Origin of the sequence: Serpens gallinarum (assembly GCF_014836765.1) — a bacterium.
GTDB lineage: Bacteria > Pseudomonadota > Gammaproteobacteria > Pseudomonadales > Pseudomonadaceae > Serpens > Serpens gallinarum.
On sequence record NZ_JACSQG010000005.1, the window covers coordinates 56051 to 166944 of the forward strand.

General features: G+C 61.5%; 111 protein-coding genes, 4 tRNA genes and 1 pseudogene (2 of these 116 running past the window's edge). 58 read left to right on the forward strand and 58 right to left on the reverse strand.

Annotated features, from left to right (window positions below; all coding sequences use genetic code 11):
• The 4 genes from H9642_RS10955 to H9642_RS10970 form a co-directional block, all read left to right on the forward strand.
• On the forward strand, positions 1–229 hold the final stretch of the coding sequence (locus H9642_RS10955) for a Leu/Phe/Val dehydrogenase (protein ID WP_251836485.1). 791 nt of this gene lie to the left of the window's left edge; only the last 229 of its 1020 coding nucleotides appear in the window; its start codon lies beyond the left edge, outside the window; the stop codon is at positions 227–229.
• A gap of 76 nt (positions 230–305) precedes the next feature.
• Complete coding sequence (gene pdhA / locus H9642_RS10960) at positions 306–1403, forward strand: pyruvate dehydrogenase (acetyl-transferring) E1 component subunit alpha (protein WP_251836486.1); 1098 nt, start codon at positions 306–308, stop codon at positions 1401–1403.
• On the forward strand, positions 1396–2382 hold the full coding sequence (locus H9642_RS10965; protein WP_251836487.1) for an alpha-ketoacid dehydrogenase subunit beta: 987 nt from the start codon (positions 1396–1398) through the stop codon (positions 2380–2382). The genes pdhA and H9642_RS10965 overlap by 8 nt, the downstream gene beginning before the upstream one ends.
• Positions 2383–2437: 55 nt before the next feature.
• The gene (locus tag H9642_RS10970; protein WP_251836488.1) at positions 2438–3538 is read left to right on the forward strand and encodes a dihydrolipoamide acetyltransferase family protein; all 1101 of its coding nucleotides are present in this window, start codon (positions 2438–2440) and stop codon (positions 3536–3538) included.
• 145 nt (positions 3539–3683) lie between these two features.
• On the opposite strand, the gene H9642_RS10975 is transcribed toward H9642_RS10970, so the two are convergent.
• A complete protein-coding gene (locus H9642_RS10975; protein ID WP_251836489.1) occupies positions 3684–3941 on the reverse strand; it encodes a YebG family protein in 258 nt (85 codons plus the stop codon).
• Positions 3942–4226: 285 nt separating this feature from the next.
• Between H9642_RS10975 and H9642_RS10980 the strand changes: the two genes are divergently transcribed.
• Positions 4227–4703, forward strand: coding sequence for a phosphate-starvation-inducible protein PsiE (locus H9642_RS10980; protein WP_251836490.1), 477 nt, complete (start codon positions 4227–4229; stop codon positions 4701–4703).
• A gap of 161 nt (positions 4704–4864) precedes the next feature.
• Complete coding sequence (hmpA, locus tag H9642_RS10985; RefSeq protein ID WP_251836491.1) at positions 4865–6079, forward strand: NO-inducible flavohemoprotein; 1215 nt, start codon at positions 4865–4867, stop codon at positions 6077–6079.
• A 56-nt stretch (positions 6080–6135) separates the two neighbouring features.
• Here the strand turns inward: hmpA and moaA are convergent, their stop codons facing one another.
• The 7 genes from moaA to H9642_RS11020 form a co-directional block, all read right to left on the reverse strand.
• Positions 6136–7128 carry a GTP 3',8-cyclase MoaA gene (gene moaA / locus H9642_RS10990; RefSeq protein WP_251836492.1) on the reverse strand — a complete coding sequence of 331 codons (993 nt, stop codon included), beginning with the start codon at positions 7126–7128 and terminating at the stop codon, positions 6136–6138.
• Between the two features lie 79 nt (positions 7129–7207).
• Entirely contained in the window at positions 7208–8101 is an 894-nt protein-coding gene (gene fdhE, locus H9642_RS10995) for a formate dehydrogenase accessory protein FdhE (RefSeq protein ID WP_251836493.1), read from the reverse strand.
• Positions 8098–8727: a formate dehydrogenase subunit gamma gene (locus H9642_RS11000; protein WP_251836494.1), complete on the reverse strand. Its 630-nt coding sequence runs from the start codon at positions 8725–8727 to the stop codon at positions 8098–8100. Before H9642_RS11000 ends, fdhE begins: the two co-directional genes overlap by 4 nt.
• On the reverse strand, positions 8724–9638 hold the full coding sequence (gene fdxH / locus H9642_RS11005; RefSeq protein WP_273536091.1) for a formate dehydrogenase subunit beta: 915 nt from the start codon (positions 9636–9638) through the stop codon (positions 8724–8726). The genes H9642_RS11000 and fdxH overlap by 4 nt, the downstream gene beginning before the upstream one ends.
• Before the next feature lie 18 nt (positions 9639–9656).
• Entirely contained in the window at positions 9657–12707 is a 3051-nt protein-coding gene (fdnG, locus tag H9642_RS11010) for a formate dehydrogenase-N subunit alpha (protein WP_251836496.1), read from the reverse strand.
• A 107-nt stretch (positions 12708–12814) separates the two neighbouring features.
• The gene (fdhD, locus tag H9642_RS11015) at positions 12815–13654 is read right to left on the reverse strand and encodes a formate dehydrogenase accessory sulfurtransferase FdhD (protein WP_251836497.1); all 840 of its coding nucleotides are present in this window, start codon (positions 13652–13654) and stop codon (positions 12815–12817) included.
• 173 nt (positions 13655–13827) lie between these two features.
• A complete protein-coding gene (locus H9642_RS11020; protein WP_251836498.1) occupies positions 13828–14172 on the reverse strand; it encodes a zinc ribbon domain-containing protein YjdM in 345 nt (114 codons plus the stop codon).
• Positions 14173–14456: 284 nt separating this feature from the next.
• Between H9642_RS11020 and H9642_RS11025 the strand changes: the two genes are divergently transcribed.
• On the forward strand, positions 14457–15083 hold the full coding sequence (locus H9642_RS11025; RefSeq protein ID WP_251836499.1) for a c-type cytochrome: 627 nt from the start codon (positions 14457–14459) through the stop codon (positions 15081–15083).
• Positions 15084–15157: 74 nt separating this feature from the next.
• On the opposite strand, the gene ispA is transcribed toward H9642_RS11025, so the two are convergent.
• The 4 genes from ispA to H9642_RS11045 all read right to left on the reverse strand — a co-directional run bounded on the left by ispA (position 15158) and on the right by H9642_RS11045 (position 19740).
• Positions 15158–16042 (reverse strand): (2E,6E)-farnesyl diphosphate synthase, encoded by an 885-nt coding sequence (gene ispA, locus H9642_RS11030; protein WP_251836500.1) that lies wholly within the window; start codon positions 16040–16042, stop codon positions 15158–15160.
• Positions 16039–16281, reverse strand: a complete 243-nt coding sequence (locus H9642_RS11035) for an exodeoxyribonuclease VII small subunit (RefSeq protein WP_251836501.1) — start codon at positions 16279–16281, stop codon at positions 16039–16041. The genes ispA and H9642_RS11035 overlap by 4 nt, the downstream gene beginning before the upstream one ends.
• A gap of 169 nt (positions 16282–16450) precedes the next feature.
• Entirely contained in the window at positions 16451–18814 is a 2364-nt protein-coding gene (locus tag H9642_RS11040) for a putative bifunctional diguanylate cyclase/phosphodiesterase (RefSeq protein ID WP_251836502.1), read from the reverse strand.
• The gene (locus H9642_RS11045) at positions 18808–19740 is read right to left on the reverse strand and encodes an ABC transporter substrate-binding protein (protein ID WP_251836503.1); all 933 of its coding nucleotides are present in this window, start codon (positions 19738–19740) and stop codon (positions 18808–18810) included. The genes H9642_RS11040 and H9642_RS11045 overlap by 7 nt, the downstream gene beginning before the upstream one ends.
• A gap of 191 nt (positions 19741–19931) precedes the next feature.
• Here H9642_RS11045 and H9642_RS11050 point away from each other — a divergent pair, with 191 nt between their 5' ends.
• Positions 19932–20123 carry a hypothetical protein gene (locus H9642_RS11050; protein WP_251836504.1) on the forward strand — a complete coding sequence of 64 codons (192 nt, stop codon included), beginning with the start codon at positions 19932–19934 and terminating at the stop codon, positions 20121–20123.
• Positions 20124–20325: 202 nt separating this feature from the next.
• Here H9642_RS11050 and H9642_RS11055 read toward each other — a convergent pair whose 3' ends face one another.
• Together H9642_RS11055 and H9642_RS11060 are read right to left on the reverse strand one after the other, a co-directional pair.
• Entirely contained in the window at positions 20326–20853 is a 528-nt protein-coding gene (locus tag H9642_RS11055; protein WP_251836505.1) for a DUF3087 domain-containing protein, read from the reverse strand.
• Between the two features lie 120 nt (positions 20854–20973).
• On the reverse strand, positions 20974–21648 hold the full coding sequence (locus H9642_RS11060; RefSeq protein WP_251836506.1) for a TIGR04211 family SH3 domain-containing protein: 675 nt from the start codon (positions 21646–21648) through the stop codon (positions 20974–20976).
• Positions 21649–21899: 251 nt separating this feature from the next.
• Between H9642_RS11060 and H9642_RS11065 the strand changes: the two genes are divergently transcribed.
• Together H9642_RS11065 and H9642_RS11070 are read left to right on the forward strand one after the other, a co-directional pair.
• Complete coding sequence (locus H9642_RS11065) at positions 21900–22097, forward strand: hypothetical protein (protein ID WP_251836507.1); 198 nt, start codon at positions 21900–21902, stop codon at positions 22095–22097.
• Positions 22098–22207: 110 nt separating this feature from the next.
• The gene (locus tag H9642_RS11070) at positions 22208–22678 is read left to right on the forward strand and encodes an RNA methyltransferase (RefSeq protein ID WP_251836508.1); all 471 of its coding nucleotides are present in this window, start codon (positions 22208–22210) and stop codon (positions 22676–22678) included.
• 296 nt (positions 22679–22974) lie between these two features.
• On the opposite strand, the gene H9642_RS11075 is transcribed toward H9642_RS11070, so the two are convergent.
• Both H9642_RS11075 and exaC read right to left on the reverse strand, forming a co-directional pair.
• Positions 22975–23727, reverse strand: a complete 753-nt coding sequence (locus H9642_RS11075; protein ID WP_251836509.1) for a phytanoyl-CoA dioxygenase family protein — start codon at positions 23725–23727, stop codon at positions 22975–22977.
• Positions 23728–23850: 123 nt separating this feature from the next.
• Positions 23851–25371, reverse strand: coding sequence for an acetaldehyde dehydrogenase ExaC (gene exaC / locus H9642_RS11080; RefSeq protein ID WP_251836510.1), 1521 nt, complete (start codon positions 25369–25371; stop codon positions 23851–23853).
• Between the two features lie 150 nt (positions 25372–25521).
• On the opposite strand from exaC, the gene mpl reads away from it, so the two are divergent.
• From mpl to H9642_RS11095, 3 genes are all read left to right on the forward strand, one after another.
• A complete protein-coding gene (mpl, locus tag H9642_RS11085; RefSeq protein WP_251836511.1) occupies positions 25522–26871 on the forward strand; it encodes a UDP-N-acetylmuramate:L-alanyl-gamma-D-glutamyl-meso-diaminopimelate ligase in 1350 nt (449 codons plus the stop codon).
• A gap of 130 nt (positions 26872–27001) precedes the next feature.
• On the forward strand, positions 27002–27631 hold the full coding sequence (ubiX, locus tag H9642_RS11090) for a flavin prenyltransferase UbiX (protein WP_251836512.1): 630 nt from the start codon (positions 27002–27004) through the stop codon (positions 27629–27631).
• Positions 27632–27656: 25 nt separating this feature from the next.
• Positions 27657–27956 carry a YceK/YidQ family lipoprotein gene (locus tag H9642_RS11095; RefSeq protein ID WP_251836513.1) on the forward strand — a complete coding sequence of 100 codons (300 nt, stop codon included), beginning with the start codon at positions 27657–27659 and terminating at the stop codon, positions 27954–27956.
• Between the two features lie 23 nt (positions 27957–27979).
• On the opposite strand, the gene H9642_RS11100 is transcribed toward H9642_RS11095, so the two are convergent.
• From H9642_RS11100 to H9642_RS11125, 6 genes are all read right to left on the reverse strand, one after another.
• Positions 27980–28462 carry a YbaK/EbsC family protein gene (locus H9642_RS11100; protein WP_251836514.1) on the reverse strand — a complete coding sequence of 161 codons (483 nt, stop codon included), beginning with the start codon at positions 28460–28462 and terminating at the stop codon, positions 27980–27982.
• A gap of 129 nt (positions 28463–28591) precedes the next feature.
• The gene (locus H9642_RS11105; protein ID WP_251836515.1) at positions 28592–29461 is read right to left on the reverse strand and encodes an MBL fold metallo-hydrolase; all 870 of its coding nucleotides are present in this window, start codon (positions 29459–29461) and stop codon (positions 28592–28594) included.
• Positions 29462–29662: 201 nt separating this feature from the next.
• On the reverse strand, positions 29663–30841 hold the full coding sequence (locus H9642_RS11110; RefSeq protein WP_251836516.1) for an acetyl-CoA C-acetyltransferase: 1179 nt from the start codon (positions 30839–30841) through the stop codon (positions 29663–29665).
• A 204-nt stretch (positions 30842–31045) separates the two neighbouring features.
• Positions 31046–32818, reverse strand: a complete 1773-nt coding sequence (locus tag H9642_RS11115) for an acyl-CoA dehydrogenase C-terminal domain-containing protein (protein WP_251836517.1) — start codon at positions 32816–32818, stop codon at positions 31046–31048.
• Between the two features lie 81 nt (positions 32819–32899).
• Positions 32900–34273: a solute carrier family 23 protein gene (locus H9642_RS11120; RefSeq protein ID WP_251836518.1), complete on the reverse strand. Its 1374-nt coding sequence runs from the start codon at positions 34271–34273 to the stop codon at positions 32900–32902.
• A gap of 92 nt (positions 34274–34365) precedes the next feature.
• On the reverse strand, positions 34366–35988 hold the full coding sequence (locus H9642_RS11125; RefSeq protein WP_251836519.1) for an acyl-CoA synthetase: 1623 nt from the start codon (positions 35986–35988) through the stop codon (positions 34366–34368).
• Positions 35989–36151: 163 nt separating this feature from the next.
• Between H9642_RS11125 and H9642_RS11130 the strand changes: the two genes are divergently transcribed.
• Positions 36152–38437, forward strand: coding sequence for a PAS domain-containing sensor histidine kinase (locus H9642_RS11130; RefSeq protein ID WP_251836520.1), 2286 nt, complete (start codon positions 36152–36154; stop codon positions 38435–38437).
• Positions 38438–38491: 54 nt separating this feature from the next.
• Positions 38492–39136, forward strand: a complete 645-nt coding sequence (locus H9642_RS11135) for a response regulator transcription factor (RefSeq protein WP_251836521.1) — start codon at positions 38492–38494, stop codon at positions 39134–39136.
• A 66-nt stretch (positions 39137–39202) separates the two neighbouring features.
• On the opposite strand, the gene H9642_RS11140 is transcribed toward H9642_RS11135, so the two are convergent.
• Positions 39203–39814 carry a class I SAM-dependent methyltransferase gene (locus tag H9642_RS11140; RefSeq protein ID WP_251836522.1) on the reverse strand — a complete coding sequence of 204 codons (612 nt, stop codon included), beginning with the start codon at positions 39812–39814 and terminating at the stop codon, positions 39203–39205.
• A gap of 218 nt (positions 39815–40032) precedes the next feature.
• Between H9642_RS11140 and H9642_RS11145 the strand changes: the two genes are divergently transcribed.
• Positions 40033–40599: an outer membrane beta-barrel protein gene (locus H9642_RS11145; protein ID WP_251836523.1), complete on the forward strand. Its 567-nt coding sequence runs from the start codon at positions 40033–40035 to the stop codon at positions 40597–40599.
• Between the two features lie 68 nt (positions 40600–40667).
• Here the strand turns inward: H9642_RS11145 and H9642_RS11150 are convergent, their stop codons facing one another.
• Positions 40668–40958, reverse strand: a complete 291-nt coding sequence (locus H9642_RS11150; RefSeq protein WP_251836524.1) for a DUF5629 family protein — start codon at positions 40956–40958, stop codon at positions 40668–40670.
• A gap of 89 nt (positions 40959–41047) precedes the next feature.
• Positions 41048–41806: an SDR family oxidoreductase gene (locus H9642_RS11155; RefSeq protein WP_251836525.1), complete on the reverse strand. Its 759-nt coding sequence runs from the start codon at positions 41804–41806 to the stop codon at positions 41048–41050.
• Positions 41807–41902: 96 nt separating this feature from the next.
• On the opposite strand from H9642_RS11155, the gene H9642_RS11160 reads away from it, so the two are divergent.
• The 5 genes from H9642_RS11160 to H9642_RS11180 all read left to right on the forward strand — a co-directional run bounded on the left by H9642_RS11160 (position 41903) and on the right by H9642_RS11180 (position 46999).
• The gene (locus H9642_RS11160; protein ID WP_251836526.1) at positions 41903–42634 is read left to right on the forward strand and encodes a HugZ family pyridoxamine 5'-phosphate oxidase; all 732 of its coding nucleotides are present in this window, start codon (positions 41903–41905) and stop codon (positions 42632–42634) included.
• Between the two features lie 71 nt (positions 42635–42705).
• Positions 42706–43158: an FxsA family protein gene (locus H9642_RS11165; protein WP_251836527.1), complete on the forward strand. Its 453-nt coding sequence runs from the start codon at positions 42706–42708 to the stop codon at positions 43156–43158.
• 206 nt (positions 43159–43364) lie between these two features.
• Positions 43365–43658 carry a co-chaperone GroES gene (locus H9642_RS11170; RefSeq protein WP_251836528.1) on the forward strand — a complete coding sequence of 98 codons (294 nt, stop codon included), beginning with the start codon at positions 43365–43367 and terminating at the stop codon, positions 43656–43658.
• Between the two features lie 47 nt (positions 43659–43705).
• Complete coding sequence (groL, locus tag H9642_RS11175) at positions 43706–45346, forward strand: chaperonin GroEL (RefSeq protein ID WP_251836529.1); 1641 nt, start codon at positions 43706–43708, stop codon at positions 45344–45346.
• Positions 45347–45523: 177 nt separating this feature from the next.
• Entirely contained in the window at positions 45524–46999 is a 1476-nt protein-coding gene (locus H9642_RS11180; protein WP_251836530.1) for a helicase HerA-like domain-containing protein, read from the forward strand.
• A gap of 156 nt (positions 47000–47155) precedes the next feature.
• Here the strand turns inward: H9642_RS11180 and H9642_RS11185 are convergent, their stop codons facing one another.
• A complete protein-coding gene (locus H9642_RS11185) occupies positions 47156–47368 on the reverse strand; it encodes a hypothetical protein (RefSeq protein WP_251836531.1) in 213 nt (70 codons plus the stop codon).
• 378 nt (positions 47369–47746) lie between these two features.
• Positions 47747–47992, reverse strand: coding sequence for a hypothetical protein (locus H9642_RS11190; RefSeq protein ID WP_251836532.1), 246 nt, complete (start codon positions 47990–47992; stop codon positions 47747–47749).
• 134 nt (positions 47993–48126) lie between these two features.
• Here H9642_RS11190 and H9642_RS11195 point away from each other — a divergent pair, with 134 nt between their 5' ends.
• From H9642_RS11195 to dgt, 4 genes are all read left to right on the forward strand, one after another.
• Positions 48127–48513 carry a hypothetical protein gene (locus tag H9642_RS11195; protein WP_433962697.1) on the forward strand — a complete coding sequence of 129 codons (387 nt, stop codon included), beginning with the start codon at positions 48127–48129 and terminating at the stop codon, positions 48511–48513.
• Positions 48510–48821, forward strand: coding sequence for a cell division protein ZapA (locus H9642_RS11200; RefSeq protein ID WP_251836533.1), 312 nt, complete (start codon positions 48510–48512; stop codon positions 48819–48821). The genes H9642_RS11195 and H9642_RS11200 overlap by 4 nt, the downstream gene beginning before the upstream one ends.
• A 161-nt stretch (positions 48822–48982) precedes the next feature.
• Entirely contained in the window at positions 48983–49540 is a 558-nt protein-coding gene (locus tag H9642_RS11205; protein WP_251836534.1) for a DUF2780 domain-containing protein, read from the forward strand.
• Positions 49541–49584: 44 nt separating this feature from the next.
• Positions 49585–51066, forward strand: a complete 1482-nt coding sequence (dgt, locus tag H9642_RS11210) for a dGTPase (protein ID WP_286010300.1) — start codon at positions 49585–49587, stop codon at positions 51064–51066.
• An 86-nt stretch (positions 51067–51152) separates the two neighbouring features.
• On the opposite strand, the gene H9642_RS18475 is transcribed toward dgt, so the two are convergent.
• The gene (locus H9642_RS18475; RefSeq protein WP_433962698.1) at positions 51153–51908 is read right to left on the reverse strand and encodes a methyl-accepting chemotaxis protein; all 756 of its coding nucleotides are present in this window, start codon (positions 51906–51908) and stop codon (positions 51153–51155) included.
• A gap of 150 nt (positions 51909–52058) precedes the next feature.
• Positions 52059–53297, reverse strand: a pseudogene (locus H9642_RS18480) (cache domain-containing protein); the annotation flags it as partial.
• 349 nt (positions 53298–53646) lie between these two features.
• Between H9642_RS18480 and H9642_RS11220 the strand changes: the two are divergent.
• From H9642_RS11220 to bamJ, 4 genes are all read left to right on the forward strand, one after another.
• On the forward strand, positions 53647–56094 hold the full coding sequence (locus H9642_RS11220) for a Lon protease family protein (RefSeq protein WP_251836536.1): 2448 nt from the start codon (positions 53647–53649) through the stop codon (positions 56092–56094).
• Between the two features lie 159 nt (positions 56095–56253).
• Positions 56254–56574, forward strand: coding sequence for a DUF4136 domain-containing protein (locus H9642_RS11225; protein WP_251836537.1), 321 nt, complete (start codon positions 56254–56256; stop codon positions 56572–56574).
• A gap of 221 nt (positions 56575–56795) precedes the next feature.
• Positions 56796–57086, forward strand: coding sequence for a DUF6482 family protein (locus tag H9642_RS11230; RefSeq protein ID WP_251836538.1), 291 nt, complete (start codon positions 56796–56798; stop codon positions 57084–57086).
• 76 nt (positions 57087–57162) lie between these two features.
• The gene (bamJ, locus tag H9642_RS11235) at positions 57163–57780 is read left to right on the forward strand and encodes a BamJ family beta-barrel-assembly machinery protein (protein WP_251836539.1); all 618 of its coding nucleotides are present in this window, start codon (positions 57163–57165) and stop codon (positions 57778–57780) included.
• A gap of 236 nt (positions 57781–58016) precedes the next feature.
• On the opposite strand, the gene yaaA is transcribed toward bamJ, so the two are convergent.
• A complete protein-coding gene (yaaA, locus tag H9642_RS11240; protein WP_251836647.1) occupies positions 58017–58796 on the reverse strand; it encodes a peroxide stress protein YaaA in 780 nt (259 codons plus the stop codon).
• 352 nt (positions 58797–59148) lie between these two features.
• On the opposite strand from yaaA, the gene H9642_RS11245 reads away from it, so the two are divergent.
• From H9642_RS11245 to moaE, 4 genes are all read left to right on the forward strand, one after another.
• Complete coding sequence (locus tag H9642_RS11245; RefSeq protein ID WP_251836540.1) at positions 59149–60537, forward strand: PhoH family protein; 1389 nt, start codon at positions 59149–59151, stop codon at positions 60535–60537.
• Between the two features lie 129 nt (positions 60538–60666).
• Entirely contained in the window at positions 60667–61149 is a 483-nt protein-coding gene (moaC, locus tag H9642_RS11250; protein WP_251836541.1) for a cyclic pyranopterin monophosphate synthase MoaC, read from the forward strand.
• A complete protein-coding gene (locus tag H9642_RS11255; protein ID WP_251836542.1) occupies positions 61146–61394 on the forward strand; it encodes a MoaD/ThiS family protein in 249 nt (82 codons plus the stop codon). Before moaC ends, H9642_RS11255 begins: the two co-directional genes overlap by 4 nt.
• Before the next feature lies 1 nt (position 61395).
• The gene (gene moaE / locus H9642_RS11260) at positions 61396–61848 is read left to right on the forward strand and encodes a molybdopterin synthase catalytic subunit MoaE (protein ID WP_251836543.1); all 453 of its coding nucleotides are present in this window, start codon (positions 61396–61398) and stop codon (positions 61846–61848) included.
• A gap of 54 nt (positions 61849–61902) precedes the next feature.
• On the opposite strand, the gene H9642_RS11265 is transcribed toward moaE, so the two are convergent.
• The 3 genes from H9642_RS11265 to H9642_RS11275 form a co-directional block, all read right to left on the reverse strand.
• Positions 61903–62067, reverse strand: coding sequence for a hypothetical protein (locus H9642_RS11265; RefSeq protein ID WP_251836544.1), 165 nt, complete (start codon positions 62065–62067; stop codon positions 61903–61905).
• A gap of 122 nt (positions 62068–62189) precedes the next feature.
• Entirely contained in the window at positions 62190–63659 is a 1470-nt protein-coding gene (gene rhlB, locus H9642_RS11270; protein ID WP_251836545.1) for an ATP-dependent RNA helicase RhlB, read from the reverse strand.
• Positions 63660–63863: 204 nt separating this feature from the next.
• The gene (locus H9642_RS11275; protein WP_251836546.1) at positions 63864–64532 is read right to left on the reverse strand and encodes an alpha/beta hydrolase; all 669 of its coding nucleotides are present in this window, start codon (positions 64530–64532) and stop codon (positions 63864–63866) included.
• A 383-nt stretch (positions 64533–64915) separates the two neighbouring features.
• On the opposite strand from H9642_RS11275, the gene H9642_RS11280 reads away from it, so the two are divergent.
• The 5 genes from H9642_RS11280 (at position 64916) to H9642_RS11300 (ending at position 69484) form a co-directional block, all read left to right on the forward strand.
• A complete protein-coding gene (locus tag H9642_RS11280) occupies positions 64916–65944 on the forward strand; it encodes an amino acid ABC transporter substrate-binding protein (protein WP_251836547.1) in 1029 nt (342 codons plus the stop codon).
• Positions 65945–66053: 109 nt separating this feature from the next.
• Entirely contained in the window at positions 66054–67229 is a 1176-nt protein-coding gene (locus tag H9642_RS11285; protein ID WP_251836548.1) for an amino acid ABC transporter permease, read from the forward strand.
• A gap of 9 nt (positions 67230–67238) precedes the next feature.
• The gene (locus tag H9642_RS11290; protein ID WP_251836549.1) at positions 67239–68336 is read left to right on the forward strand and encodes an amino acid ABC transporter permease; all 1098 of its coding nucleotides are present in this window, start codon (positions 67239–67241) and stop codon (positions 68334–68336) included.
• Between the two features lie 15 nt (positions 68337–68351).
• Positions 68352–69119 carry an amino acid ABC transporter ATP-binding protein gene (locus H9642_RS11295; RefSeq protein ID WP_273535967.1) on the forward strand — a complete coding sequence of 256 codons (768 nt, stop codon included), beginning with the start codon at positions 68352–68354 and terminating at the stop codon, positions 69117–69119.
• Between the two features lie 89 nt (positions 69120–69208).
• Entirely contained in the window at positions 69209–69484 is a 276-nt protein-coding gene (locus H9642_RS11300; protein ID WP_251836550.1) for a GIY-YIG nuclease family protein, read from the forward strand.
• 86 nt (positions 69485–69570) lie between these two features.
• On the opposite strand, the gene yejK is transcribed toward H9642_RS11300, so the two are convergent.
• Together yejK and H9642_RS11310 are read right to left on the reverse strand one after the other, a co-directional pair.
• Positions 69571–70578: a nucleoid-associated protein YejK gene (gene yejK / locus H9642_RS11305; RefSeq protein ID WP_251836551.1), complete on the reverse strand. Its 1008-nt coding sequence runs from the start codon at positions 70576–70578 to the stop codon at positions 69571–69573.
• A gap of 113 nt (positions 70579–70691) precedes the next feature.
• Positions 70692–72023, reverse strand: coding sequence for a TAXI family TRAP transporter solute-binding subunit (locus H9642_RS11310; protein ID WP_251836552.1), 1332 nt, complete (start codon positions 72021–72023; stop codon positions 70692–70694).
• 118 nt (positions 72024–72141) lie between these two features.
• Between H9642_RS11310 and sbcD the strand changes: the two genes are divergently transcribed.
• The 5 genes from sbcD (at position 72142) to H9642_RS11335 (ending at position 77231) form a co-directional block, all read left to right on the forward strand.
• Positions 72142–73362, forward strand: a complete 1221-nt coding sequence (gene sbcD, locus H9642_RS11315; protein WP_251836553.1) for an exonuclease subunit SbcD — start codon at positions 72142–72144, stop codon at positions 73360–73362.
• Positions 73359–76790, forward strand: a complete 3432-nt coding sequence (locus tag H9642_RS11320; protein ID WP_251836554.1) for an SbcC/MukB-like Walker B domain-containing protein — start codon at positions 73359–73361, stop codon at positions 76788–76790. The genes sbcD and H9642_RS11320 overlap by 4 nt, the downstream gene beginning before the upstream one ends.
• A gap of 199 nt (positions 76791–76989) precedes the next feature.
• Positions 76990–77065: transfer RNA gene (locus H9642_RS11325), tRNA-Asn, on the forward strand.
• 9 nt (positions 77066–77074) lie between these two features.
• Positions 77075–77151: transfer RNA gene (locus H9642_RS11330), tRNA-Pro, on the forward strand.
• Positions 77152–77156: 5 nt separating this feature from the next.
• Positions 77157–77231, forward strand: a tRNA-Lys gene (locus tag H9642_RS11335).
• Positions 77232–77487: 256 nt separating this feature from the next.
• On the opposite strand, the gene H9642_RS11340 is transcribed toward H9642_RS11335, so the two are convergent.
• The gene (locus H9642_RS11340; protein ID WP_251836555.1) at positions 77488–77664 is read right to left on the reverse strand and encodes a DUF3094 family protein; all 177 of its coding nucleotides are present in this window, start codon (positions 77662–77664) and stop codon (positions 77488–77490) included.
• A 252-nt stretch (positions 77665–77916) separates the two neighbouring features.
• Between H9642_RS11340 and H9642_RS11345 the strand changes: the two genes are divergently transcribed.
• Positions 77917–78606, forward strand: a complete 690-nt coding sequence (locus H9642_RS11345; protein WP_251836556.1) for an energy-coupling factor ABC transporter permease — start codon at positions 77917–77919, stop codon at positions 78604–78606.
• A 214-nt stretch (positions 78607–78820) separates the two neighbouring features.
• On the opposite strand, the gene yacG is transcribed toward H9642_RS11345, so the two are convergent.
• The 5 genes from yacG to pilB form a co-directional block, all read right to left on the reverse strand.
• Positions 78821–79015: a DNA gyrase inhibitor YacG gene (gene yacG, locus H9642_RS11350; protein ID WP_251836557.1), complete on the reverse strand. Its 195-nt coding sequence runs from the start codon at positions 79013–79015 to the stop codon at positions 78821–78823.
• Positions 79012–79620 carry a dephospho-CoA kinase gene (gene coaE / locus H9642_RS11355; protein WP_251836558.1) on the reverse strand — a complete coding sequence of 203 codons (609 nt, stop codon included), beginning with the start codon at positions 79618–79620 and terminating at the stop codon, positions 79012–79014. The genes yacG and coaE overlap by 4 nt, the downstream gene beginning before the upstream one ends.
• 174 nt (positions 79621–79794) lie before the next feature.
• Positions 79795–80667 (reverse strand): prepilin peptidase, encoded by an 873-nt coding sequence (locus tag H9642_RS11360; protein ID WP_251836559.1) that lies wholly within the window; start codon positions 80665–80667, stop codon positions 79795–79797.
• Positions 80668–80794: 127 nt separating this feature from the next.
• Positions 80795–82012 (reverse strand): type II secretion system F family protein, encoded by a 1218-nt coding sequence (locus H9642_RS11365; RefSeq protein WP_251836560.1) that lies wholly within the window; start codon positions 82010–82012, stop codon positions 80795–80797.
• Between the two features lie 2 nt (positions 82013–82014).
• Entirely contained in the window at positions 82015–83718 is a 1704-nt protein-coding gene (gene pilB, locus H9642_RS11370) for a type IV-A pilus assembly ATPase PilB (RefSeq protein ID WP_251836561.1), read from the reverse strand.
• A 407-nt stretch (positions 83719–84125) separates the two neighbouring features.
• Between pilB and H9642_RS11375 the strand changes: the two genes are divergently transcribed.
• The 3 genes from H9642_RS11375 (at position 84126) to H9642_RS11385 (ending at position 85795) form a co-directional block, all read left to right on the forward strand.
• Entirely contained in the window at positions 84126–84707 is a 582-nt protein-coding gene (locus H9642_RS11375) for a pilin (protein ID WP_251836562.1), read from the forward strand.
• Between the two features lie 122 nt (positions 84708–84829).
• On the forward strand, positions 84830–85561 hold the full coding sequence (tfpZ, locus tag H9642_RS11380) for a TfpX/TfpZ family type IV pilin accessory protein (RefSeq protein WP_251836563.1): 732 nt from the start codon (positions 84830–84832) through the stop codon (positions 85559–85561).
• Positions 85562–85719: 158 nt separating this feature from the next.
• Positions 85720–85795 (forward strand) — tRNA-Thr (locus H9642_RS11385).
• Between the two features lie 104 nt (positions 85796–85899).
• Here H9642_RS11385 and H9642_RS11390 read toward each other — a convergent pair.
• Positions 85900–86418, reverse strand: a complete 519-nt coding sequence (locus tag H9642_RS11390) for an acyloxyacyl hydrolase (protein WP_251836564.1) — start codon at positions 86416–86418, stop codon at positions 85900–85902.
• Between the two features lie 265 nt (positions 86419–86683).
• Here H9642_RS11390 and H9642_RS11395 point away from each other — a divergent pair, with 265 nt between their 5' ends.
• A complete protein-coding gene (locus tag H9642_RS11395; protein WP_251836565.1) occupies positions 86684–87445 on the forward strand; it encodes an IclR family transcriptional regulator in 762 nt (253 codons plus the stop codon).
• A gap of 74 nt (positions 87446–87519) precedes the next feature.
• Here H9642_RS11395 and H9642_RS11400 read toward each other — a convergent pair whose 3' ends face one another.
• The 4 genes from H9642_RS11400 to H9642_RS11415 form a co-directional block, all read right to left on the reverse strand.
• A complete protein-coding gene (locus tag H9642_RS11400) occupies positions 87520–88143 on the reverse strand; it encodes a hypothetical protein (protein ID WP_251836566.1) in 624 nt (207 codons plus the stop codon).
• Positions 88144–88246: 103 nt separating this feature from the next.
• Positions 88247–89584: a sigma-54-dependent transcriptional regulator gene (locus tag H9642_RS11405; RefSeq protein ID WP_251836567.1), complete on the reverse strand. Its 1338-nt coding sequence runs from the start codon at positions 89582–89584 to the stop codon at positions 88247–88249.
• Complete coding sequence (locus H9642_RS11410; protein WP_251836568.1) at positions 89581–91218, reverse strand: sensor histidine kinase; 1638 nt, start codon at positions 91216–91218, stop codon at positions 89581–89583. Before H9642_RS11410 ends, H9642_RS11405 begins: the two co-directional genes overlap by 4 nt.
• Positions 91215–91445, reverse strand: coding sequence for a PP0621 family protein (locus tag H9642_RS11415; protein ID WP_251836649.1), 231 nt, complete (start codon positions 91443–91445; stop codon positions 91215–91217). Before H9642_RS11415 ends, H9642_RS11410 begins: the two co-directional genes overlap by 4 nt.
• Before the next feature lie 201 nt (positions 91446–91646).
• Here H9642_RS11415 and H9642_RS11420 point away from each other — a divergent pair, with 201 nt between their 5' ends.
• Both H9642_RS11420 and H9642_RS11425 read left to right on the forward strand, forming a co-directional pair.
• Entirely contained in the window at positions 91647–93281 is a 1635-nt protein-coding gene (locus H9642_RS11420) for an NAD+ synthase (protein ID WP_251836569.1), read from the forward strand.
• A 338-nt stretch (positions 93282–93619) separates the two neighbouring features.
• Positions 93620–94135, forward strand: coding sequence for a hypothetical protein (locus H9642_RS11425; protein WP_251836570.1), 516 nt, complete (start codon positions 93620–93622; stop codon positions 94133–94135).
• A 54-nt stretch (positions 94136–94189) separates the two neighbouring features.
• Here H9642_RS11425 and H9642_RS11430 read toward each other — a convergent pair whose 3' ends face one another.
• Entirely contained in the window at positions 94190–94447 is a 258-nt protein-coding gene (locus tag H9642_RS11430) for a hypothetical protein (RefSeq protein WP_251836571.1), read from the reverse strand.
• A gap of 204 nt (positions 94448–94651) precedes the next feature.
• On the opposite strand from H9642_RS11430, the gene H9642_RS11435 reads away from it, so the two are divergent.
• Together H9642_RS11435 and H9642_RS11440 are read left to right on the forward strand one after the other, a co-directional pair.
• Positions 94652–95065: an HPF/RaiA family ribosome-associated protein gene (locus H9642_RS11435; RefSeq protein WP_251836572.1), complete on the forward strand. Its 414-nt coding sequence runs from the start codon at positions 94652–94654 to the stop codon at positions 95063–95065.
• 144 nt (positions 95066–95209) lie between these two features.
• Positions 95210–95401 carry a CsbD family protein gene (locus H9642_RS11440; RefSeq protein WP_251836573.1) on the forward strand — a complete coding sequence of 64 codons (192 nt, stop codon included), beginning with the start codon at positions 95210–95212 and terminating at the stop codon, positions 95399–95401.
• Positions 95402–95517: 116 nt separating this feature from the next.
• On the opposite strand, the gene H9642_RS11445 is transcribed toward H9642_RS11440, so the two are convergent.
• The 4 genes from H9642_RS11445 to H9642_RS11460 all read right to left on the reverse strand — a co-directional run bounded on the left by H9642_RS11445 (position 95518) and on the right by H9642_RS11460 (position 97802).
• On the reverse strand, positions 95518–96219 hold the full coding sequence (locus tag H9642_RS11445; RefSeq protein ID WP_251836574.1) for a YebC/PmpR family DNA-binding transcriptional regulator: 702 nt from the start codon (positions 96217–96219) through the stop codon (positions 95518–95520).
• A gap of 191 nt (positions 96220–96410) precedes the next feature.
• Positions 96411–96779 (reverse strand): SpoIIAA family protein, encoded by a 369-nt coding sequence (locus tag H9642_RS11450; RefSeq protein WP_251836575.1) that lies wholly within the window; start codon positions 96777–96779, stop codon positions 96411–96413.
• Between the two features lie 81 nt (positions 96780–96860).
• On the reverse strand, positions 96861–97142 hold the full coding sequence (locus H9642_RS11455; protein WP_251836576.1) for a peptidylprolyl isomerase: 282 nt from the start codon (positions 97140–97142) through the stop codon (positions 96861–96863).
• A gap of 210 nt (positions 97143–97352) precedes the next feature.
• Positions 97353–97802: a DUF3597 domain-containing protein gene (locus tag H9642_RS11460; RefSeq protein ID WP_251836577.1), complete on the reverse strand. Its 450-nt coding sequence runs from the start codon at positions 97800–97802 to the stop codon at positions 97353–97355.
• Positions 97803–97936: 134 nt separating this feature from the next.
• Between H9642_RS11460 and H9642_RS11465 the strand changes: the two genes are divergently transcribed.
• Complete coding sequence (locus tag H9642_RS11465; protein ID WP_251836578.1) at positions 97937–98461, forward strand: CAP domain-containing protein; 525 nt, start codon at positions 97937–97939, stop codon at positions 98459–98461.
• A 33-nt stretch (positions 98462–98494) separates the two neighbouring features.
• Here the strand turns inward: H9642_RS11465 and H9642_RS18560 are convergent, their stop codons facing one another.
• On the reverse strand, positions 98495–98806 hold the full coding sequence (locus tag H9642_RS18560; protein WP_491016057.1) for a small membrane protein YohP: 312 nt from the start codon (positions 98804–98806) through the stop codon (positions 98495–98497).
• Between H9642_RS18560 and H9642_RS11470 the strand changes: the two genes are divergently transcribed.
• Complete coding sequence (locus H9642_RS11470; protein WP_251836579.1) at positions 98711–99052, forward strand: hypothetical protein; 342 nt, start codon at positions 98711–98713, stop codon at positions 99050–99052. The two genes, H9642_RS18560 and H9642_RS11470, sit on opposite strands and share 96 nt — an antisense overlap.
• Before the next feature lie 153 nt (positions 99053–99205).
• On the opposite strand, the gene H9642_RS11475 is transcribed toward H9642_RS11470, so the two are convergent.
• Complete coding sequence (locus H9642_RS11475; protein WP_251836580.1) at positions 99206–101659, reverse strand: helicase-related protein; 2454 nt, start codon at positions 101657–101659, stop codon at positions 99206–99208.
• Between the two features lie 87 nt (positions 101660–101746).
• The gene (locus tag H9642_RS11480) at positions 101747–102514 is read right to left on the reverse strand and encodes an adenine nucleotide alpha hydrolase family protein (protein WP_251836581.1); all 768 of its coding nucleotides are present in this window, start codon (positions 102512–102514) and stop codon (positions 101747–101749) included.
• Positions 102515–102899: 385 nt separating this feature from the next.
• Between H9642_RS11480 and H9642_RS11485 the strand changes: the two genes are divergently transcribed.
• On the forward strand, positions 102900–104093 hold the full coding sequence (locus H9642_RS11485; RefSeq protein WP_251836582.1) for a sugar transporter: 1194 nt from the start codon (positions 102900–102902) through the stop codon (positions 104091–104093).
• A 39-nt stretch (positions 104094–104132) separates the two neighbouring features.
• Here the strand turns inward: H9642_RS11485 and H9642_RS11490 are convergent, their stop codons facing one another.
• Positions 104133–104498, reverse strand: coding sequence for a hypothetical protein (locus tag H9642_RS11490; protein WP_251836583.1), 366 nt, complete (start codon positions 104496–104498; stop codon positions 104133–104135).
• A 161-nt stretch (positions 104499–104659) separates the two neighbouring features.
• Between H9642_RS11490 and H9642_RS11495 the strand changes: the two genes are divergently transcribed.
• Entirely contained in the window at positions 104660–106603 is a 1944-nt protein-coding gene (locus H9642_RS11495; protein ID WP_251836584.1) for a metallophosphoesterase family protein, read from the forward strand.
• Positions 106604–106685: 82 nt separating this feature from the next.
• Positions 106686–107486: a dienelactone hydrolase family protein gene (locus H9642_RS11500; protein ID WP_251836585.1), complete on the forward strand. Its 801-nt coding sequence runs from the start codon at positions 106686–106688 to the stop codon at positions 107484–107486.
• Positions 107487–107672: 186 nt separating this feature from the next.
• On the opposite strand, the gene yegS is transcribed toward H9642_RS11500, so the two are convergent.
• Positions 107673–108584, reverse strand: a complete 912-nt coding sequence (yegS, locus tag H9642_RS11505; protein WP_251836586.1) for a lipid kinase YegS — start codon at positions 108582–108584, stop codon at positions 107673–107675.
• A gap of 232 nt (positions 108585–108816) precedes the next feature.
• On the opposite strand from yegS, the gene H9642_RS11510 reads away from it, so the two are divergent.
• Positions 108817–109368 (forward strand): glutathione peroxidase, encoded by a 552-nt coding sequence (locus H9642_RS11510; protein ID WP_251836587.1) that lies wholly within the window; start codon positions 108817–108819, stop codon positions 109366–109368.
• Positions 109369–109431: 63 nt separating this feature from the next.
• On the opposite strand, the gene mdaB is transcribed toward H9642_RS11510, so the two are convergent.
• Entirely contained in the window at positions 109432–110022 is a 591-nt protein-coding gene (mdaB, locus tag H9642_RS11515) for an NADPH:quinone oxidoreductase MdaB (protein WP_251836588.1), read from the reverse strand.
• Positions 110023–110205: 183 nt separating this feature from the next.
• Positions 110206–110894 carry the 3' portion of a GNAT family N-acetyltransferase gene (locus H9642_RS11520; protein WP_251836589.1) on the reverse strand. Its footprint extends 4 nt past the window's final position, so the window shows 689 of its 693 coding nt (coding positions 5–693); its start codon lies beyond the right edge, outside the window — the gene reads right to left on this strand; the stop codon is at positions 110206–110208.

The window sequence follows — 110894 nt, forward strand, 5'->3', positions numbered from 1 at the left end:
CGACGAGCTGGAGGCGCGCGGCATTCTCTATGCGCCGGATTATGTGATCAACTCGGGCGGGCTGATCTATGTTGCATTGCAACATCGCGGCGAGACGTTGCCGGCGATCACGGCGCACCTCTCGCGGATCGGCGTACGCCTGACCGAGATCTATGCTCATGCTCAGGCCGACAAGCGCTCGCCGGCACGAGTGGCCGATGCACTGGCCGAACATTTGCTCTACGGTTGATACAAGCTTTTTCCACTGGGCCCGCGGCCACAAGCCGCACCCGCAAACGCACCCACAAGGTGCTCTGGAGATTGGCATGCACGACCCCGCTATTGCGTACACCCGTTATCTTGACCCAGACGGTCATCCTTGTGCGGAGCTTCCGGCCTGTGCCGAAGACGCCGAGTTGCTGGAGCGGCTTTACCGGCAAATGGTGTTGACCCGCCTTTTCGATCAGAAAGCCGTGGCCCTGCAGCGCACCGGGCGCATCGGCACCTACGCGCCGACCCTCGGCCAGGAAGCCATTGGTGTGGCCCTCGGAGCCCTGATGCACGCCGAAGACATCCTGGTGCCCTATTACCGCGACACCGCCGTGCAGCTGATGCGCGGGGTACGCATGGAGGAAATCCTGCTGTATTGGGGCGGCGACGAACGCGGCAGCGACTTCGTCGATCCGGCCGCCAAGGAGGATTTTCCGCTGTGCGTACCCATTGCTACCCAGGCGCTGCATGCCTGTGGCGTGGCCAGCGCGTTCAAGATGCGCGGCCAGGCGCGGGTGGCGGTGACCACCTGCGGCGATGGCGCCACCAGCAAGGGGGATTTCCTCGAAGCACTCAACGTTGCCGGCGCCTGGCAGTTGCCCGTGGTGTTCGTCGTCAATAACAACCAATGGGCGATTTCGGTGCCGCGCAGCATCCAGTGCGGCGCGCCAACCCTGGCGCAAAAAGCCATCGGCGCCGGTTTCACCGGCGAACAGGTCGACGGCAATGACATTCTGGCCGTGCATGCGCGCTTGCAGGCGGCCCTGGATCGTGCCCGTCAAGGCAAGGGACCGACGCTGGTGGAATGCCTCAGCTATCGTCTCGGCGATCACACCACTGCCGATGACGCGACCCGCTACCGGCCAGCCGAAGAGGTCAAGCAGGCCTGGCAGCGCGAGCCGGTCAAGCGCCTGCAGGCCTTTCTCGCCGCGCGCGGCAATTGGGACGAGGCCCGCGAGCAAGACCTGATCGCCACCTGCCAGGCCCAGGTGCAGCAAGCGGTGGAGCGTTTCGAGAAAGCCGGCGAGCAAGCGCCCGAGGCGATTCTCGACTATCTCTACGCGCGTTGGCCGGCTGTGCTGGCCGAGCAGCGCGAGATGCTGCGCGAGCGCGTCGCACGACGCCAGGCAACCGGAGGGCAGGGCCATGAATGAGAAAAAACTCAGCCTGGTCGAGGCGGTCAATCTGGCTCTGCACCGGGCCATGCAGGAAGACGACAACGTCGTGGTGCTCGGCGAGGATGTCGGTGTCAACGGCGGGGTGTTTCGCGCGACCTTGGGGTTGCGCGAACAATTCGGCCTGAAGCGGGTGATCGACACACCGCTGGCGGAAACCGCACTGGGCGGCCTGGCGGTCGGGATGGCGGCCCAGGGTCTCAAGCCGGTGGTGGAAATCCAGTTCATGGGCTTTATCTATGCGGCCATGGATCACTTGGTGTCCCATGCCGCGCGGCTGCGTAACCGCACCCGTGGCCGGCTGAGCTGCCCCATGGTGCTGCGTACGCCCATGGGTGCGGGGATTCGGGCACCGGAGCATCACAGCGAAAGCACCGAGGCGATGTTCGCGCAGATTCCCGGTGTACGTGTGGTCATTCCGTCCTCGCCGGCGCGGGCGTATGGCCTGTTGTTAGCGGCTATCGACGACCCTGATCCGGTGATTTTCCTCGAGCCCACGCGGTTGTATCGAATGAACCCGCAGGCATTGCCCGACGATGGCCGGCGCCTACCGCTGGACAGCTGTTTCACCTTGCGCGAAGGCCATGACTTAACGCTGATCAGCTGGGGCGCCAGCGTGCACGAGACCCTGCAGGCCGCCACGCGGCTGGCCGAACGTGGGGTTGAGGCGGAGGTAATCGATGTGGCCTGCGTCAAGCCGCTGGATCTGGACACCCTGGAAGCATCAGTGCGCAAGACGGGGCGCTGCGTGATCATCCATGAAGCGCCGAAAAGTTGCGCAGTGGGCGCGGAAATCGCCGCTAGCCTGTATGAGCGTGCCTGGTTGGATCTGCAGGCGCCGATCCAGCGCGTCACGGCCCCGGACATCCCGCCACCGTTGTACCGACTGGAGCAGCTGTATATCCCCGGCGTCGAGGACATCCTGGCGGCCTGCGAGACAGTGCTGGAATACGCTTGAACAGATCCTGTGGATGGCCTGGAGCAAGGCCGTTCTTGTGCAACGGAGAACAACAATGAAGCACTTCAAACTGCCTGATCTCGGCGAAGGCTTGCAGGAAGCGGAAATTGTCGAGTGGCATGTCAAAACTGGCGATACGGTCAAGGCCGATCAGTTGCTGGTTTCGGTGGAAACCGCCAAGGCCATCGTCGATATTCCTGCGCCCTATGACGGCGTGGTGGTGAAAACCTTCGGCGCCGCTGGCGATATCCTGCATGTCGGCGAGCCGTTGCTGGCCTACGAAGGCGAGGACGATGCCGGGACTGTGGTCGGGCGCCTGGAAGGCGGTAACGCGGCGCAGGCGGACAGTTTTTTTGTCGGTGCCGCGCCGTCGACCCGTGAGCATTTGGCGCCGCGCGCCACACCGGCGGTACGGCAACTGGCCCGGCAGCTGCGCATCAACCTGGATGAGGTAAAAGGCAGCGGGCCGGACGGATTGATTACCCGCGCCGATGTACAGGCCGCTGCCAGCAGCGCGCCTGCCGGCTTCGGCGGCGAGAAGCTGCGCGGGGTACGGCGCAGCATGGCGCTGAACATGGCCCGTGCTCATGCCGAAGTGGTGCCGGTAACGATCTATGGCGATGCCGACCTGCATCGCTGGCCCGAAGCGCGCGATCCCTTGATTCGCCTGAGCCAGGCGATTGCCAGAGCAATTACCGTAGAGCCGGGACTCAATGCCTGGTTCGACGGGCAAAGCCTGACCTTGAAGCACAACGACACGCTCGACTTGGGGATTGCCGTCGATACGCCGGACGGCTTGTTTGTGCCAGTGCTGCGCAACGTCGGTGCGCGCGAAGCGGAAGATCTGAAAGCGGGCATGGCGCGACTGCGCGCCGATGTGCAGGCACGCTCGATTCCGCCCCAGGAAATGATGGGCGCCACCTTCACATTGTCGAATTTCGGCACCTTGTTCGGCCGCTATGCCAATCCGATAGTGGTACCGCCGCAAGTGGCGATTCTGGGGGCCGGCGGGATTCGCCAGCAACCGGTGGCGGTGGAGGGCAGGGTGGAGATCCACCCGATCCTGCCGTTATCGCTGACCTTCGATCATCGTGTGGTAACCGGAGGCGAGGCGGCGCGGTTTCTGAAAGCGCTGGTAGAGACGCTGGAAGCCTGACGCAGAGAAAACGCCAAGTAGAGTAGGGTGGCGCCTCACCTGTCGCAAGGTCGTGTGCCGGAGTAGTCGGCCCCGCCCGACGGCCCGCAACGAACGATGCCGCCCCACCGAGGCGGCATCGCTCCGTATGCGTAGCGGGGGTGGGCTAGCCCTTGTCGAAGTTCAGCTCACTGAGCACATCCACCGGGCCCCTGAAGGCCTTGGCGAACAGGTCACGATTCTTGGCCATGAAGATGCCAATTTCTTCCAGTTGTTCCTCGCTGATGGAGGGCACGGCCTTATGCAGCGCTTCGGAAAGCGCCTCGGCCAGTTCGAGCATCTTGTCGTAACGATCAGCTTCGGCCTTATCCATGAACAAGCGCTCCAGATCGCGACTGCTGCGGTATACCACTTCGACGGCCATTCATCACCCCGTTGCCTTCATTCTGTTCAAGTTGATTGGATACTGTTTGTTTGTACAGTATAGGGGCGAGTGGCCAGCTTTGGAAGATCAGCCGCTGCGTCAATCGGTAGCAGCGTCTTCTCACCCGGGCAGGCACGCGGCGTGCTTTATTTGAACGCCTGTGACCCAAGCGGCCTGGTTGGGGCTGCAACCCCGTGCCTGGGCTGATGAATCGCTGGGTAAGCAAGCCTACAAAGGCATGCCCGGCAACAAACGTAGCCGAAATTATTAAGGTAGAAGTAAGTAATGAAGTGGGCAGAGTTCAGCCGTAAACGCATGCATGACCTGGCAAATTCACTGGGGAATCTGGTCGTTGAAAGCTTCCATTATCTCGGTTTGTTTGTGATTGGCGCGGCGACCGTTTGGGCGTCAGTCGTTGCATTCATGGGCATGGTTAATAAGGGACATGCCAGCATTGATGATATCTTGCTGCTTTTTATCTACCTTGAATTAGGCGCCATGGTGGGCATCTATTTCAAAACCAACCACTTGCCGATACGCTTTTTGCTTTATATAGCCATTACCGCGTTGACGCGGTATTTGATTGGTGATGTGTCTCATCATCGAGTTCCAGATATTGGCCTGCTGTACTTGTGTGGCGGCATTTTTCTCCTGTCGCTTTCGGTTCTGGCTGTGCGAATTGCCTCGAATAAATTTCCGTCAACCAAGGTTCTCGACGCCAATGGCGAAGAGGTTGGCGATACCTTCAATGAGAAGCCCTAGATTTTAATAGGCGGGCAACCGGGTTGCCGCATCGTTGAAACCGCAGTATTCGTGGGCGATCTTCGTCCCCCTGTCGGATCATCTTGGTCAAAACTGCCTATCCGCACTTTCCTTAGAAGAGCGAAGCACGTTGGGCGTGCAGCTTCTCAAGGAGAGCCTTCATGCTGAGTCAACAGACCAAAGATATCGTCAAATCCACCGCTCCCGTATTGGCCGAGCATGGCTACACCATTGTCCGACGCTTTTATCAGCGCCTGTTCGAGGCTCATCCCGAACTGAAGAACGTCTTCAACATGGCCCATCAGGACAGAGGGCAGCAGCAAGAGGCCCTGGCGCGGGCTGTGTATGCCTATGCAGCGAATATTGAAAATCCCGAAAGCCTGGCGGCGGTACTGGAAAACATCGCCCATAAACATGCCAGCCTGGGTGTAAAGCCCGATCAGTATCCGATAGTCGGTGAGCATCTGCTCGGCGCGCTCAAGGATATTTTGGGCGAAGAAGCCAGCCCCGCGATCATCGATGCCTGGGCGCAAGCCTATAACAGCCTGGCGGAGATTCTTATCGGCATGGAGGACCGCCTGCGCGAGCAATCTGAAGCAAAACCGGGCGGCTGGACAGGCTGGCGCACCTTCGTGGTGCGTGAGAAAAACCCGGAAAGCGACATCATCACCTCGTTCGTGCTTGAGCCGGCCGATGGTGGACCGGTGATGGATTTCGCCCCTGGTCAATACACCAGTCTGGCTCTGCACGTCCCTCAACTTGACCTGCAGCAAATCCGTCAATACAGCCTGTCTGACATGCCCAATGGGCGCAGTTATCGCATTTCCGTGAAGCGCGAAAGCGGCCTCGATACGCAGCGTGCTGGTTATGTGTCCTGCCTGCTGCATGAACATATCAACGTGGGCGACGAGGTTCAGTTGGCGGCGCCCTATGGTAATTTCCATATCGACGTGCAGGCCGCCACGCCTATTGTGCTGATCAGTGGAGGCGTCGGACTGACACCTATGATCAGCATGCTCAAGCAAGCCCTGCAGGGTGGACAGCGGCAGGTGGTGTTCGTGCACGGCGCCCGCAACAGCACAGTGCAGGCCATGCGCAACCGGCTGCGCATGGCGGCCCGGGAGCATCCCAACCTCTCACTGTTTGTGTTCTACAACGAGCCGTTGCCCGAGGACATAGCGGGCGATGATTATGATTATCCTGGGTTGGTCGACGTTAAACTGATCAAGGACAAGCTTCTGCTACCCGACGCCGATTATTATATTTGTGGGCCGATTCCCTTTATGCGCATGCAGCACGATGCGTTGCAGAATCTGGGCATTCCCGAATCGCGAATCCACTATGAAGTATTCGGGCCGGATCTGTTTGCGGAGTAGCGCGTGTGAGCTTGCGGTTACCAGAGGGTGTTGTGCGGTACCGCCCTGAGGCTGCGCTACCCGCCGCTGGCATTCATGAAGCGCAGCACCTGTATGTCGCCGCCGACACTGAAGTCATGGTGCTGCGGTTTGCGCAACAGAGCCTGGTCGAGAGCGGCGAGGATCGGCTGGTCATCAGTGGGATGACGCCGTACCAGGTCACGCAGGTCCAGTGAGTGTTCATGGCCCAGGCACAGCAGTAGGCGTCCCTCAACGGTCAGTCGCACGCGGTTGCAGGTGGCGCAGAAATTGTGGCTGTGGGGGGAGATGAAGCCGATGCGACTGTCGGGATGATCCTCGAGGCGCACGTAGCGGGCGGGACCACCGCTTTGTTCAGTGGAATCGAGCAGGCGGTAGCGAGTGGCGATCTGCGCGCGCACTTCATCGCTGGAGCAGTAGCTTTCGCCACGGTCGCGACCGACGTCGCCCAGTGGCATCTCCTCGATGAAGGTAATGTCCAGCCTGCGTGTCACGGCGAAGTCGACCAAATCGAGCACTTCATCGGCGTTGCGGCCTTTCATCACAACCGTGTTCAGTTTGATGCGCTGAAAGCCTGCCTCGCGCGCTGCTTCGATACCGTTCAACACCTGAGCCAACTGGCCGGTGCGGGTAATCGCGTGGAAGCGTGTTGGATCGAGCGTGTCCAGACTGATATTGATGCGTTTGACCCCGGCTTCGGCCAGCGGTCGTGCCAGCTTGGGCAACTGCGAGCCGTTGCTGGTCATGACCAGTTCGCGCAGCCCTGGCAGGGTGGCAATGTGCTTGCAAAGTTCGACGATGCCCTTGCGCACCAGAGGCTCACCACCGGTGATGCGGATTTTTTTCACACCTTGGCCGACGAAAAGCTGGGCCAGGCGGTACAGCTCTTCGAGACTGAGAACCTGCTGGCGCGGCAAGAAGGTCATGTCCTCGGCCATGCAGTACACACAGCGAAAGTCACAGCGGTCGGTCACCGACAGACGCAGGTAATCGATGGTGCGACCGAAGCCGTCGTGCAGGGCGCTGGTCATGGCAGTCTCACAATTAAAACGTTGACGGAGGTCGTCTTGGCCAAGGAGCGACTTTTCACAGTCGCTCCTGCTGACAAGGTTAGCCGGGAAACAGAAAAGGATTCAGCCCGCTGCGGGCAAAACCCTCGCGCTCCATTTCCGCGTCCAGCGCCAGCGTGGCCAAGTCGTCGGCGAAGACGTCCAGATCACGGTCGCGACTGAAGTGGACGATTTTGAGGTAGCTGTCGCAATCCCCGCAACTTTCCGCTTTAAGGGCCGCATCCTTGCTCTCTAGCGACCAATAGTCGAGCTTGCCCGTTTCCTCGCAATTGCTGCATTTGAGTCGCACCATGTGCCAACGGCTTTCGCACAGGCCGCAGTGCAGATAACGCAGGCCATTGCCGAGGATCACACTGGTGCTCGGCGTGCTGGCGCACACCGGGCAGAGCTGACGCTTCTCACCCAGTTCGGCAGTGGCGCGCAGCGCGAGGTTGGCAGCCAACTGGGTCCAGTACAGCGACAAGGCGCTCCATAGAAACAGTGCGCGTGCGCTGCCGACGCTGGCGAAGTCGCCGGCCAGTAGGGCGTCGGCCCAGGCTTCCAATTGTTCCATGGTGCAGTCGCGCAGTTCGACGAGTACCCCGCGCACCTGGGCCGAAGCCTCTGGCTGCAGGTGCTTGATGAGGTGACCCAGCACCGCGCGCCAGTACGTATCGCGCGGCAGGCTGGCGTAATGCAACGGCGCCTCGCCGGACACCAGATCCAGCTGGGCATTGGCCGTGGCGGGCAGCGGCAGCTGATCCAGGGCCAGCTGCTGCGCGTCGGCGACGCTGGCGGCAAAGCGCAGGTAATCGGCCATCGGATGGCCATCCGCCAGTTGGCGCAGCCGTTCGGCGCGCCGTGAATAGTGCTGCGCCAGGGTGGGCAACAGCAGCGGGTCGACATGCTCGACGCCGCCGCTGGGCTCTAACGCGGTGAGCTTGATGCTGCTCATGGGGCGTCCTGTTGAATCGAGCGATACCAACGCGGATGATGGCTGCGTGCCCAGGCACGCGAGACGCGGCCGGTGCTCATGCTGCTGATCGTACCCTTGACCCAGAAGGCCAGGTAAATGTGACCGATGATCAGCAACATCAGCAGCACGCCGGCCAGCGCATGCAGAAGCAGGCCGATGCGGATGATGGGAATACCGAACAGCGGGGCGAAGTAAGGGCGCCAGATGATCACGCCGCTGAGCAGCAGTACGCTGATCAACCCCATAATGCTCCAGAACAGCACTTTCTGGCCGGCGTTGTACTTGCCGGTGTCGATCGCATCGTTGTGTTCACCCTTCATCACCGAACCGACGTTGGCGAACCACGCCTTGTCGCTGGCTTCCGGCAGGTTGTACCTGGCCAGGCGAATGCACATGAACGCCAGGAACACGAAGATCGCCACGCCCAGGAAGGGATGAAGAATCCGTGCCAGTTGTGGGCCGCCGAGGAGGTTGTTCAGCCAGTTCAACGAGGGGAAGAACCAGGACAGCCCGGACATCGCCACCAGGAAGAAACAGATGACCATCAGCCAGTGACAAATGCGCACCGCATAGGGGGTACGCTGGACAGTGTTGCGCGTGCTCATGCCTGGTTCTCCTCTACGTTGCCGGCATTTCCGTCAGTGTCTGCGTGATTGTCTTCATCCACGGTCTGCGGTCCCACGCCCACGTAGTGGAACAGGGTGCCAGCCAGGGTGGCGAAGAAGGCCGCTGCGGCCACCGGTTTCATCCAGCCCTTCCAGCCACGAATCGCCGTGCTGATGCGCGGATCGGTCGGCAGCTTGCGGTACAGCTGAGGTTTGTCGGCGTGCTGCAACACATACATCACATGGGTGCCGCCCACGCCTTGCGGGTCATAGATCCCTGCGCCTGCGAAGCCGCGGCCCTTGAGTTCCTCAACGCGTTCCGCGCCGTAATGCAGCATGTCGTCCTTGCTGCCGAAGCGGATCGCCCCGGTCGGGCAAGTCTTCACGCAGGCCGGCTCCTGGCCGACCGCGACGCGGTCCGAGCACAGGGTGCACTTGTAGGCCTTGTTGTCCTTCTGGCTGATGCGCGGCACGTCGAACGGGCAGCCGGCGATGCAGTAGCCGCAGCCGATGCAGTGCTCGGACTGGAAGTCGACGATGCCGTTGGCGTACTGCACGATGGCGCCCGGCTGCGGGCAAGCGGTCAGGCAGCCCGGATCGGCGCAATGCATGCAGCCGTCCTTGCGAATCAGCCACTCCAGGCGACCGGTCTCGTCGTTCTGGTACTCGTCGAAGCGCATAACGGTCCAGGAGTCGGCGGTCAGGTCGATCGGGTTGTCGTACATGCCGACGTTGTGGCCGACCTCGTCGCGGATGTCGTTCCACTCCGAGCAGGCCACCTGGCAGGCCTTGCAGCCGATGCAGGTGGTCACGTCGATCAGCTTGGCCACTTCGGCTTTCTTGTCACGCGCGCTGGGCGTGGGCGTCAGCCCGCTGGTGGCGGAGCGTTTGATGATGTCTTGAGATTGCATGGACATGAGCGGGCTCCGTTACACCTTTTCCACGTTGACGAGGAAGGCCTTGTATTCGGGGGTATGAGTGTTGGCATCGCCGATACGCGGACTCAGGGTGTTGGCCAGGAAGCCCTTGCGGGTGCTTCCCTCGAAGCCCCAGTGGCAGGGAATACCGACCTGTTCCACCTCCTGACCGGCCACCTGCAGCGTCATTACCCGCTTGGTGACCACTGCCTTGCCGCGGATGAAGCCGCGTTTGCTCGATACCTTGACCACGTCGCCGCCCTTGATGCCCTTGGCGGCGGCCAGCTTCTCGCTGATCTCGACAAACTGCTCGGGCTGGACCACGGCGTTCAGGTGCGAGTGCTTGGTCCAGTGGCGGAACATTTCGGTGATCGAGTAGGTGGTCGCCACGAAGGGGAACTCTTCGCGGGAACCGAAGCTCGGTTTGTCGTCCTCGAAGATGCGCGCCACCGGGCTCTTGCCGCTGCCGCTGTGCAGCGGGTTGGCCTCGATCGGACTCTCCTGCGGTTCGTAGTGCTCGGGGAACGGACCGTCGGTCATCGCACCAAGGGAGAACAGGTGGCCGACGCCGTCCTGAAGCATGATGAACGGACTGACGCCGCTGTTCGGCGCCGACGTCAGCGGGTAGTCGGGCACATCGGCGCCGACCCACTGGGCGCCGTCCCAGTGCAGGAATTTGCGCTTCGGATCCCAGGGTTTGCCGGACGGATCGGCCGAGGCGCGGTTGTAGAGCAGGCGGCGGTTGGCCGGCCAAGCGAAGCCCCAGCCCGGGGTGTTGCCCAGGCCGGTGTCGGTGTTGTCGCGGCGGGCCATCATGTTGCCGGCTTCCGTCCACTGACCGGTGAAGATCCAGCACAGGCCGCTGGTCGAGCCATCGTCGCGCATGTGGGCGAAGCTGGACAGCAGTTCGCCCTTTCTGGCGATCAGGTTGCCCTTGTCGTCCAGCAGGTCCGCCAGCGCATAGCCGTTGAGCTGCTTGGCGACTTCTTCCGGTTGCGGGTCCTTCGGATCGCGGTAGTTCCAGTCAACGTTCATCAGCGGCTCGGGACAGACCCCGCCTTCCCGGGCATAGAGTTCACGCAACTTCATCAGCAGCGTGCCGAGAGTTTTGCCGTCGTGCCAGGATTCGTGGGGGGGCGTCTGGCCCGCCCAATGCCATTGCAGCCAGCGGCCGGAGTTGGCGATCGAGCCATTCTCCTCGGCGAAGCAGGACGAGGGCAGGCGGAACACGGTGGTCTGAATCTCGGCCGGATTCGTGTCGTTGAATTCGCCATGGTTCTGCCAGAACGACGAGGTTTCGGTCTGCAGCGGATCGATCACCACCAGATATTTCAGCTTGGCCAGGCCTTCACGCACCTTGCCCGAGGAGGCGGCGGCGGCGATCAGGTTGAAGCCCTGGACGATATAGCCGTTGGCCTTGCCCTTGGTCATCTGCTCGACGAAGGCCATCACGTCATAGCTGCGATCCCACTTCGGCAGCCAGTGGTAACCCCATTGGTTCTCGGCGGTGGCGTTCACACCCCACATGCCCTTGAGGAAGCTGACCATGAACTTGGGCGTGTTCTTCCAGAAGTTCACCTGCTTGTCCACCAGGGTCTTCGGGGTGCGCTGTTCCAGGTAATCGCGCAGGCTTTGCTGATTCTCATGGGGCAGCGTCAGGTAGCCGGGCAGCATCGTGGTCAACACGCCGAGGTCGGTGAAGCCCTGGACGTTGGAATGACCGCGCAGGGCGTTGATGCCGCCGCCGGGCATGCCGATGTTGCCCAGCAGCAGTTGCACGATGGCCGAGGCACGGATCATCTGCGAGCCGCCGACGTGCTGGGTCCAGCCCAGCGCGTAGAGGATGGTCGTCGTCTTGTCCGGGACGCTGGTGGCGGCCAGCTTTTCGCAGACGTGGAGGAAATCTTCCTTGGGCGTGCCGCAGATGCTGCTGACCATCTCGGGCGTGTAGCGCTCGACGTGCTTCTTGAGCAGGTTGAAGACACAGCGCGGATGCTGCAGCGTGTCGTCGCGCAGGGCGTAGCCGTCGGCGCCCAGTTCATAGGCCCAGGAAGAGCGATCGTAGCTGCGCGTCTCGGCGTCGTAGCCGCTGAACAGCCCGTCCTCGAAGCCGTAGTCCTCGCGCACAATCAACGGCGCGTTGGTGTAGGCCTTGACGTACGCATGCTGGATCTTGTCATTGCTCAGCAGGTAGTGGGCGACACCGAGCAGGAAGGCCGAGTCGGCGCCGGCGCGGATCGGCGAATAGAAGTCGGCGACCGCGGCGGTGCGGTTGAAGCGCGGGTCCACTACCATCATGTAGGCGTTGTTGCGGGTCTTGGCTTCCACGGCCCACTTGAAACCCACCGGGTGGGCCTCGGCCGGGTTGCCGCCCATGACCAGGATGACGTTGGCGTTCTTGATGTCGACCCAGTTGTTGGTCATCGCGCCACGCCCGAACGACGGCGCCAGACCGGCCACCGACGGACCGTGGCAGAGGCGCGCCTGGTTCTCCAGGTGCACCATGCCCAGGCTGCGGGCGAACTTGACGTCCAGGATGCCGGTCTCGTTGCTGGCCGCCGACGAGCCGAGGAAGCCGGTGGTGGTCCAGCGGTTGACCACCTGGCCCTTGTCGTTCTTCTCGATGAAGTTAGCGTCGCGGTCATCTTTCATAAGGCGGGCGATGCGCTCGAGCGCCTCGTCCCAGGAAATGCGCTTCCATTCATTGCTGCCCGCTTCGCGCACTTCGGGATACTTCAGGCGTTGGTCGCTGTGGATGTAGTCGATCAGACCGGCACCCTTCGGGCACAGCGAGCCACGGCTGACCGGGTGATCCGGATCGCCCTCAATGTGGAAAATGCTCTCCTTGGCGTTCTTGGCGCCGTCGCCCAGGCTGTACATCAGGATCCCGCAGCCCACCGAGCAGTAGGTGCAGTTATTGCGGGTTTCCTTGGCACGCAGCAGCTTGTACTGACGCGGCTGGGTAGCCTGGGCGACGCTGGGGGCGAAGCCGAGGGTGGTGGCGGTCGCGGTGGCGACTCCGACAGTACAAAGCTTGAAGAACTGCCTTCTGCCGAGTTCCATGGGTGATCTCCTCGTCAGGCGCCGGGTCTGGCGCTTGGGTGAACGTAACGCCGGCGTTGTGGGCCGGGCTGTTCAGGCCTTGGGTTAATTTTTCTCTTTTTGGGGTGTTACGGCAGGGCGGGCGCCGGGCTATATACCCGGGGTTCGCTCTGATGAGGCAGATGAATCAGATTGAGGCGATGCTCGCGCGCCCAGGACACGGTCAGCGAGGTCGGGGCCGAGAGGCTGACCAGTGTGCCGATGCCGGCGCGCACCGCCTTGTGCAACAACTCCAGGCCGCACCGGCTGGTCACCACGGCAAAACCGCTGTGGCTGTCGATGCGTTCGCGGTTGAGTGCGCCAATCAGTTTGTCCAGGGCGTTGTGGCGGCCGATATCTTCGCGGCATACCCGAATCGCGCCTTGATCATCGACAAACAACGCGGCATGCAGGGCGCCACTTTGGCGCGCCAGCACCTGTGCCTCGGCGATCCGAGGGCGCAGGTTGCGCAGATGAGCAAGGGGGGGCAGTGGGCTGGCCGGCAGGGGTTCGAGGCGGGGCAAGGCCTGCTCGAGGGCGGCGACTCCGCACAAACCACAACCGCTGGTGCCTGTCAGCTGTCGGCGCTGTTGCTTGAGATTCCAGAACGCGCGACTGGAAATCTGCACCTCGGCATACCAGGCATCAGCCGCCTGACTGATGTGCAGGTCGAACATATCATCAACTTTATCGATGACTCCCGTTCCCAAGCTGAAGCCCATGAGGAAATCTTCAAGAGCATGCGGGGTGACCATCATGACGCTGTGGTTGATGCCGTTGTAGCTGATGGCGAGGGCCGTTTCTATGGCAAGGGCGGTCTCGCCGAGCTGATTGGAGCGCTCTATCTCGCAATATTGATAGACGCTGCAAACGGAGGGCACGGCTAGGGGGGGAACCTCGGGCTCGCTGTTGGTAGCGTTATACAGCATTTAAAAAACGCTCTGCGACAGGACGACGCAGTGCATTCTATAGACTTACAAAAACAAAGGACATACGCCTAAATGAGTAGTTAGGTCGATATGTTTTTAGGTGGCTTCACGTTGTCGCAGAGCGGTTGACCGAGCGGCGCAAGCAGGTTTCATCCGCTCGGTTGCCGGGTCGCTCAGAGGACTTTTCTGACAAACTCAGACTTGAGTTTCATCGCGCCAATGCCATCGATCTTGCAATCGATGTCGTGGTCGCCCTCGCACAGGCGAATGCCCTTGACCTTGGTGCCCACCTTGACCACCGATGAGGAGCCTTTGACCTTGAGGTCCTTGATGACGGTGACCGTGTCGCCGTCCTGCAGGACGTTGCCGACCGAATCCTTGATCACCTTGTCCCCTTCGTCAGCCTCGGCGGCTTCCGTGGGGGACCACTCATGGGCGCATTCCGGGCAGATCAGCAGCGGGCCGTCTTCGTAAGTGTATTCGGAACTGCATTTGGGGCAGGGCGGCAACGTGCTCATAAATGAACCCTCATATTCGATAGTGCTAAAAACCGGAGATTATATAAGGTTTTACGCGACCAGCGGGCGGGTGCGCCTCTTCACCCGTTGTGCGTGCGCCTTGGCTGGCTTGCCACGCCGGCTGCCAAGGAGTGTCTGTCACGTTTCTCGCCGCTTGCAGCACAGGCCACCACGGGCGCGCGTGGGTTCATTGATTTGCGTCGGGTCAATGCACAGGTTTGATTCTATAGTCGCGGCCGGAAATTGACTCACTGCCCATCACCTCGCAGTTCAGGAAGATTCACATGCGACTACTGATGTTTACCTTACTCAGCTGCTTTGCCACGTTTGCCTGGTCGAGCGATGCGGCCATGGCCCGCTTCAATCAGCTGATGGCCGATGAACAGCTTCGCCAGCAAGCCTATGTGGAAGCCCAGGAGCGCGTGCGTTTTTGCAGCTATTGCCATGGCGAGAACGGCAACAGCAAGCGCGACCACATTCCCAATCTGGCCGGTCAAAGCCCGGTTTATCTGTTCAAGGCCTTTGAAACCTTTGCCAACGGCGAGCGGACCGATTTCGTCATGAGCAAGTTGGCGCAGACCCTAAGCCGGGAAGAACAGGTGAATATCGCCGTGTATTTCAGCCAGCAACAGGTGCTGCCAGCTACCGCCAGCCCGGAGCCTGCGTTGCGCCAGCACGGCGAGACCTTGTTCCAGAAGACTTGCACCGGCTGTCACGGTGCTCAGGCCGAAGGCCGGGAAACCATGCCCCGTCTGGCGGGGCAGCCGGGGGAGTACATTCGCCGGGCGCTGACCCGTTTCCACGACGGCGACCCGCGCCGGGCCAGTTCGGTGATGCGTCCGATCGCGGCGCAACTGTCCTCGCAGGATATCGACGCGCTGGCCGCGTATCTGGAAACGCTGGCGATCTGAGTTGCGTCTGTTGGCGACACCGCTGGCATTCCCATCACGCGGCGCCGTTCTTGTTGCGGATTAGGCCTAACTGCTTAGCTGCGTCTTTCGACGATAAAGCGTGCCAATTGACGCAGCGGCTCAGCCGCCAGGCCGAAGCCAGTGAGCGCTGTCTGGGCCTGGTCGTGCAGTTGGCGTGCGTAGACTTTGGCACCGTCCAGACCGAGCAGGGCGGGGTAGGTGGGCTTATCATGGGCCTGGTCCTTGCCCTGGGTCTTGCCCAGCGTGGCGGTGTCGCTTTCCACGTCGAGAATGTCGTCCTGCACCTGGAAGGCCAGGCCGATGGCTTCGGCATACTGCTGCAAGGCAGTCAAGGCGGCGGACGTGGCGCGACCGCTGGCCAAGGCGCCTAACAGCACGCTGACGCTGATAAGGGCGCCGGTCTTGTGGCGGTGCATGACTTCCAGCGCGGCCTGGTCGAGCTGACGGCCCACTGAGCCGAGATCGATGGCCTGGCCGCCGACCATGCCGGCGGAACCGGCAGCGCGGGCCAGATGGCGGAGCATGTCCAGGCGCAAGGCGGGGTCTGCAGGGTTGCCACGGGTATCGCTGAGCGCCTCGAACGCCAGGCTTTGCAAGGCATCGCCGGCCAGGATTGCGCAGGCCTCATCGAATGCCTTGTGGGTGGTGGGCTGGCCACGGCGCAGGTCATCGTCGTCCATGGCCGGCAAATCGTCATGCACCAGTGAATAGGCATGAATCAATTCGACAGCACAAGCCGCGCCATCGGCCTGTTCCAGGTCACCGCCCAGGGCTTCGCAGGTGGCGTACACCAACAAGGGCCGCACACGCTTGCCGCCATTCATCACGCTGTAGCGCATCGCTTGATAAAGCCGTTCGAGCTCGGGACGCGGAGGCGTGAAAAGCACTTCCAGGGCAGTGTCGACGCGGTGCTGACAGGTTTTCTGATACGCGATCATGCGTCTTCATCCGCATCGAAGGGCACGCTCTGAGTTTCACCGTCACGCTCAAGGAGCACCTGCACCTTCTGCTCGGCTTGGCCCAGGGCCGACTGGCAATCCCGGGTCAGGCGGATGCCTTGCTCGAACGCACTCAAGGAGTCTTCCAGTGACAGTTCGCCACTTTCCAGGCGCTCGACCAGTTGCTGCAAGTCAGCAAGAGACTGCTCGAAATCTAAGGGGGCTTTTTTGCGGGCCATGGCGATGGACTCTCAGGCGATAAAACGGGCGCGACACTAGCAGAGCGGTGCGGGGGCAGCAAACTCCGAGGCGCTTCAGATTGCCACAAAGCGTGGCGGCACGGGCCGTCTGGCGACAGCCTGTCGCTTCGGCTCAGACGCCACTGATGGCGTGAGGCGCGGGCTTGGCTCAGGCATGGACAGCCAGCCGAACACAGTCGGCGGCCCGTTGAGGACGGGCGAAGTGAAAGCCCTGCAGGCGATGGCAGCCGTTGAGGCGCAGGAAAGCGGCCTGGCGCTCGTTTTCCACACCTTCGGCCACCACTTCCAGGCCCAGTTGCACAGCCATGGTCAGAATACCGCGCACCAGGGCCACGGAGCGCGGATTGTCCGGGAGTTCGGCGACAAACTGGCGATCGATCTTTATGCCGTCAAAGCGGAACTGTTGCAGATAGGTCAGCGAGGCGTAGCCGGTGCCGAAGTCATCGAGGAACAAGGGCAGACCGGCGTCTTTGAGGCGCCTGAGCGTCTCCTGAACCATATCGTCGGCTTCCAGCAGGGCGCTTTCGGTGAGCTCCAGTTCGAGCAGCTCGGCGGGCGTGCCTTCCTCGTCGAGAATGCCGATCAGTGTATCGGCCAGGTCGGGCTGGTGAAAATCCAGCGGCGACAGGTTGATCGCGATGCGCCAGTTGTAACCCTGGCGCCTCCAGCTCAGGGCTTGGCGACAGGCCTGGCGAAATACCCAGCGGGATGCTTCGAGAATCAGCCGGGTGTCTTCCAGTACCGGGATAAAAACCGCCGGCGAGACCAGGCCCCGACTGGGCGAGCGCCAGCGCAGCAGCGCCTCCATGACCTGGGCCTGGTTGTCGGTGTCCACTTGCGGCTGGTAGAACAGTTCGAACTCGCCGCGCTCCAGGGCCAGGCGCAATTCGCCTTCCAGGCGCTGGCGCTCTTCGGCTTCGGCGGCCAGTTGGCTGTCGAAACAGGCCAGCCGGTTGCGCCCGGCGCCTTTGGCGCGCATCAATGCCAGATCCGCCTGCTTGAGCAATTCGCTGGCACTGCCACCGCTGCCGCGGTGGTGGGTAATGCCGATGCTGGGGCTGATGTACAGCTGGTACTGACGCGCCTGGAAGGGTGTCTTGAAGGCGTCCAGGATGCGACCGCCCAAGGTCATGGCCGCGTCGAGATCATCATGATCAAGTAGCAGTAGGAACTCGTCGCTCCCCAGACGGGCAAGTAGATCACCGCTAGCCGCGAATGGGCGCAACCGGTCGGCCACGGTGCGCAGCAGCGTGTCGCCGATGTCGTGGCCGAGGCTGTCGTTGATGCGTTTGAAGTGGTCCAGGTTGATGAACAGTAGGGCCAGCGGCTGGCCCTTGGCGAGGGCCTCGTCAAGCTGGATAAGCAAATGGTTGCGGCTGGCGACATTGGTCAATTGGTCGAAGTTGGCCAGGAAGCGCAGGCGCTGTTCAGCGCGCTTGCGGTCACTGATGTCGCGTAGCAGCAACAAATGGCAACGCTGTCCGGCGCGCTCAAACGGCGTGCAGGTGCCTTCCAGCATAAAGCTGTGATTATTGCTGCGTGCATCGAATTCCAGCGGTGTCTGCAGCTGAGCTTGCATGCGTGGCCAAGGCTCGCTGCTGCCCAGCAGGCGATCCGGCGTGGTATCCAGCATGTCGCGCCGGCGTCGGTTGAACAGGCGTCCTGCGGCGGGGTTGGCGTCTTCAATGCGACCCTGCGCGTTGACGATCAGCATGGCCACCGGTGCTGCGCCGACGACGTTGCGCAGCAGTTGTTCACTGTCGCGCAGGGCGGCCTGATTCTGGGTCAGTTGCTCGATCATGCGGTTGAAATTAAAGGCCAGCTGGCCAATTTCATCCTCACCGCCAACCTCGGCCTTAGCCTGCGGGTCCCCCGCGGCGAAGCGTTGTACGGCCTCGCCGATTCTGGCCAGGCGGCGGGTCACCAGTCGCGCATAAAGAAAATTGAGGAACAGGCCCAGCAACAGCAAGAGAACCAGGATCTGCCCTAGATAAAGCCAGTCATTCGAGGTGTTACGGCGCGTGCTTTGCTGATAGTCGAGGCTGACCAGCAGGCTGTATTGCCGCAACTTGTCTTGGTCCAGCGTCGCGATCAGCGGATAGCTGACCAGATAGCGGTGGTTGCCCAAGTCCAGCCAGCGGGGGCGATCCCCGGCAAGCATTTCTTCGAGCTCATGGCCGTCGGGCAAGGTAAGACGTTCGGGATGCAGCCCCAGGCGCGTCGCGGCGGCTATGTGCTGATGCTGGTCGATCACCATGGCCCAAAGGACGCCTTGCAGGCTGGCCAAGTCAGCGAGGGTGACTTGCAGTTCCTGCGAGCGACGCTGGCGCAAATGGTCGCTCAGGCTGCTTTGCATGAGGATCAGGATTTGCTGGGTATAGCTGTGCAGGCTGTCCTTGGAGGCCTTGGCCTGCCGAGGCAGATGCATGCTGGTCAACAGCAAGATAAACAGCAGCGCGAACATGGCGAGCAGTAACGGCAGCGAGGTGCGCAATGACAGGCGAGTCAGCATGGATGGCCCTCACAGTGGCTCAGCAGGTTTGCGTAATTCACGGCGCGGGGCAACAAGTTGCGATCCAATTGGTAATCATGTGCCCACCTGAGGCTGGTCAGCAGCTGACCACTTTCACGCAACTGCCGGTTGAGTGAAGGGTCACCCATGAGCAGGCCGGTGCGGGTGGTCTCCAGCTCGGCGGGGCTCAGCGCCAGTCGTCTGTACAGGACGCGATCCGCGTATTCCGGTCTCTGTGACCAGAATTGCAGGCTTTCATACCAGAGTGCTTGCAGGCGACGGCGAGCTTCAGGCGACACGCGTTGGCGATCCGCCACAATCACATCGATGATTTCGTTGGGAAAGGCGCGGCTGTCAATCAGCGGGAGAGCGCCCAGCGCGGCCAGCTCCGGGCCTTGGGAAGCAAAGGTAACGACGGCGTCCACCTGTTGGGTGCGCATGGCGTCCAGGTGTTGATGGACCGCCAGGCTGAAGATATCGACATCGCCGAGCTTGAGTCCCGCTTGATCCAGCAAGCGTGCGAGGAAGAAGGCGCCCAGCGCGCTGTCTTCGACACCGATACGCCGGCCTTGCAGATCGTCCAGTCCTTCTACGGGCGGCAGGGCATAGAGTACGTCGGCGCCGGATGAAATATTGGTCACCAGGAGGATTTCCAGGTCGTAGCCGTTGGCTTGCAGGCGCAGGGTTTCGTCGAGGGTCAGAAGGGCCACGTCCAGCAAGCCATTGCGAAAGGCACGCAGCACACCCCCGGTATTTGGATATTCGAGCAGGCGGAATCCCGATGGCGCAAGCCATCTCAGGTCGTCGGCGATATACAGCGGGGCATAACCGAGCCAGCGGTTACTGCCGATGCGCAACGGGTCTGCTTCGTCACTGCAGCCGTGCAGGGACATGCAGAGGAAAATAATGAGCAAGACGCTGCGCATTGTATTGATCCATTTCCGTGGAACTAGAATCAGTCTATGGCCAAACGATATTACGGGTAAGTGTATATCGGCCTGCAAAGACTGATCTGAAGCAACACTTGGTCGGAAAAACGCCATCGCTCATTTTAGTTGTATAGGCATTTGAATTTAAAGAAGTATTCTTCGATTTGGCCGGCTCTGCGAAGCCGATGATGACTGTCTTTAGCTGTCATCCAGAAGAAGACCCGCCTAAGCGGGTCTTGGAAAATGAGCTGAAGCTGCTTGGGTTTAGCGCGGTTGCAGCTTTCCGGCAGGCCGACGAAACGGTCTACGTCGGCTTGCATGCTCGAGTGTCAGGTTTTGCCCAGTTCACCTTCGGCGTTGCTGAGGACGGGCTTGATTGAATCTAGGTTCGCCGCAAGTACGGTAGCGCCCAATGCCGAGCGCCTGGCGTAGTGCCGGTGATGGCGGTGGGTTTGTCGCGCCAGACGTTTTGGTCCATTGGTTTGGAACAATCGCGTTCTTCAGCACAGCCGGCAGCGAGCGTGGGCATGGACACAGCGCGCCTTGCCACGCAAAGCGTGCATGGGGCTGACACCGCAGCGTTTAGGGGCTGACATTCTTCAATGCTGCAAACCAGCTGGGGTCCAGGCGCGTCTGATCGGTGTCCAACTGCTGGGCGCGCATGCGTTCCTGATGCTCTTCGACGTCCTGCAGCATCTGGTTCAGCGAGCTGGAATTACCATCCAGTTGATGCATCTGCATCAGGCCCAGATGATAAAAGCGCAGCAGTTTCATGGCGCTGGGATCACCCGCCGCTACGCCTGCAGTCACTTGGTGCATGACGTTGGTGACGCTCATCAGGCTGCGCTTGAGTTGCCAGCCGTACGCCGCCGAGGCCATCCAGGGCTGGGACCATAACTTCAATCGCACCAGCAGAACAGCCAGAAGCAGGCCGGCAATCACGCCGCCCAGGTTCCAGCGGAAGTTATCGCCACCGGGTTCGCCGAACAGTTTCACGAAAAGGCTCGCCAGCCCCATGGCGAGCACTGCGAAGACCAGCACGACGATGAGCGTGCTGCGTCGGGTTTCGCGCCGATAGGCTTCGGGGTCCACCTGCTTGATCTCGAACATGTCTGCCGTGAGTTCCTTCATTGAGCGGACGCCGAATCGTCGCACGTGAACCGCACGGCGAGGCTTCCAGCTGCTGCCAATGCGGGGACTAAGCCGGTCTGCGGCGCAGTGGTCGGGTACTCAGACCCAGCCATCGTTGCGCTTGCGGCTCCGGGTCAGGCTCGGCAGGATCAGGCCGAGCAGCAGACCGGCACCAGCAATGCTCCCGCCATACACCATGTAACGCATCAGCTCGTCCTTGTTTTCGTCGCCCAGGCGAGCCTGGGTCGAGCGCAGCTCGGATTGCGCCTGGGTGAGTTCGGCATCCAGCGCCTTGCGGCGCGCTTCCAGTTCATCGATCAGCGCCTTGCGAGAATCCAGGGTCTCCTGCATGCCCTGCACGCGAGTTTTCCAGCTGTCTTCAATGGTGTTGAGCTGCGCGCTGAGTTCGGCCACCTGCTGTTCCAGTTCGGGCATGCGCTCAAACTGGCTGGGTGTGTCCTGCAGGTCACGGTTGTGGATCCAGACGGCAGAGCCGGACTCGGCACGTACCTGGCTGTAATCGCCCTGGGAGTTGAGCAGCTCCACTTTTTGCCCGGATTTGAGGGTTCCGACGATGCGGTAGCCGTCGGTTGGGCCGCTGCGCACATAGGTGTTCAGGTTGTCGCTGACCCAGCGATCAGTGGTGGCCGCCTGGGCTTGGCCGCTACCGAAAGCAAGCAAAGCGCCAAGCAGGGCAGCACCTAGCGTGTGGCGCGGCAGGCCACGGCTGGTAAGAGGGGAAATAGAAGAAGATACGGCAGGAGACTTGAACATGACGGCTTCACATGAAAAGAAAAGGTACGCCCGACAGGGGCAGGCTGCATGGCAATTGGCCGTAGTCTAACAAGCTTCGCCCAGCAACTGCAGCGCTGGAAAATGTGTTTCTACTACTACTTAGGTGTGCGGCCATCCACTCGGAAGGGCGAGAAATGGCGGGTCCGCAGCGTGCCTGTGTGGCTATATTCAGTTAGGAGCAGCGTTCTCTGAACGTAATTTGTTCCTCAAGTTCCGTCAGGAGGAGCGTCATGGCCCGATACCTGAAACATCCTGTGTCCGGTGCTATCCAGGCAGAAGAAAAGTGGCTGGAAGAAATGCCCACCTGGCAAGAGCGTACCCTCGACCAAGGGAAGTTCAAATCGCGTGAACAGCAGTTCGCCGACCTGATCGAGGTGGTCGAGGATGAAAATGGCGATTGGATAGCCGTGGGGATAGACGAAGAGTAAGGGAGTCGGCTTAACGCAACGGCCATGCCTGCGCATGGCATGGCCGCGCGCGCAGTTGTTCGCTTGCTAGCCGCCTGGCCAGTATAATCGGCGTCTTTGCGAGCTTTTCCGTGGCCAACAAGAGATACAGCTGCATCGGTCTGAGCAATCCCAAGTCGCCGGAGAATGTCGGCTCGATCATGCGAGCGGCTGGCTGCTACGACGTCAGCTCGGTGTTTTATACCGGCACCCGCTATGACCGGGCGCGCGACTTCATCACCGATACCAAGAAGGTCCATCAGGACATTCCGCTGATCAATATCGACGACTTGCGCAAAATCCTGCCGCTGGGTTGCACGCCCGTCGCGGTGGAGCTGGTCGATGGCGCTCGTTCGTTGCCGGACTACACCCATCCGGACCGCGCCCTGTATATCTTCGGGCCGGAAGACGGCTCGCTGAACCAGCAGATCCGCGACTGGTGCGAGGATGTCATCTATATCCCCACCAACGGCTGCATGAACCTCGCCGCCACCGTCAATGTGGTGCTCTACGATCGACTCGCCAAGGGTAACAACACCCGTTCCGGCCCCCTGTTTCGCTAACCGCAGCCTGGCAGGTCAGCAACCGCGTCGCTCTATGGCAAAAGGCTTACACGGGCTGCTGTGATTGGCTCTGTTGTGGCAGGGCTGGCTTGGGCAATATACACAGCAACTGCAGCGCAGGACGCGCTCAGGGTCAAGGATGACGGGCCATTTCAAGGATGAACGCCGACAGGATGTTGGCTGACAGGATGTCATTGATGGCCAGAAAAGAACCCGCCTCGGCGGGTTTTTTGTTTGTGGCGAAAAAGTCGGCAACATTCCCTGCTCGGTAAGCCAAGGCCGTCTATGTGTCTTGATCAGTCGTATTCGGCCGGCGCGTGCTCGCCGAGCAGGCGTCGCTGGCGTGGCGTAGCGGCGGCCAGCACCGCTGAATTGAACTGCCACGTCAGATAGGGCGAGAATTTCTGCGCCACCATGCGTTGCCCGTAATGCACCTGCAGCAGATAGCGCGTGCGTTCGCTGCGATTTTGGCTGCCGGCGTGCCACAGCTCGCTGCGCAGCATCAGCACGTCGCCCGCCTGGCACAGCACCGGCTCGGCCTGGCTGCCGTGCCAGTGGCTTTCGCCTGGCCGGGGTCTGCGACCGGCGCGGTGGCTGCCGGGAATCACCCAGGTCGGGCACAGGTCTTCGTCGATGTCGTCGAGGTAGATCATTGCTGTGCAGATCTGTATCGGCAATTCAAAAGCCGCATCGATCAACAGGCTTTCAGGCAGTTCCATGACCAGATAATCCACATGCAGCTCGGCGCCCACAAAACCCGGATGGCTGCGCCAGGCAGTCTGGCCGATCACGTGACACTCCTCGTCCAACGCCGCCTCGGCCAGCTCGATTATGCCGGGCAGGTCGAGATAGGGTAGCCAGAACGGATGACGGTTGAACACGCATTTGAAGTGATCATCTACCAGGCCCAGGTAATCCCAATGTATGGGTTTCAGGCAGTCGATGGCGGTACGCACTTCGGTGATTTGCACGCTGTTCAACACGCCGGGAAGCAGGGCAAAACCCTGCTCATGCAGGGCGGCGAGATGAACAGCGGTTGAGGTGGCCATGACGAACCCTAGAGTGAAACAGGGCTCCCAACCCTGTGGAGCCGGTTTTTCACCGGCCAGCGGAGTGGAGCCGTCCCCGCCTCGTCAGCCGGGATAAACCCGACCCCACAGGTAAGGCGCGGCTTAGAAAAAGCCCAGCGGATTGATGTCGTAGCTGATCAACAGATTCTTGGTCTGCTGATAGTGGTCGAGAATCATCTTGTGGGTCTCGCGGCCAACGCCGGATTTCTTGTAACCGCCGAACGCCGCGTGGGCCGGGTACAGGTGGTAGCAATTGGTCCACACCCGCCCGGCCTTGATGCCACGGCCCATGCGGTAGGCGCGGTTGATATCGCGGGTCCACACGCCGGCGCCCAAGCCGAACTCGGTGTCGTTGGCAATCGCCAGCGCTTCGGCTTCGTCCTTGAAGGTGGTTACGCCAATCACCGGGCCGAAGATTTCTTCCTGGAACACGCGCATCCGGTTATGACCCTTGAGCAGGGTTGGCTGGATGTAATAGCCGGTGGCTAGGCTGCCTTCGAGTTTTTCCACCTCACCGCCGGTGAGCACCTCAGCACCTTCCTCGCGGGCGATCTTCAGGTAGGAGACAATCTTGTCGAACTGCTGCTGGCTGGCCTGGGCGCCGACCATGGTGTCGGTGTCCAGCGGGTCGCCGCGCTTGATCTGCGCGACTTTCTTCATCACCGCCTCCATGAAGGGCGCATAGATGGATTCCTGCACCAGTGCCCGTGACGGGCAGGTGCACACCTCGCCCTGGTTGAAGAAGCCCAGCACCAGACCTTCGGCGGCTTTATCGATGAAGGCCGGCTCAGCTTGCATGATGTCTTCGAAGTAGATGTTTGGACTCTTGCCGCCCAGTTCGACGGTGCTGGGAATGATGTTTTCGGCGGCCATTTTCATGATGTGCGAGCCGACCGGGGTCGAGCCGGTGAAGGCGATCTTGGCGATGCGCTTGCTGCTGGCCAGCGCCTCGCCGGCCTCCTTGCCGAAGCCCTGCACGATGTTCAGCACGCCCGGCGGCAGCAGGTCGCCGATCAGCTCCATCAGCACGGTGATGCCCAGCGGTGTTTGTTCGGCGGGCTTGAGCACCACACAGTTGCCGGCCGCCAGCGCCGGGGCGAGCTTCCAGCAGGCCATGAGGATCGGGAAGTTCCAGGGAATGATCTGCCCGACCACCCCCAGGGGTTCGTGGAAGTGGTAGGCCGCCGTGTGCTGGTCGATCTCCGCGGCGCTGCCTTCCTGGGCGCGGATGCAGCCGGCGAAGTAGCGGAAGTGGTCGGCGGCCAGGGGAATGTCAGCGTTGAGGGTTTCTCGCACCGCCTTGCCGTTGTCCCAGGTTTCGGTGACGGCCAGCAGTTCCAAGTTCTGCTCGATGCGATCGGCGATCTTCAGTAGCACCAGGGCGCGGGCCTGGGCGCTGGTTTTGCCCCAAGCGTCGGCAGCGGCATGGGCGGCGTCCAACGCCTTGTCGATGTCGGCGGCGTCGGAACGGGGGAATTCGGCGATCGGCTGGCCGTTGACCGGCGAGGTGTTGGTGAAGTACTGGCCGTTCACCGGGGCGACGAACTCGCCACCAATGTAGTTGCCGTAGCGGGATTTGAAACTGACGATGGCGCCTTCGGTGCCGGGATGTGCATAACGCATGAGCGGGCTCTCCTGTGTGTTCAGCGGTCGGAAAAAGACGGTGCTGAAAGCCTAGTCCAGGCGGCTGGACCTGCCGCCGGAGTAAGACGATTGTCGGGGGCGGCTGTGCTAACCTGCCGCCCATTGTTTTCCCGGATTCGAGACCTCTTCATGCATATTCATATCCTCGGCATCTGCGGCACCTTCATGGGCTCGCTGGCAGTGCTGGCCAAGGAGCTTGGCCACCGCGTCACAGGTTCTGATGCCAACGTTTATCCACCGATGAGTACCCAGCTCGAAGCCCAGGGCATCGAGCTGCAGCAGGGCTATCTGCCCGAGCACCTGCAGCCGGCACCGGACCTGGTGGTGATTGGCAACGCGCTGTCGCGCGGCAATCCGGCGGTGGAATATGTGCTGAACCAGGTGCTGCCCTACGTCAGCGGCCCACAGTGGCTGGCCGACCATGTGCTACAGGGCCGCTGGGTGCTGGCCGCCGCTGGCACCCACGGCAAGACCACCACCAGCAGCATGCTGGCCTGGATTCTGGAGCACGCCGGTATGGCGCCGGGCTTCCTGATTGGTGGCGTGCCGCAGAACTTTGGCATTTCCGCGCGTCTGGGCGACACGCCGTTCTTCGTGGTCGAGGCCGACGAGTACGACAGCGCCTTCTTCGACAAGCGCAGCAAGTTCGTTCACTACCGCCCGCGCACTGCCATCCTGAATAACCTGGAGTTCGACCATGCCGACATCTTCCCGGACTTGGCGGCCATCGAGCGGCAATTCCATCATATGGTGCGCACCATCCCAGGTGACGGGCTGATCATTCACCCCACCACCGAGCAAGCCATCGAGCACGTTCTGGGGATGGGTTGTTGGACGCCCGTGCAGACCACCGGCGAAGGCGGCAACTGGCAGGCGCGTCTGCTCGCCGAGGATGGCTCGCGTTTCGAGGTGCTGTTTGACGGAGCCGTTCAGGGTGCCGTGGAGTGGGAGCTGACCGGCCGCCACAACGTCGCCAACGCCCTGGCCGCCTTGGCAGCGGCGCGGCATGTTGGCGTTGTGGGGCAGCTGGGCGCCGAGGCGCTGAGTGCGTTCAAGAACGTCAAGCGGCGCATGGAGAAGGTCGCTGAGGTCAATGGCGTGACGATTTATGACGATTTCGCCCACCATCCGACTGCCATCGCCACCACCCTCGATGGCCTGCGCAAGCATGTTGGCGACGCCTCCATCGTCGCGGTGATCGAGCCGCGCTCCAACTCCATGAAGCTGGGCGCCCACCGCGACGGCCTGCCCGAGTCCGTGGCCCAGGCCGACCAGGTGATCTGGTATGCGCCGCCGAACCTCGGCTGGGACCTGGCCGCCACCGCTGCAGCCTGTCCGGTGCCGGCGGTGGTCTGCGACTCGCTGGAGGCGATCATCGCCCGGGTGCAATCCCAGGTGGCGCCGGGCACCCAGGTGGTGATCATGAGCAACGGCGGCTTTGGCGGCCTGCACGGCAAGCTGGCGAATGCCCTGGCGTAGGGTGGAAATCGCCGAAGGCATTGCCACCGTGTGGTCGTAATGGTGGAAAACGCTTCGCGGTTTTCCACCCTACGGCTGCTGTAACCCGTTCACTGGCGTAGCCCGCCGCAACCATAACGAGGAAGCGAACATGACCGGCCCGCAACGCATTACCCTGGCCATGACCGGTGCCTCCGGCGCGCAATATGGCCTGCGCCTGCTGGACTGCCTGGTGCAGGAAGAACGCGAAGTGCACTTCCTGATCTCTAAGGCCGCGCAATTGGTGCTGGCCACAGAGACCGACGTGGTGCTGCCGGCCAAGCCGCAGGCCATGCAGGCGTTTCTGACCGAGTACACCGGCGCCGCGCCGGGGCAGATTCGTGTTTATGGCCGGGAAGACTGGATGGCGCCGGTGGCGTCCGGCTCGGGTGCGCCGAGCGCGATGGTGGTGGTGCCCTGTTCCACCGGTACACTGTCGGCGATTGCCAGCGGCGCCTGCAACAACCTGATCGAGCGGGCCGCCGACGTGGCGCTCAAAGAACGCCGCCAACTGATCCTGGTGCCCCGCGAGGCGCCGTATTCCAGCATCCATCTGGAGAACATGCTCAAGCTGTCCAACCTGGGCGTGACCATACTGCCGGCCTCGCCGGGTTTTTATCATCAGCCGCAGACGCTGGATGACCTGGTCGATTTCGTCGTCGCGCGCATTCTCAACTGCCTGAATATTCCCCAGGACATGCTGCCGCGCTGGGGCGAGCACCATCTGGTCAGCGACGACTGAGGACGGGCAATTAGCGGAGGTATCAGTGAAACGACGCAGCGCGCGGCTGGGTTCGATCTTGCTGGCGCTGGTATTGATCTCGGGTTGCGCCAGCGTGCGCACCCTGGATGCCGCCAAACCCGGCGCGCCGATTGTCTATTCCGGCCTGCGCCTGGACTGGTACAGCCTCAACGGTGGCTGCTGTCCGCTCGACCGTTTCGGTGCCAAGGCGCCGAAATACCCGGCTCTGGATCTTCCGGCCAGTGCGCTGCTGGATACCTTATTGTTGCCGTTTACGCTGGCGCACGTGCTGGGCATCAGTCTCGGGGTGAGCGGCGGCTTGTAGCGAACGGGTTGCCGAGCAGCCGATCAGGAGCAGGCTTCAACCGCAACTTCCTGGCAGACGTCCACCCACTCGGCGCCCGTCAGTTCGGCCATGCGTTGCGGGGTGATACGTACCGCACTGTGAACATCGCCCGCGGCCGGCACGACTTCGTCATAGGCGCGCAGGGAGATGTCGCAATACACCGGCAGGTCGGTGGCCAAGCCGAACGGGCACACACCGCCGACCGGGTGGCTGGTCAGCGTCAGTACGGTTTCGGCGTCGAGCATCCGCGCCTTGCCGCCAAAGGCTGCCTTGATCTTCTTGTTGTCGATCCGCGCATCGCCCCGGGCCACGATCAGCAGGTTGCGCTCGCCGGCGCGCAAGGCCAGGGTTTTGGCGATCTGCCCCGGCTCCACCCCATGGGCCTCGGCTGCCAGCGCTACGGTGGCGGTGCTGGTATCCAGTTCGATGATGGCGATATCCGGTGCCTTCTCGGCGAAGAAGGTGCGTACTGACTCCAGGCTCACAAGACTCTCCCGCATTTAAAAAACGGTAATGCTCGGCAAGCATGCGTTGGGGTGTCAAGCGTAGGGCAGGTGAGGAAGGCGGACCGCAAGGATGCAGCCGCCGTATCGAGATTGCCCGTAGAAAGCGGCTTACGCCGTCAACCGCAGCAGGTTGGTGCTGGTTTCTGCCAGCCCATAGCGGCCCTTGGCGTCACGCACCACGCGACCACAGGCGGTCTGCGGATCATGGGTGAATACCAGGCGACCATTGCGGGCCACCAGATCGGCGAGCAGGGCTTCCTTTTCTTCAATCAGGCCTTCCGGGAAACGGTCATAGCCCATGGTGATCGGCAAGTGCACCCAGGGCGCACCGGGGATCAGGTCGCTGGGGAACAGCACCGGACCGTCGGGCATGGCCACTTCCGGCAGCATCAGGCCGGGGGTGTGACCATCGCTCCAGTGAAAGCGCCAGCCGGTGCCGAGGGTCGGTGAACTGCTGGCGCCCGCCGGGACCAGCTCCAGCCGGCCGCTGGTTTCCAGCAGATCGATCAGCTCGGGGATATACGAGGCGCGGTCGCGCGAATGCGGATTGCAGGCGCGTTGCCACTGGCACTCGCCGACGATGAAACGGGCCTTGGGGAACAGCAGCTTGGCGGCCTGGTCGTCTTGCCAAGCCGCGAGCAAGCCGCCGGCATGGTCGAAGTGCAGGTGGGTGAGAACCACCACGTCGATATCGGCGTGGCCCAGACCCACGGATTGCAGGTTGTCGAGCAGCACGTGGCGTTGTTCCTGTACGCCGAACCGGTCCTTCATTTGTGGCGAGAAGAACGCGCCGATGCCGGTTTCCACCAGAATGTTACGGCCGTCTTCCTGGACCAGCAGGGTGCGACAACCGAGGTCGATACGGTTCTCGTCGTCCGGCTGCATCCAACGTTGCCACAGGGCTTTCGGCGCATTGCCGAACATGGCGCCGCCGTCGAGTTTCTGGCTGTTGCCGAGAAGTGTGGTCAAGATTCGCATTGTTGTTTCTCTTGTTATTGGAATGTTTTTTTATCCACAAAGGCCCGCTGCGGTGGACAGACAACGCGCTGTTCACCCTGCATGAGTCTTCCGGTTGCCCAGCCATGCGCTGGAGCTTATAGGGTGGGGTGGTCGTCATTCATCCACCACAAGCCTGCACGGTGAACAATGGGGGAAACGTTGTCCACCCTACCAAAGCCTTCAGCGCTCGATAGCCAGCGCCACGCCCTGACCGCCGCCAATGCACAGCGTGGCCAGCCCCTTGCTGGCGTCGCGACGAATCAGCTCATGCAGCAGGGTAACCAGAATCCGACAGCCGGAGGCGCCGATTGGGTGGCCGAGGGCGATGGCGCCGCCGTTGACGTTGACCTTGGCGGCATCCCAGCGCAGTTCCCGGCCCACCGACAGCGCCTGGGCGGCGAAGGCTTCGTTGGCCTCAATCAGGTCAAGTTGCTCGAGGTCCCAGCCGGCCTTGAACAGCGCGCGGCGGGTGGCGTCCACCGGGCCGATGCCCATGATCGCCGGGTCGACGCCGGCACTGGCGTAGCCGGCAATGCGCGCCAGCACCGGCAGGCGTAGCGCCTTGGCTTTGGCCGCGCTCATCAGCAGCACGGCGGCGGCGCCGTCGTTGAGGCTGGACGCATTGCCGGCGGTGACGCTGCCGCCCTTCTTGAACGCCGGTTTGAGTGTGCCCAGCGACTCGGCGGTGGTGCCGGCGCGCGGCTGCTCGTCGAGGACAAAAGCCAGCGGTTCGCCCTTGCGCTGGGGCACCCGAATCGGCGTGATCTCGTCGGCGAAGCGCCCGGCCTCGATGGCGGCGGCGGCTTTGTGCTGCGAGGCGGCGGCGAAGGCGTCCTGCTCCGCGCGGGACAGGCCGTATTTCTCTACCAGGTTCTCGGCGGTGATGCCCATGTGGTAGTCGTTGAAGGCGTCCCACAACCCGTCCTGGATCATGGTGTCGATCACCTTGCCATGTCCCATGCGCAGGCCGGTGCGGGCACCAGGCATGACATAGGCCGCCTGGCTCATGTTCTCCATGCCGCCGGCGATCACCACCTCGGCATCGCCGCAGCGAATCGCCTGGGCGGCCAGTTGCACGGCTTTCAACCCCGAGCCGCAGACCTTGTTGAGGGTCAGCGCCGGCACGCTGTGGGGCAAACCGGCCTTGATCGCCGCCTGGCGTGCGGTGTTCTGCCCGGCGCCGGCGGTAAGCACATGGCCGAGGATCACGTCATTGACCTGCGCGCCCGGCACGCCGGTCTGCTCCAGCAGGCGCTGGATCACGGCGGCGCCTAAATCAACAGCGGGCACTGAGGCCAGTGCGCCCTGAAAACTGCCAATCGCGGTGCGGGTGGCGGCAACAATGACGACGTCTTGCATGGTTCTTCTCCTGAGGGCAGGCACACCACGATTACAGGCTCCGCATGGTCTGGCCCACGACTACGAATAAAAAAGCGCGGCAGCTGCAGGCAGTGTGCCGCGCAATACGCTCAACTCAAAATGCTTGATTGTTTGGTAAGGCGGATCGGGCCCATAGGGTGAGCAGCGTCACGCTGGAGGTTAAAGCTACCTCAAAGCGGCGGGTCAAAACTGCCCCTCACTCAATCCGTACAGGGACTCGCTGCCGGCGCGGATGCAGGCATCGAGGCCCAGGGTGCGCGGCAGCAGGCGACGGAAGAAGAACTCGGCGGTGGCCAGTTTGGCGCCGTAGAACGCTTCGTCTGTGGCGAGCTGGCGTTGGGCGACCTGGGCCATGCGCGCCCACATCCAGGCGTAGGCGGTGTACCCGAACAGGTGCAGGTATTCCACCGAGGCGGCGCCGATTTCATGGGGCTGGCGGGCGCTCTGTTCGATCAGCCACTGGCTGAGGTTTTCCAGGCGTTGCGCGGCGTCCAGCAGCTCGCGTGCATAGGGCGCATCCGGCTGGCTGGCGAAGGCACGCATGGCGCCGGTGAAGACGCGTAGGCTGGCGCCGCCATTGGCCACCACCTTGCGACCGAGCAGGTCGAGGGCCTGGATACCGTTGGTGCCTTCGTAAATTTGCGCGATGCGCACGTCGCGCACCAGTTGTTCCTGGCCCCATTCGCGGATATAGCCGTGCCCGCCGAACACCTGTTGGCCGTGGATGCAGCTGTCCAGCCCGGTGTCGGTGAAGAATGCCTTGGCCACCGGGGTGAGCAGGGCGACCAGCGCTTCGGCGGTGGCTCGCTCCTCGGCGTCGTCGCTGAATTTGGCCAGGTCCAGTTGCTGGCCGACATAGCCGGCGAAGGCGCGGCCGCCCTCGGTCATGGCTTTCATGCTCAGCAGCATACGCCGCACGTCGGGGTGAACGATGATCGGGTCGGCCAGTTTGTCCTGTGCCTGCGGGCCGCTGGGTGAGCGGCTCTGCGCGCGTTCGCGGGCATAGCTCACCGCATTCTGGTACGAGGCTTCAGCGCAGCCGATGCCCTGAATGCCAATGGACAGGCGTTCGTAATTCATCATGGTGAACATCGCCGTCAGGCCGCGATTGGCCTCGCCGACCAGCCAGCCGTGGGCGCCATCGAAGTTCATTACGCAGGTGGCCGAGGCCTTGATGCCCATCTTGTGTTCGATGGAGCCGCAGTGAACCGGGTTGCGCGCACCCACAGAGCCGTCGGCGTTGACGAGAAACTTGGGGACCAGGAACAGCGAAATGCCCTTGGGACCGGCCGGTGCATCCGGCAACTTGGCCAGCACGAGGTGGATGATGTTCTCGGTAAGGTCCTGCTCGCCGCCGGTGATGAAGATCTTGCTGCCACTGATCGCATAGCTGCCATCGGCCTGCGGCTCGGCGCGGGTGCGGATCAATCCCAGGTCGGTGCCGGCGTGAGCTTCGGTCAGGCACATGGAGCCGGCCCAGCGCCCTTCGTACAGGGGCGGCAGGTAGGTGTTCTTGAGTTCTTCGCTGGCGTGGGCGTCGATGGCCAGGCAGGCGCCGGAGGTCAGCGCTGAATACAGCGCGAAGCTGGAGTTCGCCGCATAGAGCATTTCTTCGACTTGCACGGCGAGCATCTTGGGCATGCCCATGCCGCCCTGGTCCGGGTTGCCAGACAACCCGACCCAGCCGCCCTGAATGTAGGTGGCGTAAGCCTCCTTGAAGCCGGCCGGTGTGCGCACCTCGCCGGCACGCCACTGTGCGCCTTCCTCGTCGCCATTGCGGTTGAGCGGCGCGATCAACTGTCCGGTAACTTTGGCCGCTTCTTCGAGGACGGCGTCGGCGGTGTCGGCATCCACCGTTTCCGCCAAGGCCGGCAAGCGCGCCCACAGGGCGGGGGCCTGAAGGACCTCATGCAGGACAAAGCGCATGTCGCGCAGGGGGGCATTGAAATCAGGCATGGGACACCTCGTGAGGGGCGCCGGAGTGGAGGCCCGGCGCCGTGCTGAATAAAGAACCGCCGCTACGGGTGGTCCTGTGGGTCAGTCGGCTTCCGGCGCGCGGCTGACAGCGTCTTTCGCGGTGGTGAATTTCAGTATGTGAGTGCGCTCTACCAGGATGTACAGCGCGGCGCCGGCGGCCAGGCCCCAGCCTGCACCATAGACCGCAAGCACCACGCCCATGGTGCCGGCGATGCCACGCTCGGTGTTGTTGCCCAACTGCTCGAAACCGACCATCAGGCAGATATAACCGGTGAGGATCAGCGTAAGCGACAGGGCGATTGGCAGCACCGGCTGGAAGAAACTCACCAGCGGCAACATGAACAGGGCGATGAAGCCAGTGATCCAGAAGGTGCCAGCACCGCTGTAGATCGAGTCCATGGCCTTGCGACCGTACTTGTAGCGTTCGGCCATGGTCGCGGCTACTGCGGTCCACAGCGGGCCGGCCAGGCCTGGGTAAGGGGCGAAGAAGGCGTGCAGGGCGTTGCGGATGGCGGTCACCAAGTGAACGCGATCGACGTTGTTGTCGATCTTCTCGTCGGTGCGCAGCTCATCGGCGCGCTGCATCAGCGACTGACCGACAATGATGTCGCCGAACGCAATGATGTAGGCGATGACGGCGGTCGGGACGGCCAGCAGGAACACGTCCAGGCCTGGGAAGCCGACCGTGAAGGGCAGGTAGTTCCACATCTCGCCGAAGGCCGGCGCGGTGATGCCGAATTTCACGTCGGGCATGGCGTATTCGCCCACGCCGATGCCGATGAAGATAGCGATCAGCATACCTGGCACCATGCCGTAGTTGACGATCTTGCGCGCCAGTGGAACCCGCTCGGTAAGGCTTTTGAAGGAGACGGAGAACATCAGGTACAGGCAGATCAGGCTGCCCAGCACCAACGAGATGGGCGTGTTGGCCAAGCGCCCGCCGGCGTCGATCTCGCCGATCAGTGCGGCAATACCGGCACCGATAATGATGCCGCCCTTCATGGAGTTGGGAATCAGGCGCACCAGCACACTGCCCAGTCGGGTAATGCCCAGGATCAGAAAGATCACGAAGACCAGAAACTGCAGGGCAAACAGCGCCTGGATGGCCTGAGGGCCGGGCTCGAAGTCACCCAGGAACAGCAGCACCACGGGAATGCCGGGAGTGATCCAGCCCGGCACGAACGGCACGCCGAGCAGCGCCGGCAGCATGAAGCCGATGCCGCACACCACCACATAGGCCAGCGCCACGTCATAGGGCAGGCCAAGGTATTTCATCAGCAGCGGAATCATGCCCAGGCTCACCACGAACATGATCAGGGCCTGGAGCATTTCCGCGGTTTCCCAGCGGTAATGCACGAACGGTAGACGCACCTTGAACGGACCGGCTTTCCAGAACGGCTGCTCGTCGCCGTCTTTGCGCTTGTAAATTTGCATAGTGACTCCGTCGGCACTCGCGGTGCCTGTGATTGTTGTTGTGGAAACGGATGAAACCGGCCGGGACAACGGGAACCCGGCGTACGGCGGGGTTACAAGGCCTTGGCCATGTCGCGCAGCACGTACTTCTGGATCTTGCCGGTGCTGGTTTTCGGCAACTGGGTGAACACCACGGTCTTGGGCACCTTGAAGGCGGCCAGGTGCTCGCGGCAGAACGCGATGATGTCGGCCTCACAGACGTCCTGATGGTCGGCCTTGAGGGTGATGAAGGCGCAAGGGGTTTCGCCCCATCGCTCATCCGGGCGGGCGACTACCGCAGCCTCCAGCACGCCCTGGTGACGGTAGAGCACGCCTTCCACCTCGATGGTGGAGATGTTCTCGCCGCCGGAAATGATGATGTCCTTGAGGCGATCCTTGATTTCTACATAACCATCCGGGTGGCAGACCGCCAGGTCGCCGGTGTGGAACCAGCCGCCGGCAAAAGCTTCCTCGGTGGCGCTGGGGTTTTTCAGGTAGCCCTTCATCACGGTGTTGCCGCGCATGAAGATTTCACCGATGGTCTCGCCGTCGCGGGGTGTCGGTTCCATGGTTTTCGGATCGCCGACCATCACGCCTTCCAGGGTCGGGTAGCGCACGCCCTGGCGGGCTTTTATGCGCGCCCGTTCATCAAGGCTGAGTTCATCCCACTCGTCGTGCCAGGCACACACGGTGACCGGGCCGTAGACCTCGGTCAGGCCGTAGACGTGGGTGACCTTGATGCCCATTTCCTCCACCGCGCCGATTACCTTGGCCGGCGGCGCGGCGCCGGCGACCATGGCGTGCACTGGATGGTCGATGGCTGCCTTGGCTTCTGGCGGCATGTTGACCAGTGCATTGAGCACGATGGGCGCGCCGCACATGTGGGTCACCTGCTCGTCGCGGATCAGGGTGAGGATCTTCTGCGGGTCGACACGGCGCAGGAACACATGCACGCCGGCCAGCGCGGTCACGGTCCAGGGGTAGCACCAGCCGTTGCAGTGGAACATCGGCAGCGTCCACAGGTACACCGGCTGCTGGCCCATCGACCAGGTCATCTGGTTGCCGAGGGCGTTCAGGTAGGCGCCCCGGTGGTGGTAGACCACGCCCTTGGGGTTGCCGGTGGTGCCCGAGGTGTAGTTGAGGCTGATCGCCTGCCACTCATCCTCCGGCCACGACCAGGCGAACGCCGGATCGCCCTCGGCAAGAAACGCTTCGTAGTCAAGATCGCTGGCCGCCTGACCCTCCCCGTATTCGGGGTCGTCGACGTCGATCACCAGGATCGGATAACCGAGCATGCCCACGGCGGCGTGGATCACGTCGTAGAACTCGCGGTCGGTGATCAACGCTTTGGCTTCGCCATGCTGCAGCATGAAGGCAATGGCTTCGGCGTCCAGGCGCACGTTCAGCGTATTGAGCACCGCGCCAATCATCGGCACGCCGAAGTGGGCCTCGAGCATCGCCGGAATGTTGGGCAGCATCACCGCCACGGTGTCGCCTTTCTTGATGCCACGGCCGGCCAGGGCTGAGGCCAGGCGCCGACAACGGGCGTAAGTTTCGGCCCAGGTGCGGCGTATCGAGCCATGCACCACCGCCGGGTAATTCGGGTAGACCGCGGCGGTCCGCTCGATGAAGCTCAGCGGCGAAAGGGCAATGTGGTTGACGCTGGAGCGGGACAGGCCCTGTTCGAAAATGGACATCGTTCTACCTGTGGCTGATTGTTAGCTCTGATTATTTCGGTATCTTCCGAACGCCATGGCGTTTTGACGGTAAGAGCTTGTGGGTCTAGTTATAGGTTAGCGGCGCAATCATTGGTATATAAACCATAGTTTTATAGTAAAACTACTAGTCGGGGGCGGCCGCATGAAAGGGTTCGACGAGCAGGCGCTGCAGGTCCAGGTACTGACACAGCTGCTGCGTGAGCCACGACCCTTGGCGGAGTGCGCCGATGGCCTGCGCCGCTTCCTGCGGACCTGCCCGCAGGTACAGGAAGCCTGGTACCTGAGTTGGCAGCCGCGCACCCGCACCTATGCCCATGAGGGGCAGGCCGGGCAGTTGCCGCCGGGGCAGGGCGACCCGCTGCAAGCCAGCGATCAAGTGCTGTTTGACCGCTTGCAGGTCGAGCCGCTGTTGTCCCTGGCGGCGTTGCGACAGGTGCCCTGTTGGCTGGCCGGTCGTTTGCGCCGGGCTGGAGTGGAGTATGGCCGCGCCCTGGCTTTGCCGTTGCTGACCGGACAATCGGGCGTGCTGTTGGTGGCGTTGCGTGAGAGTGGGCCGCTGGACGGGCTCGACGGCGTCCTGGCGTTGTTGCCAGCGCTGCTGCCACTGTCAGGCAACCTGCCGCGCAGCACGCCGTTGTTGGGCAGTGATCCGCAGCCCGCCTTGCTGGTCGATGCCGCCGCGCAGCCGGTGGAGTTCAATCCCGCCTTGGCCACGCTGCTCGGCGAGGCGTCGCTGACGGAAATGTCGCGGGTGCTGCCGGTCAATCACCCGCATCTGGTACGGGCCAGCCTGGCCCAGCAGCGCGCGATTGAAAATGTCGAGGTGAAGGTTGCAGCGCGCATTCTGGTCTGGACCTATATCCCCGAACCTGCCGAACAACGGGTGCTGGTGCGTTGCCGGGAAGCCACCGCCGAGGTGCTGGCCAGTCGCGATGCCGCCCAGGCGCGTCGGCTGTACCGGTTGATCACCGAAAACACCACCGACCTGATTTCCCGGCACACCCCGGACGGGCGCTTTCTGGATGCCTCACCGGCCAGTTGGACCTTGCTCGGCTACTGGCCGGAGGAGCTGCGCGGCACCCTGGCCCACGGCTTGTTCCACAGCCAGGATATCGCTCAGTTGGTGCAGCGCGCACGCGATGCGCTGGAGCAAGACGGCTATCTCACCATGACGTTCCGCATCCGCCATCGCGAGGGTCATTACCTGTGGTTCGAAACCGCCTGCCGGGCGATCCGCGAGACCTATACCGGGGCGGTGGTTGAGGTGGTCAGCGTGTCGCGCGATGTCACCGCACGGGTGCAGGCCGAGGAAAACCGCCGACGCCTGGCCGAAGTGGTCGAGGTGAACACCGATCTGGTGCTGTTTATCCAGGCCGATGGCGGCATCGCCTACCTCAATCCGGCGGCGCGCCAGGCGTTGCAGATCGAGGAAGGCACCAGCCTTGAACTGGCGGCCCTGCTGGGTGCTGCGGACCTGGACCGGCTGCGCAATGAAGGACGCGCCACGGCCGAACGCGAGGGCGTGTGGAGCGGTGAGGTGCGTCTGCAGCCGCAGGGAGGCAAGGCCTCCTTGCCGGTCTCGCTGGTGCTGCTGGCGCACAGCCTGGCCGGCGGTGAGCGTTACTATTCGCTGGTTGCCCGCGACATGACCGAACGCGAACTGCGCGAGGCTCAGCAGCGCCGCCACCAAGACGAACTGGCGCACACCGCCCGCCTGGTCACCCTCGGCGAGCTGGCGTCAGGCATCGCCCATGAAATCAACCAGCCGCTGGCGGCGGTGGTCAACTACGCCAGTGCCAGCCAGCGCTACCTGCAGACCCTGAGCAGCAATCCCCAGGCCCCTGAGCGCATCGGTCAGGGGCTGGAGCGCATTACCGAGCATGCCAACCACGCCTCACAAGTGATCAAGCGTTTGCGCGCCTTCTTGCGCAAGGGCCAGCGGCGCATGCAGGCACTCGACGTGGCCCAGGTAGCCCGCGAGGCGGTGCGCTTGTGCGCCTGGGAAGCGAGCCAGGCGCAGGTGACGATTGACGAGCAACTGGCGGACGATCTGCCGTCGGTGTACGCCGATCCGGTGTTGATCGAGCAGGTGCTGCTCAACGTGCTGCGCAACGCCATCGATGCCAACCGCGAAGCGCACCCCGGTTCAACGTCACGGATCCTGCTTAACGCGCAGCGGCATGACGGCGAACTGCGTATCGGCGTCAGTGATCAGGGCCCGGGGGCCAGCGCCGAGGTTCTCGAGCAGATATTCACGCCGTTCTACACCAGCAAGGCCGAGGGGCTGGGCCTGGGCCTGTCGATGAGCCGCAGCATCGTCGAAGGTTTTGGCGGCGCCCTGGAGGCGTACCCCGAAGCGAACGGCGGGCTGCGGCTGGAATGCCGCCTGCCGCTGCGCGAAGCGACGCGGGTAAAAGATGGCAGCTGAGCTTTTTAACGATAATGGGCAGCGAATGATCGATAACAAGGAAAGGGCGCGGGGATGAGTTCTCAGGACCAACTGGTGTATGTGGTAGACGACGATCAGGGCATGCTCGACTCCACCGTCTGGCTGCTGGAATCGGTGGGCCTCAAGGCGTTGCCGTTCACCAACGGCCAGGATTTCCTGGCGGCCTGTGAGCCGGTTCGTGCGGCATGCGTGCTGCTGGATGTGCGTATGCCAGGCATGGGCGGCTTGAATATCCAGGAAGCCATGCGACAGCGCGGCCTCACGCTGCCGGTGATCTTTGTCAGCGGTCATGCCGATGTGCCCATCGTGGTGCGCGCGTTTCGGGCCGGTGCGGTGGACTTCATCGAAAAACCCTACAACGAGCAACTGCTGCTGGACAGTGTGCAGCAGGCGCTCAACCGCCTGAGCAGCGCGGCGCCGCCTGTTGCCTATCCGGGCCTGGACGAGGTGCAGACGCGTCTGGACAGCCTTACCCCTCGCGAGCGCGACGTGCTGTTGCCGCTGGTGCGCGGCTATACCAATCGCGAAGTCGCCGAACAACTGGACATCAGCGTGAAGACAGTCGACCTGTACCGCTCACGGGTGATGAAGCGCATGCAGGCCGAGACCCTGCCGGCGCTGGTGGGCATGGCCATCGCGGCCGGATTGGTGGACCCGTTGAACCTGCGCGAAGCGTAATCCGCTCGGTAGGATGGCGTTGAGCGCAGCGATACCCATCGCGCTGACCCGGATGGGTACCTGCGATTAATCCGCCCAGCCGCAGTACACGTAGGTCATGGGGCGCGGGCCTTTCAGGTAGCTGCTCTGCAGGTCGCGGACGGTGAAACCACCGGCGCCGATCAGCCGGACAATGTTCCGATTCAGATGGCAGCCGCCGGCCAGCGGTTTCCAGGCCGGCGTCAGACGATGCTGCCAGCGTGCCACGCCGGCATCGGGCGCCAAGCCGTGCTCAGCGAACAGCAGGCGGCCGCCGGGCTTGAGCACACGGCGCATCTCCTGCAGCGCAGCGGCCGCGTCGGGGATGCTGCACAGGGTGAATGTGCAGACGATGCTGTCGAAATGCGCCGTGGGTGCCTGGATCTCTCCGAGCTCCAAGGCCACGGTTTCCACGGGAATGGCAATCTTCTCGGCCCGTTGCTGGGCCAGCACTTGCATCTGCGCTGCCGGATCGACGCCGACAATGCGGCTGACCCGCGCCGGGTTGTAAAACTCCAGGTTGAGTCCGGTGCCGATGCCGATTTCCAGCACCTCACCGCTGGCCTGGGGCACCACCTGGGCGCGAATCTTCATCACTTCGCCCAGGCCACAGGCGAAATCGATCAGGCGTGGCAGGAGGTAGCGCTCGTACAGGTTCATGGCGGCCTCGGTGATGAGCGGGTTACCACGAGCATGGCCTTTGGCGCGGGTCGCCGCAATGCTGCCCAGGTCACATCCCGCGCTGCCCTGCTGGTTTCGGCCTGGTCATGGATTGAGGTGATGGCCATCAGCCGTTATAAGACTGTGCGGTACTGGCGGAGGGACGTGCATCGGGCGCGGGTTGGCCGTCAGGATCTGTCAGCACTCAAGGAATGATGATGAAAAAAGCAGCAGCTCTCGGTCTGGTGGGCGCGTTGGCCCTGATGGCCAGCGTGGCGCAGGCCGCAGAGGAAAAGAATTTCTCGGTGGGTGGATCGTTCTACTGGATCGATGTGGACGCCACCAACGTGGCGACCCTGGATTTCACCGGCGGCTCGATCTTCGCCACCGCAGCCTTCAACGAGCACGTGGCGATACGCGGCAGTATTTATGGCGCGAGCTGGGATGTGGATGACGATCTGGAAGTGACGGGGTATGACGTTCAGTTGCTGCTGGGCGGCAACCTGAATCGAGAAGGCTTCAAGTATTACGTTGCCCTGGGCGGGTTCAGCGAAACCCTGGAATATGATGGCGGTGGCGATTCGCTGGATTTCAGCGGGGCACAAGTGGGGCTGGGCTTTGGCTACAACTGGCCGCAGGTGTCGCTGGATTACACCATCAACCTGCGCAGCGCCGATGACTACGCTGATGCCATCGAGGACAGTGGCCTGATGTGGGCGGCGGGCGCTCGCCGTTCCGAGGTCACCGCCACTTCGTCGACCTTGGCGCTTTCGTTGCGCTTCTGACTTTCGGGGCTTATGTGCGGCGCACCGTTGCCGCTGCGGCGCTTCGTAACGAGCGCCGAATCGGTAAATCAAATATCGTCTTCGCCGACAAAAGCTTCCAGACAGCGCAGGCGAATCTCTTCGCCCTGGCTGTGTAGCACCCAGAGATCGGCTTCAGCATCAAAGCGCGCGGCCAGGAGTTCTTCGTGGCTGAATTCCCAGACATGCCGCTGCGAGCCTTCCAGGCAGGTCATCTCCACCTCGATATCGTCATCTTCCTCGACTTCGAAAAGGTCGAAGTCAAACGCGTGCAAGCCGTTGACTTCGAGCATGTCGGCCAGTTCGAGGGCCTCGATAAGGGTGGCGTGGGGTGCGGTCATGGTGATCTCGTGTGGGGGGAGAAGGGAGCGTAGCGGGTCGCCGCAGATTGCGGGCGGCGCGGACAGGGCGGGCCGCGCCGCTCATGCTGTTACAGGCGCAGGCCGCCGTCCAGCTCCAGGATGCGGCCGGTGTAGTAGTCGTTCTCGAGGATGTAGGCCACCGAGTGGGCGATTTCCTTCGGCTGACCGAGGCGCTTGAGCGGGATGCCTGCCGTCATGCGTTCCAGGGCTTCGGGTTTCATGCTGGCGACCATTTCGGTCTCGATGAAGCCCGGCGCCACGCCGGCGACGCGGATGCCGTAGCGCGCCAGCTCTTTGGCCCACACCACGGTATCGGCGGCCACGCCGGCCTTGGCGGCAGAGTAGTTGGCCTGGCCCATGTTACCGGCGCGGGAGATCGAGGAAATGTTGACGATCGCGCCTTGATTCTTCAGCTCGATCATCTTCGCCGCGACTTCACGGGTACACAGGAACACGCCGGTCAGGTTGACGTCGATGACCGATTGCCACTGGGCCAGGCTGAGCTTGGTCAGTTCGCCATCCTTGACCTTGATGGTCAAACCGTCGCGCAGGATGCCGGCATTGTTGACCAGACCGTGGATGGCGCCGAAGTCTGCGGCCACCTGATTAACCAGGTTCACCACCTGCTCTTCGTTGGCGACGTTGCAGATATACGCACGGGCTTCGCTGCCGGCGGCCTGGCAGGCGGCGACGGCTTCGTCGAGACGTTCCTGATTGAGATCGACCAGCGCCAGTTTGGCACCCTTGGCGGCGAGGTATTCGCCCATCGCACGGCCCAAGCCCTGGCCGCCGCCGGTAATGATGATGACTTTGTCTTGTAGTTGCATCGGTGTGTTCCCTTTAGTACTGCGGAAGAACCTCGTCCAAGCCTGCTAATCTAGGCACCTGTCCGCTTCAAGCGGATCTTTGCGAGGAGTCAGAAGGTGAGCGTAAAGGCAGCCCAGCATGCCCGAGAATTGCTGCTCAAGGAATACCGTGGCGTACTCTCCACGCATTCGAAGAAAATCCCCGGGTATCCGTTCGGCTCGGTGGCGCCTTATTGCCTGGATGGCGACGGGCGGCCCTTGCTGCTGATCAGCCGCATCGCCCAACACACCCACAATCTGCAGGCCGACGGCAAATGCTCGCTGCTGGTCGGCGAGCGCGGCGCCGAGGATGTGCAGGCGGTCGGTCGCCTGACGCTGCTGGCCGACGCGCGCAAGCTGCAGGACACCGCCGAGATCGACGCCGCCGCGGCGCGCTATTACCGCTACTTTCCGCAGTCGAGCCAGTATCACCGTGTGCATGATTTCGATTTCTGGGTGCTCGAACCGGTGCGCTGGCGCTTTATCGGCGGCTTTGGCGCCATTCACTGGCTGGAGGACGCCAGCCTGGCCAATCCCTTCGCCGGCGCGGCGGAAGCCGGCATGCTCGAACACATGAATGCCGACCACGGCGAAGCGATAGCCCATTACGTTGCCTTGGCCGGTTTGCCGGCGTCCGAGCCCGCACAGATGGTGGGCATCGACAGCGAGGGATTTCACCTGCGCATCGCTGGCGGACTGTACTGGTTGCCCTTGCCAACATCCTGTAACACTGCCGGGCAGGTGCGCCAGGCCTTGGTACAGCTGGCGCGCGCCGAAAGTTGGCCGACCGGTGGGGAACGCCAGCGTTGAATTCACCCCGTGGCGTCGCCATCTAATCTGCTGTCTGACACGACATTTTTCCCGTCAAGAGACTTACTTTGATGCGTGCTTTTTTCTTTCTGTTTCTGCTTTTTCCGTTGATCGAGTTGGCCGTGATCATCAAGGTCGGCAGCGCGATCGGTGTGCTGCCGGTACTGCTGTTGATCATTGCCACCGGCGTGCTCGGCGTGGTGCTGCTGCGCGTGGCTGGGGTCGCCACCGCCTGGCGTGCCCGCGAACGACTGGCCCGTGGCGAGTTGCCCGAGCAAGAAATGTTGGAAGGCTTGCTGATCGCCGTCGGCGGTGGCCTGCTGTTGTTGCCGGGCTTTATCAGTGACGTATTCGGGCTGCTGTGCCTGCTGCCGTTCACACGCCGCCTGCTGGTGCGCAAACTGCGGCGTAAAGCCGAAGAGCAGGCCCTGCGCCAGCGCGCCTTCGCCGAGGATCTGGCCGCGCGCAATAACCCGCAGCGCCCCAGCGTTATCGAGGGCGAATACAAGCGTCACGATAAGTGACCTGTTTGCAGACTCGGCAAAAAATCTTCACGACCTGCCCTTGAAATGCCCTGGGTCGCCCCTATCTAGCTGTCACCGCAAGGTTTCTGCCGGCTTGGCAGAGCAGTTTTCTGCGGCGCGCATCGCACGCCGCAACCGGCACCGCCGGAATCACTAGTGGCCGATGACGTCATCGGCTGTAAGCAACTACTTGGGAGAGATCGACAATGGCACTTCGTCCCCTGCATGACCGCGTCGTCATCCGTCGCAGCGAAGAAGAAAGCAAAACCGCTGGTGGCATCGTGCTGCCGGGCTCGGCCGCTGAGAAGCCGAACCAAGGTGAAATCGTTGCAGTCGGCGCTGGTCGCGTTCTGGACAATGGTGAAGTCCGCCCGCTGGCCGTCAAGGTCGGCGACAAAGTGGTGTTCGGCCCGTACTCCGGCAGCAATGCCATCAAGGTTGATGGCGAAGAACTGCTGGTAATGAGCGAGAACGAAATCCTCGCCGTTATCGAAGGCTGATATTCCCTTACGAATTCTCGTTCCACTTAAGTGTTTGAGGAAAAATCATGGCTGCTAAAGACGTACAATTTGGCGATTCCGCCCGCAAGAAACTGCTCGTCGGCGTAAACATCCTGGCTGACGCCGTCAAAGCCACCCTCGGCCCGAAGGGTCGCAACGTGGTGCTGGAGCGCAGCTTCGGCGCGCCGCTGATCACCAAGGACGGCGTTTCCGTCGCCAAAGAGATCGAGCTGAAGGACAAGATCGAAAACATCGGCGCCCAGCTGGTGAAAGACGTCGCTTCCCGCGCCAATGATCAAGCCGGTGACGGCACCACCACCGCCACCGTTCTGGCTCAGTCCATCGTTACCGAAGGTCTGAAGTCGGTCGCTGCCGGTCTGAACCCGATGGACCTCAAGCGCGGCATCGACAAGGCCACCATCGCCATCGTCGCCGAGCTGAAGAACCTGGCCAAGCCGTGCACCGACACCAAGGCAATCGCCCAGGTCGGCACCATCTCCGCCAACTCTGACGAATCCATCGGCAACATCATTGCCGAAGCCATGGAAAAAGTCGGTAAAGAAGGCGTGATCACCGTTGAAGAAGGCTCGGGCCTGGACAACGAACTGTCCGTCGTCGAAGGCATGCAGTTCGACCGTGGCTACCTGTCCCCTTACTTCATCAACAAGCCAGACACCATGGTGGCCGAGCTGGAAGGCCCGCTGCTGCTGCTGGTCGACAAGAAGATCTCCAACATTCGCGAACTGCTGCCGGTACTGGAAGCAGTGGCCAAGTCCGGCCGTCCGCTGCTGATCGTGGCTGAAGACGTCGAAGGCGAAGCTCTGGCGACCCTGGTGGTCAACAACATGCGCGGTATCGTCAAGGTCGCTGCCGTCAAGGCGCCGGGCTTCGGTGATCGTCGCAAGGCCATGCTGCAGGACATCGCCATCCTCACCGGCGGTACCGTGATTTCCGAGGAAGTCGGCCTGAGCCTGGAAAGCGCCACCCTGGAGCACCTGGGTAACGCCAAGCGTGTGGTTCTGTCCAAGGACAACACCACCATCATCGACGGTGCCGGCGCTCAAGCCGACATCGAAGCGCGCGTGGCTCAGATCCGCAAGCAAGTCGAAGACACCTCCTCCGACTACGACAAGGAAAAACTGCAAGAGCGTCTGGCCAAGCTGGCCGGCGGTGTTGCCGTGATCAAGGTCGGTGCGGCCACCGAAGTCGAAATGAAAGAGAAGAAGGCGCGCGTTGAAGACGCCCTGCACGCAACTCGTGCAGCCGTTGAAGAAGGCGTGGTGCCTGGCGGTGGTGTGGCCCTGGTTCGCGCCCTGGCTGCTATTACCGATCTGAAGGGGATCAACGAAGAGCAAAACGCCGGTATCAACATCCTGCGTCGCGCCATCGAAGCTCCGCTGCGCCAGATTGTCACCAACGCCGGCGACGAAGCCTCCGTGGTGCTGGACAAGGTCAAGCAGGGTTCCGGTAACTACGGCTACAACGCTGCGACCGGCGAATACGGCGACATGATCGAGATGGGTATCCTCGACCCGGCCAAGGTGACCCGTACTGCACTGCAGGCGGCGTCCTCCATTGCCGGTCTGATGATCACCACCGAGGCGATCGTTGCCGACCTGCCGGAAGACAAGGCCGCTCCGGCCATGCCGGACATGGGCGGCATGGGTGGCATGGGCGGCATGATGTAAGCCGACCCGGCTCCCTGAGCTGTACCAGAAGCCCCGCCTCGTGCGGGGCTTCTGCGTTTTTCATGTGCATGAATCATGCGTTTCGGCTGATCAAAGTCGTACATAAGGCGGCTTACAAAGACGTGCTAAGGTCAAAAGCAGGGTCTCGGTCGTAGCCTGTCTTGCAGGGAATGCCTTATGAACAATCCAAATGTGTTGATCCTTGGCGCCGATGCGTCGGGCCAACCGATCAGCCAGCTCCTGCGGCTGGCTAACCGCCATGGTCTTATCGCTGGCGCCACCGGCACCGGCAAGACGGTGACCTTGCAGCGGCTGGTGGAAAATTTCAGCGATGCCGGCGTGGCGGTGTTCGCCGCCGACATTAAGGGCGACCTGTGCGGCCTGGGCGCGGCCGGCCAGCCCAGCGGCAAGGTGGCCGAGCGCATCGAATCCATGCCCTGGTTGAACCATCAGCCGCAGAGTTATCCGGTCGTGCTCTGGGACATCGACGGCAAAAAAGGCCATCCGCTGCGCACCACTCTGAGCGAAATGGGCCCGCTGTTGCTCGGTAACTTGCTGGAACTGACCGACAGCCAGCAATCGGCGCTATATGCGGCCTTCAAGGTGGCGGATCGCGAGGGTTTGCTGCTGCTCGACCTCAAGGATCTCAAGGCGCTGCTCAACCACCTGAGAAGTACCCCGGCTCTCTTGGGTGAAGACGCCGCGCTGTTCAACTCGGCTTCAGCCCAGGCGCTGCTGCGCCGGATGGCGACATTGGAACAGCAGGGCGCCGAAGCGCTATTCGGCGAACCGACCTTGCAATTGAATGATCTCCTGCGCCCCACGACGCAGGGCAAGGGCATCATCCACTTGCTTGAGGCCAGTCGCCTGATACACGAAGCACCCAAGGTCTATGCGACCTTCCTGCTCTGGCTGCTCGCCGAACTGTTTGAGCAACTGCCCGAGCGCGGCGATGCGGATCGCCCCGTGCTGGCACTGTTTTTCGATGAGGCGCACGTGCTGTTCAGCGGCACGCCAAAGGCGTTACAGGAGCGCTTGGAGCAAGTGGTTCGGCTGATTCGCTCCAAAGGCGTAGGGGTGTATTTCGTCACGCAGTCGCCGGGCGATTTACCCGATGACATCCTCGCCCAGTTGGGTTTGCGCATTCAGCACGGCCTGCGAGCTTTCACCGCCAGGGAGCAAAAAAGCTTGCGTGCGGTGGCTGACGGCTTTCGCCCCAACCCGCAAATCGACACCCTGGCAACGCTGACCCAATTGGGAATTGGTGAGGCGCTGGTCGGCACGCTGGAAGAGAAAGGTACCCCGGCCATGGTGCGGCGCGTGGCGATTGCCCCACCACAGTCACGCATCGGCCCGCTGACCGACGGCGAGCGGGCGGCGTTGATGCGTACGTCGCCATTGGCCGGGCATTATGACCAGACTGTTGACCGTGAGTCAGCTTACGAGATGCTCAATGCCCGAGCAACATCTAGTGCGGTCCCCAAGACCGACGAGAAAGACGCCGGCGCGGGTATAGGTGACAAGGCGGCTGAAGTGCTCGGCGATCTGGTCGGCAAGACCATGAAAAGTGCGATGCGCCAGGCGGCCAATCAGTTGGGTCGACACATTGTGCGCGGATTGATGGGCTCGTTGCTGGGAGGCAAGAAGCGTTAGCGGGCTATGCAAAAGGCCGTCTAGCGGCATGTTTATGACCCACAATGAACCGTGCAATCTAGCGGTAGCTGAGAGTGCAGATTGCCGCTGCAGTTGCCAATAAACGCCAAAGGTTCGCAACCCTGCGATCACGTAACGAGTGCCTGGATTGGTGGCTTAGAGCCCTTTTTCTTCAGCCGCTTTCGTCAGATCTTTTTCGATTTTTTCAAGTTCTTGCTGGAAAGCTTGATCCAGCAGGCTGGCTTTTTTTCGCCATGGCTTGCGCTCCGGCTCTGGTTGCGCAGCATAAGTAATGATTTCACCGCCGTTTTCGTCTTTGTAGCGCTTGGCTTGGCGCTCGAGTTCTGCCCGTAGTTCGTCTTTTGTCACTGTTGATCCAATTTTCTCAGAAGGAGGTGATGAGTCGGCAAAAAGTGCACAAGGACTCGTTGTTTATAAAAGCAGGGTTTACACAAAGAACCATGGTTATGGGCGTAAATTATATACCCGTAGTGGGGGTCGTCCATGTAACGGCGCCCCGGGAGTTATATGTCAGGGACATGTGTCCGGGCTGAAACAGTACTGCCGGTTTACCCGAGCAACCCCACGCTTGAATGGCAGACAGGGGTTTTTGTTGGAGCCCCTAGCGGCCGGCGAGCGCGCCGGCGTGGCCTGGGGATCGGGCTGTGCCGAAAACACAACCGATACGTCTCAGACGTCTATACGGCCGCCATGGATGTTGCCAGGCACAATGCCGAGGGCTGTTTATCAGGCGGGCACCAAGGCCGGTAACAGTGTGCGGGAAATAGCCTTGCGTACGGCCGGATGTACGGTGGCACTGCTGGCGAGCAAGTCCTCCACCAATCGGCGCAACGCCTGGGCGCGTTGATCGTCGAAGCCACGTACCGCCAGTGTACAGGCTTCTTCGGCGTCGGCGCCGGGTGGAATGTCGATACCCAGTGCAATTAGTCGTTCACGAAACTCGGCCTCGCCTACCTGTTCATCACGGAACATGGTCCTTCTCCTTTGCAGGGTTTGATGCAGCCTGAATGGGTTATCCATACCAGAAGATAGTTCTGCTAAGTGAGACTGGCTTGCGGCGCGGCAATGACCGAGACCGAAGGTCGCGCAGTCTGGGATTATCGCTGTTGTTGCGTGCGCTGCAGCAACATACGATCCAGGCGTATGGCCGCCATGCTTTGTCGCTGGTAAGCGTGCACGCATTTCATTATCGTAGAGGTCTTTTGAAATGCCCTGTGGATGTCATGATGTTGGAAGAAACTCTTGTTCAAATGGAGCAGCTCGTCGGTAACCTGTTGCAGCGTAATCAGGAGCTGCAAGCCAATCAGGCCGAATTGAGCGCAGCCCTGGCGCAGATCAAGGATGAAAACGAAATGCTGCAACTGCAAATGCTGGAAATGGAGGAACGGCAGGGTGCCGTCGCTTCGCGCCTGCAAGCCCTGGTACAACGTGCCGCCGGCGATCAGGTCAGCACTCATTCCACCAACAGCGGTTCGATTATCGCCAGCGCATGAAAACACCCGATAACGCAGTTTCGGTCCTGTCTATCTTCGGCCGCGACTACACCGTGAAAGCCCCGGAAGGGAAGCAGCAGCTTCTCGAGGACTCGGCTGCGTTATTGCGTACACATATCAAGGATATTCAACGCCAGCGTCCGGGACTGCGCCCCGACGAGCTATTCCTGCTGGCGGCTCTGAGCGTCTGCTCCAGGCACCTGGAGCAGCAGGCTGAATATCACCGCGAGCTGATCGCCTTGCAGCAGCGGTTGAACTCCACCAAGGAACGTATCCAGGGTCAGATCGAAACGGTTCAAGTGGGGTGAAACGGCCCGTTTTGCCTGCGAGCAAAACGTTTGCATGGCTTGCGCGCTGTCGGAAGACCTATTTATCTCTCTTCGCAGCGGAACTTATTCGCTCTCGCCCCAATCAATCTGCGCTTGCCGGTACACCCCCTGTACTGTGATTCCCGTCTCCAGAGGTTTTCATGAAAACAGTGTCTTCCCTGACCCTCACTGCGATGCTCGCCATGACTGGTTGTGCATCGTCGGGCCTGAACATGAACGATGCCGTGCAAATCGCCTCGGCGGTTGACGCATCCATGCCGGCCGCTACTCCGGGCACTACCCGTGCGACCATCAGCGGTCTGCTGTCCATGCTGGGCTCGACCAATACTTCCTCCACCCAGGCGCTGGGTGGCACCGCCGCCCTGTTGGGGCTGGCGCAATCGAAGCTGAGCACCAACGAATACGCCCAATTGGCCACGGCGGTTCCGGGCTTGCAGCAGCTCACCGGCAGCAACGCGGTGACACAACTGTCTGCTCTGGGTCTGCTGAATGGCCAATCGGCCAGCCCAACGGTGCTGAGCAAGGCGCTGAGCAATACCCGCACCGAGGCGGGTGTTGACCAGGCGTTCTCAACTCTGGGCATGGACACCGGCATGGTCGAGGTGTTCTCGCCATTGCTGCTGCAATATTTTGGCAACCAGGGCGTATCGGGCGGCGTGCTGCAGAGCCTGTCCAGCGCCTGGGGCACCGAAGGCTGATTGACGGGCTGCAGGTACAAGCCTGAGTCCATGTGAGGATTGCAATGACGGTTGATTTCCAGCTCAAGCTTTCCTCCCGCCGGCCCCATGGCAAGGCGGGAGCGGGCGCACCCGGCGACGAGCTGGCGGCCCTGATCGACCAGCTGGAAAGCGACCGTGGGCGGATCATCAACAGCGCCGCCGTACGTCGCCTGCAGCAGAAGACCCAGGTGTTTCCACTGGAGCGCAATGCGGCGGTGCGTAGTCGGCTGACGCATTCGCTGGAAGTGCAGCAGACCGGCCGTTTCATTGTGCGCACGCTGTACAAGCAGTTGGGGGCGAAGGCGGCCGACTACGGTCTGCAAGACTTGCAAGGCCCCTTGGAAACACTGGTGGAAATGGCCTGCCTGAGCCATGACATCGGCAACCCGCCGTTCGGTCATTTCGGCGAATTCGCCATCGGCGAATGGTGCGAACGAAACCTCGATGCGCTGTTCGATGCGGCAGTCCCGGCGGGTCGGGGCGATGCCCTGTTGCGCGAGCGCATGTGCCGCGACCTCAAAGAGTTTGAAGGTAATGCCCAGGCCATCCGCCTGCTGGTACGCCTGCAGCGCTTGAATCTCACCTATGCGCAGATTGCGGCGATGCTCAAGTATGTACGCCCCGCCTATGAAGCCAGGCCGACCGCTGATAGCCCAGGTGCCTACCTGCGCAAGAAGCCGGGTTTCTACCTGTCCGAAGAGAACTTCCTGCTCGAGCTGTACGAGGCCCTGGGCATGGCGCCCGGTACCCGCCATCCGGCCGTCTACATCATGGAGGCGGCCGACGATATCGCCTATTGCCTGGCGGATATCGAGGACTCGGTAGAGAAGGGCATCCTCAGTGTCGAGCAGCTGGCCCAGTTGCTGGTCGACAAATTCGCCGAGTATGGCGATGTGGACGGCCCCATGCTCGGGCAGCGCTCCTTTCGCCAGCGCGTGGGCTACGCCCTGGATCGGGCGCTGAAAGAGCCGATCAACAAGGCCGGCGAATTCTTCATCTGGCTGCGGGTAAACATGGTCCACCCGCTGGTGCAGCATGCGGCCACGCAGTTCATCACGCATATCGAGCCGGTGTTTCACGGCACCCTCGACCGCGCGCTGCTGGAAGATGCCAGCCCAGCCAATGCCATTGTGCAAACGTTCAAGGACGTGGCCAGGGAGCAGGTTTTCTGCCATCGCGAGGTGGAAACCCTGCATTTGCAGGGGTATCGCATCCTGCAGGGCCTGCTGGAGTTCTATGCGCCGCTGCTGCGCGTGGCGCCGCAGGATTTCATCGCTCTGACGGAAGGACGCTACCGGCGTTCACCGCAGCTGCAGATGCTGGCCAGGCGCCTGCCGAGCCAGTTGCTCAAGGCCTACAGCGAAGCCCTCAAGAATCTTCCGGAGCCGGCGCAGGATCGGCCGCTCTGGGAGTTCTATCATCGCTGCCGGATGCTGCTGGACTTTGTCAGCGGCATGACCGACCAGCACGCCCAGGACGAGTACCACACCTTGGCGGCGCTGTAAGCCGCGCAAGCCGCCCCCCATTGCACGGCATCCAGAACTCGATACCGTGCCACGGGGCAGGCCATCCAATTACGCCCTGTGTGCCGTCACACCTTGAACTGATCCATCAGTCCCTGCTGGTGATTGGCCAGCGTGTCCAATGTCTGGCTGATGCGTGCCGACTCGCGGGATTGGCCGGCCAGGGATTCGGTGACATCGCGAATACCGGCGACGTTGCGGTTGATCTCCTCGGCGACCGCGCTTTGTTGCTCGGCGGCGCTGGCGATCTGCAGGTTCATGTCATTGATCACGCTCACCGCCTCGCCAATGCGCTGCAGGGCGGCGACCGCCTGCTCGACCTGTTCCACGCTGCCCTGGGCGTGCAGATGGCTGGAGTGCATGGTGCCCACGACTTCCTGGGTGTCGCCTTGCAGACTTTCGATCACTTCGCGAATTTCTCCCACCGAGTCCTGGGTGCGTTTGGCCAAGCCGCGCACTTCATCGGCGACGACGGCGAAGCCGCGTCCGGCATCACCGGCGCGGGCGGCCTCGATGGCGGCGTTGAGGGCCAACAGGTTGGTTTGCTCGGCGATGCCACGAATCACTTCCAAGACTGAGCCGATCTGCTCGCTGCTCTCGGCCAGGCCTTCGACTCGCGCCATGGCGCTGCTCATCTCCTGGGTCAGCGTCTGCATGCTGTGCGTGGTGCGGGCAATGATCTCGAGGCCTTGTTGAGTAGCCTGGTCGGCGTTGCGCGCGGCTGCTGAGGCTTGTTCGGCGTTTTGTGCCACATCCAGTGCGGTGGCGCTCATTTCCTGCGCGGCCGTGGCCACCAGGTTGACCTCGCGATACTGCTGCTGCATGCCGTCATTGGCCTGGCTGGCAATGGATGAAGACTGCTTGGCCGTGTCGCGGGCGTTGTGCACGGTACGTTTGACGTCGGTAATGATGGGCTGCAGCTTGTCGAGAAAGGCATTGAACCAGCCGGTCAGCTCGCCGAGTTCGTCCTGTTTGGTATAGGCCAGGCGCTGGGTCAGATCGCCTTCGCCGCTGGCGATGTTCTTGAGCATGCCGGCGACGTCGAGGATCGGTCGGGTCACGCTGCGTGCAGTCAGCCAGATCAGGGCGAAGCCGGCCAGCATCGCCAGGAGGCCAAGGAACAGTGAGGTCAGGCTGTCACGGGTGCTGCGCTGATCCAACTGTTGCCCAAGCTGGAGTGCGGGTGCCTGCAAGGCCTGTTGCGGCACTTCCAGCAGGATTGACCAGGCTTTGGCGCCAGGAATCGGCGCAAAGGCATGCAGCGTCTGCATCAAGCCCTGATGCTCGATCACTTGCGAGCGCCCTGCGCTGACCAGCTCCAACAGGTGCTCGGCCTGTTGCGGGTAATGCTGACTGAGAGGCTGGCCCAGAGCTGAGGGGTTGGCGCTGTGGCCGGCCAACAAGCCTGACTCGTTGAGGATGCTGGCGTGGCCTTGGCCGTCATACAGCGATTGACTGGCCTGCACGCTGAGTTGTTGCAGGCTGGTGAGACTGAAGTCGATGCCGAACACACCGAGTATTTTACCCTCATGCACCAGGGGAAAGGCGACGCTGGAAATCAGCACGGTCTCATCGTTGACCTTCTCTTCGTAAGGCCCGATGACGCAGACGTGGCGACTCTCGTGAGGACAGGTGTACCACGAATTCATGGGGCGGCCGTTGGCGTCGAGACTGTCGTCCTCAAACCAGTCTTCGTCCATGACTTCCATGTCCAGCTGGCCGCGTGTGGGCTGCACCCAATAGATGGCAAAGCGCCCTTTGTTGTTACCGGCGAACTCATGCTGGTTGATGAACAGGCCGTCCTTGCCATCCAGCGCGTCGGGATTGAAGACCAGATACATACCCAGCAGGTCAGGGCTGGCTTCCAGTGCACCCTGTACCAGCTTGATCAGGTCCTCGCGCAGCTCGAAGCTGCTGGTCTGCCGCAGCTCGGCCTGCTCGCGCAGGAACAACAACTGGCCGATAAGGCCCGAGCCATAATGGTAGGTGTCCATGAAGCGCCGCTGGATGCGCAACGCCTGGGTTTCACCGTAGGCGTTCAGGCGCTGCTGAGCGGACTGATTGAGCATCTCGCCGCTGGTGCTTTTGACCAGTTCGGCGCTGCGCTGCGACTGGTACAGCGAGGCCCCGGTGAGTAAGACCACCACGGCTAATAGGCAGAGTCCGGCGAGCAGTGAGATTTTCCAAGTAATGGAAAGACGGGTAGGCAGCATGGGAGCGGTTCCTTATGCGCGAGATCCTGTCCTGGTGCGCCTCTGTGGCGTTTTTTGTAATGGATAAGACAGGCTTGTTAAAAGGTATCGGCCTGACTTTTGCGGACTTAATAGTCCGTCACGGTCATTCTGTGAGCCAATTGGCAGATTCAGTAGATTTCAGAGCCCGGCTAGCAGCGGGATTCCCTGGGGGTGAGTCGGCGTCTGGGTCACCTATTGGATGGCGCGAGGGTCGAGCTCTCATTTGCGTCGGACAACGTCGCAGCCTTGCCAGCTATCGCGGGGCGACGCCAGAATGATGTCGAGTATTTCTCCCGCGGCTGCCGGCCGCTTGAAACAAGGATTTCCGATGTCTGCAGCTTTCGCCGCCCAATGGCGCCTGGCGCCAAACGCCCTGACCCGTCCGTTCGATGCTGATCAGTTCATGTTCACCACCACCGATGAGCTGGAGCCGTTTCGAGGCGTCTTGGGCCAGGAGCGGGCGGTGGAAGCGCTGCAATTTGGTGTGGCGATGCCTCGCAGCGGTTACAACGTGTTCGTCATGGGCGAGCCCGGCACCGGGCGCTTCTCGTTCGTCAGACGTTACCTGCAAGCCGAGGCCAAGCGTTTGCCGGCGCCCTCTGACTGGGTCTACGTCAATCATTTCGACGAGCCGCGCGAACCGCGCGTCTTGGAATTGCCGACCGGCAGCGCGGCAACCTTCATCGAAGACTTGGACGCCTTGATCGACAATTTGCTGGCGACTTTCCCGGCCGTGTTCGAGCAGCCCAGCTTCCAGCAGAAGAAGAGCGCCATTGACCGGCTGTTCAACCAGCGCTACGACCGGGCCCTGGATGTGATCGAGAAGCTCGCGCTGGAGCGCGGCATCGCGCTCTACCGCGACAGCACCAACATTGCCTTCACACCGATGAAGGACGGCAAGGCGCTCGATGAGGCGGAGTTCGCCCTGTTGCCTGAAGATGAGCGCATGCGGTTTCACGATGACATCGCTGAGCTTGAGGAACGCCTGAACCAGGAGCTGGCCAGTCTGCCGCAGTGGCGGCGTGAGACCAGCAACAGCCTGCGCCAGCTCAACGAGGAGACCATCACCCTCGGGCTGCAGCCACTGCTGGCGCCGCTCTCGGAAAAATACGCCGAAAACGCCAGCGTCAGCGCCTATTTGCAGGCGATGCAGGTCAACCTGTTGCGCACCGTGGTGGACACGTTAGTCGACGAAGCCCGCAGCGATGCGCAAAAACGCAAGGATCTGGAAGAGCAATACGCCCCCAGCCTGGTAGTCGGCCAGCCGCTGAACGGCGGGGCGCCGGTGGTGTTCGAGTCGCATCCGACCTACGACAACCTGTTCGGGCGCATCGAATACAACACCGACCAGGGCGCGCTGTATACCAGTTACCGGCAACTGCGCCCCGGCGCGCTGCACCGTGCCAACGGTGGCTTCCTGATTCTCGAGGCGGAAAAGCTGCTCGGCGAGCCGTTTGTCTGGGAAGCGCTCAAACGCGCCCTGCATTCGCGCCAGCTAAAGATGGAGTCGCCGCTGGTCGAGATGGGTCGCCTGGCCAGCGTGACCCTGACGCCGCAGGTCATCCCGTTGCAGCTCAAGGTGGTGATCATCGGTTCGCGCAAGGTCTATTACGCCCTGCAGGAGCTGGATCCCGACTTCCAGGAGCTGTTTCGCGTGCTGGCCGATTTTGAAGAGGAAATACCGCTGGCCGAGGACAGCCTCGAACAATTCGCCCAACTCATCAAGACGCGTACCTCTGAAGAAGGGCTCGCGCCGCTCACCGCGGCGGCTGTAGCGCGCTTGGCGACCTACAGTGCGCGTCTGGCCGAGCATCAGGGGCGCCTGTCGGCGCGTATCGGCGATCTGTTCCAGTTGCTCAGCGAAGCCGATTTCGTTCGCCATCTTGCGGGTGATCCGACTACCGATGCCGGCCACCTCGAACGGGCTCTGAGCGCCAAGGCGCGCCGTACCGGACGCGTATCGGCGCGTATTCTCGATGACATGCTGGCGGGCATCGTGCTCATTGATACCGAGGGCGCGGCCATCGGCAAATGCAATGGACTCACAGTGCTGGAAGTTGGTGATTCGGCGTTCGGCATTCCGGCGCGGATTTCCGCCACCGTCTACCCGGGTGGCTCGGGCATCGTCGACATCGAGCGTGAGGTCAATCTCGGTCAGCCGATCCACTCCAAGGGGGTAATGATTCTCACCGGGTACCTGGGCAGCCGTTATGCGCAGGATTTCCCTTTGGAGATTTCCGCCAGCATCGCGCTGGAGCAATCCTATGGTTATGTGGACGGTGACAGTGCAGCGCTCGGCGAATGCTGCACGCTGATTTCCGCCTTGTCGCGCACGCCGCTCAAACAATGCTTTGCCATCACCGGCTCGATCAATCAGTTCGGCGAAGTGCAGGCGGTGGGGGGCGTGAACGAGAAAATCGAAGGCTTCTTCCGCCTGTGCGAGGCGCGCGGGTTGACGGGGGAGCAGGGCGCGATCATTCCGTATGCCAATGTTTCCACGCTGATGCTCGATGAACGAGTCTTGCAGGCCGTGCGCGCCAACCAATTTCATGTCTATGCTGTTCGTCATGTCGATGATGCGCTAAGTCTGCTGGTCGGTGAGCCGGCCGGTACGGCGGACGGCCAGGGTGAGTTTCCGCCCGGCAGCGTGAACGCCAAAGTGGTTGAGCGTCTGCGGGAAATCGCGGAAATCGAGCTGGAAGACGACGACAAGGACAATAAGGACGACAAGATAAGTGCTGTCGTCGCTGCGCTGCCAACGAACGAGCCGCGTTGAAACTGGTCAGACATTGAGCGAAGTGTCGGGCCGCCTGAGTTGCCAATGGTTGGAACGGGTTTCCCCCGGCATCTTCCACAGACTTATCCACAGATTATGAGGATAACTCCCTGTAGTCTCCGGCGAGCCGGGGTGGGATATGCCCGGAGAATTCCTGTCATGTCGCGCCAGATCTGCCTTACCCGCGAATGCCTGGGTTTGAACATGCGCATCGAGTGCCGGATCTGCCCGTTGACCGGTGGCAATGGCCTCTGGACCTTGCTTTGCGTCGCTGGCCTCGCCAATGCCCAGCCAACTGAGATCAAAGTGCAAGGCCCATTCCACGGCCCTTCTGAGGCAGGCCGGATACTTGACGCGATTGCCGATAATCTGCTAGCACAAGGCTATCGCGAAGATCCCGCGCAGCCAATCTGGCGTTTGCATATGCAGGCCGAGCTGCGCCGCTTGAGCGGTGTGTCACGGCGGTTGGCCTGGCAGTAATCCTCATTACGCCGTTTCGCTCATTTTTTGTGCAGCCTACCCAAGGTATCGTCCTCGTTGCCTCACGGCGCTTATCCAGATGCCTATCCACAAAGTTATCCACTGTTTGGGTGAATAACTCTAACCTGCTCCCGCCGGACGAGCGGGCCACCGTTTACCTTGTGTAGAAGACGGGATAAACGACACTGACATCAGGCCTGTTCTGGTTGAGGTGAAATCCCATGAATCTGCATGAGTTATCGGTCCGCTCACGTGCTGGGGACATAAACGCAGTAGACCTGGTCTGCCTGGAGGGCGGGATATATTTGCTCGAGGTAAAGACCGGCGCGCGCACCCATCCGTTGCTGGATGCGGCAGGGCAACCCTTGCATCTGCGCTCGCTGGAGCACGCCCGTCAGGTGCTGCATGGCTTGCCGCTTACGCTGCATCTAGACCAGGCTGAGGCTGGCGAAGAGATGTGCGGCATGGCGGACAGTGATCACACCAGGCTGGCGCGCACTTTGCCCCGTTAACCACGCCTTCTCGGTTCGGCAGGTGCACACGGCTGTGCTAGTCTGGCGACCCTTTTTTCCAGGCGGAGCCTGCATCATGTCCGAACTCGACCTATCCACAGACGAAGCCCGCGTTAGCTACGGCATCGGCCGCCAACTCGGTGAGCAGCTGCGCGACAACCCGCCGCCGGGCGCCAGCCTCGAGGCCATCATTGCCGGTGTACGGGACTCGTTTGAATCGCGTGACAGTCGCGTGGGCCTGGACGAGCTGAACGCCAGCTTTCAGGTGATCCGCGAGCGCATGCAGGCCCAAGCCCAGGCCCAGGCCGAAGCAGCGGCGGGCGAAGGCAAGGCCTATCTGGCGGAGAACGCCAAGCGTGAAGGCGTGACCGTGCTGGAATCAGGCCTGCAGTACGAAGTGCTGGTCGCGGGCGAAGGCGCCAAGCCGTCCCGCGATGACCAGGTGCGCACCCATTACCACGGTACGCTGATCGACGGCACCGTGTTCGACAGCTCCTACCAGCGCGGCCAGCCGGCCGAATTCCCGGTGGGTGGCGTGATCGCCGGATGGATCGAAGCCCTGCAATTGATGAACACCGGTAGCAAGTGGCGTCTGCACGTGCCCAGCGAACTGGCCTACGGCGGCCAGGCCGTTGGCAGCATCCCGCCGCACAGCGTGCTGGTGTTCGACGTAGAGCTGCTGGATATTCTCTAAGTCGATACAAAAAAACGGGCCACACCCCAAGGGCGTGGCCCGTTTTTTTATGCCGCTTGCGTGGGGCGGCATCGCTCGCCGCAGGGCACTGGGTTGGGCGTGGCAGAACGAGCACCCCGCCGGCGGAATGTTCGTCTTGCACACAGGCGGAATTGGCCGATGGCTCCGTCCGTGCTGTTCATCCCAATACTTCGCAACGCTAGCCGCCCGCAGCCTGTGTCATTGTCGGTGATGAATCAGGCTTCTGGCTGGTCGCGCAGGAACACCAGCTTGTCCGCACCGGATTGCTCCGCGCTGTAGTAATAGCCTTGGTAGTCGAAGGCCTTGAGTTGCTCGATATCGCTGATGCGTTCCTTGATCACGTAGCGCGCCATCAGCCCGCGGGCTTTTTTGGCGTAGAAGCTGATGATCTTGTACTGGCCGTTTTTCAGGTCCCTGAACTCGGTGTCGATGATCCGCGCGTTAAGTGCCTTGCGCTTCACCGCACTAAAATATTCGTTGGAGGCCAGGTTGAGAAGAATATCGTCCCCCTGGGCAGCCAATGCGTCGTTCAACCAATGGCTGATGCGCTCGCCCCAGAAGGCGTACAGGTCCTTGCCCCGCGCATTGGGTAGCTTGGTGCCCATTTCCAGACGATAGGGCTGCATCAGATCCAGTGGACGCAGGATGCCGTACAGGCCGGAGAGCATGCGCAGGTGATCCTGGGCAAACTCGAAATCGGCTTCGCTAAAATCTTCTGCGTGCAGGCCGGTGTACACATCGCCCTTGAAGGCCAGTAGGGCCTGCTTGGCGTTGTCCAGGGTGAAGTCGGGGTGCCAGCTGGCAAAGCGCGCGGCATTCAATCCGGCCAGCTTGTCGGAGAGGTGCATCAGCTCGGCAATCTGCAGCGGCATCAGCTCGCGCAATTGTTCGATCAGCAGCTGAGCGTCGTCCAGGTGCTGCGGTTGGGTGAAACGCGCGGTCACCGGCGGGGTGTCGTAATCCAGGGTCTTGGCGGGGGAAATCACCAGTAACATCGGCATCGTCTCCATGAAAGGTGCCGCGATTGTAGGGAGTGCGGCGCCTTGACTCCACCTATCGGTTCGATTGACGCGTCATAGGCGCGCTCGGAGCGAGGACGCAAGCGGTTTGCCGGCCGGCTCGCCTGTCGTTCGAGTCACAGCGGAGGACGCAGAAGGGAGGGAATCCGGCTGACGGTAGGAATAAATTCACAATTGCGGCCTCAAATAGGGTGCAGGCCGCGATTAGAGGCTGTGTGTTTCATTGGCCGCCTGGCTGGCGGCCGTTCCTGGGCGTGGCGTTTCAGGCCTGCCCTTATGCGGCGGAGCGCCGTTCTGGCCTTCCGTCGCGTGATCTTGAGGTGACCGTATGGATGACCAAGGATGCGCACGTTCCACCCAGCCAATCCTCTATGCGCTCGATACCAATGTTCTGATCCACGATCCCAATGCCTTGCTGAACTTCCAGGAGCATCAGGTCGCGATTCCCATGACCGTGCTGGAAGAACTGGACAAGCTGAAAACCGGCAAACACACCGTCGCAGCCGAATGCCGACAGGCGATCCGCCTGATCGACAAGGTGCTCGGCGAAGCCACGCCGCAGGAGGTCGAGCAGGGCGTACCCATCCAACGTGGCAAAAGTGGCCCCTGTGGCAGCCTTTCGATCCTGATGAGCAAGCACGAGGTACCCAGTGGGCTGCCTGAGCATCTCAATGACAACCGGATCATCAATCAGCTGGTGGACATCGGCAGCCGGCGCCCCGAGTTGTCTGTGGTGCTGGTCAGCAAGGACATCAACATGCGCCTCAAGGCGCGTGCCTGTGGCATCGCTGCCGAGGATTACCAGACCGACCAACTGGTCGATGATGTCAGCATGTTGTCCCGGGGTTATCACAGCATGCCGGGCTCGTTCTGGGAGCTGGTCAGCAAGGTGGAAACCCGTCAGGAGCGCGGCCGCACCTGGCATCGCGTGCAGCTCACCGGCAACTTGCCGCCCGTGCATATCAATGAATTCATCCTCGACGAGCAGGGCTTCGTGGGCTGGATCAAGGGCATTCGCGCAGACGAACTGCTGATTCTCGATCTGCACCAGGAGCCCTTGTTGCACCAGGAAGCCTGGGGGCTCAAGCCGCGCGACATCTACCAGGCGCTGGCGCTGTTCGCGTTGCTCGATCCGGACATTCATCTGGTCAACCTGAGCGGCGCCGCCGGCTCGGGCAAGACCATTCTGGCCCTGGCCACGGCTATTGAGCAGACCATGGTCAGCAAGCGCTACCGGCGCATCATTGCCACCCGCAGCGTGCAGGGGCTGGATGAGGACATCGGCTTTCTGCCGGGTACCGAGGCGGAGAAGATGGAACCCTGGCTGGGGGCGATCACCGACAACCTGGAGGCGCTGCACAGCGACGACGAGAACACCCACGGCAGTGTCGACTACATCCTGCAAAAGGTGCCGTTGCAGTTCAAGTCACTCAATTACATCCGCGGACGCAGTTTCCAGCAAAGCCTGTTGCTCATCGACGAATGCCAGAATCTGACCCCGCACCAGATGAAAACCATCATTACCCGGGCGGGCAGCGGGACCAAGGTGATCTGCCTGGGCAATCTGGCGCAGATCGACACCCCTTACCTGTCGGCCACCAGTTCCGGGCTGACGTACCTCACCGAGCGTTTCAAGGATTTCAGCCACGGTGTGCACATCACCCTGCAGGGGGTGCCGCGCTCGGTGCTGGCCGAATACGCGGAAACGCATATGTAAAAGCGCAGTGTGTACGTCTGCAGGAGGGCGAGCTGCGGCCCGGCCTCCCTGCAGCCGACTTGACGAGGCTCATGGGATGAGTGCGCGCTTGCGTCTAGAATGGCCAGCACTTGCTCAGGAGTGGTTGCCATGTCCCTTACCCATCTCGATTCCCAAGGCCGAGCCCATATGGTGGATGTCACCGACAAGGCGGTGACGTTTCGCGAGGCGGTGGCCGAGGCGCGGGTGCGCATGCTGCCGCAGACGCTGGCGCTGATTCAGCAAGGCGGCCACCCCAAGGGCGATGTGTTCGCCGTGGCACGTATCGCCGGTATTCAGGCGGCAAAGAAAACCCATGAGCTGATTCCTTTGTGCCACCCGTTGCTACTAACCGGCGTCAAGGTGGAGCTGCGTGCCGAAGGCGAGGACTGCGTGCACATCGAGGCGCGTTGCAAGCTGGCCGGGCAGACCGGTGTGGAAATGGAAGCGCTGACCGCGGCAAGCATCGCCGCGTTGACCATCTATGACATGTGCAAGGCCGTGGACCGCGACATGACCATTGAAAGCGTGCGCCTGCTAGAGAAATTGGGCGGCAAAAGCGGGCATTACCAGCGTGAAGGAGAGCCGACATGATTCGTGTGCAGTATTTCGCCCGCTATCGAGAGGCGCTGGGCCGGGATGGCGAGCAACTGGACTGGCAGGCGGATTTCGTTAGCCTGGGCGCGCTACGCGATCACCTGCTGCAACGCGGTGATGCCTGGCAGGTGTTGGCCGAGCAAAACCTGATGTGCGCGCGCAATCAAGAGTTATGCGGCCTGGACGAGGCCTTGCACGATGGCGATGAGGTCGCCTTCTTCCCAACGGTTACCGGAGGCTGAGATGGCTGTTCGCGTGCAGAAAGAGGCCTTCGATGGCGGCGCGGAGCTCAACGCCCTACACGCCGACCACACCGGGATTGGTGCGGTGGTGGGGTTCGTCGGCTACATGCGGGATTTCAATGATGGTCAGGACGTGGCAGGGATGTTTCTCGAGCATTATCCCGGCATGACCGAAAAGGCCCTGGCCAAGATTGTCGTCGAGGCCGAGGCCCGTTGGCCGTTGCTCAAGGTGGAAATCGTCCATCGCGTCGGCGCCTTGCAGCCGGGCGAACCGATCGTCTTCGTCGGCACAGCCAGCGCTCACCGCCAGGCGGCGTTCGAGTCCTGCGATTTCATCATGGATTACCTGAAGACCCGCGCGCCGTTCTGGAAGCGCGAAGACACGGCCGAAGGACAGCGCTGGGTCGAGGGGCGCGACAGTGACCAGGAAGCAGCGGGGCGCTGGAAACCGTAACCCGACACAAAGCAGCGCCAGCTAGCGGGCTCCTGCACAAATGCCTGGGGTGATTCAATTGAGGATGAGGTGCAACTTGTACAGGACGGTAGAGAGCACACTGATAATGCCCAGGCCCATCAGGCCAATTCCCCCGTTATGGTTGCGGTAATTGAAGCCGAAGCCCAACAGCAAAAAGCCCACGAAGAGAAGTAGCAACATCCAATACATGCTTTCCATGGGTGTGTTCTCCATGTGAACCGAGGGTAGGTAGCTACTGTATCGTCGGTATGCCCCGCGTGCCCTGACCTGGATCAGATGGTCCCGATAATACGAGCCCTCTGACCCAGTTGCCAGTCACCTCAATGCTTGCGCGGTACCGGTTTGAGCAGTTCGGCCGGTGGTGTTTCGCAATGGATCTTGCGCCCGATCAGCTCCTCGATGGGCGGCAGGGCGAAGGCGTCGTCTTCGCCAGCGAAGCTGATCGAGGTGCCGCTGGCGCCAGCGCGGCCGGTACGGCCGATGCGGTGCACGTAATCGTCCGGGTCTTCCGGCAAGGTGAAGTTGATCACGTGGCTGATGCCGTCGACATGGATGCCGCGACCGGCCACGTCGGTGGCGACCATGACGCGGATCTCGCCTTCGCGAAAGCCTTCCAGCGCCCTAATGCGCTTGTGCTGCGGCACGTCGCCGGACATTTGCACGGCGCTGATGCCGTCGCGGGTCAGGCGTTCCTCGATGCGACGCACTTCATCCTTGCGGTTGGCAAAGACCATGACCCGCGACCAGTCGTTCTGGGTGATCAGGTTATAGAGCAGCTTGTACTTGTCGCTGCCGGCTACGGCATAAACATGCTGCTCAACAGTATCGCTGGCCACCTGCTCGGGTTCGATCTCGACGGTTACCGGATCGACGGTCCATTGCTTGGCAAGGTTCAACACGTCTTCAGTGAAGGTCGCCGAGAACAGCAGGGTCTGGCGTTCGGATTTTGGCGGCGTCTGGCGAATGATCTGCCGTACCTGGGGGATGAAGCCCATGTCGAGCATGCGATCGGCCTCGTCCAGTACCAGCACTTCGACCATGTCCAGGTGGACCTCGCCGCGCTGGTTGAAGTCCAGCAGGCGTCCCGGGGTGGCAACCAGGATGTCGCAGTAGCGGCTTTCCAGCAGCTTGAGCTGCTTGTCGAAGTCCATGCCGCCGACGAAGCTCATCACGTTGAGACCGGTGTACTTGGTCAGGTCCGCAGCGTCGTTGGCGATCTGCACCACCAACTCGCGGGTCGGCGCGATGATCAGCGCGCGTGGCTCGCCCATGTAGCGCTCTTTGGGCGGCGGCGTCTGCAGCAACTGGGTGATCGTGGAGATCAGGAACGCGGCTGTCTTGCCGGTGCCGGTTTGGGCCTTGCCGATGGCGTCCTGGCCATTAAGGGTGAAACCCAGGACTTTGGCCTGGATTGGTGTGCAGTAGGGGAAGCCCAGATCATGGATCGCATGCATCAGCTCGGGGGAGAGCTTGAAGTCATGGAAACGGGTTTTGCCTTCCGCCGGCTCGACGACGAAATCCTCGAGTTTCCAGGTATCCACCACCGGCTTGCGCGGGATGCGTTCGCGGCGCGGCTTGGCGGGTTTGGCAGGTTCCTGAGCAGGCGCTTGCTCACGTGCAGCGGCCGGTTTCTTGTTGGCGGCAGCGGTGGTGTTTCGCGGCGATTTGCCGGTGCTGCTGCGGGCTCGACTCGTCGGGGACGCCGAGGCGGGAGTGTGCGGGGTGGTCGGGGCGACGCTGACTGCGGGCTCTTCACCTTTACTGAATATTTTCTTGAGTGCTTTGAGCACGGTGGTCTCGACAATTGATTAAGGAATGAACGCTGGCAGTGTAAAGCAAGAAGCTCGCCCGGCGAAGGGGCAGGCCCCGGTGTTCAGGGCCAATCGCGGGTTGTGCCGGTGTTTGCGAGGGCGATCACGGGCTTTGGATAGGTGCTAACCGTCCGCCAGGCAGGCGGTGCTCGGGGTTAATCGCGGTGCTCCGATATCAAGGCCTCATTCGCCGGGGGACAGTTGAGCCTCCAGCCAATTGCCGATGGCTTCGATTTCCGCCAGGCAGACTTCATGACCCATGGGATATTCCTGCCAACTGACCGGCACGTCCTGGGCTGCCAGGAAATCATGGGCGGCGCGACCCAGTGCATAGGGCACCACTTCATCGCGATTGCCATGCAGGCTGAACACCGGAATCTGACGTTTGTGCGCATCGAGCTGCAATTCCGGGGTGAACGTGGGCCCATAGGTGGACAACGCCAGCACGCCGCCGAGAGGACCTTGCCAGCGCAAAAAGGCTGTATGCAACACCACCGCGCCACCTTGAGAAAAACCGGCGAGAAAAATGCGCGAGGGATCCATACCTCCATCGCGCTGGGCCTCGATCAGCCGGATCACGGTATGCGCGGACTCTTCCAACTGCGCCTTGTTAATGGTGCGCGCCGACGCTCCCATGCTGAGGATGTCGTACCAACTGGGCATTTCCCAGCCGCTGTTGACTGTCACCGGCCGAGTCGGCGCCTGGGGCAGCACAAAACGGGTGGAGGGCAACCGCTGCTGCAGGGCATCGGCCACCGGCTGAAAGTCGAAACGGTCAGCACCCAGGCCATGCAGCCAGATCACACAGGCATCGGCCGTTTGGCGGGGAGAGAGTATCAGCGGTTCGCTCATGGTGGCTCCAGGTCGGTGCGCGCGCCCCGTTTATGGGCGAGCAAGCGAGGGATCGGAAGGCATCTAACGGGCCGGATCGTGGCGCGTTGGTAGTGCAAGGATACGCCGGGCAAGGGCTGGATGGCATGCCTCGACGACTTGGTATGCCTATTGCTCTTGTTCATCGGTGGCTCGGCAGCCGGGTTGCTCTGCTTAAAGGGGTGATTATTCGTGGATGCTCATGACGTCATCAATGGGGATATGGATGTTGGGCGCTGACGATATCGCCAACTAGACTGCTTTTCAGGCCTGCACGGGTTCGTTGTTTATGTACCGGCAGTAGCGAACATCCCCGGGAATGTATGCCGACACTCCAACACAAAAAAAGCAACTGGAGGTTCCGAATGAAAATGGTGAAATCCACTCTGGCGCTGTTGACCACTGCATCGCTGTTGGGTCTCGGCGGCCTGGCCCATGCCGGTGCGACGCTGGATGCAGTGAAGAGCAAGGGCTTCGTGCAATGCGGCATCAGTGACGGGCTGCCGGGCTTCTCCTATGCCGATGCCAAGGGTAAATACCTGGGTATCGACGTCGACGTCTGTCATGCCATCGCTGCAGCGGTTTTCGGCGATGCCAGCAAGGTCAAGTTCAGCCCACTGACCGCCAAGGAGCGCTTCACCGCACTGCAGTCTGGCGAGATCGACGTGCTGTCGCGCAACACCACCTGGACCAGTTCGCGGGACTCGGCCATGGGCCTGAACTTCACCGGGGTGACCTACTACGACGGCCAGGGCTTTCTGATTAACAAAAAACTCGGGGTCTCAAGCGCCAAGGAACTGGATGGCGCCACGGTCTGTGTACAGGCCGGCACCACCACCGAACTGAACCTGTCCGACTACTTTCGCAGCAACAGCCTCAAATACACGCCGATCACCTACGACACCTCCGATGAAAGCGCCAAATCGCTGGAGTCCGGCCGTTGTGACGTGCTGACCTCGGACCAGTCGCAGTTGTATGCCCAGCGCATCAAGCTGGCCGCACCGGACGAATACGTCGTGCTGCCGGAAGTGATCTCCAAGGAACCACTCGGCCCGGCCGTGCGCCAGGGCGATGAGGAATGGTTCGACATCGTGCGCTGGAGCCTGTTTGCCATGCTCAACGCCGAGGAGTTGGGCATCGACTCGAAGAATGTCGAGGCGACCGCCAAATCAACCAAGAACCCGGATATTGCCCGTCTGCTAGGGGCTGAAGGTGAGTACGGCAAGGACCTGAAACTGCCCAAGGATTGGGCCGTGCAGATCATCAAGCAAGTGGGCAATTACGCTGAAATCTTCGAGCGCAACGTTGGCAAGGGTAGTGAGCTGAAGATTGAACGCGGCCTCAATGCCTTGTGGAATAACGGTGGCCTGCAGTACGCACCGCCCGTGCGCTAACCACCACGCCACCGCCCCTGCGGGCGGTGGCGATGTCCACATAATGAGGTCTCCCGCCCGGCGTCGGTGTGCTCAGGCTTGAGCGCGGGGGACTTTCGAGAGGGTTCCTATGACAGTTGCCGTCAAGCCCCGGCGTTCGCTGCTCACCGATCCGCAGGTGCGCGCTTGGGCCTTCCAGATACTGGCTGTCATCGCCGTCGTGGCGTTTGGCTGGTTCCTGTTCAATAACACGCTGACGAACCTCGAACATCGTGGCATCACATCAGGTTTCGGCTTTCTCAATAACAGTGCCGGTTTCGGCATTACCCAGCACCTCATCGACTACACCGAAAGCGATACCTACGGGCGGGTGTTTCTGGTCGGGTTGCTCAATACCCTGCTGGTCAGTGTGATCGGCATCATTTTGGCGACCATCCTCGGTTTTATCCTGGGCATCGCTCGACTATCGCCCAACTGGCTGATTCGCCAACTGGCCACGGTGTATATCGAGATTTTCCGCAACATCCCGCCACTGCTGCAGATCTTCTTCTGGTATTTCGCCGTAATCGGTCCATTGCCAGGGCCGCGCAACAGCATAAGCCTGTGGGACACCTTCTTCCTCAACAACCGGGGCGTGCAAATGCCGGCGCCCAGTGCCAGCGAAGCGTACTGGCCGTTCATGCTGGCTTTGGTGGTGGCGCTGGTCTTGATTGCCTTGGTCACCCGCTGGGTGCGGGCACGCCGTCTGGCTACCGGGCAGGGTTTCCCCACGGTATGGGTCAATCTGGCGTTGCTGCTGGTGATTCCCGGTGCCTGCTGGCTGTTGCTGGGCTCGCCGTTCACCTGGGAAGTGCCGGAGCTGCAACGCTTCAATATTCGTGGCGGCTGGGTAGTGATTCCCGAGCTCGTCTCCATTGTCATGGCGCTGGCGATCTACACGGCGGCGTTCATTGGCGAGACCGTGCGCGCCGGCATCCAGGCGGTCAGCTACGGCCAGACCGAAGCAGCCAGTTCATTGGGTCTCAGGCCCGGCCAGGTCTTGCGGCTGGTGATCGTCCCGCAGGCGCTGCGGGTCATCATTCCCCCTCTGACCAGCCAGTACCTGAACCTCACCAAGAACTCCTCACTGGCCGCGGCCATCGGCTACCCGGACATGGTCTCGCTGTTCGCTGGAACAGTGCTCAACCAGACCGGTCAGGCGATCGAAACCATGGCTATCACCATGAGTGTTTACCTCGCCATCAGCCTGAGCATTTCCATGCTGATGAACTGGTACAACAAGCGCATTGCCCTGATCGAACGGTAGGGAAAAGCCATGATTACACATACTTTCAAGCCTGACTTGCCGGCGCCGGCTATGAGCGTGGGCCTGCTCGGCTGGATACGCGCCAACCTGTTTTCCAACTGGGTCAATACACTCCTGACGTTTATCGGCCTGTACCTGATCTGGCTGATCGTGCCGCCCATCATCGAATGGGCATTCATCAAGGCCGACTGGGTGGGCAGCAGCCGCGCCGACTGTTCCCGCGAAGGCGCTTGCTGGGTGTTTATTGGCGAACGCTTCAGTCAGTTCATGTACGGCTTCTATCCGGCCGAACTGCGCTGGCGCGTCGATCTCAGCGTGTGGCTGGCCGTCATCGGTGCGGCGCCGCTGTTTATTCCGGCCTTCCGTCACAAGGTGCGCTATGGCCTGGCGTATCTGGTGATTTATCCGCTGCTGGCCTATTGGCTGCTGCATGGTGGTTTTCTAGGGCTTTCGACGGTGTCGACCACCCAATGGGGCGGCTTGATGCTGACCATCGTCATCGCCGCAGTAGGTATCGCCGGTGCCTTGCCGCTGGGCATCCTGCTGGCGTTGGGACGGCGCTCGGAGATGCCGGCGATCAAAGTCATCTGCGTGACTTTTATCGAGTTCTGGCGCGGCGTGCCGCTGATCACCGTGCTGTTCATGTCCTCGGTGATGCTGCCGCTGTTCCTGCCTGAAGGCATGAACCTCGACAAACTGATGCGCGCCATGGTCATGGTGATTTTCTTCGAGGCGGCCTATATCGCCGAAGTGGTGCGCGGTGGCCTGCAAGCGATTCCTCGCGGCCAATACGAAGCGGCTGCGGCCATGGGGCTCGGTTACTGGCGCAGCATGCTGCTGGTGATTCTGCCCCAGGCGCTCAAATTGGTGATTCCCGGCATCGTCAACACCTTCATTGCGCTGTTCAAGGACACCAGTCTGGTGATCATCATTGGCCTGTTCGACTTCCTCAACAGCATCAAGCGCGCCACCGCCGACCCGGCCTGGCTCGGCATGTCCACCGAGGGCTATGTATTTGCCGCGGCGGTTTACTGGATCTTCTGTTTCGCCATGTCCCGCTACTCCATGCACTTGGAGCGCAAGCTGGACACCGGCCTAAAGCACTAAGGGGAGCGAACACTCATGGCTGAAGCAATCAGACAACCCGCACAGAGCGAACACCCGATGATCGAGATGATCGAGGTGAACAAATGGTACGGGCAGTTTCATGTGCTCAAGGACATCAACCTGAAGGTGAAAGCTGGTGAACGGATAGTCATCTGCGGCCCGTCCGGTTCGGGCAAGTCGACGACCATCCGTTGCATCAACCGGTTGGAAGAGCACCAGAAGGGGCAGATCATTGTTGATGGCGTCGAGCTGACCAGCGATCTCAAGCAAATCGAGTCGATTCGCAGCGAAGTGGGCATGGTCTTCCAGCACTTCAACCTGTTTCCGCACCTCACCGTCTTGCAGAACTGCACGCTGGCGCCGATGTGGGTGCGCAAGCTGTCCAAGCGCCAGGCCGAGGAAATCGCCATGGATTACCTGGAGAAGGTGCGCATTCCCGAGCAGGCCGACAAGTATCCGGGTCAGCTGTCCGGCGGCCAGCAGCAGCGCGTGGCGATCGCCCGGGCGCTGTGCATGAAGCCAAAGATCATGCTGTTCGACGAACCCACCTCAGCGCTCGACCCGGAAATGGTCAAGGAGGTACTCGACACCATGATCCGCCTGGCTCAAAGCGGCATGACCATGCTTTGCGTCTCCCACGAAATGGGCTTTGCGCGCACCGTGGCCGACCGGGTGATCTTCATGGACAAGGGTGAGATCGTCGAACAGGCCGACCCGGAAACCTTTTTCAATCATCCGCAGAACGAACGGACCAAGTTGTTTCTGAGCCAGATTCTGCATTAAGCCAGTGCGGGCGCTTGTGGTGTGCCCCATAAGCGTCCGGCTAAAAGCCTGGGTTAAACTCCGCGCTTCTTTCCAACGCCTGCTTGCTCATGACCCACGCCGAAGCCAAACCCTGGTTCGTCTACCTGGTGCGCGCCGCCAACAATGCCCTGTACTGCGGCATCAGCGACGATCCGCAACGGCGCTTCGCCGCGCACCAACGTGGTAAGGGCGCGCGCTTTTTCCATTCCAGCCCCGCGCAGGCGCTGGTGTATGTCGAGGCGTGCATCGATAAAAGTGCGGCGCTCAAGCGCGAGCGGGCCATCAAGGCGCTGAAGAAACCCGCTAAAGAAGCGCTGCTTACGCAAGCCGCTCACAACCTATAGAGCTGGTTGGCTGCACGGCGGACACGCCGCCCTACGACGAACGTACCGCTTTCGCCCCTAAAAACCGTGCTCTGGTAAGACTCGGCTTATCCCTGATTACGCTTGAGCTGATCCTTCAGTTGCGTGGGTAGCTGGCGAATGATCAGCATGTCGCGGGCCTCGTCGTATTCGACCTTGGACCCTAACAGGTGCGCCTCGAAGCTGATGGACAGCCCCTCGCCGCGGCCGGTGAAGCGGCGAAACTGATTGAGGGTGCGCTTGTCCGGCGGAATTTCCGGCGACAGGCCGTAATCCTTGTTGCGGATATGGTCATAAAAGGCGCGCGGCCGTTCTTCGTCGATCACCTCGGAGAGATCCTCTAGAGTCATCGGCTCGCCGCGCTTGGCTTGGCTGGTGGCATAGCCGACCAGCGCGCTGGTTTTTTCCCGGGCCTGCTCTTCGGGCAGGTCCTCACTCTCGACAAAATCGCTGAACGCCTTGAGCAGCGTGCGCGTTTCGCTCGGCGCATCGACGCCTTCCTGGCAGCCGATGAAGTCGCGGAAGTACTCGGATACCTTCTTACCGTTCTTGCCCTTGATAAAGGAGATGTACTGCTTGGAGTTCTGGTTGTGCTGCCACTCGGAAATATTGATCCGCGCCGCCAGGTGCAGTTGGCCAAGGTCCAGGTGCTTGGCCGGGGTGACATCCAGCGTGTCGGTCACCGCCACACCTTCGCTGTGGTGCAACAGGGCAATGGCCAGGTAGTCAGTCATACCTTGCTGGTAATGCGCGAACAGCACATGCCCGCCGGTGGACAGGTTGGACTCCTCCATCAACTTCTGCAGATGCTCCACGGCTTCGCGGCTGAAGGCGGTGAAGTCGCGGTTGCCGTCCAGGTAATCCTTCAGCCAGCCGCTGAACGGATAGGCGCCGGACTCCTCGTGAAACAGGCCCCAGGCCTTGCCTTGCTTGGCGTTGTAACTCTCGTTGAGATCGGCCAGCAGGTTCTCCATGGCCTGGGATTCGCCCAATGCGGAATCGCGGGCATGCAGCATGGCGGGCGTGCCGTCGGGTTTCTTCTCGATCAGGTGAACGATGCAATGACGAATCGGCATGGTGGTCTCGGCAGTAAAACGAATGGGCGCTAGTTTACGCCAGCGAGGCGAGCAGAGGCGGGTGCGTTTGATGGTCCCGCGCTCCGCGTGGGGCCATCAAACCAATCACTGCACTACGCAACTTTTGCAACGCCGCGCTCCACCTTCTGCTGCGCCAGCAGTCGCTTGATCATGTAGCGCACATGCACATGCAGGTCGTACAGCTCGCCGGAGTAGGAGAGCGGTACCTCCACCTTGGCCAGTTCGTCTTCCAATTGCACCAGGCGGGCGATTTCTGCGGCCGGATCCTGCAATTTGCCCAGGTACAGCTGACGATCGATATCCCGTAGGTGCTTGTACCAGCGATAGATGCGAGAGCGAATACGCCAGCGGTACAGCGGGCCGACCACCTTGAACAGTGGGAACAGCAGCACCAGCAGCGGAATGGCGAGAATGATGTAGCGGTCGGCCAGCGAGGCGATGCGGAACGGCAGGTAGCGCTGCAGGATCGGCAGGCCGTTACGGTAGAAGTAGTCAGCCTCGTCGAGGCTGGCCAGGTTGGACGAGGAGACGGCCGGGAACTGCCCGGCGGCATCCAGCAGGTTGCCGTCCTTGAGTACTTCACGGGCAGCGGCCAGAAGCAGCGGAGTCAGCGAGCTATGGAAGTTCTCGTTGGCCACCAGAGTCGCCAGCGCGGCGATGGTGTCCATGTCATGGGCCGGCACATTGCGGGCCAGATTGAGCATGCCTTCGCCAACGTCGACACGGGCCAGATAGGGCAGGCGTGCCTGATAGGCGGCGCTGCGGCGCAGGTCAAGCAGTTGCAGGTCGGGATTGGCGGCCAGGCGCTGGACCAGCGCGTTTTCCGCGGGACCGATGAAGAAGGCTGCATCCAGCTCGCCGTCGGCCAGCGCCTTGGCGGCGCGCCCGCCGCCGATTTGCTGCCACTTATCCGGTAGGGAACGCGGATCCATCCCGTTGACCTCCAGCAGCGGTAGGGTCAGCGACTGCGTACCGCTGTCGGCCGAGCCGATGGCCACGCGCAGCGACTGAAGGTCGGCGAGGCGTTTGAAGGCCACGTCCTGGCGGGCGAACAGCCAGACCGGCTCCTGGTACATCACGCCCAGGCCGAACAGGTGGGCGCGCTCTGTGGCGTCCAGATTAAGTTCCTGCCCGCTTTGCACCAGCGCCAGTTCCACTTCGCCGGCTTGCAGTTTAGCCAGGTTGTCCAGCGAGCCGGCGCTGGGCACCAGTTCCAGGGTGAAGCCTTCCCGGGCCAGCTCGGTCTGCAGCTTCACGCCAAACGCGTGGTAACCGCCATTCGGCCCGCCAGTGGCCAGCCGCGCGGACATTGGCGGCGGCGGGGCGACGAAATAAAACAGTGCACCGACCAGCGCGGCCAGTACCGGCACGATCCACAGATTGGCCAGCAACATGATTTTCAGATCGTTGAAAATGCGGCGCATGCGAGTCCCTTTGGGCAGAATGTCAGGCGCTGATGGTAGCAAGTCCCCGCAGTTGCCAGGCAGCGCTGCGTCGCCCAAGCTGGCGCGGTTTCCTTGGATTGTGAAAGCGATGTTTCCGATGCGTATCCTGCACACCTCCGACTGGCACCTTGGCCAGCATTTCATGGGCAAGACCCGTCAGGCCGAGCACCGGGCCTTCTGCGCCTGGCTGATCGCCCAGGTGCGCGAACAGGCGGTGGACGCGGTGTTGATTGCCGGCGATGTGTTCGACAACGGTGCGCCGCCCAGCTATGCCCGCGAACAGTACAACCAGTTTATCGTCGAGCTGCGCGACACCGGCGCCGAGCTGGTGGTGCTCGGCGGCAACCACGACTCGGTGGCCATGCTCGGCGAGTCGCGCAGCTTGCTGGCCTGTCTGGGCTGCCATGTGGTGCCAGCCGTTGGCGTTGAACCGGCCGAGCAGCTGCTGGTGTTGCACCGCCGTGATGGCGCGCCCGGCGCGGTCCTCTGCGCGATTCCCTTTATCCGTCCGCGCGACGTGCTACGCAGCGAGGCGGGGCAGAGTGCCGCTGACAAGCAAATGTCGTTGCAGAACGCCATTCACGCCCATTACCAGCAACTATTCACGCTGGCGGAAACTAAGCGCGATGAGCTTGGCGGCGGCCTGCCGATCATCGCCACCGGGCACCTGACCACCGTCGGCGCAAGCGCCAGCGAATCGGTACGCGAGATCTACGTCGGTGCGCTGGAAGCCTTTCCCACCAACGCCTTTCCGCCCGCCGCCTACATCGCCCTCGGCCATATTCATCGCCCGCAAAAGGTCGGCGGTCTGGAGCACATCCGCTACAGCGGTTCGCCGATCGCGCTGAGCTTCGATGAGGCGAGGCAGGACAAGCAGGTGCTATTGGTCGACCTGGACGCACAGGGGCTGCAAACCGTGACGCCGCTGAGCGTGCCGTGCTTCCAGCCGATGTCCAGTCTGCGCGGTTCGCTGGCCGAGCTGGAAACGGCCATTACCGAGGCTGCTCGCTCGGGCAGCGCCGAACGCCCGGTCTGGCTGGACATCCAAGTCACCACGGATGATTACCTGAGCGACCTGCAAGCGCGCATCAGCGCGCTCTGTGCCGAGTGGCCGGTGGAAGTGCTGCGCATCCGCCGCGAGCGCGGCAACGCTGCGGCCAGGCTGCAGAACGAGGCGCGGGAAACCCTGGATGAGCTGAATCCCGCCGAGGTCTTCGATCGCCGTCTGGTCGTCGAGGAGTTGGACGAGGCGCTGCAGCATCAGTTGCGCGAGTTGCATCGTCAGGTGCTTGGGGAACTGCAGGAGAGTCAGGCATGAAAATCCTCACGCTGCGCCTCAAAAACCTCAATTCGCTGAAGGGTGAATGGAAGATCGACTTCACCGCCGAGCCGTTTCGCGACACGGGGTTGTTCGCCATCACTGGCCCCACCGGCGCCGGCAAGACCACCTTGCTGGATGCCATCTGCCTGGCGCTGTATCACCGCACGCCGCGCATGGACAGCCCGTCCGCCAGCGGCAACGAATTAATGACCCGGCACACCGCCGACTGCCTGGCCGAAGTCGAGTTTGAAGTGCGAGGCCAGGCTTATCGCGCCTTCTGGAGCCAGCGGCGCGCTCGCGACAAGGCCGATGGGGCGCTGCAGGCGCCCAAGGTGGAGCTGGCCAGGATCGATGGTGAGCTTCTCGCCGAGCAGACGCGAGAAAAACTGCGCCTCACGGAGGAACTCACCGGACTGGATTTTGCGCGCTTTACAAAATCCATGCTGTTGGCCCAGGGTGGCTTCGCCGCGTTTCTTAATGCTAAGGCCTCCGAGCGCGCCGAATTGCTAGAGCAACTCACTGGCACCGAGATTTACGGGCAGATTTCCCAGCGCGTGTACGAACGGCACAGCGAGGTGAAAAATGCATTGGGCCAGCTGCGTGCCCGCGCCGCCGGCGTCGAGCTGATGGACGAAGAACAACGCGCCGCCTTGCTGGACGAGGCCGAGCATCTGCAGCAAGAAGACACGCGTTTGCATGAACTGACAGAAGAGCTGCAGCGCCAACGGCAATGGCATGACGATCTCAACAAGGCCCAGGCCCGACAGCAGCAGGCTTTGCTGAGTCATCAACAGGCTGAGGCCTCGCTGCAGGCAGCACAGCCGGATCTGGCACGCCTGGCTGCCAGTGAGCCGGCGGCCGCACTGCAAGCGCCACATCGCGACTGGCAACTGGCGCGCCAGGCGGTTGCGCACAGTGAGCAGCGTCTGCAACAGTTGCAGCATGAACAGCAGCAGGTCCTGCAACAGGTAAGCGACTGTTTGTGGCAAGGCCGACATTGGAGTCGCCATCTGCTCGAAGAACGGCAACTGGATTACCAACAGCTCGAAGACCAATTACAGCGTGTGGACGCCGCACTGGCCGCCACGTCCGAGCACAGTCGTTTGGGTGAGCTGATCGTGCATTGGCGCGCCCGGCTTGGAGAGCGTCAACGGCTCGCGGCGGAAGATCGAGAACTGCTTGAGCGTCGCCAACGACTTGAGGCCCACGCGCAGAACCTGCGTCAACGCCGGGATGAACAGCAGAAGCGTTTAGCCGCCCAGCAACAGCGCTTGAATGACGGACAGCTCGCTGAGCAACAGCAACGCCAGCAACTCGACCAGCTGCTGGATGGGCGCAGTGAAGCCGAGCTGCGCGAGCATTGGCAAACCTTGCAACGCCAGGCTGGCTTGTTGGAGCAGTTGCGCCAGTTGGAGGGCACCCGGCAGCAACGACTGGAGCAGCAGGCGCGCCTTGCCTCCTTGCTGGACGAGGTGCGTGTCCAGCAAGGAGGCAAGGCGCGAGAGGTTGAGGCGCAGCGCGCACGCTATCGAGAACTTAAACAAGGCGTTGTCGATCAGGAAAGATTGCTCGAACAGGAGCAGCGCATTCACAAGCTGGAAGCCCTGCGGGCTCAGCTGCAGGATGGCGAAGCCTGCCCGTTGTGCGGCTCCCATGAGCACCCGGCGATTGCCGCCTATCAGGCTCTGGATGTCTCCGCCACTGTGCATGCGCTGACGGCGAAAAAAGCCGACCTGAGCCAGGTGGAAGAACGAGGGCAGGCACTGGCGGCCGAGCTGGCGGCGCTGGGTGAGCGCGTGCGCTTGCTGGAGCAGCAGCATCAGGAGGGCGAGCAGGAGCTGAAGCGCCAGGTCGAGCATTGGCAACAGCTCACGGTACGATTCGGCACCGCGTTGTCTGACGGTGCTGCTCTGGACGCTTGCGAGCAACAACACACGCAGCAACTCTCGGTTGTCGAAACCAGCCTGCAGCGCTTCGACCAGCTCAAGGCTGACCACGACGAGATCATCCGCAACCTGCAGCACGTGCATACGACCTGCGCCGACCTGCAGCAGACGCTGCAATTAGCCGAGCAGCAGTTGCAGCACACTGCCCAGCAGGACAGCGACATCGCCGAACGCCATGCTGTTTTGAGTCAGCATCGGGTTGAGTTGGATCAGCAGCTATTAAAGGAGATGGACGGCTTCGCTGACAGGCTGCCAGCCGATGGCGATGCCTGGCTGCGGGCGCGGGAAGCCGAATGGCAGCACTGGCAGCAGGCCCAGAATTTGCGCCAGCAACTGCACCAGCAGGAGCGGGATATCCAGCACGCGGTTCAGGGGGCGCAGCAGAAGGTGGAGCTGTGGCAACAGCGTTGGTTTGCCTCGGCGCTGTCCGCAAATGCAGCGCAAACCTCGGTGCCGACGGCCGAGATGAGCCCGCTCAAGGCTTTGGAACAGGCTGAAGCGCAACTGACGCGTGGCAGCAGTCGCCACGAGCAACTTCACGGCATGCAACAGGCGCTGGAACGGCAACTGGAACATGAACGACAGCAGTTGAAGGAGCGACAAACCCTCTGGGGTAACGCGTTAATCGCCAGTCCCTTCGACGACGAGGCCGCTTTCCAGGCTGCCTTGCTCGACGCACCGCAGCGTGAGGCCTTGCAGGCGCAAAAAGAACAGCTGAGCCAGGCGCTGACCGCCGCCCGTGCCTTTCTGCAGGAGGCCGAACGGCAACTGGTCGAGCTGCAGGCCCACCCGGTTGGCGGGCTGGAGCGCGAAGTGCTGGAAGAGCAACTGCAGCAGCTCGCAAGTGAGCTCAAAGCGCTGAGTCAGCGCCAGGGTGAAATCCGTGCCCAGCTGTCTGCCGATGAACAGCGTCGGCAGAGTCAGCAGTCGCTGTTCGCCGAAATCGATAAGCAGCAGGGCGAATATGATTTGTGGCAACACCTCAACAGCCTGATTGGCGCGGCAGATGGGGCCAAGTACCGCAAGTTCGCCCAGGGGCTAACCCTGGATCATCTGGTCTATTTGGCCAACCAGCAGCTTGCTCGTTTGCATGGTCGTTACCAACTGGCGCGGCGCAGCAGCGGCGAACTGGAGCTGGAAGTCATCGACACCTGGCAGGGCGACGTGGCCCGCGACTGCAAGACCCTCTCCGGTGGCGAGAGCTTCCTGGTCAGCTTGGCATTGGCCCTGGCGCTATCGGACCTGGTTAGCCACTCGACCAGCATCGACTCGCTGTTCCTCGACGAGGGCTTCGGCACCCTGGATGGCGAGACGCTGGAAATCGCGCTCGATGCCCTGGACAGCCTCAACGCCAGCGGCAAGATGATTGGTGTGATCAGCCATGTGGAGGCGCTCAAGGAGCGGATTCCAGTGCAGCTCAAAGTCAGCAAGGGTGTCGGTCTGGGCTACAGCAGCCTGGAGCGTCAGTTCGCCGTTTAGTCCCTGTCCTCTCGGGTGGGCGCAGCCTTTGCGCCGGGCCTCATCGGCTAAGCCCTTGAGCGGGCGAGGAATTTTTTTGGGCGGAAGGGTAAAAAAAGCAAAATTGGTGGTTGACAGGGGGTCGTATATCCGTAGAATACCGCGCCATCGCAACGGGGTTTCTGGTCAGGCCAGACGTTGAGATTTGGAAGGTAAAAGTTCCGCGATAGCTCAGTCGGTAGAGCAAATGACTGTTAATCATTGGGTCCCTGGTTCGAGTCCAGGTCGCGGAGCCAGCTTCCACTCGGGGTATAGCGCAGCCCGGTAGCGCGCCTGCTTTGGGAGCAGGATGTCGGGAGTTCGAATCCCCCTACCCCGACCAGTTTTGGGTCGTTAGCTCAGTGGTAGAGCAGTTGGCTTTTAACCAATTGGTCGTAGGTTCGACCCCTACACGACCCACCATATAAAACGGGAAGGTTCCTTGTGGACCTTCCCGTTTTTTATTTCCTTCGATTTGATTGGATCGTTGCTAAACGGCCGCTGTTGTAGGGGCGAATTCATTCGCCTGGCGTCCAGGGGGGGCGACACACTGAAGACGCGACGAACTGCGGGGGGCGATACGCTGGTGTTTGTCGCAGCAGATGCGCGGGTTGAGAGTCATGTGTCGCGCGATGAATTTGCCCCTACAGCACGCCGCACAGCAAACCTGTCAGACTGACTATCCCGTCACCAGCCCCGCCAGCATTCTGCTGAGCAATCCAAGCACCAGCACCACGACCAGCACGAGAAGTAAAAGTAGCAACGGCCTGAATGGCTGACGATCAACCCGGTTCTGGGGCAGCTTGAGGTATTCATCGACGCGGCGTTGGTCGTCGGGGTTCAATCGGCTGGTCATGATGACCCTCTGTCGTAAATGGATGACATCAAGCCTAGTTCAGTTGGCCTCGCTCTCCATTACTCATTTCGCTGGCTAACCGTTCGGGCCTTCACGTAAGGCTGCAGCTTCGTTGCTGGGGTATAAACTGGGGATTCCATACCGGTGGTAGCTTGGCATGCGGGAATCCTACTGGCGATTGCGTGACATTGTTCCTCAGGGCGGCTCCGATTTGATGGATCAGCGGCAACTGCTGCCGAATGAGACAGAACGATGATTTCTGCGCATCTGCTGTCATCGGATACGCTATGGCTCGGCTGGCTGGCCTACCTGCCGTTTATTATCTGGGCGATTTGGCGGGCACCCTGGATTGAACTGTTCAGCGATTTTCGTCGGCAACATCTGCTGTTCGGCACTGTGCTGGTGCTGTTTCTGCTCTGGCTTGTGCGCAGAGACTTCGCCTCGGGGCTGTCCTTGCATTTCATCGGCATGACCGCGGTAACGCTCTTGCTGGACTGGCCGCTGGCCATTCTGGCGGGGTTGCTGGCACAGCTCGGACTGATCGCAATAGGGCGTCCCGACCTGGCTGCGCTGGGCATCAACGGGATTCTTCTGGTGTTGATCCCCGTCGCGGTGACCGAGGCGTGTGCGAGCCTGGTTGAACGGGCGCAGCCGAATAACCTGTTCGTCTACATCTTCTTTTCGGGATTCTTTCCCGCGGCGCTGACGGCCTTGTGCTGCATCCTGGCGGGGCTGGGTCTGCTTTGGTTGGATGGCCTTTATCCCATGCCGCCCTGGCTTGAGGACTTTGCCGGTTACATCTGGCTGGTGATGTTCCCCGAAGCCTTTATCAACGGTATGGCGGTCACGGCCCTGGTGGTGTTCTGCCCTGACTGGCTGGAGACCTTCAACCGCGGCCGTTACCTGTCGGCGCCCTGGAAGGATGACGGACCGCCGCAATAAGTTGCGCCGGCGTGATTGTGGGTCGCTGCCCTCGCGGCGAAGCGTGCATAGTCCGAACACTGGCCATGCTCGGGAAGAGCTTCAGCCCAAGGTCGAGCCCCCACAGGTTTGTGCGACACGGACTCTTGTGTGGGAACGACGACCTCGCCGCGAAGGCGTGACCACCGCAAAGGGCTTCGGTCCTGAGATCCAAGTTGTCGTGGATTAGTGCCGCTCAGTGGCGCGAAAGATCCTCCGAAAACAGATCATCCACAACCGGATCGCCGGGTATGGCATGTTCTTCCGCCGCCCAGGCGCCCAGGTCGATCAATTTGCAACGCTCCGAGCAAAACGGGCGGGTCGGGGTTTTGTCATTCCACTCCACGGGCGCGCCGCAGGTCGGACATTTCACGGTGATAGGCTTGTTCATGGCTGGCCTCCTCGCAGGGTCAGATAAAAATGGTGCAGGCGCTCAACTTCGCCTTGCAGCCAAGCCAGGTCGCGATCGTTGACCAGCACGTCGTCGGCATGGCGCAAGCGCTCTTCGCGGCTGGCCTGCGCGGCGATGATGGCGCGGATCTGCGCTTCATCGCTGCCATCGCGGGCCATGGCGCGCTGCACCTGGAGATCTTCGGGCACATCCACCACCAGCACGCGCTGGGTCAGCTGGTATTGCCCGGACTCGATCAGCAGGGGTGAGACAAGGATCGCATAAGGTGACTGGGCGCGACCCAGGTGCTCGATGATTTCCTGACGAATCAGCGGGTGCAGCAGTTGTTCCAGCCAGCGACGCTCCTCGGGGTTGGCAAAAACCTGTGCGCGTAGGGCAGCGCGGTCCAGCTGGCCGTCGGGCAGTAGAATGGTCGTACCGAAATGCGCGGCGATTTTCGCCAGCGCAGGCCGACCCGGCTCCACCACCCAGCGTGCGGCGTAATCGGCATCGACGGTATGAATGCCAAGCTCGCCAAAGTGCTGCGCCGCGGCACTCTTGCCGCTGCCAATACCGCCGGTCAGGCCAAGGATCCAGGGTTTCATAGGGACTTCCGTTCAAGGCAGGCCGGCATGATCGCAGAAACCGGCGGCAGATCGAAGGGCGGGGGTTGGTCGGGTGGGCTGTAGATAGATGTGAACCACGCTTTATCGATCCACAGGGTGGGTGGCGATCCACTGAGCGAGGCCGTGGTCGATGTAAAACGGTATCCGCCTAGATCAATGAAACCCAGCAAACTGCAGGTAACGCTGAGTGATGTGCTCCCCCCAGATCAGCGCAATCCAGCCGGCAATGGCCAGGTAAGGGCCGAAGGGAATTGGCGTCCCGGTGGCGGCATTGCGCAGACGCAGCATGATGATGCCCAGAATGGCGCCCACCAGCGAGGACAGCAGGATGGTCAGCGGTAGAATCTGCCAGCCGCCCCAGGCGCCGAGCATGGCCAACAGCTTGAAATCGCCGTAGCCCATGCCTTCCTTGCCGGTCAGCAGCTTGAATAACCAGTACACCGACCACAGGCTCAGGTAGCCGGCCACCGCGCCCCACAGAGCGTCTTCCAGGCTGGCGAACAGGCCGAAATTATTGACGATCAGCCCCAGCCACAGCAGCGGCAGCACCAGTGCATCGGGCAGCAGCTGGTGATCGCAGTCGATCAGGCTCATCGCCAGCAGCCCCCAGGTGAGCACCAGCATGGCTGCGCACGGCCAGCCGTAGCCGAAGTGCCAGGCAACAAAGGCGGACAGCAGTCCGCAGGCCAGTTCCACCAACGGGTAACGAGGGCTGATGGCCTGCTGGCAGCCGGAGCACCTGCCGCGTAACGCCAGCCAGCTGAGCAAGGGAAGGTTTTCCCAGGGGCGAATCCTGTGGCCGCAATGCGGGCAGGAGGAGTTCGGAGTCAGTAGATTAAATGCCGGGACAGCCGGCTCGGCGGGCAATTCGAGTATGTCGCGGGCCTGCACCTTCCAGTCACGCTGCAGCATCACCGGCAGGCGGTACACCAGCACATTGAGGAAGCTGCCGACCAGCAGGCCGAGCAGCAGGGTGCATAAAACAAAGACCAGCGGGTGGCTGGCCAGATAATCGACAAGGGACATCTTCAACCCTCTGGAAAAGTCCGGAATGCTCTGTGGGGGCCGGCTTTGCGGGGCAATGTATTTGTCCCTGTGTTGGCTTCAACTCGACAGCCGGAATAAATCCGGCCCACAGTTAGCTAGTTGCGCCTTAAACCACAGCACCCAGCTGGAAGATCGGAAGGTACATGGCAATGATCAGACCGCCCACCAGCACGCCGAGCACCGACATGATCATCGGCTCCATCAGCGAGGTGAGGCCATCGACCATATTGTCCACTTCGTCTTCGTAGAAGGTAGCGACCTTGTCGAGCATGCCGTCCAGCGAACCGGACTCCTCGCCGATGGCGGTCATCTGCAGGGCCATTGCCGGGAACACGCCGGTGGTGCGCATTGAGAAGTTCAGCTGCATGCCGGTGGAAACGTCCTGTTTGACCTTGTTCACCGCATACTTGAACACCACGTTGCCGGTGGCGCCGGCTACCGAGTCCAGCGCATCCACCAGCGGCACCCCGGCAGCAAAAGTAGTGGCCAGGGTGCGGGCGTAACGGGCGACGGAGGATTTATAGATAATGTCGCCGACAACCGGCATTTTCAGCAGCGAACGGTCCACAAGGTCGCGAAATTTCTGCGAGCGTTTGTGCGCTTCCTTGAACGCGAAGCCAGCGCCGAACATGGCGATCAGGATGATGAACCACCATTTTTGCAGCGCTTCGGACAGACCAATCACCATCTGTGTGAAGGCCGGTAACTCGGCGCCGAAGCTGGAGAATACTTCCTGGAACTGCGGCACTACCTTGATCAATAGGATAGCCGACACGATGATCGCGATCAGTACCACAGCGATGGGGTAGTTCATCGCCTTCTTGATCTTGGCCTTTAGCGCCTCGGTCTTTTCCTTATAGGTGGCCACCCGGTCGAGCAGGGTTTCTAGCGCGCCGGATTGTTCGCCGGAGTCCACCAGGTTGCAATAGAGGTCATCGAAATACTGAGGACGCTTGCGCAGCGAGTTGGCCAGGCTGTTACCGGCCGCCACGTCCTGCTTTACGTCATCGACCAGCTTGCGCATGTTCGGGTTATCGAAGCCTTCGCCGATGATGTCGAAGGCGCTCAACAAGGGCACGCCGGCTTTCATCATGGTTGCCATCTGCCGAGTGAACAGGGCGATGTCCATTGGCTTGATCTTCTTGCCGGCGCTGAACAGTGACACCGACTTCTTGCGCACCTTGAGGGGGTTGATGCCCTGTTTGCGCAACTGCGCCTTGACCAGTGCCGGGTTCGGGCCACTCAGCTCGCCCTTGACCTTCGCGCCACGCCGATCCGTACCTTCCCAGCTGAACAGGCTGGTTTTCAGTGCTTTTTCCGCCATGGTTAATCCTTGGTCACCCGGTTGACTTCTTCGAGGCTGGTTACGCCCTGCATGGCCTTGAGCAGGCCCGAGGTGCGCAGGTCGTTGAACCCGTCCTTGCGCATCTGTGCGGCGATATCGATGGAATTGCCGTCCTCCATGATAATCCGCTGCAGTGCAGGGGTATTTTTAACCACTTCATAAATACCGACGCGGCCTTTGTAGCCTGCTTTGCAATTCTCACAACCCACCGGACCGTAGAGCTTGAACTTACCGATCTGTGCTTCCGGGAAGCCCTCGCTGAGCAGTGTCTCGCGCGGCACCGGTACTTCCTTCTTGCAGCTCGGACACAGCTTGCGAGCCAGGCGCTGAGCGATGATCAGGTTTACCGAGGTGGCGATGTTGAAGGCTGCCACGCCCATGTTGCGCAGGCGCGTCAGTGTTTCGGCGGCGCTGTTGGTGTGCAGGGTGGACATCACCATGTGGCCGGTCTGTGCGGCCTTGATGGCAATCTCGGCGGTTTCCAGGTCGCGGATTTCCCCAACCATGATCACGTCCGGGTCCTGGCGCAGGAAGGCGCGCAGCGCCTGGGAGAAGTCCATGCCCTGGCGCGGATTGACGTTGACCTGGTTGATGCCTTCCAGGTTGATTTCCACTGGGTCTTCAGCGGTGGAAATGTTTATGTCCACGGTGTTGAGAATATTCAGGCCGGTATACAGCGACACCGTCTTGCCTGAGCCGGTGGGGCCGGTGACCAGAATCATGCCCTGCGGCTGCGTGAGGGCGCTGAGGTACAACTCTTTCTGTGACTCCTCGTAACCCAGCGCATCGATGCCCATTTGCGCACTGGATGGGTCGAGAATCCGCATCACGATCTTCTCGCCCCACAGCGTGGGCAGGGTGTTGACGCGAAAGTCGATGGCCTTGGTCTTGGAGATCTTCATCTTGATCCGGCCATCCTGCGGCTTGCGCCGCTCGGAAATATCCAGCCCGGCCATTACCTTTAAACGTGCCGAGATACGACTGGCTAACTGAATCGGCGGGCGTGCCACTTCATGCAGTACACCATCGGTACGCAGTCGCACGCGGAAGGCTCGTTCGTAGGGCTCGAAGTGCAAGTCCGAAGAGCCGCCCTTGATCGCATCCAGCAGCATCTTGTTGACGAAACGCACCACTGGCGCGTCGTCGGAGGCTTCGCCGTCGTCCCGCGTGGCCTCGTCGTCATTGCCATTTACGATATCCAGGCCGTCAAGATCGACATCGTCCAGATCAGTCATGGAGCCGGTCGCCGACTCGTAGAACTTGTCGATGGCCGCGCCGAGTTTGTCGTCTTCCACCAGGATGCCTTCGGCATTCAGCCCGGTGCTGAACTGGATATCGCTGATCGACTGATGGCTGGACGGGTCGGAGAGGGCGACGAACAGCTTGTTGCCACGCCGCCACAACGGCAACACGCGGTGCTGGCGAGCGAGCTTCTCGCTGATCAGCTCCTTGGGTTGCTGCTCCTTGTCGATAGCAGAAAGATCTACAAAGGCCACACCGAACTGCTCGGCCGCCAACTCCGCCACCGCGCGGCCCTTGGCCAGCTTGTTCTGCACCACATAGGTGATCAACGACAGGCTGTTGCGCTGCGCCTGCAGCTGGGCCTGCTGGGCAGTTTTCTCATCGAACAGGCCGGCCAGCACCATCTGCCTGGCCAGCCCGGAAAGATTTACGTGGGTATTCATGAGGCGCGCTCCGGTGTAATGCGCAGCCTTATAACCCGGCGGCGAAAGCACTTCTCAAAACTGGCGCACACAGTGACGCAAATCGTCACTTGTGGTGAATTTGGGGAGAGAAGCGATATATACCGCTATGTCAAAAAATGAATAATCACTTTTTAAGTGCTGATCGCGACTTTTGAGTGTGACGTGGTTCGTCTGGCGATGCGTTAAGGGTCACAAATTAGTTACGTTACTCGGGGAGTAACTAGGAAGTTAAAAGTTGCTGTAAGGCTTGTTACGCCAGGCTTTGCCGTCGGTTTAGCGTTGCTTTTATTATGGTGATAGTGGCGTTTTAATGGTTCGGTATTGGCACAGCCGCTGCAACTCCATGAGCAGGTCAGCGGACCTTCTACATCTCATGGGAGAGACACATGAAAGCTCAAATGCAAAAGGGTTTTACCCTGATTGAACTAATGATCGTAGTCGCGATTATCGGGATTCTGGCTGCGGTGGCGCTGCCGGCCTACCAGGATTACACGTCCCGTGCGCGTGTTTCCGAAGGTCTTCTGTTAGCGACCGAGGCGAAGAACCTGGTGGCAGATAATGCGGTCAACGTCATGCCGGCGGCGACTGGAGGGTTGGCGACTGGGTATCCGGCGGTTAGCGCTGTGGGTGGCGTACCAGCCCCTTGTGTTGCGGCTGGTCCCTGCCAGCAGGTGGTCGGGGATGGTGCCGGTGCGGGATCCATCAACGTGTTGGATTTGATCATTGATTCGGATTCGGGTGAAATTACCATCAACCTTTCCGAGCGTGTGGCAGATGCCACGGCTAATACCGTCGTACTGGTTCCGGCATCCAATGGTGCCCCGTTGGTTGCCGGCACCCGTCCCACTGGGCCGGTAATCTGGACCTGCTTCGCAGCGGGTCGCGTCGCTCCGGCTGGCAGCGGCATTACAGCCCCGGCTGCCGCCACCCTGCCGCTGAACCTCGCACCCGCCGAGTGCCGTGGTTAATAGGAGTTAGTCGCCGCGCAGGTTGAACCCTGCGCGGTGGCGCCTCGCCTGAATATCCAAAACCCTGCCTCGCTGGCGGGGTTTTGTTCGACTGATTCCAGCCGAGTTTTATGGAGGTGGTCATGCCTGCCCGTATCAAAGCTTTTCTAGTGCATCTGGCCTTCTCATTGGTTATTGCGCTGCTGGCCATATCATTGGTGTTTCGCCTTTGGTATCCCGCGCCTTTGCATGAGGCGTTAGGTGCTACGCATATCTTCCTGCTATTGCTGCTTGTCGATGTGACACTCGGCCCGCTACTTACCCTGTTGGTATTCAAGGTCGGCAAGAGCAGTCTCGTCATGGACCTGACTATCATCGCCTGCCTGCAAGTAGCGGCGCTGGGCTATGGCGTCTGGACCGTAGCCGAAGGCCGACCAGTCTGGATTGTCTTCAATGTCGATCGTTTCGATGTGGTTACGGCGCTGGACATCGACCGAAGGGAACCGGACAAGGCATTCGAATATGGCACGGCGCCTTGGAGCGGGCCGCAATGGGTCGGGGCCAGCCAGCCCGAAGACCCTGAGCAGCGCAGCAGGATCGTTCTCGAAGCGTCCTTGGGTGGCAGTGATATAGCTCAGCGTCCGAACCTCTATAGGCCGCTGGGGGAAATGGCTGAGATCATAAGGCAGCGTGCGCAACCGCTGGAAAAGCTCAGTGACTTTAACGAGGCTACCGTGGTGCGCGATGCTCTGCAGAATTGGCCAAGCGCATCCGCCTGGGTGCCACTGATGGCGCGGGTCAAGCCAATGGTGGTGTTACTTGGCGAGAATAACAGCGATGTAGTGGCCATTGCTGAGCTTAACCCTTGGAAATAACCTCCTAGCTAGGGGAAGCTTTCATCCTCGCTAGTAGCGGCTACTGACACCGATACGCTTACTAATTGGCACCCGGTTAAGGCTCGTATATCTGCTGCCTCCAGAGCATCGTTTGCCCGTTGATTCCCTCAGCATGGAATGCTAGTTTACGCGCCGCCGCCGGAATAGCTCAGTAGGTAGAGCAGCGCACTCGTAACGCGAAGGTCGCAGGTTCGATTCCTGTTTCCGGCACCATGATTCCCTTCGGGCCTTCCCTTTTCAGGCCCGGACGAAAACCGGCCCTCAGGCCGGTTTTTTTTACGTCTATCTTTTGCCGTAACCGGCAAATCTAACACCCATCAAAGCGGCCAACTCACAACCAGCGAATAGCTTTCGATGCCCTCGTTCGGGCTTTTCAGGCCGGCGTTTGAGTAGTGGATGGCGCGGATGCCCAGCCGACCTCCGTTGCGCAGTTGTAGGCCGGCGCCCAGGCGGTCTTCAAAGTGCAAGGCCGAGCTCATGTTGCGTCCGCCCACTTCGATGCCGGAAAACAGCGCGGCGCCAATGCCGAATTCCATGAATGGCTGGGCGCCGTCGGCGTTGAAGGTGTAAACGAGCACTGGACTGAGGGACAACGAATGGGCGCCGGCGGCTTCGTCGCCGCTCTGCCAATAGGTGTAGCCAGCGTCCCAGTGACCGCCGAGGTGCCCGCTTTCGGTCTGCCACCAGCTTTGCTCCCACGCGCGCGACAGGCCTGCGCGATAGGTCATTTCCCCTTGGCCGGTCACGCCGATGGCGCCAGACAATTCGGCGGCTTGGGTTGTGCCGGCCATTACACAGCCAAGAGCAAACAGAGTGGGCACGAATTTGCGGGACATCGAAAGGGCTCCTTGTGCCTCTAAACCTCCGCTCCGGGAGCGGGTGGTTTGAGGTATCACTTCTGTATCGAATTACGATTCTCTGTATCGCTATGTGGGATTCTAGCGGCGTGATTGAGTCGAAATCCAACGCCTTTCCCGAGGGGTTACATCGGTTTTTTGGGCTAGACGTGGCCAAGCGGCTAGGCAGCGCTGGCCTGTGCCGCGACAGCCCACTACAGTAGCGGCTCTTCCTGTACACACCGTCCAGCCAAAGAGAAGTGCAATGAGTCAACCCGATGAAGCCATTGAGGTAGGTAAGCAGGCCGGCATCCAGGTGATTGCCCGGGCGGCGGCGATCATGCGGGCGTTGGGCAACAATCCCCAGGGTTTGAGCCTGGCTGCCATCGCCCAGTTGGTTGAGCTGCCGCGTTCCACGGTGCAGCGCATCATCAATGCGTTGGTGGATGAGTTCATGGTGGAGTCATCGGGCCCCTCGGGTGGTTTTCGTTTGGGGCCGGCGCTGGGGCATCTGATCAACCAGACGCAGTGCGACATCATCTCGCTAACCAAGTCGCGTCTGGCGGAGCTGGCCGGCCAGCTGCAGGAGTCGGTGTGTTTGTGTCGGCGGGTGGGTGACAAGGTGCATGTCATCGACCGCATCGTGGCGGAGCGGGAGCTGCGCGTGGTGTTCCCCATCGGCGTGCATGCCAGTGTGCTGTGCGTACCGGCAGGGATGGTGCTGTTGGCGGCCGATGAGGCTGCGGTGATCGACTCTGCGCTGCCTGTGCCGCTGTCGCTTGAGACGCGCCAGCAGCTCAAGGAGATTCGCCGCAGCGGCGTAGCCTTCGGCACGGACGATGTGCTAGAGGGAGTCAGCACGTATGCCGTGGCGCTGGATACCTACCTGGGCTTTTTCTCAGTGGCAGTGGTGGCTCCGACTTCACGGGCCGCGCCGCGGGCTGAAGTATTCAGACAGGCGTTGCTGGAGTGCAAGCACAGCGTGGAACGAGCCATCGGTCGGACGCCGGAGCTGTGTGGCCGTTGAGATTAAATATACGGGTGCCTCTAAGAGTTGAGTGCGAGCCAGCTTGCGGTAGGCAAACAGTCCGCTAGAGCGACTCAAACACCCAAGTGCGCCCGCAGCACCGCGACGACGCCAGCCCCCGCCTTGCTGGCCGCACCCTCGGCAAATTTTTTCGCCACGCCTTTGAACAGCGCCTTGCGCTTATCAGCATTGCCTTCCTGGCGGGAGCGCTCGTAGCCCTCACGAAAGGACTGCAAGGCCTCGGGGTCAAACACGGCATCCAGCACCTGAAACAGGCCATCGGCCGAGACTTTGACGATTTCGGTGTTGAACGAGTAATCGAAGATGTGCTGATAGGTCTTGAGTTGGCCCTGTAGCCAGTTCTTGGCCAGGGTGTCTTCGATGATCAGGCCGATCTTGTCGCCATCGGTTTCCAGCGTCGCCTTGCTCAGCGCTGCCAATAGCCGTCCCATGGCTTGATCCTCGATGCGACCGCCGAATTTCAGGGCCGCTTCATAGCGCAGCTTCTTGATTTTGTTGACCGGCGTTTTCAGGCGTTCGCTGACCGCCTGGTTGCCATAATTGGCCAGCGGGCCGGAGCCGTGCAGGCCGTAGCGATGCAGCAGGTGCATGACCAGCGCGTCGATATCGGCCTTGGGCATTGAACCGAGGCCCAGCTGCAGATAGTGCTCGAGAAACTCGTCTTCGAAACCACTCATGTTTCGGTCTCCACTGTGCTCAGTGGCAGGCCAGGTTCTGCTTGAGCGGCGGGCGGCGATGGACAGCCGTTTCGCTATTGGGCCGAAGACGCAGCGCGCAGGTTCACTCCAGGCCGAGTTTTTTCAATCGATAGCGCATCGAGCGGAACGTCAGCCCCAGACGCTGGGCAGCGGCGGTGCGGTTCCAGCGGGTTTCTTCGAGCGCCTGAAGGATCAGGTCGCGCTCAATCGCTTCCAGGTGATCTTCCAGGTTGTCGATGTGCGCCAGGCTGGTGGGACCACTGTCGCCGCCACTGTTGATGGCGTCGGTCAGGCGCAGGTCGCTGGCGCGTATTTCATCCCGTTCACACAGGGTGTAGGCGCGCTCAAGCATGTTTTCCAGCTCACGCACGTTGCCAGGAAAACGGTAGCTCTTGAGTTTTTCCAGGGCGTCGGGATGCAGGCGAGCGGGCGCCTGGCCGCTGCCTTCGGCCAGGCGCATGAGCATTGCATCGGCCAGCACGGCGATGTCTTCGCGGCGTTCGCGCAGTGGTGGCACGCGCTGTTCGATGACATTGAGGCGGTAGTAAAGGTCCTGGCGGAAGCGCTCGGCGGTCACTTCGGCAGCCAGATCCTTGTGCGTGGCGCTGAGGATGCGCACATCGACCACCACTTCTTGCTGGCCGCCCACCGGGCGCACCGCCTTTTCCTGGATAGCGCGCAGCAGTTTCACCTGCATCGGCAGCGGCAGGTCGGCAACTTCGTCGAGGAATAGGGTGCCGCCGTTGGCGGCCTGGAACAGGCCCTGCTTGTCTTCGATGGCGCCGGTGAAGCTGCCTTTTTTATGGCCGAAGAACTCGCTTTCCATCAGTTCACTGGGGATAGCGCCGCAGTTGACCGGCACGAAGGGCCGCTCCGCGCGTGGGCCGAGCTCGTGAATCTGTCGGGCAACCAGCTCCTTGCCGCTGCCCGACTCGCCGCTGATGTAGACCGGGGCCTGGCTGCGCGCCAGTTTGCTGATTTGTTTGCGCAGCGCGCGCATCGGCGGTGATTCTCCCAGCAGGCGGCTGTCCACCGGCTGGTCATGGTCTGCGGTGCGCAGGCGCAGAGCGGTGCCCACCAGTTCGCGCAGGCGGGTCAGATCCACTGGCTTGGTGAGAAAGTCAAAGGCGCCGGCCTTGAGGGCGTTGATGGCGGTGTCCAGGCTGCCATAGGCGGTAATCATCGCCACGGGAGTCTGGGGGTGGCGCTGTTGAATGTAGTGCACCAGTTCCACGCCGGTGCCGTCGGGCAGGCGCATGTCGGTCAGGCACAGGTCGAACGGCTCGCGGGCCAGCCATTCGCGGGCTTCCTTGAGGTTGCGCGCGCAGCGGGTGTCGAGTTTCATGCGCCCAAGGGTGATTTCCAACAGTTCACGAATGTCGGGTTCGTCATCCACGATCAAGGCTATTTGGCGACTCATGGGACAGACTCTTTCTTGTTGTTAGAAGTGACGGATTCTTCGCCCCAGCTCACTTTGCGCGGGTGGGCGAAGATGATGCGAAAACAACTGCCGCCTTCCGGACGGGAGCGGTACGCGAGGCGCGCCTGATTGCCTTCGCACAGTTCGCGCGAAATATACAGGCCCAGACCGGTGCCTTTGCTATCGGTTGTGTAAAACGGTTCAAAAATACTCAATTGCTGCTCGGTATCCACGCCGGGGCCGTCGTCGAGAATGTCGAGTACTGCCAGGTCGCTGTCCGGGTCCCGGTACAGTTTGAGCCACACTTGCCCGCGCGGGTTGTGCTGCGCGCTGTAGCGCATGCCGTTCTGCACCAGGTTGCTCAATACCTGGGTCAGTTGGTGCGGGTCGATGCGCGTCTGGATGGTGCCGCTGGTGGTTTCCAGATGCAGGTGCTGGTTGGCCTTGGCCGTGCTGCGAAACTCGCTGGCGAAGCGGTGCATCCAGTATTTGAGGTCCAGCAGTTGCGGGGCTGATTTGCGGTTGCGAGACAATTGCAGAACGTTTTCGATCACCAGGTTCATGCGCCGCGACTGGTCTTGAATGATCTGCGCCAGGCGCCGGTCCGGAGCGTCCAGCTCTTCGGACTCATGCAACAGTTGGGCGGCATGGCTGATGGCACCGAGCGGGTTGCGGATTTCGTGGGCAATGCCGGCAGTCAGACGACCCAGGGACACCAGTTTCATTTCATGGGCGCGCTGGGCGATTTCGGAGACGTCTTCCAGGAAGATCAGCGTGTCCTGCTGGTCCCCGCGTTGCAGCGTGCTGAAGCTGGGTTGCAGGATGCGCTCATCCTGCCCGACATGCAGGTTGGAAGGGCGTAGTGAGGGATTGCATGACCATTGTTGCAAGCGCTCAAGCAGCTCTGGGTAATTCACCGTCAGAGGCTCGCCGATCAAGGTGCTGACACCAAGCATGCGCAATGCGCTCTGATTGACCTGGACGACGTTTTGGCGGGCATCGACCACCAAAATGCCCGTGTGCATGCGCTGCAGGATCAGGTTGTTGAGCACCTCCAGGTTGGCGATATCGTTGGCGCGTTGCCGGGCGAGGTCCTCACTGACGCGCAGGTGACGCGTCAGGGTTTGCACCACCATCGCCACGGCGAAACACAGCGCGCCGAGGGCGCCGGCCTGGATAAACTGGTTGGCGGCCGCCGGGCGGCTGAGGCTGATATGGAACGTCAACAGAATGAAGCTGAGCGCAGCGCAGGCGGCGATCAGCAGGCCGCTGTTGCCACGCAGCAGAATATTGGCAATCGCCACCGCGACAATCAGCAGGCTGCCCAGGCCGCTGGAAATACCGCCTGCCGCGTAGAGCAACGCGGCGAGCAGCAGCACATCGAACAAGGCCAGGCTGAAGAACTGCAGGTAGCGCGGGCGCCGGAGCCGTACCGCAATGAACAGGTTGGCGATCAGGTAGACCCAGCTGCCTTGCCGGAACAGTTGCGCATGGGTCAGTTCCAGCAGGCGGTCGTCCAGATTGCTGGAGATCAGGAAAACCAATAGCAAGCCGACGATCAGACGGTAGAGGTGGTACAGGCGCAAGACGCGCCGTCCGGGCTCACCGTGCAGGGTCAGGCTGTTGTGGCTCACTGATCGTGACGAGCCTGTTCGAGATGAGCCTGGCTGCAAAACCATTGGTCATCTTGCTGCAGGGCCAGATGCTGGGGCAGATGCACGTGGCAGTGAGCGCAGCGCACCATCGGTTCCGCCTGGGGGCGGGAAGTGCTGGTCGTTGACCGTGAGCGGGTGAAACGTCGCCACAGCCAGAAGGCTGCAGCGATAAGGGCAATCCAGAACAGCACGCGAAACAGGCCCATAATCTTCTCTTTGAACGCGAAAGGCAGCAGTGTATCCAAGCTGGAGACGTGATCCCAGCGGCTGAAGGCCGCGCTGTGCATTGTTTCCGCAGATAGCCTTGGCGTGTTATGTAAAAACGCAGGCATAGTTTTTCAACAAACTGTTAGGGACAATGGCAGACAACGTGCCGAACGGCGCTGCGATTATTGATGGAGACGGCCATGAGCCAAACCCTGCGGGTCGTAATGGCCCAGTTGAATCTGCGTGTCGGCGATGTGCATGGCAACGTCGAGCGCCTGATTGAAGCGGCCAAGAGCGCCCGCGATCAATGGCAGGCGGATGTCATCCTGTTTCCCGAGCTGGCGCTGTGCGGCTATCCGCCCGAAGACCTGCTGCTGCGCTCGAGCATGCAGCTGCGCATCGAGCAAGGCTTGCGCCGCCTGCGGGACGAAGTGCGCGGCATCTACATGGTGGTCGGCTACCCCTGGTTGGAAGACGACAAGCGCTACAACGCGGCGGCGGTGATCGCGGACGGCGAGCTGCTGGTCAGCTATTACAAGCAGCAATTGCCCAATTACCGAGTATTCGACGAGAAACGCTATTTCGACGCCGGCGACCAGCCGTGTGTGGTTGAGATCAAGAGCGTGCCGGTGGCGGTCACCATCTGCGAAGACATCTGGCTCCCCGAGCCGATGGCCCAGGCCAAGGCGGCTGGCGCCCGACTGATGCTCAGCCTGAACGCCTCGCCCTTCCACCTGGACAAGCAGCGCGAGCGTGAAGCCATGCTGGCTCAGCGTGCTCAAGAAGGTGGCATGCCGATTGTCTACGTAAACCAGGTGGGCGGCCAGGATGAGCTGGTGTTCGATGGTGGCAGCTGCGTGGTCGATGCCGATGGCCGCGTGTGCCAGCGCGCGCGGATGTTCGAAGAAGGCGTGTTCCCCGTCGATCTGCTCTGCAACGCGCACAGCATCGAGCCCCGTGACAGTCATCCCGCGCCTTTGCCGGAGTTGGAAGCCAGTGTGTACCAGGCGCTGGTCACCGGCGTGCGCGACTATGTGCACAAGAACGGTTTCAAGGGCGTGGTACTCGGTCTCTCCGGCGGTATCGATTCGGCCCTGACCCTGGCGGTGGCGGTCGATGCCCTGGGGGCCGAGCGCGTCGAGGCGGTGATGATGCCGTATCACTACACCGCGCAGATCAGCCTGGAAGATGCCGAGGCGCAGGCGCAGACCATGGGCGTCACTTATCGTGTATTGCCCATCGCGCCGATGGTCGAGGCGTTCATGGACACCCTGTCGCCCGTGTTCGCCGGCCTGGGCCGCGACACCACCGAGGAAAACCTGCAGGCGCGCTGTCGCGGCACGCTGCTGATGGCCATCTCCAACAAGCGCGGCTCGCTGGTGCTGACCACCGGCAACAAGAGCGAAGTGGCGGTGGGCTACTGCACGCTGTACGGCGACATGGCTGGCGGCTTTGATGTGCTCAAGGATGTGCCCAAGACCCTGGTGTTCCGCCTGTGCGAATACCGCAACAGCCTGGCGGGTGAGGTGATCCCGCAGCGGGTCATCGACCGTCCGCCGTCCGCCGAACTGGCGCCGGACCAGAAAGACGAAGACTCGCTGCCGCCCTACCCGGAACTCGACGAAATCCTCAAGCTGTATATCGAATATGACCTGTCGGCCAATGCGATCATCGCCGAAGGCTTCGACGAGGACACCGTCCGGCGCGTGCTGCGTCTGGTCGATCTCAACGAGTACAAGCGCCGCCAGGCTGCAGTTGGGCCGCGCATTACTCAGCGAGGCTTCGGGCGTGACCGCCGGTATCCGATCACGTCGGGCTGGCGACTGGGCGACTGAGGCTGAGTCGAAGCGCTGGCTGGGTACAGCCATGGGAGTCTAGGCAAACCGCTGTCTTCGTCGCGGGGTCGCGACTCCCACACTAGGCCGTGCTCACGCGAATTCACTGTGGGAGCCCGCCCTCGGGCCAAAGCTTTCAAGGCTTTGGGGATAGGGCACCGCTCTCCCAAAAACCGAGCCCGCCATGCGCCTACGAGGCGCTGGTTCGCCCGCAAGGCCGCTTTCTACAGCCTTTTATCCATGCCAAAAAATGAACTGTCAGGTGATCCCCGGGTCGTTACAGAGAGCTCACTAGCTCCGTTTCGCTCTTCACCCACGACAGAACAAGAGGCATAGATATGAAACGATTGCTGAGTATTTCGACGCTGGCCGCTGCGATCTTTCCGGTAGTTGCTCTTGCTACCCCCGTCACCGGGGATCAGGAAATCACCCTGAGTGGCGCCGGTAGTAGCGATAAGGACTTCGACAGCACCGTCATGGCCGTTCAGGGTAGCTGGGGGCAGTATCTGAGTGAGCAATCCCTCTGGGGAATACGCCAGTCCATCAACATTCGCGATGACGAGGGCGATGACACCAAGTTCGACGGTTCAACCCGGGTGTTTTACGACTACCACTTCGGCACCGGCAATACCCGGCCATTCATAGGCGTGAGCCTGGGTGGCGTGTATGGCGAACAGGTGGAGGAAAGTTTCATGGCGGGGCCGGAAATCGGCATCAAGCACTGGGTCGCGGACAAGACCTTCATCACCGCCATGGCCGAGTATCAGTTCCTCTTCGAGAGTGGAAGCGAGGCGGATGACCGTTTTGACGATGGACTCTTTCTCTACAGCCTGGGTATCGGTTACAACTTCTGAGTCATGCGAGTCAAAGGCGCGGCCCCAAGGCCGCGCCTTTTTGCGTTTCTGAAATCAGCGTTTACCCATCGACTTGCTGCTGCCTTTGGGTGGCAGGCCAGGCCGTTGGTCGTGATTGGATTTGTTGCCCTTTTGATGCCAGGGCTGATCGTTTTTCTTGTCGGCCGCGTAGGCGCTGGGCGAAAAGGGGAAACTGAAGGCGGGAATGCCGGGCTTGGCGGAGGCGGATTCCGGTTTGCTCGGGCCCGACTCGCGGTCAGTGGATTCGGCATGGGGTGCATCAGCAGATGCTTGCATCGCGTGGGTGGTCATAAGCGTTCGTGGTGCGCCGAGGGAGAAGAAGGCCTGGCAGTATACCTGCCGTCTTTTGTGCACTGGTCATAATCTGTATCTCGAATCAACGCGCGGCATGCGGCCATTGGTAGCATCGGTCTTGCTTAAAGTCCTGAACAATGTCATAGCTTTCATGCCGTTCGATCATCAGAGCGGCGGATCAAGACGAAGAAGGATGACCTTATGCAAATCCAGGTTCACAGCGATAACCACATCGAAGGCAGTGCCCGTCTCGCAGATTGGGTCAGTGCCACGGTCGCCAGCAAGCTGGAGCGCTTTGACGACGAACTGACCCGCATTGTTGTCCACCTTAACGACGAGAATGGTGACAAGTCCGGTGCCCAGGATAAGCGTTGCCAGATCGAGGCGCGCCCCAAGGGGCTGCAACCGATTTCCGTCACCCACCGGGCCGAAGCCTTGGAGCAAGCCCTGGACGGTGCCATCGAGAAACTGGGCAATGCCTTGAGTCATCAGTTTGGCAAGCTGCGTAGCAAGCGTGCCGTCACCCAGCCGTTGCAAGGCGGTCAGCCTGAGACGATGAGTCAGGATGCCTTGCTCGAAGAAGACTTCCTGGCTGACGAACAAGCCCGTCTGTAATCTTCTCCTTTTAACGGCAGGCGCCCCGTGAGCGCCTGCCGTTTTTCGTTGTAATCCACCCATTCGTTTCGTCGAGTCAGCGCAACTCTCATCTCCTCCAGCCGTCTACTGAAGTGTCATTCGACACCTGAAAAGAGAGCTGTCATGGGAAGCACAGGCGATAAAATCAAAGGTACCGCCAACGAAGCCGCCGGCAAGATCAAGCAAGGCGTCGGCGAAGCGACCGATAATGAGCGGATGAAAGGTGAAGGTAAGGCCCAGGAAGTGAAGGGCGAGGGTCAGCAACTCAAGGGCGATCTCAAGGACGCCGTGAAAAAGGGCGTCGACAAGGCCTGACCTCGAACAACTCCCACGCAGCCTCGCGTGGGAATTTATTAACTCTGCTAAACCACGTGCCATAGCTCCCGCAAACGCGGGAGCTCAATGGTTTGGTCTTGCCGTCGCGGGCCGCTTCAGCCAGCCAATCCGACATAAACGTTCTGAACATCATCGTGGTCGTCGATGGCTTCCAGGAAGGCCTCGACTTCAGCCAGGGCTTCGGCGCTCAGGTTGCTGACCGGGTTCTTCGGTCGGTAGCCCAGCTTGGCCGAGTGCACGGTAAAGCCGAACTCGGGCAACGCGCGCGACACCGCATCCAGATCGGTCGGGTCGGTGATGAACAGCGTGTCGCCTTCGTCCGCTGCTTCGAAATCCTGAGCGCCCGATTCGATGGCCGCCAGTTCTGCATCGGCGTCACCCTCGGGAGTCGCTTCGATCAGGCCGACGTGATCGAAATCCCAGCTCACCGAGCCGGCGCCGCCCAGTTGGCCCTTGCGAAACAACACGCGAATTTCCGCCACGGTACGGTTCAGGTTATCGGTCAGACACTCGACGATCAGCGGCACCTGATGGGGGGCAAAGCCTTCATACAGGGTGCGTTCGTAGTGGACGGTTTCGCCGCTCAATCCGGCGCCTTTCTTGATGGCGCGATCCAGGGTGTCCTTGGGCATCGAGGCTTTCTTGGCCTGGTGCACGGCCAGGCGCAGCTTGGCGTTGGTATCTGGGTCGGCGCCGTTACGCGCGGCGATCATGATTTCCTTGACCAACTTGCCAAAGATCTTGCCCTTGGCATTGGCGGCGGCTTCTTTAGGTTTGGCTTTCCACTGGGCGCCCATGGTTTCTCTCATATGCGGGAGGAGGAAGGTGAGTCGCAGATCGACTGCAACGCAGGGGCGAATTCTACGCCGTGGCCTTTAAAGCATGAACAATCCGCAACAAACCCTTGCGCGAATCGGCAGCCCACCGTTTGGCCATAACGGGCTGTGGCTGGATGCATTCAGACAACGGCCGGGCGCGGCCGCCGAAATTACGGTTGCTCCAGCCAGGCTTCGGCTGCCTGCGCTTCGTCTGGCGCGAACGCTTTGATTTTTAATCCGGGAATCAAGGCGCCTTCGATCTTGCTGGCGATGCGCAGCCAGCGTTTGTCGGCGATCACGGCGCAGCGCTCAAAGCGGCGGATGAGGATGAACAGCTGAGCGACTTGCGACAGTTCCATGGCCAGGGCGCCGAGCGAAGGCCTGTCGAAATCGTGGATGCAATAGCGCATGCGGCCATGGGTGAAGCCGGTGGAGGCATTCATCAGGTGATCGACCAGCACGTGCAGTTCGTCGCTGTCGAGCTTGCCGGAGAGCTGCACATCGAGGCGGTTATCGGCTATTCGCTTGACGTGAAACATGCTGTTTCTCCCGAATACCTGTTGTTTCAGGCTAGTCCAGGAACAGCAGGAGACGCCCCCGTGGGCTGGGGGCGCGGTGCATCAGTCCTGGCGGCTGGTGACTTCCAGCAAGTGATAACCGAACTGGGTTTTCACCGGGCCCTGCACGACATTCAGCGGGGCGCTGAATACCACGGTATCGAATTCCTTGACCATCTGGCCCGGGCCGAACGAGCCGAGGTTGCCGCCGTCACGGCTGGATGGGCAGGTGGAGTTTTCTTTAGCGACTTTGGCGAAATCGGCACCGCCTTCGATGGCGGCTTTCAGTTCGTTGCACTTGGCTTCGCTGGCAACAAGGATGTGACGGGCAGTGGCTCGGGCCATGGGGGGTACTCCTATCAATGAAGGGGCGGAGCCTACCGTAAACACTGCGGATGTGCATCGGGCCGCGCATCGAAGTTGCAGGCGGGACCCACCCTTGAAACGACGCGGCGGTTGCTATTGATGCGGCGCACCGTCGCGTCGTACCGCATCTTGGCGGCCGGGTAACCGGCCGCCAAGTGGCTGGCGTAATGCCAGACTGAAGCGTTGCGCTCAGGTAAGCAGCTCAGGGGGGATCGTACCGCCATGCTGGGCCAGCTTCTGCATCACGGTCTTGTGCAGCCAGGTATTCATCTGGGCGGAGTCGCTCATCAATTGCGGCGGGCAACCCAGCTCGGTGGCCAGCTCCTTGCGATGCTCCAGGCTGCTGTCCAGACCCAGCAATTTCAGCAGGTCGACAATCGAGGTACGCCAGTTGAGTTGCTCCGAATGGCTGGCAGCCATGCCGTCGAGTTTGGCGGTGACGTCGACGGTACTCATGGTGCTGGAATCGCCCACGCCGCCCAGAGCTGAACCGGCGCCCGGAACTGTCGTGGCATTGGATGCAGCGTCAGGACGATTCGCGTCCGCCACCGTGCCCGTCGACGGTTGGGGGGATGTGGGCACCGTCTTGTCGTCATGGCCGAAACCGAGTTTTTCTTTGATCCGATCGAACAGGCCCATGGAGATTTCCTCATTCGTTGTTGTGAGCTTCGATTGGGACAGCGGAACAGAGGCCTGCATTCAGCACCGTAGGTCGGATTGGCAACCGCAAGGCGCGGGGCGAGTCCAATGGGCACAGTCACGGAGGCATTAGCATGCTGATCACCGCCTTACGCCCTCGGCTGATGGTTCTGCTGGTCAGTATCGGATTGCCGGCCGTGCAGGCGGCAAGCACGGATTCAGTCCCGGCCGAACAGTGGAAAAGCACCGGGCTGGACCTGCTCGAACGGGTCAATGCCGTGCGAGCGGCACCCAGGAACTGTGGCGAAAAGCTGTACCCGGCCGCGGCGCCCTTGGCTTGGAGCGACCGGCTGGCCCAGGCCGCTTTCGATCACAGCCGCGACATGGTCATGCACAACACCTTGAGCCACGCAGGCAGTGATGGCAGCGACCTCGGTGCGCGAGTCAGCCGTACGGGTTATCGCTGGCAAGCGATTGGTGAAAACATCGCCAGCGGGCAGGTCGAGGTGGAGAAGACCCTGGCCGGCTGGCTCTCCAGCCCAGGGCATTGCGCCAATATCATGAATTCTCAGTTCACAGAAATGGGCGCTGCCTATGCCATGGGCGAGCAGGGAAGTGCCGCGATCTATTGGACACAGGTATTCGCTACGGCGCCGTAGCGTCCGCCTAGCTGCTAAACGAGCGAGGCGGCGTTAGAACACCAGCATGAAGAAACCGATGACCACGATCAGGCCAATCAGAAAAATGATGCCAATCGTACTGCCGAGGAACTTGAGCATGGTAAGGACTCCCGTTGGGTTCCCTATTGGGACTGATCGGCACGGGTGTCGTTCACGGATCAACAGTGCGCATTGACATGTCCAAGCCGGAGACGGGGGCGTGTGCCCCGACCATGAGGAAGGTTCGCCATGAGTACTCTGGACATCGAAGGCTGGTGCAAAACCAGCCCCCAGCAAGCCTCCAGCCCGCTGGGTGTTTTTCATTTCTACATCGATGGGAACCATCACCGGCAACTGGAAGAGGCTGAAGAGCAGTTGGTGAAAAGTGGAGGGGCGGAGGTGCTGATTACGCCTGACTTGTCGACGCTGGAACTGATCCCACCACCCGATTGCGGACCGTTGGCCGATTGCCACTTGCGGGTCTATTTGCGTCCGGATGATCAACGAGGCCAGTTTCATCTGGTTGGGCACCGGGCCAGCGATGGCAGTCTGGTCTACACCAACGCGATGATGATCGACATGCTCAGTTAGAGTGGCCACGGCCCTCTCAGTCTTTGACAATCGAGCGTAGTGTGAATCGCGCTTCATCGATCTACCGGGTGGCGACCCGCCGAGCGGAGCCATGGTGGGTATAAAAAGCGACATCCACCCGGCAAAAACGTCGGAGCGTGGCGGCGGAAATAGTTATTGTCTTTCCCGGCCGCTTCGTTGCTGCTGCGCCCGATAACACGCCTGGCACAAGCGAAATTGGCTTTCCAGCAAGGGCATCGGTTTGCTGCATTGCTGGCAGCTTTTCGTGTCGCCCTTGATGCGGCGTTGGTCGGTACGTTTTGGGGTGCGCCGCCGCGACAGTTCGCGGGTAATGGCGTCGTTGAGCAGGCGGCGGTGTTCCTCGCCACGCTCCACGCCGGGGAAATAGTCCGGCAGGGTGCGTGCCAGGTGCAGGTAGGTTTCGATGACGTGCAGTGAGCTTTCCAGGGTCGCCAGTTCGGCGTTGATCAGCAACCGGGGTGGATCGATGACGGTGCCGCGCGCCACCTTTTGCAGCCACTGCTGGGCAAAGGTACTGGCGGGGCTGTCCAGCCCGCCGCGAATCGGCGTGCAGGCAAAGATCCAGCGCAGCCAGAGTTCGATGTCCGGGTCGTCGATCAGCGCGATCCAGTCGGCCAGCTCGTCCGGCAGGATGGATATGAATTCCTCGCCGAAGTTGATGTTGCGATTGAAGGTCAGCCAGGCGCGCAGCAGGCTGGGGTCGTTCATCAATTCGGCAATCGCGCTGAGGTGCTCGATGGACGGGCGCACCTGAAACTGCGCCAAGTCGATCGGCACGTCCGGGCTGTTGAACAGACGCTTGATCGATTGCAGGGTCTGTGGGTCCAGCGCGGTGATGTAGCCGTTATCGTGATGACCGAAGCGCCCGGCGCGCCCACCGATCTGCTTGACCTCCTGCACCTTGAGCTGGCGGTTCTGGATGCCGTCGAATTTTTCATCGGTGTAGAAACACAGCGTGTGCGCCGGCAGGTTCAGGCCCATGCCCACCGCATCGGTGGCCACCATCAGGTCCGCCTCGCCTTCGCGAAAGCGCCGGGCCTGCTCGTGGCGCACTTCCGGCGACAGCGCGCCATAGACCACCGACACGCTCTTGCCGGTCATCTCCAACAGGCCCTTGAGTTCCAGCACCGTCTTGCGACTGAAGGCCACCAGCAGCGAGCCTTCGTCGAGCTTTTTCAGCGTGGTGGAGTGGCGCGCCACATCCACCGGCGACAGGCGTTTGGTGCGCTTGATCACCAGACGGTCTTCGCACAACTCGCACAGTGTGTGCAGCGACGGCTCGATCAGTGCCGGACCGGTCATGATCAGCTCCGGCGTGTAGGCGCTTACCAGCGCATCCACCCAGGCCCAGCCGCGTTGATCGTCGGCCATCATCTGCACTTCGTCGATCACCACCACGTCCCAATGCTGATCGCGGAAGCGGGCGAACTCCTCGACCGTGCAGCAAAAGTGCGTGGCGCCCTCACGAATGATCTCCTCCTCGCCGGTGACCAGCGAGCAGGGCACGCCCATGGCTTCGATGCGTTCTTGATTTTCCAGCGCCATCAGGCGCAGCGGCGACAGGTAAATACCGTGGGTGGCGCCGGTCATCGTCTCGATGGCGCGGTGGGTCTTGCCGCTGTTGGTCGGGCCGAGCAGCGCGGTCCAGGTGCGAGTCAGCCGCCGCGCCGGGTAAAGCTTGTGGTAATGGGCGAAGCGCGGGTTTTCCAGCAGCACGGCAAACGCCATCTTTTCCGCATGAGCCTGGCGCGCATAACGCACCGAGCGGATGAGCTTTTGCGGCTCCATGAAGAAGATTTCGTTCAGGCGCTTCTGCCCCAGCAGTTGCAGGTCGAAGTCACCGGCCTGGTCCACCAGCAGAGTGAATTTTTCTTCCAGCGCCTGGCGATCCTGCGCCTTCCAGTCGAGCACTTCCTGATCGCTGAGCACATGGCCCTGGCCGGCCGGCACGCGGCGCTGCACATCGAGCGCCAAGCTACCTTGGCGCAGCTCCACGACATAGCGCAGCTCATGCATGACTTCGTTCAGGGTGTCGATAGCCGTTGCCGCAAACGCATCGACGCCCGCCAGCGTGGGGCGCATTGCTTCGAGTGCTTGTTCTTTTTGCTCATCACTCAGCGTGGCGAACGGCCGTTCCAGCACCTGCAGCCGTTCGCGAACCCAGGCATGCATCGCTTGCTGTACAGTGGCCTCAAACGCGTCGCTGGACGCGCTGTCAGCCAAGCGCGAGGCCCAGGCGCTGTTGAGGAAGGTCTGTACGCCGCAGCTGAAGGTTTTCTCGACGCCGAAGATGTCCACCGTACAGGAATAATCGTGGACGTCGCGCGCCAGAATGCGACCGATCAGGCTGGTCGGCTCGGGCTGGGTCAGCACGTCATCCACAGCACTTTCGGTAAGCCCCAGCCAGAATGCCCGCGCCGCCCGACCGATCTCCGCGATGCGATGGCCTTGATAGGCAATGAACCAGTCGTCCTGGTGGCGCTTGTTCGGCGCGAATTCGGGGTATCTCGCTATGGCCCAGGCGAGGAACCGCTGCAAGCGCTCAAGCTGAATAGCCTTGCGGTGCTGAATATCGGCCTTGCGCATGATCGACGCCTCTTCTGATCGGGATGCGTGCGAAGTGTGGACCACTTCGCGCGAGAGATGAACAGGCGTGATCACCTCTTGGCCACATCAAGAGAGTGCGCGTTTGGCCAGCATCTTGGACAGGCCGTACGTAGACGCTAAAAACTGAATGGGGTAGCGAAAACGGTAGCGCAGCCGTGAGGCGCGGGGCAGCCGATAGCCCATGCCTTCCTCAATGGAATAACGGCAGGGATTGCACAGGCCGCACGGTTGGCCCGCACGGGGCGTGAAACAGAACCAGCTTTTTTCCAGGAGCGCGATAAAGCCTTGCTCCATGGCCCGCTGCCGCATCTGTTCCTTGGTCAGCATGAGCACGGGAAACCGGTAGTTGGCAAAGATGTGCAGGTCGTCCTCCTGGCTATCGGCTGAATGCTTCAGCGCCCAGTGGCCGGACGCTGCGGGTGTGACCTGACCCTGCAGGAAAAAATACGCCTTGTCGTCGATGTGGACGCTAAGTTCCAGCGTCGTGAGGTTCCTGAATTGGGCATAGCGGGCCAGCCAGTCATATTGACTGCCCAGGTGTGCACGTGATTTCAAGCGCCGGTAGGACTGGGTAATGGCCTGATCGGGCGGAATATCGTTGATACAGGTGATGATCGTGGGCTTGATGCGTTGGCTGGCCTGGCTGTCGAACCTCGCCAGGCTCTGGCGGATATCGTTGATCGCCTGCAATTCTCGCAGGCTGGAGAGACGCCCCAGGTCGATGATGTAGTGAGGCTGTACGGTCGCTTTTTCAGTCAGGGCGAGGCTGAGGACTCTGAAGGAGGAATCCCAGCCGCCGGTCCAGAGGATATCCACGCTGCCTGCATTGGACATGTCCATGGTCTCTTGAGGCGTTGCCCCCGACCGTCACTGGCAGGGGCTCCGTTGGAGGGTCACCCGGGCATCCTGTCCGTGGCCCCGAAGGCGCAGTGAGCTTAGTTGGCGGTGGCGCACATCGCGTGCAACACCCCCGTGCAGCTGACAAGCGGAACGGTGTCTGCCCCTTCCCGAACAGCGGATCGGACCGCTGGCACGTTCGGTATCCCGCTGCCGTTGTGGTGGGCCATCGCGAGGCATAGAATTCGCACGTTTTCAGGATGCCCCCTCGTTCTCCTGAGTCCGTTGCCCTGGCGATCCTGCCTGCGGTTGCCTGGATTCCTGCGATGCGCGCGCGCCCTGGTTTTTTCTGGCTCGATCCGCCTGGTTTTGATTTGCCTCCATGACGACTACCGTGAATACCGCCCAAGGCGGTAGCTGGCTCAGCGTGGCCGCGCTGGCGCTGGCCGCGTTTATTTTCAACACTACCGAATTCGTGCCGGTCGCGTTGCTCAGCGATATTGGCCACAGCTTCGAGATGCCGACCGCCCAGGTTGGGCTGATGCTCACGGTGTATGCCTGGATCGTGGCGCTCACCTCGCTGCCGCTGATGCTGCTGACGCGCAGCGTCGAACGACGCAAGCTGCTGATCGGCGTATTTGCGTTGTTTATCGTCAGCCATCTGCTCTCCAGCGTGGCCTGGAGCTATGAGGTGCTGGTGCTGAGCCGCACCGGCATCGCCTTTTCCCATGCGGTGTTCTGGTCAATCACCGCCTCCCTGGCGGTGCGCGTGGCCCCGCCAGGCAAGGCCGCCCAAGCGCTGGGCCTGTTGGCTACGGGCACCACCTTGGCCATGGTGCTGGGCATTCCGCTGGGGCGTGTGGTCGGAGAAGTCCTGGGCTGGCGCATGACCTTCCTGGCCATTGCCGGGTTGGCAGGCCTGACCCTGCTGTGCCTGGCGCGCACCTTGCCGCTGCTGCCCAGTCAGAATTCCGGCTCGCTGAAGAGCCTGCCGGTGCTGTTCAGGCGTCCGGCGCTGGTCTCGATCTATGTGCTGACTGCAGTGGTCATCACCGCGCAATTCACCGCCTACAGCTACATCGAGCCGTTTGCCCGGCAGGTGGCGCAGCTCAGCGGCAACATGACCACCTTCATCCTGCTGCTGTTCGGCGGCGCGAGCATTTTCGGCTCGTTGCTGTTCAGCCGTTACAGCAGCCGCTATTCCCAGGGTTTTCTGTTCGGCGCCATCCTTGCCTTGGCGCTGTGCCTCTTGTTGCTGTTGCCGGCCGCCGGCTCAGTGCTCGGCATCTGCGTACTGAGCGCGGTGTGGGGCATCGCCATCTTGTGTTTCAGCCTGTCCCTGCAATCCAAGGTGCTGCACCATGCCTCGGACGCCACCGATGTAGCCATGTCGCTGTTCTCCGGCATTTTCAACGTGGGAATCGGCGCCGGCGCGTTGCTTGGCAGCGTGGTCAGCCAGCAGTTGGGCCTGGCGAACATTGGTGTGGTCGGCGGCTTGCTGGCGGTGGTTGGTCTGGTGCTGTGTGGCGTGACGATGCTGCGCTTCGGGAACGCCGCAAGGGCGGTGCCGGCCTGATCGCTTTACGGTTCCGGCGTCTTGTGCAACGGCGCGGTGTTACTTGAAGGCACCGCCCAACATGACGCAGCCGTTGGGCAGATCGATCAAGGGATCATGTTCATAGTAATAGGCCGTGATCGGCTTGCCGAAAAGCCCTTTACACGAGGCCTGGTAGCCGGCCGGGCAGGAGGAGAGATAGGTTATTTTCGCAGCCGTGGCGCCGAGTGCCTCGGCAGTCTTGGAAAGACCGTCGCACATTTTCTTGAGCTCAGTTTCACTCAGCTCGTTGGTATGGATGCAATCCTTGACCCGCATGGTGCCTGCGCTGCCTTCCATCAGGCAGGCAAAATCCTTGGCAACCGCGCCGGTGGCGACGATGGCAAGCCCCAGAGTCCCTACGTACGCATATAAAATCCGTTTCATCTACGCACCCAATCCGTCGGTTAGCAATCTCCTTAACCTAGATCCGATTGGTTAAAACTCAAGCACGAAGCCAGGTGCAATGACGCCCGGCGCGACACAGTAGGTGTCGACGCTGTCACACTATGCCCCCACTCGCTCGACCCTCCGTTAGCTACGCGCATATGCCATTCCAGATTGATTCCGCTGTTCATTCCGAAATCCTGCCTGCTGTTCTCGTGGGTCCGCTGTTGCGTCGTGCCGAGCCGGGTCGCCTGGTGTTCTGGTTGGTGGGCTCGCGCCCGCTGCGGCTAGGTGTGCTGCTCGAAAGCGCCATGAACGGCGCGCAACACATCGCACTGGACGAGACCACCTGTAACCAGGTGCAGATCGGCCGCGAGGCGGTGCTGCACCTGATCGACGTCGCGCTGGACGAGCCACTGCCCACCGACTGTCTGATCGGCTACGACCTTATCCTGTACGAAGCCGGGCAGGCGGAGCGGGGTATGGCCGACTGGGCGCCGCACCTGCTGCATGAGGGCACGAAGCGGCCCAGCTTCGTCATCAAGTCGCGGCTGGACCGCGTGTTGCACGGTTCGTGTCGCAAGCCACACCACGCGGCTAAGGACGGCCTGTTGTGCGTTGATGAACTGCTCGGCCAGCAACTCGATAACCCGCAAGGCCGCCCGGCGCTGTTGTTGATGACCGGCGATCAGGTGTACGCCGACGATGTTGCCGGGCCGATGCTGGTGGCCATTCATGCGCTGATCCACCGGCTGGGGTTGTATGGCGAGCAGCTTGAAGGCGCGGTGGTGGCTGACAGCGAGGAATTGTTCCGCCACCCGGCCACCTATTACCGGCGCGAGGATTTGCTGCCGGCGTTCAAGTCCAACGAGGCGCTGCGCGAGCGCTTCTTTGGCGGGGTGGAAAAACCGGTGTTCACCACCGCCAACGGGCACAACCACCTGATCACCTTCGCCGAAGTCATGGCCATGTACCTGCTGGTCTGGTCGCCGGTGTGCTGGACACTGATCGCGCCCGTCATGCCGAACTCGCTCACGGCCAAGCAGGCCGAACGGTACCGGCGCGAAGAAGGGTGCCTGCAGGCGTTCCGGCAAGGTTTGCCACGGGCCGCCCGAGCGCTGGCCCATATGCCGACGCTGATGATCTTCGACGACCACGACATTACCGACGACTGGAACCTCTCTGCGCGCTGGGAAGAGACCGCCTATGGTCATCCGCTGTCGCGGCGGATCATTGGCAATGCGCTGCTCGCCTACCTGCTGTGCCAAGCCTGGGGCAACCAGCCCGAGCGGTTCACCGAGCTGCTGGCACAGACGCAGCAGTTGATGGAGGTGGTCGACGGCACCGGGCTGGACCGCGCACATCAGGATCGGCTGATCGAAGCTCTGCGTCACTTCCACGGCTGGGGTTACGAACTGGCCACCGAACCGCCGCTGGTGGTGCTGGACACCCGCACTCGTCGCTGGCGCAGCGAGCGCAACCTGAGCCGGCCCTCGGGCCTGATGGACTGGGAAGCGCTGAGTGAATTCCAGCAGCATCTGCTGGATCATCCGGCCGTGCTGATCGTGTCGCCGACCCCCATGTTCGGGGTCAAGTTGATCGAGGCGGTGCAGCGCATCTTCAGCTGGGCGGGTCATCCGCTGCTGGTCGATGCGGAAAACTGGATGGCCCACCGCGGCGCCGCCCACGTGATGATGAATATCTTCCGTCACTCACGCACGCCGGGTAATTACGTGATCCTCTCGGGTGACGTGCATTACTCGTTCGTTTACGAGCTGCACATTCGCGCCCGCGAGAGCGGCCCGCAGCTCTGGCAGATCACCAGCAGCGGGATAAAGAACGAATTCCCCCGGCGTCTGCTCGACTGGTTCGACCGCCTCAATCGCTGGCTCTACGCGACGCATTCACCGCTGAACTGGCTGACCAAGCGCCGTCGACTAGAAGTGGTGCCGCGCGTGCCCGACCGCAGCCAGGCTGGCGAGCGCCTATGGAATGGCAGCGGCATCGGCCTGCTGGTGCTCGATACCAGGGGGCGCCCGGCCGAAATCTACCAATTGAACGCTGATGGTTCAGCGCCGACGGCGTTTCTCACCGCGCGCGAGTAAGCCGCGATCTTCGATGTGACTTATGGCGGCGGATACCGCGTGGCAGCAGCTACTGTTGTGGGCAAACTCATGGAGATTGCAGATGAACACAACATTGCTCCCCACGGTACTGGCCCTGTCGCTGCTCGGGATGATCGGCGTCGCCGACGCGGCGGTGGTGGCCAAGCCGGTGGCCTACCAGATCGACGGCGAAACCTTCGAAGGCACGCTGGTCTACAACGATGCGGTGACCACCCCGCGACCGGGGCTGATCATGGTGCCCAACTGGCTGGGCGTGACCGACCGCGCGACCGAAAAAGCCGCGCGGGCGGCCAGCGACAAGTATGTGGTGCTGATCGCCGACCTGTACGGCAAGGCCATCCGGCCCAGCAATCCCGATGAAGCCCGGGCCGCCGCCACGACCTTGCGCGGTGATCGCCCCTTGATGCGCAAGCGCACCCAGGCCGCCGTCGAGGCTCTGAAGGCCCAGGCCGGTGCCGTCGCCCTGGATAACCAGAAACTGGGCGCCATCGGCTTCTGCTTTGGTGGTGGGGCCATTCTGGAACTGGCCCGCTCAGGTGCTGACCTGAACGCCTTCGTCTCCTTCCATGGCAACCTAGACACACCCAACCCTGCCGATGCGCGCAACATCAAGGCACCGGTGCTGGTGCTGCACGGCGCCAACGACCCCGGCGTGCCGCAGGAGCAGATCGACGGCTTCATCGCCGAGATGAAGGCCGCCACCCATGTCGATTGGCAACTGGTCAGCTACGGCGGCGCGGTGCATTCCTTCACCGATCCCTATGCCAATGTGCCGGGACGCAACGAATATCACCCGGTCGTGGCTGAACGGGCGTTTCAGGCGATGAATGATCTGTTGGATGAGGTGTTTCAGGCACCGTGAGCGTGACGGGTCGATACGCGTGAGCCCATTCACAAGAGGGTGCTGCCGACAGCTTAGGCAGGAAGCCCGAGTGCGGCTGCGTGCTTTGCCAAAGCCAGTGGTGCTGGAGAAAGCGACGCGAGCGCCAGACACGCTTCTGTTTACAGAGGCGAAACGCGGCTTCACTGAGCCAGGCGAACGCAGGCTTTACACGCCCTTTCGCGCAGCGCTCAACAACGGCGAACCAACCGGCAAGTGAACTGCCAATGCCTGCGGGCGGACGCTGAAGCGTAGGCGTTCGCTTTGCATGGGCTCGCCGTCCAAGTTCAGGTCCAGGCCTTCCGGGGCTTCCACATCGACCCACGCCAGGCGCGCACTGACGGACACCGACTCCAGGCCGAGGATGCCGCCGGACAACAGCGTCGTCAGGGTCTGCGAAAGATCCTGCGGCGCCGGGATGATGCAGATATCCAGCAGGCCATCATCGACCAGCGCCTGCGGACACAGCAGATGCCCACCGCCCGCCTGGCGGCCATTGCCAATCCCTAAGGCGACGAATTCGCCTTCCCAGGTGAAATCGGGTCCGCTGAAGTGGCCGAATGCGGAACGCACCTCGCTGAAGCGGGTCAGGCCGGTGAGCAGGTAAGCCGCGCCGCCCAAGGCTTTTTTCAGGTCTTCAGAGGTGTTGGCGGTAATGATCGAACCAAAACCGCCGGTGGCCATATTCAGGAACCAGCGTCCCTCGGCTTCGCCCAGGTCGATGCTTACCGGCGCGACCTCCAGCAAGTCCAGCGCCGTTGCAGGCTCCAGCGGCACCTCAGCAGCCCGGGCGAAATCATTGGCGGTGCCCAACGGCAGCAGCGCCAGGCTGGCGTCAGCCTCGAACTCGACCATGGCCTCGATCACCTCATGCAACGTGCCATCGCCACCGCCGGCGATAATCACCGGATACCCCGCCTGCACCGCGTCCTGCACCAGGCGCCGAGCATCGCCTTCTTCCCAGGTCAGTCGCACGGCTAACTCCCAGCCAGCGTCACGCCGGGCCTGTACGGCGGCGCGTACCTCTTCGTTCAGGGCCTGCTTGCCATGCAGGATCAACCATGCGCGACGCGTGTCCATAGGGTGACGCTCCTACCGTGGTGTTCGCTCCATGGCATTGGAAGCGTGGCGGGCAGGTAAGTTTCTGGAGTGGGGTGGCCATCCGAGGGCAGGAACGCGGTGTGCATAACCCACCCGTAGGGGACGCCTGGGCCTGCTTGGCAGCGCATGTGATTCCGGGCCGCACGGGCATTGCCCCAGCTCCTATGCACGCGTAGCGTAAGCCGGACTCACCACTGACGGGACATCCACCATGAACTGCCGCGCTTTGCTCGTGCCACTTATGCTTGCTGCGCTTGCCGGCCCCATATGGGCTGCCGAGTGCCCGGCGTTGCTGCAGGGCGAACTGCCCAAGCTGCGCGCCAAGGACAGTATCGATCTGTGCCAGCGCTTTGCGGGCAAGCCGCTGGTGGTGGTCAATACGGCGAGCCATTGCGGCTTCGTGGGTCAGTTCGCTGGATTGGAAACGCTCTACCAGCGCTACAAGGAGGATGGCCTCGAAGTGCTCGGCGTGCCGTCGGATGACTTTTTGCAGGAGGCCGACGACTCCGCCGAAACCGCCGAGGTCTGCTACGTGAACTATGGCGTGACCTTTGCCATGACCGAGCCGCAACGGGTCACCGGCGCGCAGGCCATTCCGCTGTTCAAGCACTTGACCGAGCAGACCGCCGCCCCCCGCTGGAACTTTTACAAGTACGTAATCGACCGCCAGGGCCAGGTGGTCGGGCGTTTCTCCAGCCGCACCAAACCCGACGCGCCCGAGTTGCTCAAAGCGGTTGAGCAGGCGATTGCTTCAAGGCCCTGACGATCAAGCCATCGGCGGTGCTGATCCGGTGGACAAGCAGCGCGTTGTCCACCGAGCCACGGCCTAGCCGCGTGCCTGAAACACCTCGGCCAGGTGCTGCTTGTAGCGGGCGACATCCCGCTCGATGTTCGGCTGTTTGATCACGTCGGTGCACAGGAAGGTCGGCAGTGCGCTCATGCCCAGGAATTCGTTGGCCTTGTGGAACGGGAAGTAGACGGCGTCCACACCCTTGGCTTCAAAGAAATCGCTGGGGTCGTCGAAGGCTTGCTGTGGTGCGTTCCAGGTCAGCGACAGCATGTAGCGCTTGCCCTGGACCAGACCGCCGCTGCCGTATTTCTGCGAGGCGTCCGAACGGGTGCGGCCGTCGCTGGCGTAAAGGCTGCCGTGGCCGGCCGTGAAAACCTCGTCCAGGTACTGCTTGACCGTCCAAGGCGCGCCCATCCACCAGCCCGGCATCTGGTAGATCACCACATCGGCCCAGAGGATTTTTTGCACCTCGGATTGCACGTCGTAGCCGGCATCGATCTCGGTGGTCTTGATGTCGAACCCGGCGCGGTCAAAGAAGGCCGCCGCCGCGTCATGCAACGTACTGTTGTACTGGCCCTTGGAGTGAGCGAATGGTTTACCGCCGTTGAGGAGTAGAACGTTTTTCATGGGCATCTCGTCAAAATGGATGGCGGCAGATTAGCGGCGCGCAACCGCATGAAACAGTCTGGGATTGGCAAATGATTGTTGACTGAAAAGCATGAGTTTCTGGGGCAGGCGCACGCAGCGGTGTCGTAGGGCGGCCGCCAGTGGCGTCGAAGAAACGGCGAGGCTGCCCACAGAATCCTTGTATCAGTGCAGGCGCGGCGTCTGCCGTTCGGCCACGTACGCCTGGGCCTGGCGGGCCAGCTGGTCGAGCAGACGGTCGCGTTTTCTCTCGGCGTCGCCCATGGCCTTCTGGCCGTGCTGTTTCAGCAGGTAGGTGTGAATCTGGCGTACTTCGGTGGAGCGGTAGATCGGTTCCAGATCCTGCACGGCCAGGGTGCCTGGGCTGGCTTCGCGGCGGGTGTTCATCAGCACCTGCGGGCCGTGGGCGGCGAGGGCGTGAAAGCCCTGCGCCTCGAAGAACGGCGCCTTGCCGGCCACGCATGCCACCTGGGCATGGGGATAGCGGGCCACCATTTCCGCCACCATGCCACTGCCGATCCCGTTGCGGCGATGACTGGCCTGCACCGTCAGGTACACCAGCGCGCAGGCGTCCGGGTCATCCACATAGGGCAGATACAGAGCAAAACCCAGCACGCGGGCCGGGTCTTCATCGTCCAGTGCCAGCATCAGCTTGGGCTTGCCGGGCTGGGCGCCGTCCATGCTCTGCAGGTACAGATGCACCTCGTAGCCGACCACGTATTGATACAGCTGAAACAGTGGGTTGCTGGGCGTCAGCGATACCGGGCTGATGTCGCTCAGGTAATCCACCACCATCTGCAGCACCTGGGCTTTCAGGGATTCAGGCGGCGGGGTGTCCAGGTGGGCGAGGGTAA

Bases quoted from the DNA above. Each gene is read 5' to 3' on its own strand.
- H9642_RS11255 (WP_251836542.1), top strand. From the start codon at position 61,146: ATGATTCGTGTGCAGTATTTCGCCCGCTATCGAGAGGCGCTGGGCCGG.
- groL (WP_251836529.1), top strand. From the start codon at position 43,706: ATGGCTGCTAAAGACGTACAATTTGGCGATTCCGCCCGCAAGAAACTG.
- H9642_RS11265 (WP_251836544.1), bottom strand. From the start codon at position 62,067: ATGGAAAGCATGTATTGGATGTTGCTACTTCTCTTCGTGGGCTTTTTG.
- H9642_RS11170 (WP_251836528.1), top strand. From the start codon at position 43,365: ATGGCACTTCGTCCCCTGCATGACCGCGTCGTCATCCGTCGCAGCGAA.
- H9642_RS11180 (WP_251836530.1), top strand. From the start codon at position 45,524: ATGAACAATCCAAATGTGTTGATCCTTGGCGCCGATGCGTCGGGCCAA.
- H9642_RS11450 (WP_251836575.1), bottom strand. From the start codon at position 96,779: ATGTTTCACGTCAAGCGAATAGCCGATAACCGCCTCGATGTGCAGCTC.
- H9642_RS11310 (WP_251836552.1), bottom strand. From the start codon at position 72,023: ATGCGCCGCATTTTCAACGATCTGAAAATCATGTTGCTGGCCAATCTG.
- H9642_RS11275 (WP_251836546.1), bottom strand. From the start codon at position 64,532: ATGAGCGAACCGCTGATACTCTCTCCCCGCCAAACGGCCGATGCCTGT.
- ubiX (WP_251836512.1), top strand. From the start codon at position 27,002: ATGACCGGCCCGCAACGCATTACCCTGGCCATGACCGGTGCCTCCGGC.
- H9642_RS11500 (WP_251836585.1), top strand. From the start codon at position 106,686: ATGAACACAACATTGCTCCCCACGGTACTGGCCCTGTCGCTGCTCGGG.
- H9642_RS11470 (WP_251836579.1), top strand. From the start codon at position 98,711: ATGAGTACTCTGGACATCGAAGGCTGGTGCAAAACCAGCCCCCAGCAA.
- H9642_RS11105 (WP_251836515.1), bottom strand. From the start codon at position 29,461: ATGCGAATCTTGACCACACTTCTCGGCAACAGCCAGAAACTCGACGGC.
- moaC (WP_251836541.1), top strand. From the start codon at position 60,667: ATGTCCCTTACCCATCTCGATTCCCAAGGCCGAGCCCATATGGTGGAT.
- H9642_RS10980 (WP_251836490.1), top strand. From the start codon at position 4,227: ATGAAGTGGGCAGAGTTCAGCCGTAAACGCATGCATGACCTGGCAAAT.
- fdnG (WP_251836496.1), bottom strand. From the start codon at position 12,707: ATGGAACTCGGCAGAAGGCAGTTCTTCAAGCTTTGTACTGTCGGAGTC.
- H9642_RS11375 (WP_251836562.1), top strand. From the start codon at position 84,126: ATGAAAGCTCAAATGCAAAAGGGTTTTACCCTGATTGAACTAATGATC.
- H9642_RS11060 (WP_251836506.1), bottom strand. From the start codon at position 21,648: ATGTTCAAGTCTCCTGCCGTATCTTCTTCTATTTCCCCTCTTACCAGC.
- H9642_RS11150 (WP_251836524.1), bottom strand. From the start codon at position 40,958: ATGACCGCACCCCACGCCACCCTTATCGAGGCCCTCGAACTGGCCGAC.
- H9642_RS11390 (WP_251836564.1), bottom strand. From the start codon at position 86,418: ATGTCCCGCAAATTCGTGCCCACTCTGTTTGCTCTTGGCTGTGTAATG.
- H9642_RS11400 (WP_251836566.1), bottom strand. From the start codon at position 88,143: ATGAGTGGTTTCGAAGACGAGTTTCTCGAGCACTATCTGCAGCTGGGC.
- H9642_RS11340 (WP_251836555.1), bottom strand. From the start codon at position 77,664: ATGACCAGCCGATTGAACCCCGACGACCAACGCCGCGTCGATGAATAC.
- H9642_RS11430 (WP_251836571.1), bottom strand. From the start codon at position 94,447: ATGACCACCCACGCGATGCAAGCATCTGCTGATGCACCCCATGCCGAA.
- H9642_RS11480 (WP_251836581.1), bottom strand. From the start codon at position 102,514: ATGTCCAATGCAGGCAGCGTGGATATCCTCTGGACCGGCGGCTGGGAT.
- fdhE (WP_251836493.1), bottom strand. From the start codon at position 8,101: ATGAGCAGCATCAAGCTCACCGCGTTAGAGCCCAGCGGCGGCGTCGAG.
- H9642_RS11075 (WP_251836509.1), bottom strand. From the start codon at position 23,727: ATGGCCACCTCAACCGCTGTTCATCTCGCCGCCCTGCATGAGCAGGGT.
- H9642_RS11045 (WP_251836503.1), bottom strand. From the start codon at position 19,740: ATGCGCAGCGTCTTGCTCATTATTTTCCTCTGCATGTCCCTGCACGGC.
- dgt (WP_286010300.1), top strand. From the start codon at position 49,585: ATGACGGTTGATTTCCAGCTCAAGCTTTCCTCCCGCCGGCCCCATGGC.
- H9642_RS10965 (WP_251836487.1), top strand. From the start codon at position 1,396: ATGAATGAGAAAAAACTCAGCCTGGTCGAGGCGGTCAATCTGGCTCTG.
- exaC (WP_251836510.1), bottom strand. From the start codon at position 25,371: ATGCGTTATGCACATCCCGGCACCGAAGGCGCCATCGTCAGTTTCAAA.
- H9642_RS11205 (WP_251836534.1), top strand. From the start codon at position 48,983: ATGAAAACAGTGTCTTCCCTGACCCTCACTGCGATGCTCGCCATGACT.
- yegS (WP_251836586.1), bottom strand. From the start codon at position 108,584: ATGGACACGCGTCGCGCATGGTTGATCCTGCATGGCAAGCAGGCCCTG.
- bamJ (WP_251836539.1), top strand. From the start codon at position 57,163: ATGTCCGAACTCGACCTATCCACAGACGAAGCCCGCGTTAGCTACGGC.
- H9642_RS11295 (WP_273535967.1), top strand. From the start codon at position 68,352: ATGGCTGAAGCAATCAGACAACCCGCACAGAGCGAACACCCGATGATC.
- moaE (WP_251836543.1), top strand. From the start codon at position 61,396: ATGGCTGTTCGCGTGCAGAAAGAGGCCTTCGATGGCGGCGCGGAGCTC.
- yacG (WP_251836557.1), bottom strand. From the start codon at position 79,015: ATGAACAAGCCTATCACCGTGAAATGTCCGACCTGCGGCGCGCCCGTG.
- H9642_RS11035 (WP_251836501.1), bottom strand. From the start codon at position 16,281: ATGGCCCGCAAAAAAGCCCCCTTAGATTTCGAGCAGTCTCTTGCTGAC.
- H9642_RS11360 (WP_251836559.1), bottom strand. From the start codon at position 80,667: ATGTCCCTTGTCGATTATCTGGCCAGCCACCCGCTGGTCTTTGTTTTA.
- H9642_RS10970 (WP_251836488.1), top strand. From the start codon at position 2,438: ATGAAGCACTTCAAACTGCCTGATCTCGGCGAAGGCTTGCAGGAAGCG.
- mpl (WP_251836511.1), top strand. From the start codon at position 25,522: ATGCATATTCATATCCTCGGCATCTGCGGCACCTTCATGGGCTCGCTG.
- H9642_RS11290 (WP_251836549.1), top strand. From the start codon at position 67,239: ATGATTACACATACTTTCAAGCCTGACTTGCCGGCGCCGGCTATGAGC.
- H9642_RS11490 (WP_251836583.1), bottom strand. From the start codon at position 104,498: ATGAAACGGATTTTATATGCGTACGTAGGGACTCTGGGGCTTGCCATC.
- H9642_RS11425 (WP_251836570.1), top strand. From the start codon at position 93,620: ATGAAACGATTGCTGAGTATTTCGACGCTGGCCGCTGCGATCTTTCCG.
- H9642_RS11495 (WP_251836584.1), top strand. From the start codon at position 104,660: ATGCCATTCCAGATTGATTCCGCTGTTCATTCCGAAATCCTGCCTGCT.
- H9642_RS11485 (WP_251836582.1), top strand. From the start codon at position 102,900: ATGACGACTACCGTGAATACCGCCCAAGGCGGTAGCTGGCTCAGCGTG.
- hmpA (WP_251836491.1), top strand. From the start codon at position 4,865: ATGCTGAGTCAACAGACCAAAGATATCGTCAAATCCACCGCTCCCGTA.
- H9642_RS11190 (WP_251836532.1), bottom strand. From the start codon at position 47,992: ATGTTCCGTGATGAACAGGTAGGCGAGGCCGAGTTTCGTGAACGACTA.
- H9642_RS11055 (WP_251836505.1), bottom strand. From the start codon at position 20,853: ATGTTCGAGATCAAGCAGGTGGACCCCGAAGCCTATCGGCGCGAAACC.
- H9642_RS11145 (WP_251836523.1), top strand. From the start codon at position 40,033: ATGAAAAAAGCAGCAGCTCTCGGTCTGGTGGGCGCGTTGGCCCTGATG.
- H9642_RS11020 (WP_251836498.1), bottom strand. From the start codon at position 14,172: ATGAGCACGTTGCCGCCCTGCCCCAAATGCAGTTCCGAATACACTTAC.
- H9642_RS11130 (WP_251836520.1), top strand. From the start codon at position 36,152: ATGAAAGGGTTCGACGAGCAGGCGCTGCAGGTCCAGGTACTGACACAG.
- H9642_RS11395 (WP_251836565.1), top strand. From the start codon at position 86,684: ATGAGTCAACCCGATGAAGCCATTGAGGTAGGTAAGCAGGCCGGCATC.
- H9642_RS11000 (WP_251836494.1), bottom strand. From the start codon at position 8,727: ATGAGCACGCGCAACACTGTCCAGCGTACCCCCTATGCGGTGCGCATT.
- H9642_RS11110 (WP_251836516.1), bottom strand. From the start codon at position 30,841: ATGCAAGACGTCGTCATTGTTGCCGCCACCCGCACCGCGATTGGCAGT.
- H9642_RS11040 (WP_251836502.1), bottom strand. From the start codon at position 18,814: ATGCTGACTCGCCTGTCATTGCGCACCTCGCTGCCGTTACTGCTCGCC.
- pdhA (WP_251836486.1), top strand. From the start codon at position 306: ATGCACGACCCCGCTATTGCGTACACCCGTTATCTTGACCCAGACGGT.
- yaaA (WP_251836647.1), bottom strand. From the start codon at position 58,796: ATGTTACTGGTGATTTCCCCCGCCAAGACCCTGGATTACGACACCCCG.
- H9642_RS11510 (WP_251836587.1), top strand. From the start codon at position 108,817: ATGAACTGCCGCGCTTTGCTCGTGCCACTTATGCTTGCTGCGCTTGCC.
- H9642_RS11125 (WP_251836519.1), bottom strand. From the start codon at position 35,988: ATGTCCATTTTCGAACAGGGCCTGTCCCGCTCCAGCGTCAACCACATT.
- H9642_RS11025 (WP_251836499.1), top strand. From the start codon at position 14,457: ATGCGACTACTGATGTTTACCTTACTCAGCTGCTTTGCCACGTTTGCC.
- H9642_RS11435 (WP_251836572.1), top strand. From the start codon at position 94,652: ATGCAAATCCAGGTTCACAGCGATAACCACATCGAAGGCAGTGCCCGT.
- H9642_RS11465 (WP_251836578.1), top strand. From the start codon at position 97,937: ATGCTGATCACCGCCTTACGCCCTCGGCTGATGGTTCTGCTGGTCAGT.
- yejK (WP_251836551.1), bottom strand. From the start codon at position 70,578: ATGCCGATTCGTCATTGCATCGTTCACCTGATCGAGAAGAAACCCGAC.
- H9642_RS11445 (WP_251836574.1), bottom strand. From the start codon at position 96,219: ATGGGCGCCCAGTGGAAAGCCAAACCTAAAGAAGCCGCCGCCAATGCC.
- H9642_RS11120 (WP_251836518.1), bottom strand. From the start codon at position 34,273: ATGCAAATTTACAAGCGCAAAGACGGCGACGAGCAGCCGTTCTGGAAA.
- fdxH (WP_273536091.1), bottom strand. From the start codon at position 9,638: ATGCAATCTCAAGACATCATCAAACGCTCCGCCACCAGCGGGCTGACG.
- H9642_RS11165 (WP_251836527.1), top strand. From the start codon at position 42,706: ATGCGTGCTTTTTTCTTTCTGTTTCTGCTTTTTCCGTTGATCGAGTTG.
- H9642_RS11320 (WP_251836554.1), top strand. From the start codon at position 73,359: ATGAAAATCCTCACGCTGCGCCTCAAAAACCTCAATTCGCTGAAGGGT.
- H9642_RS11225 (WP_251836537.1), top strand. From the start codon at position 56,254: ATGTCGCGCCAGATCTGCCTTACCCGCGAATGCCTGGGTTTGAACATG.
- mdaB (WP_251836588.1), bottom strand. From the start codon at position 110,022: ATGAAAAACGTTCTACTCCTCAACGGCGGTAAACCATTCGCTCACTCC.
- H9642_RS11245 (WP_251836540.1), top strand. From the start codon at position 59,149: ATGGATGACCAAGGATGCGCACGTTCCACCCAGCCAATCCTCTATGCG.
- H9642_RS18560 (WP_491016057.1), bottom strand. From the start codon at position 98,806: ATGGTTCCCATCGATGTAGAAATGAAAAACACCCAGCGGGCTGGAGGC.
- H9642_RS11365 (WP_251836560.1), bottom strand. From the start codon at position 82,012: ATGGCGGAAAAAGCACTGAAAACCAGCCTGTTCAGCTGGGAAGGTACG.
- ispA (WP_251836500.1), bottom strand. From the start codon at position 16,042: ATGATCGCGTATCAGAAAACCTGTCAGCACCGCGTCGACACTGCCCTG.
- H9642_RS11230 (WP_251836538.1), top strand. From the start codon at position 56,796: ATGAATCTGCATGAGTTATCGGTCCGCTCACGTGCTGGGGACATAAAC.
- pilB (WP_251836561.1), bottom strand. From the start codon at position 83,718: ATGAATACCCACGTAAATCTTTCCGGGCTGGCCAGGCAGATGGTGCTG.
- H9642_RS11420 (WP_251836569.1), top strand. From the start codon at position 91,647: ATGAGCCAAACCCTGCGGGTCGTAATGGCCCAGTTGAATCTGCGTGTC.
- H9642_RS11440 (WP_251836573.1), top strand. From the start codon at position 95,210: ATGGGAAGCACAGGCGATAAAATCAAAGGTACCGCCAACGAAGCCGCC.
- H9642_RS11475 (WP_251836580.1), bottom strand. From the start codon at position 101,659: ATGCGCAAGGCCGATATTCAGCACCGCAAGGCTATTCAGCTTGAGCGC.
- H9642_RS11065 (WP_251836507.1), top strand. From the start codon at position 21,900: ATGGCCCGATACCTGAAACATCCTGTGTCCGGTGCTATCCAGGCAGAA.
- H9642_RS11115 (WP_251836517.1), bottom strand. From the start codon at position 32,818: ATGCCTGATTTCAATGCCCCCCTGCGCGACATGCGCTTTGTCCTGCAT.
- moaA (WP_251836492.1), bottom strand. From the start codon at position 7,128: ATGACCAGCGCCCTGCACGACGGCTTCGGTCGCACCATCGATTACCTG.
- H9642_RS11345 (WP_251836556.1), top strand. From the start codon at position 77,917: ATGATTTCTGCGCATCTGCTGTCATCGGATACGCTATGGCTCGGCTGG.
- fdhD (WP_251836497.1), bottom strand. From the start codon at position 13,654: ATGCTGTATAACGCTACCAACAGCGAGCCCGAGGTTCCCCCCCTAGCC.
- H9642_RS11300 (WP_251836550.1), top strand. From the start codon at position 69,209: ATGACCCACGCCGAAGCCAAACCCTGGTTCGTCTACCTGGTGCGCGCC.
- H9642_RS11285 (WP_251836548.1), top strand. From the start codon at position 66,054: ATGACAGTTGCCGTCAAGCCCCGGCGTTCGCTGCTCACCGATCCGCAG.
- H9642_RS11280 (WP_251836547.1), top strand. From the start codon at position 64,916: ATGAAAATGGTGAAATCCACTCTGGCGCTGTTGACCACTGCATCGCTG.
- H9642_RS11135 (WP_251836521.1), top strand. From the start codon at position 38,492: ATGAGTTCTCAGGACCAACTGGTGTATGTGGTAGACGACGATCAGGGC.
- H9642_RS11155 (WP_251836525.1), bottom strand. From the start codon at position 41,806: ATGCAACTACAAGACAAAGTCATCATCATTACCGGCGGCGGCCAGGGC.
- H9642_RS11220 (WP_251836536.1), top strand. From the start codon at position 53,647: ATGTCTGCAGCTTTCGCCGCCCAATGGCGCCTGGCGCCAAACGCCCTG.
- coaE (WP_251836558.1), bottom strand. From the start codon at position 79,620: ATGAAACCCTGGATCCTTGGCCTGACCGGCGGTATTGGCAGCGGCAAG.
- H9642_RS11460 (WP_251836577.1), bottom strand. From the start codon at position 97,802: ATGGGCCTGTTCGATCGGATCAAAGAAAAACTCGGTTTCGGCCATGAC.
- H9642_RS11405 (WP_251836567.1), bottom strand. From the start codon at position 89,584: ATGAGTCGCCAAATAGCCTTGATCGTGGATGACGAACCCGACATTCGT.
- H9642_RS11140 (WP_251836522.1), bottom strand. From the start codon at position 39,814: ATGAACCTGTACGAGCGCTACCTCCTGCCACGCCTGATCGATTTCGCC.
- H9642_RS11050 (WP_251836504.1), top strand. From the start codon at position 19,932: ATGACTGTCTTTAGCTGTCATCCAGAAGAAGACCCGCCTAAGCGGGTC.
- H9642_RS11200 (WP_251836533.1), top strand. From the start codon at position 48,510: ATGAAAACACCCGATAACGCAGTTTCGGTCCTGTCTATCTTCGGCCGC.
- H9642_RS11415 (WP_251836649.1), bottom strand. From the start codon at position 91,445: ATGGGCCTGTTTCGCGTGCTGTTCTGGATTGCCCTTATCGCTGCAGCC.
- H9642_RS11455 (WP_251836576.1), bottom strand. From the start codon at position 97,142: ATGGCCCGAGCCACTGCCCGTCACATCCTTGTTGCCAGCGAAGCCAAG.
- H9642_RS10975 (WP_251836489.1), bottom strand. From the start codon at position 3,941: ATGGCCGTCGAAGTGGTATACCGCAGCAGTCGCGATCTGGAGCGCTTG.
- H9642_RS18475 (WP_433962698.1), bottom strand. From the start codon at position 51,908: ATGCAGCAGCAGTATCGCGAGGTCAACCTGGTGGCCACGGCCGCGCAG.
- sbcD (WP_251836553.1), top strand. From the start codon at position 72,142: ATGCGTATCCTGCACACCTCCGACTGGCACCTTGGCCAGCATTTCATG.
- tfpZ (WP_251836563.1), top strand. From the start codon at position 84,830: ATGCCTGCCCGTATCAAAGCTTTTCTAGTGCATCTGGCCTTCTCATTG.